We start from the raw sequence: 113882 nt of genomic DNA on the forward strand, positions 1-113882 counted from the left end.
CGCCCACGGTCTGCGCCGCCTGTGCGCTGGCACGGCCCACGGCCTCGTGGTCGCAGTGGCCGTCCAGGCGCCAGGTGCTCAGTACCCGGTCGCCGGGGCGCAGGCAGCGCACCAGCGCATGGGCCAGCTGCGCTTCGTGCGCGGCCACGCCACTGTCGGCCAGGTGCAGGCGCTGCCAGGCCACCCGGTCGACGTCCAGCCCCAGCGCGGCCAGGGCTGCGCGGCTTTCCAGGGGGCGCTGCACGCGCAGGCGCTCGCCTGGCCAGGCGAGCGAGCCGGGGTGGCTGCCTTCGCCATCGGTCACCGACACCAGCAGCAGCGCCTGCTCACGGCCGCTGAAGGTCGACAGCAGGCCACCGCAACCGAGCACCTCGTCATCCGGGTGGGGCGCCACCACCACCAGGCGCGCACCGGGGGGCAGCAGCTCATCGGCCTGCACCGTGGCGACCTGGGCCAGGGCGCTGGACGCCTGCCACAGCGACAATGGCGTGCCGCTGCCGGCTGCCTTGATCGGGTTGTCGACGCTCATAGCTGCCACCCGCCGGCTTCACGCCCGGCCAGTTGCCGGCCCAGTTCGGCCAGGTCGCGCTCGGCGTGGCTCTGGCGCAGGAACACCGGCAGGTCGGCGCTGAGCCGGGCGAAGTGGCTGTTGCGGCAGAACGGGGTGGCACCCAGGGCGCGGCCCACGTGGGTCAGCACCAGGGTGGCGGCGTATTCGACCTGGGCACGCACACGGCGTACGGCGAACTGGGCATCGGCCTGGGGCTGTGCGTCGATCTGTGCGGCGCACTCGCGCAGGGCTGCAGCGGCGCCGCACAGGGCAGCGTCCACCGCGCCCAGGTGGGCGTCGGCGTGGGGGTCGGGGCGTGGCTGGCGGCAGTGTTCGCGCAGGTAGTCGGCCAGGGCCTCGGCGGCGCCGTACCAGCAGGCGGCGATGCCGGCGCCGCCGTGCCAGAAGCCGGGGCGACTGAGGTACTGGCCAGGGCCCCCCACCAGGTGCGCCGGGGTGTGTTCCAGTTCCAGCTCGACGCTGGCGGTAATGCCCATGCCCACCGCCTGCCAGCCGTCTGCCACCCGGTGCAGACCTGTCTCGGCAAGGTCCAGCGCCACCAGTTGCGGCTGTTCGTCTTCGTCCCAGGCGGTGAGCAGGCCGTGGTCGATCTGCAGCGCGCCGGAGCACCAGGCCTTGCGCCCCTGCAGGTACACCCGCTGGTTGTCGCGAGCCACGATGCGCACCCGTGCGCTGGGCGGCTCGGCCGCCCATACGCCCCAGATCCCGTTGCCGGCCAGGTGCGCCCCGGCGCATTCGGCGAGTATCGCCAGGGCATCGGTATGCCCTTCATACAGCTTGGCCAGGGCCAGGTCGGCGCCGGCCACCCGCGCCAGGGTCTGCCAGCGCTGCAGCGTCTGGCCCTGGCCGGGCAACGGCAGGCGTTCCAGGCCGGCCGCCTGCAGGGCCTGCATCAGTTCGAGCAGCTGGCTGTCCAGGTTCAGCGGTTGCGGGCGCTCGGCGAACTGGCGCAGCAGGGTGTCCAGGCGGCCCAGGTCGAAGGTTTGAACAATGCTCATGAGGCGGACTCCTTGGGGCACGCAGCGTGGGTCGAGGTATTCTTTTTCAGGCCGCGCAGGTTCATGGCGCACAGGCAGAACTGCAGCACGATCAATGCCCAGGCCTCGGTCTGCCAGCCCCACACCACCCACAGCAGGTTGCTGGCCATGAAGCAGCAGAAGCCGATGCGCCGCCGACGCGGCTGACGCGAGCCGATCCACCAGGCTGCCACCAGGGTGAGCAGCATGGCCGGCCACTGCAGCAGGTCGATCCAGTCCAGGCCCTTCATGCCACGCCCATGCGCTTGCGCAGCGCCACGGTGAGCGACTGGCGGGTCTTGTCGTAGTCGGCCCAGGGGTCGTCGCCATTGGCCAGGCGCTCGCCCAGGTTGTGCAGGTTCCACTGGTTGGCGCCCTTGAGTTCGGTGAGCTCTTCGCGGCGGATCGGTACCGACACCGGCAGCCCTTCGCGGGCGCGCAGCGAATAGGCGCACACGGTGGTGGCGCCACGGGCGTTGCGCAGGTAGTCGATGAAGATGCGCCCCACGCGGTTCTTCGGCCCCGAAACGGCGGACAGCCGGTCGGGGAACAACCCGGCCATGTGGGTGACGATGGCATGGCTGAACGCCTTGACTTCGTCCCAGCCGGCACGCCGGGTCAGCGGCACCACCACGTGCATGCCCTTGCCGCCACTGGTTTTCAGAAACGCCTGCAGGCCCAGTTCGTCGAGCAGTGCCAGGGTCAGCTGGGTCGCTTCGACCATGGCCTTCCAGGGCAATGCCGGGTCGGGGTCGAGGTCGAGCACGAAACGGTCGGGTTTGTCGAAGTCCCTGGCGGTGGCGTTCCAGGTGTGCAGTTCCAGGGTGTTCATCTGTACCGCGCCCAGCAGGGTGTCGGCGCGGTCGATGATCATCACTGCCTGGCCGGCCTCGGCCTTGTCGTGACTCTCCAGGCCCGGGATGTTCAGCTGGGCGGCGTTCTTCTGGAAGAACAGCTCACCGCTCAGGCCCTCCGGTGCGCGCACCAGCGCCACGGGGCGACGCTTGAGGTGCGGCAGGATCCATTCGGCGACCTGGGCGTAGTACTCGGCCACCTGGCGTTTGTCGGTGCCGCTGCTGGCATCGATCACCCGGTCGGGGTGGGTGATGCGCAGGGTGTTGTCGGAGGCTTTGCGGGTAGGCGCTTTCACGGGTTTCTCCAGGCCGATGGCGCGGGCCGGCTTGTCTTCGCGCAGGCCATGGAACACCGAATGGCGTACCACCCCTTCGCGGGTCATCTGGGCGTAGGCCACCTCGGCCAGCAGCTGCGGCCTGAGCCAGTGCACGCCGCGGGCTTCGGCGCCGGTGGGTGGGTTGGCGACCGCGGGCTTTTTCACCTCGAGCGGGGTGAGGCGCTGGAGCAGGCTCTGCAGGGTGGCGGTATTGAAGCCGGTGCCGACCTTGCCGGCGTAGCGCAGCTGGCCGCTGTCGGCGTCGTGTACCCCCAGCAGCAGGGCGCCGAAGGCGGCGCGGCTGCCCTTGGGTTCGGTGAAGCCGACGATCACGAATTCCTGGCGCTGCTTGCACTTGAGCTTGATCCAGTCGTGACTGCGCCGCGATACATAGAGGCTGTCGGCACGTTTGCCGATCAGGCCCTCCATCTGCATCTGGCAGGCGCTGGCCAGCAGGGACTCGGGGGCTTCGTCGAAGTCGGCACTCAAACGCAGGCGTTGTTCGTCGGCCGGTTCAAGCACGGCCGCCAGGGCGGCGCGCCGCTCCTGCAACGGGCATTGGCGCAGGTCCATGCCATTGAGGTAGGGCAGGTCGAACAGGTAGTAGACGATGTTGGCATCGGTGTCGCTGTCGAAGGCGTTCTGCAGGGCCTGGAAGTCGGCGATACCCTCGGCGTTGGCCACCACCACTTCGCCATCCAGCCAGGCCGAGCTCAGCCCCAGGCTGGCCAGGGCCTTGGCCTGCAGCGGCATGCGCGCGGTCCAGTCGTGGCCGTTGCGGGTGAACAGGCGCACGTCGTCGCCGTCGATGCGCGCCAGGATGCGGTAGCCGTCGAACTTGACCTCGTAGCGCCAGTCGCCTTGTGGCGGGGTTTCCACCAGGGTGGCCAGTTGCGGCGTGAGGGCGGCGGGCAGGGTGGCCTTCCTGGCCGCACTCAGTGTGCCGGCCCTGGCTGGGCGGCGAGGCGGGGGTGCGGCCTTGGGCTTGTCCTTGTCTTTGCCCTTGCCCTTGGTGCGGGGGATCAGGCTGCGCTCGCTGAGCACGCTGTCGGGTTGGGCCTGCAGTACGTCGTAGTCGGCCTCGGCGCGGGCAGCCTCGTCGTCGGACTTGACCAGCATCCACTGTTCCTTCTTGCCGCCAAGGCGGGTGCGAAACAGATGCCAGGTGCCGTTCAGCTTTTCGCCCTGCAGGCGAAAGCGCAGCTTGCCGCTGGCATAGGCCTGGGCCGGGTCGCCCTCGGGCAGCCACACGCCGCGGTCCCACACGATCACTTCGCCCGCACCGTAATGGCCTGCGGGGATGCTGCCCTCGAAGCTGGCGTAGTCCAGCGGGTGGTCTTCGACGTGGACGGCCAGGCGCTTGACCTTGGGGTCCAGTGACGGGCCCTTGGGGATGGCCCAGCTCTTGAGGGTGCCGTTCAGCTCCAGGCGAAAGTCGTAATGCAGGTGGCTGGCGTCGTGCTTCTGGATGCAGAACTGCAATGCCTGCGCGTGCGCACCGCGGCGGGCCTTGCCGGCCGGCTCCGGGGTGGCGTCGAAGTTGCGCTTGCGCTGGTATTCCTGCAGTGGCTTGGCCATTGCCGTGCTCCATCGTTCATACAAACCCTATGAAGTGGGAGGGGCGCAGACCGGCGGGAGTTCAATCGGGTTGACCGGCCTTGCGCAGGGTCAGGTTGATGCGGCGGGCGCCCAGCAGTGGGTGCTCGCCGTCCTTGAGCGGGTTGACCCCGTGAAAGCGCAGGCGATCCTCGCCGCCCCAGACCATCACGTCGCCGTGCTGCAGGCCGACCTTGCGGGTGGGCTCGCTGCGGGTGTGCCCGCCGAACAGGAACACCGCCGGCAGGCCCAGCGAGATCGACACGATGGGCTGGCTGAAGTCGCGTTCGTTGCGGTCCTGGTGCAGGGTCAGGCGGTTGCCGGGCTGGTAGTGGTTGATCAGGCAGGCGTCGGGCCTGAAATGGGCGAAGCCGGCGGCCTCTGCGGCGGCAGCGGCCAGCTCGGCGAGCAGCGTGGGCAGGGCAGGCCAGGGCTTGCCGGTGAGCGGGTCGAAGGGGCTGTAGCGGTAGCCCAGGCGGTCGCTGACCCAGCCCAGTGGCCCGCAATTGGTGACCGCCACCTCGATGGTGCGCCCGCCGGGGGTGAGCTGGTTGCGAAACGGTGCGGCGCGCAGCACCGTGCGCAGGGCCGGCAGCAGGGGCTCGACGAGGTCCAGGGCAAAGCCTGGCAGCAGCAGCGTCTGCTTGCCGATCCATTCGGGGGCGCCGAGGGCGGGTGGGCCGAACAGGTCGAGTTCGGGTTGTTTCATGCAAGGATCTCCAGTGACGCCTTCGCCGGCAACGCCGGCGCCTGCAGGCGACGCAAACCGGGCAGGAGCCGGCGTTGCCGGCGCAGGGGCCGGTGACTATGCTTGGGCCTCATGGAACCCATCATACCGCTGCGCCAACCCTGCCCACCCGGTGCCTGCATCTGCGAGCGCGAACGCCTGCTCGAAACGCCGGGCGCCGACCTGCGCATTCTGCGCCTGACCCGCCAGGAAGAAAACCGCCTGCTCCAACGCCTGGAAAACCTGCAGAGCCTGCCCGACCTCGAACACCTGCAGCGCCGCCTGTTCGATCAGCTCGGCATCCAGGTGCACATCGCCCCCGGCCCCAATGAAGTGCGCACCATGCGCGGTATCCGTATCGAGGTCGAGGGCCCGCCAGGGTTGTGCCGCAAGACCCGCCAGAGCATACCGGCGGCCATCCGCCGCGCCCTCGAAAAACGTCCCGAGATCGCCTACCGGCTGCTCGACGCCCATGACCTGTTTGGCCAGCAGTAACCATCGCAGGGCGTTTCCTACGCCGTGACCACGCCAATGCACAACATTGGCTCGCAACCTGCATTGCCCCAGGCATCGATAGCTGATCGATTGGTCAGACACCGGCCTTGCCGTGTCGCCACTCCATTGCCCAGGGCCGCCGTGCATGACGCTAGCTCAACGATTTATCCCCGCGCCGGTTGATCCGGCCGGCTGGAACGCCGAACTGAACCTGCGCTTCGTCGCAGGTCAGGGGCGGACCCGAATTGGTGCACGCCAGCATTTCGGCCCACTTCTGGTGCAGCGCCCGTTCTACCCCGAAGGCGACCCCTGCCATGTGTATGTGCTGCACCCCCCGGGCGGGGTGGTGGGGGGGGATCGCCTGGCCCTGAACCTGCACCTGGAGCCGGGCAGCCATGCGCTGCTGACCATGCCTGGTGCCACCAAGTTCTACCGCAGCGCCGGGCCCACCTCGGTGCTGCGCCAGCGCTTTCACCTGGCCGAGGGCAGCACCCTGGAGTGGCTGCCCCAGGACAGCATCTGCTTCCCCGGCGCGCGGGTATCGCTGCACAGCCATTTCAGCCTGGCCCCCGGCGCGCGCCTGCTGGCCTGGGAAACCCTGTGCCTGGGCCGCCCGGTAATGGGCGAGGCCTTCAGCCATGGCGCCGTGGACAGCCGGCTGCAGGTGGACATGCCCGACGACCCCGGCCTGCACGAGCGCCTGCGCCTGCAGGGTGGGCACCTGCACAAGCTGGGCGGCCACCCGCTGCTGGCCACCTTCTGCGCCGCCCCGGCCAACGAGCAACTGCTTGAACAGGTGCGCGAACTGATCCACCCGCTGCCGGTGCCCGCCGGCGCCACGCTGCTTGGCCAGCTGCTGGTGGTGCGCCTGCTCGACCACGACAACCAACGCCTGCAATCCACCCTGCAGCGGCTGTGGCGCGCCCTGCGACCGACCGTCGTCGGCTTGCCGCCATGCCCGCCGCGCATCTGGGCCACTTGAGAGACCGCACCATGGAGCTGACCCCGAGAGAGAAAGACAAACTGCTGCTGTTCACCGCCGCGTTGCTCGCCGAGCGCCGCCTGGCCCGTGGGCTGAAGCTCAACTACCCCGAGGCGGTGGCGCTGATCAGTGCCAGCGTGATGGAAGGTGCCCGCGACGGGCGCACGGTGGCCGAGCTGATGAGCCTGGGCCGCGAAGTGCTCGGGCGTGACCAGGTGATGGAAGGTGTCAGCGAGATGATCCACGACGTGCAGGTGGAAGCGACCTTTCCCGACGGGACCAAGCTGGTCACCGTCCACGACCCTATCGTCTGACCTGCCCAGGAGCAGCCCATGATTCCCGGAGAAATCCAGGTCGCCGACGGCGACATCGAACTCAACGCCGGTCGCGCCACGATCAGCGTCAGCGTGGCCAACCATGGCGACCGGCCGATCCAGGTCGGCTCGCACTATCACTTCTACGAGGTCAACGCCTTTCTGGTGTTCGAGCGCGAGGCCACCCGCGGCTTTCGTCTGGACATCGCCGCCGGCACTGCCGTGCGCTTCGAACCGGGCCAGGCGCGCACCGTCAACCTGGTGGCCTATGCCGGCAAGCGCGAGGTGTACGGCTTCCAGGGCCGGGTGATGGGCAAGCTGGAGGCCGTGGCATGAGCCGTATTTCCCGGCGTGCCTATGCCGACATGTTCGGCCCCACCGTGGGCGACCGTGTGCGCCTGGCCGACACCGAGCTGTGGGTGGAGGTCGAGCAGGACTTCACGGTCTACGGTGAAGAGGTCAAGTTCGGCGGCGGCAAGGTGATCCGCGACGGCATGGGCCAGGGCCAGATGCTGGCCGCCGAGGCCATGGACCTGGTGCTGACCAACGCCCTGATCATCGACCACTGGGGCATCGTCAAGGCCGATATCGGCGTGAAGAACGGGCGCATCTTCGGCATCGGCAAGGCCGGCAACCCCGACGTGCAGCCCGGCGTGACCCTGGCGGTGGGGCCGGGCACCGAGGTGATCGCCGCCGAGGGCAAGATCGTCACCGCCGGTGGCATCGACTCGCACATTCACTTCATCTGCCCGCAGCAGGTCGACGAGGCGCTGGTGTCGGGCATCACCACCTTCATCGGCGGCGGCACCGGGCCGGCCACCGGCACCAACGCCACCACCTGCACCTCGGGCACCTGGTACCTGGCGCGCATGCTCCAGGCCGCCGACGAACTGCCGATCAACATCGGCCTGCTGGGCAAGGGCAATGCCTCGCAGCCCCAGGCCCTGCGCGAGCAGATCGAGGCCGGGGCGGTGGGGCTCAAGCTGCACGAAGACTGGGGCTCGACCCCGGCGGCCATCGACTGTTGCCTGGGCGTGGCCGAGGCGATGGACGTGCAGGTGGCGCTGCACAGCGACACCCTCAACGAAAGCGGCTGCATCGAAGACACCCTGGCCGCCATCGGCGACCGCACCATCCACACCTTCCATACCGAAGGCGCGGGCGGCGGGCATGCGCCGGACATCATCCGTGCGGCGGGCTACGCCAACGTGCTGCCGTCCTCCACCAACCCGACCCTGCCGTACACCGTCAACACCGTGGACGAGCACCTGGACATGCTGATGGTGTGCCACCACCTGGACACCAGCATCCCCGAGGACGTGGCCTTCGCCGAGTCGCGCATCCGCCGCGAGACGATTGCCGCCGAAGACATCCTGCACGACATCGGCGCGTTCTCGATGACCTCGTCCGACTCCCAGGCCATGGGCCGGGTGGGCGAGGTGGTGCTGCGCACCTGGCAGGTGGCGCACCAGATGAAACTGCGCCGCGGCCCATTGGCGCCTGACACCGCGCGCAGCGACAACTTCCGGGTCAAGCGCTACATCGCCAAGTACACCATCAACCCGGCGCTGACCCATGGCATCGCCCATGAAGTCGGTTCGCTGGAGGCCGGCAAGCTGGCCGACCTGGTGCTGTGGTCGCCGGCGTTCTTCGGGGTCAAGCCCGCACTGGTGCTCAAGGGCGGGATGATCGTGATGGCGCCGATGGGCGACATCAACGGCTCGATCCCCACGCCGCAGCCGGTGCACTACCGGCCGATGTTCGGCGCCCTGGGCCAGGCGCGCAACGCCACGCGCATGACGTTCCTGTCCCAGGCCGCGGTAGAGCGTGGCGTTCACCATGAACTGCGTCTGCGCAGCCTGATCGGCGTGGCCCGGGGCTGTCGCACGGTGCGCAAGGCCGACATGCTGCACAACGGGCTGATGCCCACCATCGAAGTGGATTCACAAACCTATGAGGTACGCGCCGACGGCGAGCTGCTGGTGTGCGAGCCGGCCAGCGTGCTGCCGATGGCGCAGCGTTATTTTCTGTTTTGAGGAGCGAGCATGATCCTGTTGACGCAACGCCTGAACCAGGCCGCACACATCGGCGCCACTGCCACCCTGAGCCTGGATACGCGCATCAAGAGCCGCGTGCGCATCACCTTGGATGACGGGCGCGAGGCCGGGCTGATGCTCGAACGCGGCCAGCTGATTCGCGGCGGCGAGCTGCTGGCCGACGCCCAGGGGCGTGAGGTGATTCGCGTGCTGGCGGCGCCGGAGCAGGTCTCGACGGTGCGCTGCGCCGACCCGCTGGCGCTGGCCCGCGCCGCCTATCACCTGGGCAATCGGCATGTGCCGTTGCAGATCGAGCGCGATTTCGTGCGGTACCAGCACGACCATGTGCTGGACGACATGGTGCGTGGCTTCGGCCTTGAGGTGACGGTGGAGCAGGCGCCGTTCGAGCCCGAGGCCGGCGCCTACCAGAGCGCGCCGCACAGCCACAGCCACAACGATCACCCCTTTGTTCGCGTGCCTGGCCACGCCCACTGATTTCGACATGGAGTTGCACGATGAAAAAGACCCTCGCGTTTGCCTTGCTGCTGATTGCCGTCCCTGCGTTCGCCCACCCCGGCCACGACAGCAACCCCCTGCAGGACGGGTTGCTGCACCCGCTCACCGGGCTTGACCACCTGCTGATGCTGCTGGGTACCGGGGTGCTGGCCGCCCTGACCGGGCGCACCCTGGCGCTGCCGCTGGCCACGCTGGCGGCGATGTTCGGCGGCGCGCTGATGGGCCATCTGTTCGGGGGCGTGATCGGCATGGAGAGCATGATCATCGGCTCGCTGCTGGTGGCCGCCGCGGCGCTGCTGCTGCCCAGCCGCCAGGTGCTGCTGGCGCTGGTCATGCCGGTGTTCGCGCTGTTTCACGGCTGGGCCCACGGCGTTGAAGCCAGCCCGGGCGCGTTCTGGGTGTTCAGCACAGGCTTTGTCGCGGTCAGCGGCCTGTTGCTGCTGGCAGGCTATGGCGCCGGGCGCCTGTTGCGCCGTCACCCTGGGCTGCAGAAGGCCTGTGGCGGCGGCCTGCTGGCCGGTGCCGCCCTGGTGCTGGCCGGCTGATGAGCGCCAACCTGCAGTTGCTGCGCCTGCTGCAACTGGTCAGCGCCAACCTGCCGGTGGGGGGCTTCACCTATTCCCAGGGGTTGGAGTGGGCGGTGGAGGCGGGCTGGGTGACGGGGGCCGACGGCTTTGGCGCCTGGCAGCGCGAGCAGTTGCACGACACCCTCGGCCACCTCGACTGGCCGCTGCTGCAACGGCTGTACAGCGCGTGCCGCGCGCAAGATGCCGATGCGTTCGCCCACTGGAGCAGCTTTTTGCTGGCCAACCGCGAAACCGCCGAGCTGCGCCTGGAGGAACGCCAGCGTGGCAAGGCCCTGGCGCGCCTGCTCGATGGCTGGCAGCTGTGTCAGGCGCCGGCCTGGCGCAGCAGCGTCGAGCTGAGCCAGCTGGGCGGCATGGCCTGGCTGGCCGTGCACTGGCAGATCCCGCTGCGTGAGCTGGCCCTGGGGCATGGCTTTGCCTGGCTGGAAGGGGCGGTGATGGCCGGGGTCAAGCTGGTGCCGTTCGGTCAGCAGGCGGCCCAGACCCTGCTGCGCGAGTTGTGCGAGGAGCTGCCTGCGGTACTGGAGTGGGCGCTGGACGTACCTGATGAACACCTGGGCGGCGGCCTGCCGTTGCTGGCGATTGCCTCTGCCCGCCATGAAACCCAATACACCCGATTGTTCCGATCCTGAGGAAACTGCCATGCAAAGCTACCAGCAACCCCTGCGCGTCGGTGTCGGCGGCCCGGTCGGCTCCGGCAAGACCGCGCTGCTCGAAGCGCTGTGCAAGGCCATGCGCGATGACTACCAGATTGCCGTGGTCACCAACGACATCTACACCAAGGAAGACCAGCGCATCCTTACCGAAGCCGGCGCGCTCGAACCCGAGCGCATCGTCGGCGTGGAGACCGGCGGCTGCCCGCATACCGCGATCCGTGAAGATGCCTCGATGAACCTGGCGGCGGTGGAGGATCTGGCGCGCAAGTTCGGCAACCTGGAAGTGATCTTCGTCGAGAGTGGCGGTGACAACCTGAGTGCCACCTTCAGCCCGGAGCTGGCCGACCTGACGATCTACGTGATCGACGTGGCCGAGGGCGAGAAGATCCCGCGCAAGGGCGGGCCGGGGATCACCAAGTCGGATTTTCTGGTGATCAACAAGATCGACCTGGCGCCCTATGTGGGCGCGTCGCTGGAGGTGATGGAAAAGGACACCCGGCGCATGCGGCCCGAGCGGCCGTGGACGTTCAGCAACCTGAAGACGGGGCAGGGCTTGCAGGCGGTGATCGGGTTCATTGTCGAGCGGGGGATGTTGAAACCGGTTTCGGTGTGAATGCCTATCGCGGGTCAAGCCCGCTCCCACAAGGACGGCGCCAGCTCCTGTGGGAGCGGGCTTGACCTGCGATGGCATCGATGCGGTGCCTGCGCATTGCACATTGCCCACATCGCTGTATACAGTGTGCGCACCAAGGGGAGCCCCGGCAACGGGCTGAGAAACCGCTGGCATCTGCAGCGCGGTGACCCTTCGAACCTGATCCGGATCATGCCGGCGAAGGGATGGGATCTAGCGCCTGCCTTCTTTGCCGGTCTCACTGCGAGGCCGCTCCATGACTGCCCCACGTTTCACCGAACACCTGCGCAAACAAAGCGAACCCACCTGGTCGGCCGCCGTCGGCCACCGTTTCGTCACCCAGCTGTGCGACGGCAGCCTGCCGGACCCGGTGATGGTGCGTTACCTGGTGCAGGACCATCGCTTCATCGACAGCTTCCTGACCCTGCTCGGCGCGGCCATTGCCACCGCCGACACCTTCGATGCGCGCCTGCGCCTGGCGCGTTTCGCCGGCATGATCGCCAGCGATGAAAACACCTATTTCCTGCGCGCCTTTGAGGCACTGGGCGTGAGCGAGGCGCAACGCACCGCGCCGGCCGACACACAGCCCACGGCCGGCTTCAAGGCGATCATGCGCCAGGCGGCGGCCACCCGATCCTATGCGGCAGTGCTGGCGGTGCTCAACGTGGCCGAGGGCCTGTACCTGGACTGGGCGCTCAAGGCGCCCAGGCCGCTGCCGGAAAACTTCGTGCACGCCGAGTGGATCACCTTGCACGACAACCCGGCCTTCGCCGACTTCGTTGCGTTCCTGGGCGCCGAACTCGACCGTGTGGGCCCCCAGGAAGAGGCGCTGAGCACCGATTTCTTCTTGCGTGCCGTGGCGCTGGAGCTTGAGTTTTTCGATGCCGTGTACCCACAGGGGGAGTGAACGATGGATATTTTCGACCGTTTGAAAGCTGCTGCACCGACCGAGTGGGCCAGTTACGTGGACCACAGCTTCGTGCGCCAGATGGGCCAGGGCAGCTTGCCCGAAACGGCGTTTCGTACCTACCTGGTGCAGGATTACCTGTTCCTGATCCAGTTCGCGCGGGCCTGGGCGCTGGCCGCGTACAAGAGCCGCCGGCCTTCGGACATCCGTGCCGCCCAGGCGGGGCTTGCGGCGATTCTGGACGAGACCGACCTGCATGTACGCCTGTGCGCGCGCTGGGGCTTGTCCAAGGCTGACATCGAGGCCGCGCCGGAGCACCAGGCCACCGTGGCCTATACGCGCTTCGTGCTCGATTGCGGCGCGGCGGGCGACTTGCTGGACCTGCATGTGGCGCTGTCGCCCTGTGTGATCGGCTACGCCGAGATCGGCCGGGCGCTGAGCCCCGACGGGGTGGCGGCGCTGGGTGATCATCCGTACCGCGAGTGGATTGGCGAGTATGCCGGGGAGGGGTATCAGGGCGTGGCTGCTGCAGCGCGCCTGCACCTGGACGAGCTGGCGGCGCGCAGCATGACCGAGCAGCGCTTCACCGAGCTGGTGGCGATCTTTGCCCAGGCGTCGCGGCTGGAGGCGGATTTCTGGCAGATGGGGTTGGCGGCGCGGTAGAACGGCGTGGCGCAACGGCGCTCCCGGCACCGAGCGCCGCTCGCGCGGCGCTTCGCCGGCATCCCATCGCGGTGACATTGCCCCTTATCAGCTAAGGTTGCCTGCTTACGCATGATAAGGACCCATCATGAACGACCTGCACCCGCAGCCCCTGCTGGCCACCTTGCTGCTGCTCGGCAGCCTGCCCGCCCTTGCGGCCTTGCCCGGCGCCCCGGCCTATATCGATGACAGCGGCTACCCCGAGGCCGCCAAGCAACGCATTCTGCCGGCAATGTTCGAGCAGACCCTCACCAGTACCCGCTATATCGCGCCCGCCGGCAACCCCCTGATCACCGTCGCCGAAGCCACCGGCTTTGCCGACACCAGCACCTACGCGCAAACCCGCGATTACCTTCAGCAACTGGCATCCGCCGCCAATGGCGCCATCGTGCTCAGCGAGCTGCCGGAGAAAAGCGCCGAGGGCCACCCGATGCTGCTGGTGGTGGCCTCGCTGGAGGCCGACAAGTCACCCGCCGCGCTCAAGCGTTCGGGCAAGCCGACGCTCTTTATCGAGGCCGGTATCCACCCCGGCGAGTCCAACGGCAAGGACGCGATGTTCATGCTGCTGCGCGACATGACCACCGGCAGCAAGCCGCTGGCCGGCCTGCTGCAGAAGGTCAACATCCTGTTCATCCCCAGTGTCAACGTGGACGGCGATATCCGCCGCAGCGCCTATGGCCGAATCAACCAGAACGGCCCCCGCCAGAGTGGCTGGCGCGTGAACGGGCGCAACCTCAACCTGAACCGCGATTTCACCAAGCTCGACAGCGCCGAGATCCGCAACGTGGCCTGGGTGTTCAACACCTACGAGCTGAGCTTCTTCGCCGACACCCACTCCACCGATGGCGCGATGTACCCCTACGACAGCTCGTATTGCCATAACGGCAATGGCTGGTCGCCGGCCAGCAGCGCGTGGATGGACACGGTGATGCGTGCGCCGGTGTACCAGGCGCTGGAGGGCGAGGGACATGTGGTGCACGAGTGCATCAGCATGAACGACAACCAGGACCCGACCCAGGGCTACTACCCGTACCGCACCGACCTGGCGCGCTTCTCCAACCAGTACGGCGATATCCGCAACGTGCCGTCGATTCTGATCGAGCAGCATGCACTGCACCCGTACCAGACCCAGGTGCTGGGCAACTACGTGATGCTCAAGACGATGTTCCAGGTGATCGGCGAGCAGGCATCTTCGCTGCAGCAGGCCATTGCCAGTGACCGTGCCCGGCTCGCGGCCCAGCGCGAGGTGGTGCTGACCTGGAAGCCGGGCAAGGAGGAGCAGGTGGATTTCAAGGTGGGCGACTACCGCTACGAACAGTCGCCGATCACCGGTGCCAGGACGATCGTGTGGAGCAACGTGCCCAAGCCGCTGACGGTGCCGGTCACTGGCAACACCGAGCCCGACCTGGTGGTCAAGCGCCCACGCCAGTACGTGGTGCCGGCGCAGTGGGCCGAGGTGATCGCGCGGCTCAAGGCGCATGGCATCCGCATGCGTACCCTCGAGCAGCCCACGGCGATGGCGGTGACGCTGTACCGCATGGATGAGGTGAAGGTGGCCGGTGGCTTCGAGCCGGACCGTGCGGCAGCCAACGAGATTCCGGGCTATGAAGGGCATCTGCTGGTCAGTGGCGTGGCCAACCCGCTGGAGCGTATGCAGACCTTTGCGGCGGGTTCGGTGCTGATCGACATCGACCAGCCGCTGGGCGTGCTGGCGATCAACCTGTTGCACCCGCAAAGCCCCGACTCGTTCTGGGCCTGGGGTTTCTTCAACGCGACCCTGGTGGCGGCGGAGGAGCCAGAGGAATACGTGATGGAGCCGATGGCGCGCAAGATGCTGGCCGAGAGCCCGGCACTCAAGGCCGAGTTCGAGGCCCGCCTCAAGGACGACAAGGCGTTCGCCGACAGCCCGAGTGCGCGCCTGCACTGGTTTTACCAGCGCACGCCCTTCTATGACGTGAATGCATTCGTGTACCCGGTGGGGGCCGTGTACTGAGTTAAAGGAAGTGCCAGCCGTGCCGATGCAGGTGTGGGCCACCGCGACCATTGCGGTGGCGTTGCCTTGTCAGGACGTCCATGAAGACCAGCCTTACCCTTGCCATCACCCTGCTGTACGCCTCGCTGGCGTGTGCCCAGGACATGAGCCAGCAGATTGCGCAGCCGCTCAAGTACGCAAGCCTTGAAGAAATGAACCTTGGCGAGTTCGTGCCACAGAGCCGCTATGCGTCGACCTTGAGCGCGCTGCGCATGGACTCCGAGGCCGGTGATGCCAATGCCACGCTGGACCTGCTGGAGGCACTGACCGGCAACAAGGACCTCAAGCCCCAGGACCTCGACGCGGTCAAGCAACTGCTGGAAATCGCCGCCGTGCAGAAAGCCGACGGTGCCAGGTTGCAAGCAATGACGGCCCGCTACAGTGCACTCAAGACCCAGGGTGTGGCGGTGTCGACAACGCCTGCACGGCCAGCGCTGAACCTCGACTACAGCGGCGACTCGCTGGACGACATCTCTGGCGTGAAAGGCTGTGGCGATGCGCAGACGGCGCAGACCACTGCGTGCTTCGCGGCGTTCAACAAGGCGTTGAAGGCCGATTACACGGCGCTCAAGCAGTACAACCTGGCCCTGGGCTGGTCGGCGCAGCGGTTTCAGCCAGATGCCCTGCAAGCCAAGGCAAGCAAGGCCTGCGGGCGCTTCGACTACTGTCCGACCACCACCTTGTACGTGATGAACCAGACGTTGCTGCACGAAACCAACGAAGTCCGCTTCCCCAAGACCTACGAGCAGGCGGTGTATCAATTGCTCACTGTGCCGGTGGCCACTGTGCAGCGCACGCAAAAGGCCAACTATGAAAAGGCAGTGCAGGCCAACTTCGAGCAGGCCCGCCAGCAACGTTATGCCTACCGCGAACGCGCCGGTCAGTCGGCGGACGCCCTGGTCATCTACGCGTTGCGCATGGATGCGGTGATTCTCGAGCGGCCCAACTGCACCGCGTTTGCCAACCAGGCCTATGAAATGGCCTTCAACGTCCACAACAGGGTCGTTGCCGAGAGCGAGCTGGACCGCATCAACCGCTCGATCGTGCAGACGCAGTGCACGCTGCGCTAGGGGCCATCAGCTCGTAGCGGGCAGGGCCGCCACGGCATCGACTTCGATCTGCATGCCGTCCAGTGCCAGGCGCGGCACGGGTATCAGGGTGCAGGTCGGTTTGCTGAGCTGGCCCCAGGCGGCGTTCGCAGCCGCCACCCACAGCGCCAGCCTGGCTTCGCTATGGTCCACGATCAGCAGGGTCAGCTTGAATACATCGGCCAGGCTCGCACCTCTGGATTCCAGCGCGGTGCGCAGGTTGAGCAGCGCCTGGCGCGCCTGTTCGGCAAAGTCGGGCGACAGCGTACCGGCAGGGTCTTCACCCCCCTGGCCGGCGATGTACAACAGCTTGGCGGCGGTGCTGACCTCGGCCACGTGTGAATAGGCATTGGCGCTGGGGTCGTACAGGCCTTCGGGGTTGGACAACACAAATACGGCGGGTTGGCTGGTGCTCATGGGGCGACTCCACTCAAGGGAGGCGCAAGGGTAAAACCTCAAGTTAGGTTGAGGTCAAGCACCTGTTTTCAAGGGCGCCGCACGTTCTTCAGTAGTGTTTGAGAAATAGGCGCTGCGAAGGCACCGGCCCCTTGATCAGTCGGATCAGGTCGCTGGCCTGCAAGGTGAACGGCTTCGAATAGTAGTAGCCCACAAAGAAGCCGGACGCCTTCATGGTGCATGGCAGTACCGGCTTTCTTGCCAGCATGTCGAGGGCCGCTGCGTCGCTCAGGTCGCGGTACTGGTCTTTTTTCTGAAAGCTCAGTTTCGAGGTGAACAGGCCATCACGGGGCGGTCGGTCATCGCGTTCGATCTCACCGATCAGCGAATACGTCATGCGGTGGTCATAGGCGAGGTTCTCATCCTCGGTGATCGAGCATTCGATGCGCGTGCCCAACTGGCTGGTCTTGCCCCGGAAGGCGTCGAGCACATCCACATCTGCCGCGAAGGTCAGGGTGTACACACTGTGGTTGCTGTCGAGCTGCTTTTGCAGGGAAATCGGTTCGACCGTGGCCTTGGCGCGCGGGATGAACAGTGAACAGGCACTGAGCTGGGCAGCCAGCAGGCCAAGTACGATCAGTGGAAGCAGGCGCATGTGTCATCCATGGGGCGGGAGGGCGCCTTGATACACCAGTTGGTCACGCTGCGCCAGCGGTTCACGAGGCATCGCACAAAGCGCCGTGACACTTGCCGCAGAGTACCTGCTAGGGCATCCTGCGCGCCCGCCACACTCATGGAAGAAGGGTGCATGCCTGTGTTTCACCGCTTCGCCCTCGGCTTCACGCTGGCCGCCGGTGCACTGTTGAGCAGTGGCTGCGTCAAGGACCACGGCATCGACCCGTTGCCCCTGCGCTTTGTGTCGTTCAGCGACAACCCGTACCGCTACGACCTGCGTTTTCAGGCCGACGAAGACCTGCTCAGCCTGTTCGAACGCCACACCGGCAATGGCCAGATCAGCGAGCGGCTGGTGTGCGCGCTGGACGGCGACGAGAACTTCGACCTCGAGCACGTCATCACCTACAACCTGTCCGGCTCGCCCGAGTTCGAAAGCCGCGCGCCCGATGGCAGTTTCAACTACCTGGCGCAGATGAGCTTCGACAAGACCCTGCCGAGCCGCTCCAGCAGCACTGAACTGACCCGCGAAACCATCCAGCGCCTGCTCGAGAACAGAACCACAATCCCGTGCAAGCTGTACATCACCGCGTTCCCGTATCACGCGTACTTTTCACTGGTGATGCGCATCCCGGTTTCGGTGCTGCTGGCCGAAGTGAACAAGCACGACTACAGCCCGTACATACCACCCTTTGTGTGGGCCGCGCCGACGCTGGACGACGCCACGCCGCTGGCACCCTTCGCCAGGCAGGTCGAGGCGCCGCTCTACAGTGCACGCCTGCCCATCACCGACAGCGAAACCGGCAGGCCGCTGCCACGCGTGGCCTACGTGATCCAGCGCAAGGACGGGTATCTGGAATACGGCACCAGCGATGCCGAGGGCTACACCCACGAGGTGATCTCGCTGACCCGGGAAACCATCAAGCTTTACCTGGTGGACTAGGGGTATCATCCCCGGCTGAATTTGCCCTACTGCGCTAGAGGAACCCCACGGTTTGCCTGATTCACTGCACGCATCGCTCCACAACCCCCTGCTGCAATACCTCGCCCGACTGGCCCCGTCGAGCCAGTTGACCATGAAGTACATCCTGCAGGACGCCGCCGACCGTCTGGACTTCGAGGACATCGACATCAAGGAGGTGCCCTGGCACTTGCTCGAACCGGGGCATGTCACTGCGCTGGTGGCGGCGTTGCGCGCCGACGGCTATGCGCCCAACACCACGTCGCTGTACGTCAACGCGATTCGCGGGGTGATGAACGAAGCCTGGCGCCTGGGCCTGATCAGCCAGGACCAGCTGCTGCGCATGCGCACGGTCAAGGCCGCCCAGGGCACGCGCCTGCCGGTGGGGCGCAACCTCAAGCGCACGCTGATCCGCGAACTGATGGAGGCCTGCGCTGCCGACCCGCGCCCGCAGGGGCTGCGCGACGCGGCGGTGATCGCCTTGCTGTACGGCACCGGCATGCGCAAGAGCGAGTCGGTCAACCTCGACCTCAGGCAGATCGACTTTGCCGAGCGCAGCCTGCAGGTGCTGGGCAAGGGCAACAAGCAGCTGATCAAGTACGCACCGGTGTGGGCCTTCGACAAGCTCAATGCCTGGCTGGAGTTTCGCCGCTCGCAGCTGCCCGAGGGCCAGGCCGACGATACCTTCCTGTTCAACCGCATCCGCCGCGGCAGCCATATCACCCGCGAGCGCATCACCAAGCACGCGATCTACTACATCGCCCGCCAACGCGGTACCCAGGTGGGCGTGAAGATCATGCCCCACGATTTTCGCCGTTCGTTCATCACCCGGGTGATCGAGGAGCACGACCTGTCGATCGCGCAGAAGCTGGCGCATCACAGCAACATCCAGACCACGGCCAACTACGACATGCGCGACGACAACGAGCGGCGCCGCGCGGTGGACCGCTTCGACTGCTAGCTGCCGGCGGGCCAGGCCCGGGTGTTGATTCGGCTGGGCCGGGCTGGCCATTGCCAGCTGCTGCCGGCGCGGCGCAGCCATAGCCCGCTGCCGCTGGGCAGCAGGCTGGGGGTGCCCAGCCGTGGCAGAACCTGTACGTCAGCCGCGTAGGCGTTGACCTGGGAGCCCCTGTGCAGATGATCGACACTGAACGTCCCGGACTGTGCGCGGACTTCACCGCTCGGGGTTTCGACGATCAGCGGGCGCGGGTCGCTGCTGGCCTGCACCAGCACTTCGCCGTCGTGCAGCACCAGGCGTCGTTGCTGCGCGGTGAAGCGGATGTCCACATGGGTGGCGTGGTTGAGCGCAAGCTGGCTGCCATCGCTCAATTGCAGCAGGCGCGTCTGGGCCGGCCCGGTGCGTTCATCGGCCATCAATTGGCGCCACGGCACGATGTTCTGCGCCAGGTAGGCGCTGCCAAGGACTGCCAGCAGGCAAGCGCCAAGGCGTTTCAGGCGAGGGTCAGACACGGGGAGCCCCAGGTAGAAGAGGCTGGGGATGATAGGGGCAGCAGGGGCGGCACTCAAGCGGTTGCAGTGCTTGGGCCTTCGCCGGCAAGGCCGGCTCCTACAGGGTGTGTATCGCCGGTAGGAGCCAGCTTGCGGGCGCAGCGGTCAACTGCCAGCCGGGCCGCTGACACCGCCGCTGTTGTTGCTTTCGGAGCCTTCGTGGCCGTTTCTCTCGGAACCGGTGCCCTCGGGCATCTGCCCACGGGTGTCATCGGTGTTCATGCCGCCCTGGCGGCCGTCGTCGTTGCCTTGGGTACGTGGGTCGGTGCCGTTGGGCATCGACGGCTCGTTGGACGGGGCCGGCACATCCACCCCGGCCCCAGGAAGGGTGGAGTTGGGCACGCCGTTGCCGGGGGCAGGGTTGGTCGGGCCGGTACCTGCGGCCAGGGCCACGGTGGCCTGGGCGCCCAGCAGCGCGGCGAACAGCAGAGCGGTGATCGGGGTGCGGGTCATGGTCGAACTCCTTTCATGTGGGCTACCTGACATTGGTCCGTCGTCATGCGCCGAGGGTGCGGCGTGAGCGACGGACGGTCTAGTCGCGACCCCGCATGAAGAAGCCCGCCACGTACTTGCGGAAGGTGTCCAGGCCTTTGAAATCGGCAAAGCGTCTGAAGTTTTCCGTTTCGGGCTCCGGGCCCAGCGGCTGTTCGGTCAGCGACACGGACAGCACCCTGTCCTGGTCGGAGCTGAGCACCAGTTCGTCCATCACCCGACCGCCGATCACCGGCCGGCGCATCACCACCTTCACACCCTTGCCGGCCATCCAGTCGATCAGCGAGACGAGCATCTTCAGCGGTTCGCGCTCTTCGTCGCGGTACACCGGGAACAGGTGAGCGCGCGACAGCACCGGCACGCTGGCCACATGGATCAGTTCGTAGAAGTGGCTGCCGGCGGTGGCGGGGGAATAGATGGCCAGCGCCAGCAGCGGGCCGGGGGTGCGGCTACCGCCCCACAGCAGGTGGTGGCCCTGGAAGTCGAACCCGTCTTCGCTGCGCTCGGTGAGCACCTTGCGCGCCTTGATCTGGCTGACGCAGTCCAGCAGCAGGCCATGGCGCCGATGTGTGCCGAACACCGTGGCGTCGCGCAGACGTGCCTTGAGCATCATCATGTGCTTCATGTCCAGGCGGGTTTCCAGGTAGTTGCTGGCGGGCACGCGGTCGATCAGCGGGTAGCGGGTGGCGACGCTGCGCAGCTCGGCGAACTGGGCGGTCAGGTCCTTTTTGAGGTGGGTGGCATAGACGTTCAGGCCGCTGGCTTCGATCAGGGTCAGCAGCAGCGAGAGCAGGCGATGCTGTTCGCGCCTGTCGCCGCTGCCGTTGCCTTCGCCGCTGCCGGCAGCGGCACGCTGGAAATCACCGATCAGGCGCAACGGCGCGTCCGGTGCCAGCCAGGCCGCCGGCGGGGTGTCGGCCTCGTTATGGCTGGCGTCGGTGTCGCGTTCGTCCTTGGTGAAGGCACAGCCCGGCGCATGTTCGGCGGTGCCGGGGTTGTTCTTGAGAAACAGCGTGCCGGTGCTGCCGTTGAGGTTGACGTTGAGTACCGGCATGCTTTTGGGCTGGCAGTCGCAGGCCAGCCACTGCCCGGCGGCGCGTACCTTCATCAGCAACTGGTTGGCCTGCAGCAGCCGCGGGCCCTCCAGGGCGCCCAGCACGAACCCGCGCAGCAGTTCCTCTTCGGCGGGGGTAAGGGTGCGCACCAGCGCGGCGTTTTTCTCGATGATTCGCATGGACGATCCTGGCCAGCTTTCCTGTGCCTGCCACCTTAATTCAAAGCCCTGCACGCGACCATCGTCGCGTGCAGGTGGCGTTCATTGCGGGCTGAACATTTTTGCCGCGCGGGCGCGGATTTCCTCGACCGACACGTCTTCGACGTGGGTGGCGACGAACCAGAGGTTGCCGAAAGGGTCCTTGAGGGTGCCGCTGCGGTCGCCGTAGAACTGGTTCTGCACGGCGTTGACCTGGGTGGCGCCGGCCTTCAGCGCCTGGGCGAAGGTAGCGTCGACATCTTCGACGTACAGGTGCAGGCCGATGGCGCTGCCCTGCAGGGATTGGCTGCTGGTGAGCCCGCCGGCCTGGTCGCAGGGGTCGGCCAGCATCAGCGAGGAATCGCCGATTTTCAGCTCGGCATGGCCGATACGGCCATCGGGGGCGTCGAGGCGGAACATTTCGGTGGCGCCAAAGGCGGCCTTGTAGAAGTCGATGGCCCTGGCAGCGTCCTTGATGCCCAGGTAGGGGGTGATGCTGTGCTGACCGTCGGGGATGGGTTGGGTGGCCATTTTTTCCTCCATTGGTACGCAAAAAGTGTGTTGCCTACACGGGCCCTATCGCGGGTCAAGCCCGCTCCCACGTGTTCATCACTGCCTTTGTGGGAGCGGGCTTGACCCGCGATAGGTGCGCCGCGATCCAAGCCTATGCTTGTACCGTTTTGCCCACCACGCAATCAGAAGATGTAGTCAGTCGTCAGGAAACTCGACTCGCGGTTGCTGATGATCTGGCTGATCAGCTGCTTGTTGGCCTCCTGGAACTTGGTGGCCACCAGGGTGCGGATCGAGAACACGCGCAATGCGTCATGCACCGACAGGGTGCCTTCGGCCGAGTTCTTGCGCCCGTTGAAGGGGTAGGTGTCCGGCCCGCGCTGGCACTGGGCGTTGAGGTTGATGCGCCCGACCTGGTTGGCGAAGGTGTCGACCAGCCGGCCCACGGTGGCCGAATCGGTGCCGAAAATGCTCAACTGCTGACCGAAATCCGAATCCAGCACGTAGTCGATCACTGTCTGCAGGTCGCGGTAGGGCACCACCGGGATCACCGGCCCGAACTGCTCTTCGTGGTACACGCGCATCTGTGGGTTCACCGGGTACAGCAGCGCCGGGTAGAAGAACGAACCGCGGCTCTGGCCGCCGCCCTGGTTGATCACCCTGGCACCGTGGGCTACTGCATCGGTTACCAGGCCGCCCAGGTAGTCGACCTTGCCTGCTTCGGGCAACGGGGTCAGGCTGACGCCCGGGTCCCATGGCATGCCGGGCTTGAGGTCGGCCAGCTTGCGCTGGAACTTGTCGAGAAAGGCGTCCACCACCTGCTCGTGCACGAACAGGATCTTCAGCGCCGTGCAGCGCTGGCCGTTGAACGAGAGGGCGCCGGTGACCGCCTCGTTGACCGCGTTGTCCAGGTCGACCTCGGGCAGCACGATGCCCGGGTTCTTGGCGTCCAGCCCCAGTGCGGCGCGCAGGCGGTGCGGGCGCGGGTGAAGCTTCTTCAGGTCGCTGGCGGCCTTGTTGGTGCCGATGAAGGCGAACACGTCGACCTTGCCGCTGGCCATCAGCGCGCTGACGGTCTCGCGGCCACGCCCGTAGATGACATTGATCACCCCGGCCGGGAAGCTGTCGCGAAACGCCTCCAGCAAAGGGCGAATCAGCAGCACGCCGAACTTGGCCGGCTTGAACACCACGGTGTTGCCCATGATCAGCGCCGGGATCAAGGTGGTGAAGGTCTCGTTGAGCGGGTAGTTGTAGGGGCCCATGCACAGCGCCACGCCCAGGGGCGCGCGGCGGATCTGGCCGAGGGTGTCCTGCTCCAGTTCGAAGCGACTGGAGCGCCGGTCGAGTTCCTTGAGGGCGCCGATGGTCTCGACGATGTAGTCGCAGGTGCGGTCGAACTCCTTCTCGGAGTCCTTGAGGTTCTTGCCGATTTCCCACATCAGCCACTTGACCACCACCGCGCGCTGCTCGCGCATGCGGGCCAGGAACGCCTCGACATGCTGGATGCGCTCGGCCACGCGCATGTTCGGCCACACGCCGCGGCCCTTGTCGTAGGCACGCACGGCGGCGTCCAGGGCGGTGAGGGCGGTATCGGCGTCCAGCAGCGGGGCGCTGCCGAGTATCACCTGCTGCTCACCGTCGTCGGTCTTGAGCCACACCGGGCTGCGCACCGTGGCCAGCGGGCCTTCCCAGCGGTGCAGCTGCCCATCCACCAGGTAGTCGCGCTGCTCGAGCGGGTCGCCCAGGCGATAGGCCTCGGGGATATCCGTGGCAGCGGGAAACAGCGAGTCCAGACGATCCATGACGCAATACCTCTTTTCCATGGTGAATGAAACGGTTCAGCCGAGCATAACGCCGGCCCCGGCACAAAAGCCAGCCTGGCCCGGGTGCGCTCCGGGCCGGCGCCCGCCTGTCAGTCGATGGTGCCTCGCGCCACTGCCTCGGTCAGGGTTCTGCGCAGGTCGACGAGGCGTTGTTCGTACACCTGCCGCAAGCGCTGCGCCTCCACCAGCAGTTCACCTTCGCTCAGCGTTTCGGCTGCCTGCTCCAGGCTGTCGTCCAGCGCTGCCCGCGAGGCGGCGAACTGTGCGGCGAAGCGTTCGCGCAAGTGGTGCTCCCATGCAGGGTAGACCGGTTCCTCTTCATGGTTCATGGCCAGTACTTCGTCCTGGCCGTGGGAGGTGGTCGGGTCGACCGCCAGCAGCAGGTTGCGCTGCTGTTCTATCCAGGCTTCGCCCGGCAGCGGCATCACATCGACCAGTGCGTCGATGATCACCGGCTCGTCGGCACGCGCCGCCTGGGCCAGGTCCAGGCCCGGCAGGCGGGTGATACGTTTGAGCGCCCACTGGTAGAGCGTCGCGTAGCTGTCTTCGGACATGTTGAAAGAAAGGCTCAGCACGCCGAAGCCGAGCTTTCTGAGACGCACGTGGTTGACGATGGTCGCCAGCAGGGTGCGCGAGCGGGTTGCCAGGTCCGGGATGGCCAGGGCCTGTGACACCTCGCCCAACTGTTCGAGGTCGAGCAGGGTGCCGCCTGTGCGGGCGAGAATCTGCTCACGCAGGGGCGCATTGGCGTCCATCCAGGTCAGCAGGCGCCATAGGCGGCGCCGGTAGGTCAGTGGGGCGACGATGTAGGGCGGGCTGTCGAACATGGCACGCAGGTCCCGGAAGAACCCCGACGGCAGGCTCTGCTGCAGTCGTTGCCAGCTGGCCCGCTGTTGTGGCGTGGCGTCGTCGAGCAGTTCGTTGTAATCGATCTCGGCCACCAGCAGGTCGATACGGTGGGTGGTGTAGTAGGCATCGGCCGCCTGCAGGGCAGCATCGCTCAGCGGATTGTGTTCCAGGCGCAGCGCCCGGGCCAGCGGAGGTGAGAGGATGGCGGTCGGTGGCAGCTCCTGCAGCTGGTTGCCGGACAGGTCCACCAGGTTCGGCGCGTCCAGCTGATCGAGCCCTGCCGGATAGGTCGCCAGGCTGCAGTTGTACAGGTCCACGCCCTGCAGCCGGTTCAGGCGGGCGAAGTCGGGCGGGGTTGCCAGCGGGTTGTTCGCCAGGCTCAGGTCGCGCAACTGCGGGTAACCTTCGAGGGCGTGCTGCAGGTGCTCGTCCCAGACCAGGCGGTTGTTGGCCAGGTCCAGCACGCTGAGCCGATCACCCAGCCCGGTGGGCAGGCTGGTGAGTTCGCAGCCGTTCAGGCTGACGCGCTGCAGCTGGGTGAAGTGGCGCAGGAAGGCGTCAGGCAGCCGGGTCAGGGAGTTCTGCTCCAGCGACAGCTCATTCACGTGATCGAAGTTGGCCTCCAGCACAGGGAAGCTTTCCAGGTCACCGTCGGTCAGGTCTAGAAAGTCCAGGTTCAGTTGAACGATGGCTTCGCCGTCGGCGACCTCGCGCACCGACAGGCGCTGCCAGGCGGCGATGATTTCTTCCCGCGCCGATTGCCGGGCTGTACTGGGCAGGGCCCACAGGGTCAACGCGCTTTTCAGGCGTTGCAGGGTTTGTTCGAGCGTGCGCAAGCGCGCCTGTGCCGGAATCTCGCTGGCCTCCCAGGCCGCCAGTGTGGCACGCGCCTCTTCGCCGCTGGCATGCGGATAGAGCGTGCGGTAGCGGGCCTCCTGTGAAGAGCTGGCAGCCGACACCGGCGGGTAGCCGGGGCGATCACTGCCCCCCAGCAGGCGTGCTTCGCTGGCCCAGCCGCGGACCTCGCCGGACCACAGCCAGGTGGCAAGTTCGCCGCGGGGGCGTTCGAGCATCGACAGCACGCGTTGCTGCAGCGCCGCCCTGGTGTCCAGGCCCAGCACCTGGCGATAGCGGGGAGCGATGCTGTCATGCAGGGCCGCGAACAGGTCGTCGCCGGGCGCGTGCAGCGGGAGGTCGTCCTTGAAGGTCTGGTAGCCTTCTGCACCGTGCACCAGAACCCTGCGCTGCGCCTGGGTGGCACGACCCACGCGCTGCAGCAGAGGGCCGCGCGGGCCACCACTGCGTGCTTCCAGCACCACCGAGGTGTCCCAGCCGGGGGCGTGCTCCAGGCACAACAGCGCCAGGCGCGTGCTTTGCGGCGTCGCCAGGGCTGGCCAGTACAGGCCTTCGGTCGCGCGTGCCAGGGGAACACGGGCGGCCAGCGTGGCGGCCTCTTCCAGCAATTTGGTGGGGATGGCTGCCGGTGGCACCCAGCGTGCCAGCCGGGCCGGGTCGACTGTGTCCAGCAGGCTGCGGGCCAGCACCGGGCTCAACCCGGGCAAGCGTGCGCACAGGGCCGTGATGTGCGGCTGCGGGGGCACCAGGGCCAGGTAACGCTGCTCGAACAGGGCCTTGCCGACGCTGCCCGTGACGTTTTCGGCGCGCAGTTGCCGGACGATCCTGAGCCGTTGCAGCGTATCGGCCAGCAAGGGTGGCAGGCCCAGATTGGCGGCGTGCAACCGACGCAGCGCGTCTTCGCGGGTGCCGCTGACCTGGCAGGCCTGTTCGAGTTCTGCATCGCTCAGGCCTTGCGCAAGCGGGCCCAGACGGCGCAGCAGGGTGGCCCGCGACCAGCTCAGCGGCTGTTCATGCACGCTGCGCCAGGCACCCTGGCCGTTGTGCTCCAGCGCGGGGCGATAGGCGTCCTCACGCGCGGGGTGGCGCAGTTGCCATTGCTGCTGGTGCGCATCGAACTGCTGCTCGTACAGGTCGGCGCCGAGCCTGATGTAGTGCCGGTCCGCGTGCCGGTACTGGCCCTGGTCGTTGGCTGTCACCTCGGCGGGCAGCGACGTGTCCAGCCGGTAGGGTGCCAGGTCGGGCAGGTACAGGCGCGTACTGCCATCGGGCAGCGGCACTTCGATCAACGCATCGACCAGCGCTGGTGCTGCCTTGAGCGCCAGCACCGAACCGGCCAGCATGCCGGCAGTGATCGCCACCGACTGCAGGTGCGCCATGGCGCCCTCGACGTCGCCGTCCTGCCAGTCCTCCACGCCTTCATACACCTCCTTGATCAGCTGTACCGCAGTGACCGCCAGCATGACCGGGCCCAACGCGGGAACGAACATCGCCGCGGCATTGAGCACGTTCAGCGCGCGTGTCTCCCATTGTTCCAGGCGGGCCTTGCGCGCTTTCTCGTCGGCTTCAGCGGTGGGCACCATCAGTACCCGTGCTTCATCCTTCAGGCGTTGCAGGTGGCGGTCCTGCAGCACGCCGAACAGCTCGCCGGCAACCGGGGCAAGGCTCAGGTACAGGCTGTCCTGCTCCTGCGAGTGCCACGGTCCGTCCTTGTCGACCACCTGCCGGGCCAGGTTGTGTCCGAGCACATCGAACAGGTGTTGCTGCTGTTGCAGCGGTACGTAGCGCTGAAACAGTCTGCGAAACCCGGGGTGGTTGAGGCGCCCTTTGAGGTAGCGCTCCAGCGCCGGCATCGACGCATGCTCGGTGAGGGCATCGTCCGGGTCGCCGGGCAGGTACAGCAGCAGGCTGTCTGCCTGCTGCTCAGATGCCAGGGCAAACAGCAGGATGTCGTGCAACGGTACGCCGCTCATGCTCAGCAGGCTCGCCTGCACTGGCGGGGCCTCGGCGCCTGCTGCGGCGGGCGCGTCCAGCAGCGCCAGCAACCGGCGGCAGGCGGTTGGCCCGATGCGCTGGCGCGCTTTCGCCACGGTGACCTCCAGGCGCAGCAACTGGCGATTGGCATCGATCGAGTCGCGACGCACCCTGTCTTGCGTGGCAGGTGTTTCGAAGACTGCCTGCAGGTGCTGCTGGTAGCGGGCGCCCAGGTCCAGTTCGCGGCACAGGCGGGCGAACACGGCGGGTGACAGGCGATGGCGGGTATAGCGGTAGGCAAGCCCGGCGTCAGTCAGGTCGAGGTGGAAATGGCCTTGCAGGGTGATCGCACTCTTGCCGAGGAAAGTCACGTCGTCACCGAAGTTCTGCAGCGCTGCCTGCAGCAGGCTCTGCTTCTGGTAGGTGGTGCGTGTGGCGAGCTGCCAGAGGTCGGCCTCTTCGTGAAACTGCACCAGGTCGGTGGTGTGCAGGTTCAGGGTTTCGCCAAGTTCGGCGTCAAGGCGCGCCTGCAGCAGCGGCTCGGCAAATGCCAGCAACCCCTGGAAGGCCTTGAGGGTGCCTGCCAGTGTCTGGCTGGCCCGCCGATAGCGACGCCTGGCTGCACGCACGGCGTCACGCTGATCGGGCAGGCCGTTGGCCAGCCAGCCCGGTTCGGCATCGGGGATGACATGGGTCAGGGCCAGATGGCGCCGAATGTCTTCGGCGTCCTGGGCGCTGGTGTGTTTCAGCCAGGTGGGCAGGCGCTGGACGATGAACGGTGAGTGGGGAATGCGTGAAGGGGAGGTAGGCATGGTCGTGCTCCGGTCCGTGGACCGACAGCACAACCGATCAGCCGGGCGAAGCGGTGGTAGTTATCTGTTGGAGGCAGCGTCCAGGGTGCTCTGGCGCGCCTCGCGCAGCGATGCGTAGCCGACCCTGGGCACGCCCGCCAGGCGCTGGTCGAGCAAGGCCTGCAAGGACTCGCCACTGCCCAGGTAGGCATCGCCGAAGTCATGGCTGCCCAGGGCACTAGGGTGCGCCACCACTTCGAGAACGCCATGGCGTGGGGCCAGGCCGTCACGCAGGTCGACCGGGGTACACACATGGTCGGCGGTCAGCCTGGCCAACTGGCGCAGGCGCTGGTTGAGCAACGTCTTGAACAGGCGTTTTGCCGGGCCGATGTTGTGCCCCACATTGCGGGCCAGGCGTATCGGCACCCCTTCGCGGGCGGCGAAGCGGGCGACGATTTCGCCGATGGGCCACAGGTTGTGCACGTGCTGGTGGGAGTCCAGGTGGCTGGGGGTCAGCCCATGGTCCAGGCAGCGCTGCCATTGCGCGGCGAGTTCCTCGTGCACCGCCTGGCGGGCCGCGCGCCCCAGCCACAGACGCTTGCGCGACAGGCCCAGGTCGAACTCGCCCTCGGCATTGCAGAACTGCGCCAGCGCGCGGATCGGCTCGCTCAGCGGGCGCCCGTAGGTCAGGTTGAAATGCAGGCCCACGCGCCCGCGCAGGGCCGGTTGCTGGGCCAGCGCGCAGGCGGCCTTGAATGCAGGCATGCTGGCCATGGCGGTGGCAGAGCTGATCAGGCCGCACTGGAACGCGCGCAGGATCACCGCGTTGGTGTGTTCGTTGAGGCCAAAATCGTCAGCGTTGACTATGACTTGGGACGGCATCCGGGCGCTCCTGTGCTGTCGGTGTGGCAGTGGGGGAAGTGGCAGGTGCCGGCACGGGCTGCTGTTGGCGGCGTTTGATCCAGGGCTTGATGCGTTGCCACAGGCGCAGCGCCATGCCCAGGCACAGGCCCGACGGGCGCCAGCTGTAGAAACTGTGGCGCAGGTGCTCGACCTGGCCGGTCATGCGCTCATGCAGCTGGTGGCTGGAGTTCTCCAGGCTCACCCTTGAAGCGTCGATCCACGTCCAGCCTTCGTCCAGCCCCCAGTCGATCCATTCCTGCAGCAGCACCCGGCCGCTGCCAAGGTCGGCATACTGGGGCACGAAGGCGAGGTTGTAGTCGTACAGGCGGCCCCGTTCGAGCAGGCCCAGGCGGTAGCTGATGCAGCGCCCGTCCAGTTCCAGCACCACCAGGCGCAGACGGCCATCGGCCGCCAGCGCGGTGAAGGCCTGGAACATCCACTGGCGCTGCGCGGGCACCGAGAAGATGCCGACCCCGTCGTCGCCTTTCCAGCTCACGGCCTCGACCGCGCTGACGGCTTCCAGCCAGGAAGCTGCGTTGGCGGTATCGGGGGTTACTCGGCGCACCTGTGCCCCGCAGGCGGCGATGCGCTTGCGCGCGCGGCGCAACTTGTAGCGCGGGTCGCCACTGACTTCCTGGCGGTCGGCTTCGCTTATCTGGTGCACCGGCGCACGGCAGGCGGTGCGCTGTTCGTGGGTGGAACTGCGGCGTGCCCACTGCTGCAGCCAGGGCGAATCGCCCGTTACCTCGTTGAGTTGCAGCAGGGCATGGGGCAGGCGCGTGCGAATGGCTGCCAGTACCTGGCCGGCGGCACTGGTCGGCAGGTCGATGAGCAGGCCGATGCGGTCGCTCATGGGGTAGCCCAGGTGGTGCAGCACGGCAAAGTCCAGCGGCCCGTGGCGCTCAAGGGTGCGGACCAACGGCAGGCACAGCACCAGGCGTCCTTGTGCGTGCCCCAGCAGTACCTGCAGGTGCTGGCTGGCCGGCAAGGCAGCCTCGGCGGCGCGCAGCCAGGCCAGGCTGTTGAAGGGGGTGGCATCGGGCAGCCGCTCGCGCAACTGCTCGTAGGCGTCGGCGGGGAAGTCGTCGGCACGCAACGAGGCGTGCCAGGTAAAGGTCAGGGTCATCGGTTCAGGACACCGTGGCTGTAGTGCTGCGCGGCGCCGGTTTGCGCAAGGCATCCAGGCGCGAGCCGCTGTAGCGCGTTTCGCGGAAGAATTTCCAGCGACCGAACAGGCAGTACACGTGCATCACACGGCCCTGCTCGACGTAGCCCATGCGCAGGTGCAGCTTGAGCGCCGGAATGTTGTGGGTCTCGCACACGTCGACCACCTTGTCGCAGCCCTGTTCGGCCATGGCGCGCCACAGGGCCAGTTGCAGGTCGACCGACAGCGACGTACCCCAGTACTGGCGCGCCAGTTCACCGCCGAACTCGAAGAACTCGCCCGGCTCGACCGGGAACCAGCAGCCATAGTAATGACGGTCGTGGTAGTGACGCGGGCTGCCCCAGATGAACGCCACCACGTGGCTGTCTTCGTCCAGGAACATCAGCCCGGTATGCCCTTCGGCGGCCAGTTCACGCATGGTTTCGACACGGTCGCCGAAGTGCTTGGCAAAGCCTTGCACGTTGTGCACCGTGATGCGCTCCACGCGTAGCGGCGCATAGGGCTTGAGGGTATGCGGCGGCACCGGGCTGACCAGGTCGCGCTCCATCCACAGCAGCTCCCAGTGAAAGAACACGTAGCGCTTGTACGCGCTGCGAAGGGTGGCGCGCAGGCCTTTCTGGTGTACGCGCTGGCTGAACTTGCTGACGATATTCATGGTGGCTCCCGTATCCGGCAGGGGAAGAGATCTTCGGCACTGTGTTCATGAGGCGCTCCATCGCAGGGCAAACAGGGTCTGCCCGGGCAGTTCGAAACGTACCTGGCCGTGCTGGCAATCCAGTGCCGCGGCGCGCGGCTGGTTGTCCGGCCCGAACAGGGTGAGCGTGGCAGCGGCCTGCGGGCATCGGCTGGCCGGGGTGGCGAAGCTGACGTGTTGCAGGCGTTCGCCCTTGTTGACGCCCAGCAGGCTGCGCTGTGCGCCGCGTGCCATGGCCAGTGCATCGACCTCGAAGGCGTCGTTGTCCAGGTGCAGCACCTGGTCGAGCCAGTGCTGGGCGATGAACTGCTGGGCCAGGCCCACCGGCTTGAGCTCGAAGCGGTTGTTGCCCAGCACCTTGACCATGCCTTTGGGCCACTCGGGCTCGTCGGCGATGTGGAACCAGTTGAGCATGTCCAGCAGGCCGTCCTGGGAGGCATTGATGACCACCGAGGCCCACCATACGCCGGCATAGTGGGTGTTCTGCTCGTACAGGCTCAGGGTCGAGCCACTGGACAGGTTGGTCTGGTCGAGCAGCAGCGCCTTGCGCGGGCGACCGTTGGCGTCCAGCCCCACCAGTTCGGCGGCGCGGCGTACCGAGTCGCGGTAGGTGCGGGTGGCGAGCAGGTCGCGGACCATCCACTCGTGCCAGGCCATGGCGTCGATCTGCGGTTCGAATTCCTTGAGCAGGCGCCGTGCCCAGTCCAGGCCGACGCGCTGCGCCGCATCGCCGCGCAACGGGCCGTTGACCAGCCGCGAGCTGGCCGGCATGGCGATGCGCACGCCGGCTTCATGGGCGCCGGGGTAGGCGCGCACACGCTGGGCCATGGCCGCGAAGAAGGTGCGGTAGGTGGCGTAGTCGGCGTAGTTGAGGTTGGGTTCGTCGGCAAAGGCGATGTAATGCAGGCCCTTGCCGCCCAGGGCGACGCTGGTGGCCAGCCAGTCGTCCAGCGCGCCATCGTTGGCGCGGCTGCGCATCAGGTCGGACTTGCGCCCGGTGGCGGCCATCAGGGTGATGTCGTGGTGAATGCCGAAGCGTTCCTGGTACAGCTGGCGAAACGGCAGTTCGTAGCGCGGCTTGCGTGCCAGCACGTCGGCAAAGGTGTAGTAGCCGGCGGCCTGCAGTTGCAGCGCATCGATCACCGCATGGCTGGACGGTGGCGGCATCACGTAGGGCAGGTTGTTGCCCAGCCTGGGCGTGGGGCCCAGTACCTTGGCACTGCTGCGCAGGCTTACCTGGCCGTCGCGGTGCACCAGTGGGGCGAGGTCCTGGGGGCGCAGGGCGAACAGGTTGGCGCTGCCGTCCAGCCAGAAGGCCACCTTGCCGGTGCCTTCGAAGTTCAGGCGCCATGTCTGGTCCTGGGCGCTTGCGGGCAGGTTCACCTGATCGAACTGCCAATAGGCCCGGTGTTCGAGCAGCGCCAGCCTGAGGCGCTTGCCATCGTCCACGCGCTCCAGGGTCAGGTTGCGCACGCCGTCGTGATACTTGCCGGCAAGCACTGCCGTTTCGCCGGCTTTGACGCGAAAGTACAGGGTGGTGGCGCGGTCTAGTTCGAGGCTGAAGTGCACCTTGGCGGGGGCGAACTGGGCGCCGGTGGTATCGTCGTATTCGAGGCGGTAGCGCCTGAAACTGTAGCCGGGGATGGCCACCTGGTAGGTGCCGGTGCCGGCGGTAAGTGGCCAGCTCAGCTGGCCGCGGCCTTCATGGGGGGCAATGATGCGTTGCGCATCGAGCTTGCCAGTGGCGTCGAGCAGGTACACCTGTTCCTGGTTGGCATCGGCCTGCCAGGCCGGCACCCAGCTCAGTTGCAGCGGGGCGCTGCGCTGCGGCGCCAGGTACAGGCTGCCGTCGCGAATGTCCGGCCAGCGCAGGGTGGCGGCGTGGGCAGTGGCGGCCAGCAGCAGGCCGGGTAACAACATCCATGTACGTTTCATACCGTTCTCCGTTGCAGCATCTGGCGCAAAGGCAACAGATCGCCAGGCAACACAAACAAGGTCCGCAGCAACGGTACGCCGCTCAGCCTGCAGTACAGCACGAGCATGGCCACCGTCACCCCAAGGTAGGCGATGGAGGAGGCCAGGGCCGCACCCGCGATGCCAAAACGGGGAATCAGGACCACGTTGAGAATCAGGTTTGCCGCCGCGCCCACCCCCATCATCAGCGAGACCGCGCCGGGGCGATTCTTGCCCAGCAGGTCCAGGCGCAGGATGCTTGCGTAGCACAGGCCGAACAAGCCGGGAAGCAGTGCCAGCAGGGCCGGGTAGGCCGGCTGGTAGGCCGCGCCGAACAGGGTGACGATCAGCCATTCGCCCACCAGGGCCATGCTCAGGCAGGCCCCCAGCATCACGGTGGCAGTCAGGCGCAGGGCCAGCGGGGTGAGCTTGTCCATGCCGGCATCCTGCTGCAGCAGGCGCTTCATCAGCGGGGTGGTGACGGCCTCGGGGATGATCAGCAGCAGTTCGGCGGCGGCGCTGGCCATGGCGTAGTGCCCCAGGGCGGCGCTGCCCAGGAAGGCACTGATGAACAGGTAGTCCGAGCGCAGGATGACCTGCTGGAACAGCACGTCCGGGTGGCTGCGCGCACTGTAGGCCAGCAGCTCGCGCTGCCCGCCGCGGTTCCAGCACAGCGTGATGTCGTGCTGGCGGCCCAGCCACACCAGGCCCAGCAGCGCGACCAGCCCCAGGCCCAGCAGCCAACTGATCAGCGCGGCCTCCAGCGCCGCGTGCTGCCACATCCAGAACATGCCCACGAACAGCAGCAGCGGCACCAGCGATTCGGTCAGGCGCAGTGCGTTGAATGCGCCCACCCCGCCGGTGGCGTTGTGCAGGGTGAGCAGGCCGCTCTTGAGCACCGTCAGCGGCACCGCCAGCAGCAACAGCCAGGCCAGCAGGCCCAGTTGCAGGGTCACTTCCAGTTCAGTGCCGAATTCGCGCATCAGCGCCACGCAGATCAGGGTCAGCACCCCGGCCAGCAGGCACCCGTAGATCAGCACCTGGCTCAGCAGCAGGCCCATCGAGCGTTGCTGCGCCGCCTGATAGCCCACCGCGGTGTTCAGCCCGCCGCTGGTGGCGGCACTGATCAGGTCGGGCAGGGTGCTGAGCAGGGCGAACAGGCCGCGCTCGCTGGGCCCCAGAATGCGCGCCAGCAGCACGTTGCGCGCCAGGCGCAGGGCGATCATCGCCAGGCGTGTGCCCATGCTCAGCAGCAGGTGGCGCAGGTAGTTGCCACGACTCATGAGCGGCCTCCGCGGCTGATGCGCCAGGCCAGCAGCGAGGGGCGGCTGGCGTTGCGCTGGCTGACGCCGATGCGCGGCAACGCCAGTGGGTCGTCATGACCCTGGCAGATCCCGGCGCGGGTGCTCAGGGCGAAGGGGTAGCGATGGGCGGCCAGGCGCGCGCGTACCCGGGCGTCATGGTCGCCGTTGGGGTAGCAGTACACCGGCAGCGGCTGCTGGCAGCCTTGCTGCAAGGCGTGGTGGCTGCGGCTGAGTTCTTCATCCAGGCGCTGGTTGTCCAGCCCAGGCAGCAGCGCGTGACTGGCCCCGTGCGGGCCGAAGCTGATCAGCCCGGAGCCTTCCAGTTCGCGCACCTGCTGCCAGTCCAGGGCCTGGGGCAGGGATTCGGCCGGGCAGGCGTCTGTCAATTGATGCAGGGCGGCCGGGCTCAGGGTCTTGAGGCTTTGCAGGTAGCCGGCCAGCGCCTGGCTGCGGGCGTTGGGCCGCTGGTTCATGAAGTAGGCAGCCGGCAGCGGCCGGCCGATCTTGCGCAACGCCTCGATCAGGGTGTGGCGCGGGCCTTCGCCATGGCTGCCCCACAGGGTTTCGCCCAGGCTTTCCCACCAGAAGCGCTGGCGGCTGCCGATGTAGTCGGTGGACAGGAAGATGCTGGCCGGTACCTGGTACTGCTGCAGCAACGGGAACGCATTGAGCGCGTTGTCGCGCCAGCCGTCGTCGAAGGTCAGGGCAACCTTGGGGCGGCTGTCGCCTCTGGGCTGCTGATGGTCCTTGAGCAGGTCCATCAGGTGCACGCAATCGAAGTGCTGGCGCAGCCAGCGCAGCAGGCGCTCGAAGGCCTGCGGGCCCACGCACAGTTCGTTGCGATGGGGCAGGGCCGCGCTGGCGTCGTCGGCCAGCACCCGGTGCAGCATCAGGATGACCCCGGCGCCGCGCAGCTGGCTGCGGCCCTTCGGGGAGTGCAGGTACAACCAACCGCTGGCGCGCTTGAGACTGGTCTTGATCGGCATGAAGGCACTCATCGGGTCTGGTCGGGGTTCCATTGGTTGTAGCTGTGCCCGCGCAGGAACTGCCACAGGCCCACGCTCATGCCGGCCAGGGTCACCAGCACGAAGGCGGCCAGGCGAAACGGCTTGGGCAGGCGGTGGCCCTTGTCCAGCAGGCCGACCACGGCGATGGCATAACCCAGCAGCTGGGCGGCCAGGGTCAGGCGATAGAAACCGTGGCCGTCGAGCAGCCACAGGTTGGCCAGCAGCAGGGGCACCAGCAGCACGGGGGCCAGGCGGCGTACCAGCTTGTGGCTGATCAGGGCGATGGCGTAGAGCCCGTGGCGCAGCGGGTTGAGCAGTTCGCGCCGGGCCGCCAGGCTGATCAGCCCGCCGACGGTGACGCGCTGGCGGCGGCTGAACTGGCGCTCGGCCTCGTCCACGCCGTAGTCCAGCACCCTGGCCTGGTCGACGTAGACCACGCGCTTGTGTGCCACCGGGGCGCAGGTATTGATGAAGAAGTCGTCGTTGACCCGGTCCGGGATCGGCTGGTACAGCTCGCGGCGCAGGGCCTGCAACGCACCGTCGGCCGACACCGTGCAGCCGGTGCGGCTCTCTACCCGGCGCAGCCAGGCTTCGTAGTGGCGGTACAGGCTCTCGCCCAGGCTCAGGCCCTTGCCCGCCACCGGGATGGTCATGTTGCCCACGGTGCCGCCCACCTCAGGGTCGGCGAAGGGCGCGAGCAGTGCGGCGAAGGTGCCCTCCACCCAGTGCACGTCGGCATCGGTGAACACCAGAATGTCGCCGCTGCAGTGCTCGACGGCGGCATTGAGCACGCGGTTCTTGCCCATCCGTGGCAGGTCCAGCACCAGGATGCGCGGGTCGTCGAAGGTGCGCGCCAGGGCCACGGTCTGGTCACTGGAGCCGTCGCTGGCCACCACGATCTGCAGGCTGGCGAGCGGACAGTCCTGCTCCAGCAGGTTGCGCAGCTTGTTTTCGATGTTGCGCGCCTCGTTGTGCGCCGCAACCACCACGCTGACCCGTTGCGGCGGCAGCGGCGGCGGGGTGTGCCGCGGGAACAGCGGCCCCACCAGCGTGAGCAGCAGCGGGTAGCCCAGCCAGGCATAGAAAGGCAACAGCAGGCAAAGCCAGAAAATGAACTCAGCCACGTGCGGGCCTCCTTGCGTTCCAGTTGAACAGGCTGAGCACGAAGGCCGCTCCAGCCAGGTGCAGGCGAACCCAGTGCAGGCCCCACAGTTGCAGGGTGAACACCGGGTCGCGGTGTTTGAGACTCTGGCGCAGGCTCAGCGCCAGCGCCGGCAGGCTGGTGAAGAACAGCAGCAGCATTGCCAGATGCGGAAACCCGTCGAGCAGCGCGGACAATGCCAGCGCATCGAGCACCCAGGCCCCGAGGGACAGCAACGGGAAGCGCAGCAGGCGCAGGCTCGCGCCATTGCTGCGCAGCAGTTGCAGGTTGCTGCCCTGGCGCCACAGCTCCTTGCCCAGCCATTCGCTCCAGCTGCCCTCGTAGCCCCAGTGCAGCACCACCGGTGCGCGCAGGGCCAGCAGGCGGGCACCGGCCTGGGCCAGGCGCCAGGTGAAGTCCTTGTCTTCGCCGGTGCGCAGGGTTTCGTTGAAACCGCCCACCCGGTCGAACCAGTCGCGGCGCATCAGCAGGTTGGGGGTGGGCAGCCATTGCATGCTGTGCAGCGCCGGCCGGCCGGCGCGCAGTGTGCGTCGCTGCCAGGCGCGGGCGAACCAGGGCGCCTGGCGCGGGGTGTCGCAGTCCAGCGCGAATACATCGCCACGGCCCTGGGCGTGCAGGTCCAGCAGCAGGCTCAGCCACTGCTCCGGCACCTCGATGTCGGCATCCAGAAACGCCACCCATTCTCCGGAGCTGGCCTGCACGCCCCGGTTGCGCAAGGCGCCGATGGTCAGCCCCGGCAGGTCGAGCACCTTGGCGCTGAGGTTACGGGCAATCTGCGGGCCATCGTCGGAGGAGCCGTTGTCCACCACGATCAGCTCGCAGTCCAGGCCGGCAAGGTCGGCGGCCCGACGCGCCGAGTGAAGGGTGCGGGCAATATGGCGTGCCTCGTTGAACATCGGCATCACGATACTGATCTTCATCCGGCCACCTGCACGGGGCGCGCCTGTTCGGCCTTGAGGCGCAGCACGCTGGAAAGCGCCAGCAGAATCCACAGGTACTTGTGGTTCGGCGCACTGAGGAACATCAGGAACAGGCCGATGGCAAGCATGCTGGTGGACAGGTGCGTGAGCATGTCGGCCTGCCCCTGATCACCCTTTTGCAGCCACAGGCGCCGTGCATGCCAGAGGTTGTGCAGGGCCAGCATGACCATGCCGACGAATGCCAGGCCCGCCGGTACGCCGACTTCGCTGAAGATTTCCAGGTAGGTGTTGTGGGCACGGCGGTACAGGTCGCCGACCTTGCGGTTGGCCGAGAACGCCTTGGCGTAGCCGGTGGTGGCGTATTCCAGCGGGAAGGTGCCGGGGCCGGTGCCCAGCAGCGGATGTTCGCGGATCATCTTGCTGCCCACCACGATGTAGGACGAACGCCGGCCCAGGGAGTCGTCCTTGTAGGCATTGACCCCGGACTTGAGCAAGGCCAGCGACTGGATACGCTCGATGTAGCTGGCCGGCATCACCGCGACCGCCACAGGCAGCACGATGGCCAGGCCGAGCATGGCGAAGCCCAGGTGGCGCGGGCGCAGGTGCGTGAGTTTTTCGCGGTAGTGCACCAGGCCGATCACCAGGCTGATGGCCAGCACCACCAGCCCGGAACGTGAGTTGGTCTTGGTCATGCCGGCCAGCAACAGCACCACGCAGGCCAGCCAGAACAGCCGCTGCAGGCGGTTGGGGCTGCTGAACACCAGCCACAGGGCCATGGGCACAGCGATGGCGATGAGCATGGCGAACACGTTGGGGTCTTCGAGCAGGCCCGAGGCGCGGCCTTCGTCCTGGTACTTGGCCGAGAACATCGCCATGGCACAGGTGACGCCCACGCTCAGGGTCACCAGGCGGTACATCATCGGCAGGTTGAGTTCGCGCCCGATCAGCAGGGTGAGCACGAACAGCACCAGGCCCACCGCCAGTTCGCGAAAGTGCCCCATGGACATCTCGCTGCTTTCACTGGCCAGAAAGCTCAGCAGGTACAGCGCCATAAAGGCCAGCAGCAGGCGCCACATGGAGCTGCGCAGGCGTTCGCCCGGCAGCTGCCCCACGGCCAGTTGCAGCAGCAGCACCATGGCCAGCGCGGCGCCGATGAATTTCGAGGCGGTCAGCTCGCTGTCCTTGAACAGGCCCTCCAGCGGCACCAGGGTGATGATGGCCAGCAGGCCCCACGCCGGGCGGCGGTACAGCACCAGCACGCCGGCCAGGCCGATCACCGCGCCGGGGGCCAGGAACGGGTAGGGGCTGGCCAGCAGTACCACGCTGACGATCGCCAGCAGGCCGATCAGGGACAGGGGAATGATCATGCGCAGGTCTCCTTGGCCGCACCTGCCGTGCCGCGATAGACCTGGGCCCAGCGTTGCGCCAGCGTCGGCAGGTGATAACGTTCACGTTGGGTGCGTCGTGCCTGGGCGATCAGCTCGCCGGCCTGGGCCGGGTCGAGCATCAGCGCTTCGAGCTGGGCGGCCAGTTCGTCCACCGCCAGGGGCGGTGCCAGCAGCCCGCTGCGCCCGTGCTCGATCACGTCGGGGATGCCGCCGACACCAAAGGCCACCACCGGCACGCCATCCTGCATGGCTTCGAGCAGGATCATCGGGGTGCCTTCGGTGCGCGAGCTGATCACCAGCGCATCCAGGCGCGCCATCCATTGGCGCATGTCTTCCTGAAAGCCTGGCAGGCGGATGCGCTCGTGCAGCCCGGCGGCATCGACGCGGGCCTGCAGGGCTTCGCGTTCCGGGCCGTCGCCGAGCATCACCGCGTCCAGATGCGGGTGGCGCTGGCACAGCGGGATCAGCGTATCGAGGAACAGGTCAGGGCCCTTTTCGCTGCTCAGGCGCCCCACGTAGCCGGCCAGCCAGCGTTCGTGGCCGTGGGCATGGGCGGGCAGGGCGCCAGCATCCGGCAGGCCGTTGGGGATGACATCGAGCTTGCGCTGCGCCACGCCGGCACGCAGGTGGATCCGGCGGATGCTCTCGGCCACGCACACCACCTTGCCGATGGTGGCGGTGCGGCACAGTTGCAGGCTCAGCCAGGTGTACAGCCGCTGCTTGCGGCTGCTGGGGGTGAAGCCGTGCTGGGTGGCGACCATCGGCAGGCGCCACAGGGTGGCGCCCACCCAGCCGAACAGCAGGCCCTTGAAGTTGTGGCTGTTGATCAGCGGCTGCTGGCTGCGGTACTGGTCCAGCGCCCGCAGCACCTCGCCCAGCCCGTTGCAGGTGCGACAGTCCACGCCGGCGGCGGCAAAGCGCGCCACCAGCGTCTGCGGCGCGCCCAGAAACAGCACCACGTGCTGTCCCGGGGTGGCCTGGCAGTGGTCCAGCAACATCCGTTCGGCGCCATAGAAGCCGCCACTGCCCAGCAGGTGGATGATCGGCCGCTGCGGGCTCATGGCTGCGTTCAATTGCGCACCCAGTGCACCAGCCGTGGCAGCGACCAGCCCTTGTGCGGGTTGTGCGTTTCCGGGGTCTGGTCGTTGATCACCAGCAGTACCGGCAAGCCCAGCTGCTGGGTGATCTGCGCCGGGTGCTTGAAGCGATGGTCGAAGAACTCGCGCACGTACACCAGGGCGATGCCCAGCAGCAGGCCGGTGAGCATGCCGAACGGAATGATCAGCATCGGCTTGGGAAAGGCCGGCTCGGCGGGCTCATAGGGCGCACTGAGAATCCGTGCGTTGGACACGTCACCCGACAGCAGGCGCTCGCCACGGGCTTCCTCGTAGCGCTGGGTGTAGGTGAAGAACGCCTTGTGCAGGGCATCGATCTCGGTATCCAGCTGACGCGCCTTGCTCTGGGTTTCCTGCAACTGGTGCACGCGGCTCTTGTAGTCGGCGATGCGCTGGGTTTTCTGCGCGATCACGTTCTGTACCACGGCCAGGTCCTTCTCGCGCTCCTGGATACGGTTGGCGACGATCTTGAGAAACTGCTGGCGGGTCTTGGCGATCTGCTCGCGCTGCAGCAGCATCTGCTCGCTGCCGGGCTGGAACACTGCCAGGTCGCTGACGTAGGTCAGTACCTGGGTGGTCAGCTGCTCGCCCAGTTGCTTGATCTCGCGGTCCTCGAAGGCCACGTTGTCGACGGTCTGGGTGAAGGTGAAGGGGAAGGCGAAGTCGCGCATGTTGGCGTTGCTGGCCGCGGCCAGGCTGGTCTTGAGGTATTCCAGCCACTGCTGGCTCTGCAGCAGGCGATCGCGGTACTGGTTGAGTGCCTGTTCCTCGGTGTTGATGGCATTGAGGCGGAAGGTGATCTCTTCCTTGGGGTCGGACGAGCCGATGCCTTCGAGCATGCCCAGGCGCTTGCTTTCCAGGTCATCCATGCGCACCTGGTACTGCATCTTCTTCTGCTCGTAGAACTCCTGCGGCAGTTCGTTGGACTGCAGGTTCTGGCGGTTGCGCAGGTAGTTGTCGAGCAGACGGCTGACGAACAGCGTACCGACCTTGGGGTCGGGGAAGCTGTAGGTGATGGACACCACGTTGGAGCCGGGCAGGGTCTCGATCTTCAGGTCCTTGATCGCGTCGTCGGTCAGGGTGTCGAGCTGGGTATCGCGTACCGGGTCGACCTCCAGCCCGAACAGGCTGCGCACCGGGTTGACCACATACTCGCGCAGCGGGTTGACGATCAGGCTGCGGATCGGCCCGAACACCAGGCGCTGCAGCAGGCCGGGGGGCACGTCATACAGGCCCTCGTCGCGCAGCTGGGTGATGGTCTGGCGGATCAGCGTGGGTGAACGCAGGATGTTGCTCTCGGTCTCCATGTCGGCCAGCGAAGGCGGAATGAACTTGTCGGTCTCCTGGGCCAGGGCGGTGTTGGTATCGCTCTGGGAGAGCTTTTTCGACTGCACGATCACTTCGGCCGTGATGTCGAAGCTCTGCTTGAGCACCAGCGGCAGCAACAGGGCAATCACTGCGAACACCAGGAATACCCGCTTCACCAACTGACGGTTGGCGAAGAGGATCCTGAAGAATTCATGCAGGTAGTTTTCTTTGGTAGTCATGCGCGTGTACCTGCCTGGGTTTAGTTATCGCTGTCTTTGTTGTCGACGCGGTAGGAGAAGCTGAAGCCCACCCCCTGGAACAGCACCACGTCGGCCAGTTGCCGGGCCAGTTCGCCGGCGCTGGCCAGCTTGGTCTTGGGCACGTAGAGCATGTCGTCGGGCTGCAGGTAGGCCACCTGCGCGGCGCTGGCGTCCAGGGCCTTGTCGACGTTGTAGGGCACGGCCTGCACCTGGTTGCCGTTGCGCCGCATGATCACCACCGAGTCGAGCCGGGCCTTGAGGCTGGGCCCGCGGGCCAGGGTCAGGGCTTCGAGCACCGATACCGGGCGCCGGATCGGATAGGCGCCGGGCTGGGCCACCTCACCGAGCACATAGATCTCGTTGACCGCAGTGGACTTGAGCATCACGTCCACCGTCATGCGCCCGGGCAGGTCGGCGTAGCGCTTGTTGAGGAAGGTCTGCAGCTGGGTGACGGTCATGCCCTGCAGCGGCACCGCGCCCACCTCCGGAAAGCTGGCCTGGCCGTCGGTGCCCACGGTGATCTCGCGGCTCATGCCGGTGGCGGGGTGGTTGAGTGCGCTCTTGAGGTTCTGTTCGTTGGTCAGCGGGCTGATCACCTGCACGGTCATCTGGTCGCGGTTGGGCTGGAACAGGCGCTTGTTGCGGTAGGCCTGCTGGATGGCCTGGCGCGCTTCGTCCGGGGTCATCCCGGCGACGTTCACCGAGGTGTTGGCCCGTGGCAGTTCGATGGTGCCATCGGGCAGCACCAGCTGGTTGCCGTTGAGCGAGCTGGCCGCAAGGAAGCCCAGGCCGACGGTGTCACCGGGCTGGATGCGATAGGCCTGCGAGCCGCTGGTGCTGATATGGAAGATCACATCGAGCACGTCCCCCGGGCGCAGCGCCTGCTCGCCGCGTGGCAGCTCGGTGTCCTGGGCGTTGGCCGCGTTGGCAGTCATGATCTGCACCGGCATCTGGCGTGGCTCCTGGCTGGTGCAGGCTGCCAGAGGCAGCAGCGCCAGCAGGGCGAACAGTTTCACATTCATAGCGTCATCCTTAGCCTGGCTGCTCAGAGATTGTTGTAAAGCCATTTGGGCATGTAGTAGCGGCGTCGGTTGAACACGCTGCCGATCAGCTTGGCGCCGGCCTGGGTCAGGCGCTGGGCGGCGGCCTGGGCGACCTCCCAGCGGGTGTCCTCGGCGGTGACCACCAGGATCACGCCATCGACCAGGGTGCCGATCACCAGGCTGTCGACGCTGGAGTACACCGCCTCGCCGTCGATGACCACGAAGCGGTAGTGCGCGCTGAGCTGGCTCAGCAGGGCACGCAGGCGGTCCGGGTTAAGTCGTTCGTTGCCACGCCGGTACTGGCCGCAGGGCAACATGTCGAAAGGCTGGTCTGACACCCGCACCAGGCAGTCCTGCAGCACGGGCGGGGTGTCCTGCTCGAACAGCAGGTCGCGAAAGCCGGGCAGCTTCTGCAGGCCCATCTGCTGGGTCAGGCTGTTGCTGGTAGGGCTGCTGTCCACCAGCAGTACCGGTCCGCCGCTCATCAGCGTCAGCTGCTTGGCGAAGGCCAGCGCACTGGTGCTGGTACCGCTGCCGGTATTGGCCGCGGTCAGCAGCAGCACGCGCTGCTCCTGGTCCAGCACGGTGGACGTCAGGTTGGTTTCGCTGGGGGTGGCGATGGTCAGACTTCTCGAAGTAGAACCGTCCATTCAACTTGCTCCGTGGCCGCTGAAGACTTTGAAGGGGGTCTTGAGCAGGATCTTCAGGTCCAGGCTCAAGCTCTGTTCGGCGATGTAACTCAGGTCAAGCTCGACCCGCTGGTCGAAGTCGATGTTGCTGCGCCCCGAGATCTGCCACAGGCCGGTCATGCCGGGGTAGATGCTCAGGCGCGCCAGGTGGCTGTCCTTGTAGCGATAGGCGTTGAAGGAGGTCGGGCGAGGGCCCACCAGGCGCATTTCGCCGCGGATCACGTTGAACAGGTTGGGCAGCTCGTCCAGGCTGCTGCGCCGCAGGAAGCTGCCGATGCGGGTTACGCGCGGGTCCTTGTCGATCTTGAAGTCGATGGCGTCGGCACCGTGCTTGTTCAGGTGGCGCACCGACTCCTTGAGGTCCTCGGCGTTGGCGACCATGGTGCGGAACTTGTACATGCCGAAGCTGCGCCCGCGGTAGCCGGTGCGCTGCTGCACGAAGAACACCGGGCCGGGGCTGCTCAGCTTGACCAGCACGGCCAGCACCAGCAGCAGCGGTGAAATCAACAGCACGATCATCAGCGCACCGATGAACGACAGTACGCGGTTGGTGCGCGACAGCGTCCACGGCCGCCCGCCGGCGCGCCCGGTCATCCAGCCACGGCCCTGCATGTGAATCGCCGCATCGATGCGCATGCGGTGATTGGGGTCCATGCGTTTGTCCTGGCGCAGGGCCTGGGTTTCAGCACTTTTCTGTTGGCCTGTCATACCACCCTCCGTTGATGCTCGGGCGCGGCAACCGGCGTTTGCCCGATGGACCGCACAGCGTCGTCGGGCGTGTGCGCGTAATAATCGACGAACCAGGCGACGAAGCGGCGCAGCCCTTCGTCCAGCGAGATGCACGGGGTGAAGCCGGTGGCCTGGGCCAGGGCACTGGCATCGGCGCAGGTGTCCAGCACGTCACCGGGCTGCAGGGGCAGCAACTCGACCTGGGCGGTGCGCTGCAGGTGTTTTTCCAGCAGCGCCACGTAGTCGGTCAGGGCCACCGGCCGTTGCCCACCGATGTTGTAGATGCGCCAGGGCGCGTGGCTGCTGGCCGGGTCGCTGGCCAGGCGGTCCCAGGCCGGGTCGCTGACCGGGGCCAGCGGGATCAGGCGCACCAGGCTTTCGACGATGTCGTCGATGTAGGTGAAGTCGCGCTGGTGCTGGCCGTAGTTGAACAGCTTGAGCGGGTGGCCCTGGCTGATGGCCTGGGCGAACTGGATGGGCGACATGTCCGGGCGCCCCCAGGGGCCGTACACGGTGAAAAAGCGCAGCCCGGTGGTGGGGATGGCGAACAGGTGGCTGTAGCTGTGGGCCATCAGTTCGTTGGCCTTCTTGCTCGCGGCGTACAGCGACAGCGGATGGTCCACTGCGTCCTGCACGGCATAGGGTGTGCGCTGGTTGCTGCCGTACACCGAGCTTGAGGAGGCATACAGCAGGTGCTGCACCGGATGGCGGCGGCAGGCCTCGAGCATGTTGAGGAAACCCACCAGGTTGCTGTCCACGTAGGCGCGCGGGTTGTCCAGCGAATAGCGCACCCCGGCCTGGGCGGCCAGGTGGATCACCACCTCGGGGGCGAACTCGGCGAACAGCGCCTCGATGCCTGGGCCGTCGGCCAGGTCCAGGCGGCGCAGGTCGAAATCGCCGGCCTGGGCCTGGACCCAGCGCACGCGGTCTTGCTTGAGCGCGGGGTCGTAGTAGTCGTTGAAATTGTCCAGGCCCACGACCTGATGGCCGTCGCGCAACAGGCGCAGTGTGCAGTGTGCGCCGACGAAGCCGGCCGCACCGGTGACCAGTATTCTCATGGCGCCGATACCTGCGGTTGTACCTGGCGCAGGCCGATGCCGCTGTAGGTCAGGCCGAAGGTTGCCACCTGTTCGGGGCTGTAGAGGTTGCGTCCGTCGATGATCAGGCGTTCGCGCAGCTTTTGCGCCAGCAGGTTGAAATCCACCACGCGGAAGGTCTTCCACTCGGTGCAGATCACCAGCGCATCGGCATCCTCCAGGGTGTCGTCACGGGTGGCGCACAGTTGCAGGTCGTCGCGGTAGCCATACAGGCGCCGGCATTCGGCCATGGCTTCGGGGTCGAAGGCGCGCACCGTGGCGCCCTCGGCCCACAGCGCCTCCATCAGGTAGCGGCTGGGGGCTTCGCGCATGTCGTCGGTATTGGGTTTGAAGGCCAGGCCCCACAGGGCGATGGATTTGCCCTTCAGGCTGCCGGGGAAGCTGCGCTTGAGCTTGCTGAACAGGATCTGGCGCTGGCTGTCGTTGATTTCGCTCACGCTCTGCAGTAGGCGCAGCGGCATGCCGCTGTGTTCGGCGGTATGCAGCAGCGCACGCAGGTCCTTGGGGAAGCACGACCCGCCAAAGCCACAGCCCGGGTAGATGAAGTGGTAGCCGATGCGTGGGTCCGAGCCGATGCCCTTGCGCACCGATTCGATGTCGGCACCGAGGAACTCGCTGAGGTTGGCCAGTTCGTTCATGAAGCTGATGCGCGTGGCGAGCATGGCGTTGGCTGCGTACTTGGTCAGCTCGGCGCTGCGGTTGTCCATGAACATGAGCTTTTCATGATTGCGGCAGAACGGCGCGTACAGCTCGGACAACTGCTGCTGGGCCTGGTCATCGGCGGTACCGACGATGATCCGATCCGGGCGCATGCAGTCGGCCAGGGCGCTGCCTTCCTTGAGAAACTCGGGGTTGGAGACCACCCGCACCTGCAGTTGATGCTTGCCCAGCCGGTCGAGCTCCTCGCGGGCGAGCGCGGCCACCTTGTCGGCGGTGCCCACCGGCACGGTGGACTTGATGATCAGGGTGCGGTGCGCCGCCATCAGGCCGGCGATCTGCCGGGTGACGCCCAGCACGTGGGAAAGGTCGGCCGAGCCGTCTTCGTCCGGTGGGGTGCCGACCGCAATGAAGATCAGCTCGGCGTGGGCGACGGCATCGCTGGCCTGGGTACTGAACGACAGCCGACCTTCCTTGATGTTTTCCTCGAGCATGCCCGACAGGCCAGGCTCATGAATAGGTGGAACACCTTGTCGCAACTGACTGATTTTATGGGCGTCTACATCGACACAAAGTACCCGGTGACCTACGTCAGCCAAAGCGGCAGCTTGCACAAGTCCGACATAACCGGTGCCAAATACGCTCACATCCATGCTGGCGTGCCTCGTATGGAGTAATGAAAGTGAAACAGCGGGTGTGAATTCGGTATAGACCAGCTGAGCCGGTTTGTGTCAAACCTATGGCATGTATCTGTAGAGTTACAGGTGGTAGGAGTTCCACTGTTTTGCCATCAACCCTTTTCCAATCCGTACCTTAGCGTCGAAATGGGCTGGCACTTGGCCGGTTGTCAATGCGATGAACGGTCGTAGCCCGCGTAAAACGTGGCTCGTGGAATGTGGGTTGTTTCGCGAATGCATCAGATTCCCGCTTAAAAAGCGCCATAATCGGCGCCCTGCATTTCGTCATTTTTTTGACAAACTGTGGTTTGCGCTTTGTCGGCATCCTGCTACCGTGTGGGAAACCTCAGTGGGCTGGGGGGAAACATTTCTGGCGGGGAAGTCATGCGCGTTTACATCAAGGGACTGTTGCTGCTGGTCTACCTTCTGAGTTTCCATGCGTACTACCTCGAGCGTCTCGAGGCGATCGGGCTGGGGGTGGCACTGGTGTTGTATGCCGGTGTATTCGTGCTGCTGGTGGCTGCCCTGTGGCTGTGCGCGAACATACGCCAGGGCCTGGTGCGCTGGCTGTTTGCAGTGGGGTTCTGTGCCAGCGCGGTGTTTTTCGACGCCTATACGCGCATAACCGCCGAATACCTCACCTACAGCGCCTTCGTTTCGATGGTGTATTCGGGTGGGTTCATCGGCGAGGCGCTTGAGCAGTACCACAGCGTGATCCTGGGGGTCGCGGCCAAGGGGCTGCTGTTGCTGCTGGGGCTGGGCCTGCGCCCGGACCCGGTGCAGCGGCTGCCCGGCACCCTGGCGTGGGCCGCACCGCTGCTGGGCCTGGCGCTGTTGACCGGCATCCTGTTCGTGCGTGCCGGCGAGGGCGCACGCGGCCTGCCGGTGATGTACACGCCGCTGGCCTACCTGAACCTGTTCCTCTACGAATCGCTGCACGACAGCGTGGGCCCGCGCCAGCCAGTGACGCTGGCGCGCAGCGGCCCGCCATTGGCGCGCGATATCGTGCTGATCATCGACGAGAGCGTTTCGGGCAACTACCTGGACCTCAATACCCCCAACGGGGTCACCAGCAACCTCACCCACCCCCAGCCGGGGGCCAGCATCTTCAACTACGGCTATGCCGCCTCCATCGCCAATTGCAGCGCCGACACCAACGTCACGCTGCGCTACGGCGGCACCCGCAGCGATTACCTGCGCATCAACTCGACCCTGCCGTCGATCTGGCAGTACGCCAAACAGGCCGGGCTTGCCACCGTCTACATCGACAGCCAGCGCACCGGCGGCAACCTGCAGAACCTGATGGATGCCACCGAAAAGCGCGACATCGACCAGTTCATCCAGTTCGACACCACCCCGGTGCGCGACCGCGACATGGCCGCACTGCAAAAGCTCGTGGAGCTGCTGGGCGACGGCAAGCCGCAACTGATCGTGATCAACAAGGTGGGGGTGCATTTTCCGGTGCACGACAAGTACCCGGATGCGTTCATGACCTACACGCCGGCGTTGCCGCGGGGCCACTATGCCGACATCGCCGATACCGGTCAGCGCGATGGGTTCAGTGGTACCCCGCAGGACTGGGTGCTGTACCGCAACTCGTACAAGAACAGCGTGCTGTGGAGCGTGGGCGAATTCTTCAAGCGCCTGTTTGCCCAGGCCGACCTGAGCCAGGCGGTGATCATCTACACCTCCGACCATGGCCAGGACCTGCATGAGCGCGGCAACCCGGGGCTCAACACCCACTGCGGCGAGAACCCGGTGGAGGAAGAGGGCCTGGTGCCGCTGGTGGTGATCCAGGGCCAGGGCCTGAAGACCCTGGACTGGCAGGCGCAACTGGCGACCAACAAGGACCGCTCCAGCCACTACAACATCTTCCCCACGCTGCTGCAGTTGCTGGGGTATGACGCCGCGGCGGTCGAGCCGATCTACGGACACGCACTCAACGTGCCGACCAACGATCCGTTCAGTTTCAACTACCGCTTCAATGCACGCCTTGGTGCCAAGCCCGAGTTCAAGCATATCGACCTGGACGTGGTGGTCACACCGGGGCCGCAGGGCATGCCGGTGGGCACGGCCCAGTGAGTTGACCGGGCCGATGCCTCAGGACCCGGAGGCCGGGCACCCGGCCCGGGTGTCATCGGCCGCCTGGGCTATCAGCCCTGCAAGACGCGCCACGTTGCGTTGCTGGGCTGCCACCAGCTCGGCGATCCCGGTGCCCGCCGCACTGCGTACCAGGCTGTGGCAGCGCAGGGCGGGGCGGTTGGCATCGCCGCCCAGCGTACGCAGGCGCCAGCGCGCCTCCATCAGGGCGTATTGCCCGGGTACCGAGTCGAAGCGCTGCACCTCCAGGCGCAGGCCCAGGGTGCGCGGTGCATTGCTGTTGAGCTGGCCGCTCAAGGCGCTGCGCAGTTCATCCACCAGGCTGGCGCCCCACCATTCACTGTCGAGCACCGCCAGGCCGCTGTCGCCCTGACGCACGACGATCTGCTCGCGGTCGACCTGGGGCGGCACGCTGATGGACTCTATGCGTACGTCTACCGCACGGGTCGCCCCGGCCTGCAGCTGCGCAGGCACCAGGGTGTGGTAGTGCACCGGCTCGCTGCGACAGGCCGCCAGCAACAGCGCGATGCCAAGCAGCGAAGGTTTGAGCAGATAGGTCATGGGGCGGGCTCCAGTGCTCATTGGCGCGAGGAAGGTTGCAAGGCATCGGCAGGGGCATTGTCGGGCCGCCCGCGCAGCAGCGACTCGGGATTGCGCTTGAGGTAGTCGGCCAGCTCGCGCATCGAGCGGGTCATGCGGCCCAGGTCGTCCAGGGTCTGCGACAGCTGCTCGCGCTGTGGCGAGTCGTCGGCCAGGGTCGCATTGGCACTCTTGAGCGTGGTGCTCATGTCCTGCAGGGTGCCCTCGATGCCGGGCAGGGTCTTGCCATTGAACTGCTTGAGCGCCTTGCGCAGCTCCACCAGGTTGGCGTCAAGGTTGCCGGCGATGCGTTCGATGGGCAGCTTGTTGATCTTCTCGACCATGGCCTGGAACTGCTCCTGCAGTTGCTCCAGGCTGCTGGGGATGGTCGGGATGGTGATGGGGCGCGCGGTCGGGTCGAAGGTCACCTTGGGCGCCTTGGGGTAGAAATCCAGGGCGATGTACAACTGCCCGGTCAACAGGTTGCCGCTGCGGGCCTGGGCGCGCAGGCCGTTGTCGATGAAGGTGCCCATCAGGCGGACGCCGGCCTGTTCATCGTCAGGGTTGTGATTGAGCACCTTGAGCATCTTGGTATGCGCCTGGCCCAGGCGTTGCGGGTAGATCACGATGCCCACATTCACCGGAAAAGTGCGGGTCTTGGCGTCGAAGTCGAGGTTGATGGCGACTACCCGGCCGAATTCCATGCCCAGGAACTCCACCGGTGCGCCCACCTTGAGCCCGCGCAGCGACTGGTCGAAGCGCAGCGCCAGGTACTGCGCCTTGCCCGCCGGCGGGGCGAGGGCTGCGGGGCGGTCGTCGAACAGCTCGAAGGTCTTGTCCTCGGCTGCCGGCTGGTCGTCGGGGCTGTAGTCCGGGGCCCTGAAGGCCACGCCGCCGACCATCAGCGACGACAGCGACTCGGTGCGCAGGGCAAAGCCGTTGGCACCCACCTCGACATCCACGCCGCTGGCGTTCCAGAACCGCGTGTTGTCGGTGACGAAGGCATCGTTGGGGGCGTGCACGAACACTTCGACATTGACCCCTTTGCCGTTGGCGTCCAGCGCGTACGACACCACCTGGCCGACCTGGATCTTGCGGTAGTACACCGGCGAGCCGACGCCCAGCGAGCCGAGGTCGGAGGCATGCAGGTTGAAGCGCTTGCCGGGTTCGCCGTAGGTGATTGGCGGTGGTGTCTCCAGGCCGGTGAAGGTCTTGGCGCGGGTGTCCGACTGCCCGGCATCGGCGCCGATGAAGTCACCGGAGAACAGCGTGTCGATACCCGTTACGCCGCCCGCACCGATGCGCGGGCGCACCACCCAGAACAGCGAGTCCTGGCGGGTGAAGTTCTCGGCCTGCTTGACCAGCTTGATGGTGGCGGTGACGCTCTTCTGGTCCTGGCTGAGCTCCACTTCGCTGACCTGGCCGATCACCACGTTGCGGTACTTCACTGCTGTCTTGTTGGCCTCCAGCCCCTGTCCGGTCTTGAAGGTGACCTGGATACTGGGGCCTTCCTGCAGCCAGTTGTGCACCACCAGCGAGATGCCCACCAGCACTGCCACGATCGGCACGATCCACACCAGCGACACGCTGAAGCGCCGGGTCTGCACCGCCGGGCGGGCCGGTTGTGCCGCGCTGTGGTTGCTGTCTTCACTCATGCGCGGGTTCCTTGCCGTTGGGCGGTTGCCAGATCAGGCGGGGGTCGAAGCTCATGGCCGCGAGCATGGTGAACACCACCACCATGCCGAAAAACAGAATGCCCAGGCGCGGCTCGATGTCGCCCAGGGCCTGGAACTTGACCAGCGCGGCAACCAGCGCCACCACGATCACATCGAGCATCGACCAGTAGCCGATCAGCTCGACGAAGCGGAACAGCTTCGAACGCTGGCGCTGGGCCCAGGTACTGCCGCGCTGCACCGTCACCAGCAGCAGGCCCAGGGCCACGAACTTGGTGGCCGGCACCGCGATGCTGGCGATGAAGATGATCAGTGCGATGTCCCATGAGCCATGGGCCCAGAACTCGAGCACGCCGCTCATGATGGTGCTGTCGTCGCCGGCACCGAACAGCTTGGTGTTCATCACCGGCAGCAGGTTGGCCGGGATGTAGAACACCAGGGCGGCGATCAGGTACGCCCAGGTTCGGGTCAGCGACTCGGGCTTGCGCTCATGCAGCGGCGCTGCGCAGCGAGGGCACTGGGTGGGGTGGTCGCGGTTGTCGCAGGCCAGCCCGCAGGCATGGCACAGCACCAGGCCCAGCTCGCTGGCCAGCGGCGGCGCGTTCAAGACAGGTACACCCACAGGTCGCGGATATCGCGCCCGGCCAGGCGGATCATCAGCAGGCTCAGGGCGGCCAGGGCGATCAACCCCAGGCCTGGCAGCACATCGAGCAGCCCGGCCAGCTTGAACACCGCCACCATCGACCCCAGCAGGCACACCTCCAGCATGCTCCACGGGCGCAGGGTTTCCAGCCAGCGCATGCACAGGCTGAAGGCCGGCGAGCGGCGTCGGCCCAGGGCATGCACCAGCACCCACAGCAGCAGCAACAGCTGGAACATCGGCGCGATGATGATCGCGATGGCGGCCACCAGGGCGATGAAGGTGATCGGCCCGGTGGCCAGGGCGCGCACCGAGTCCCATAACGTGGCGCTGTTGTGCAGGCCTTGCAGGCTGATGCTCATCACCGGGTAGAAGTTGGCGAACATCCACAGGATCGCTGCAGTGAGGCTCAGCGCCAGGCGCTGCTGTACATCCAGGCCGTTATGGCGCTGCAGCACGGCGCCGCAACGCAGGCATAGCGCTTTCTGGTGTTTGGCGAGCTCGACCCGTTCATACACGCAGTCGCAGTGTTCGCAGATGATCAACCGATCGGTGCTGGCCACGCTTGGCACTCGCAACAGGGACTAGCTCAATATAGAAGCGCATGGCAATTGAGCAAATCGGCGCCGTTGGGCCATGGTCTATGCTTGACCCTTTGACCCCTTCCAACGCCGCTTTGCAGGAGGCCTGCGCATGCCTACGCGTCGCCGTTTTCTCGCCACCAGTGCTGCCCTGGCCGCTGGCCTGGGGCTGCTGCTGAGCCGCCCGCACGCCCTGGCGCAGCCCCACACGGCGCTGCTCGAGCGCAAGGTGCCGTCCACCGGCGAGGCCTTGCCGGTGATCGGCGCCGGCACCTCGGGCAGTTTCGAGGTGACGGCGGGTTCCCCCGAGTACCAGCAGCTCAAAGCGGTGCTGCAGGTGTTCTTCGATGGTGGCGGCCGGGTCATCGATACCTCGCCCAACTATGGCGGCGCCGACGCGATACTGGGCCAGTTGCTGGAGGAGGGCGGTTGGCGCGAGCGCACCTTCCTGGCCACCAAGATCGCCGCCGACAGCCAGGCTGCGGCGCAGGCGCAATGGGCCCAGACGCTGCGCAGCCTGCGCACCGACAAGGTCGATCTGCTGCAGGTGCACAACCTGCGCGACTGGCAGCGCCAGCTGCCCTACGCCCGTGAACTCAAGGCCCAGGGCAAGAGCCGTTACGTGGGCGTTACCCATTACACCGATGGCGGGCTGGACGAACTGGAGCGCATCCTGCGCCGCGAGCCGCTGGACTTCATCCAGATCCACTATTCGGTGAATGCACCTGGCGCCGCGCGCACGGTGCTGCCGCTGGCACAGGACAAGGGCGTGGCGGTGCTGATCAACCGCGCCTTCGACGACGGCAGGCTGTTTGCCAGGGTCAAGGGCCAGCCGTTGCCGGGCTGGGCCGGCGAAGCCGGCATCGGCAGCTGGGCGCAGCTGTTTCTCAAATTTGCCCTCAGTCACCCGGCAGTGACGACCGTGATCCCGGCCACCAGCCGCCCGGACCGTCAACGCGACCAGCTCAAGGCGGGCAGTGGCGCGTTGCTCGACACGGCCCGGCAGCAGGCGCTGATCAAGATGTTCGGCTGATGCGCCTGCTGGGCCGGCTGTTCACCTTTCACGACGACGAAACCCCGGCGGTGGTGGGCGGCCTTGCGCTGTTCTTCCTGCTGTTCGCCGGCTATTTCATGCTGCGACCGGTACGCGAGACCATGGGGGTGGCCGGCGGCGTCGACAACCTGCAATGGCTGTTCACTGGCACCTTCATCGTCACCTTGCTGGCATTGCCGCTGTTCGGCTGGGTGGTGGCGCGGGCCCGGCGGCGCAGGATCCTGCCCTGGACCTACGGCTTTCTGGCAAGCAACCTGCTGGCCTTCGCCCTGGTGTTCGCGGTGCAGCCCGACAACCTGTGGGTGGCCCGGGCGTTCTACATCTGGCTGTCGGTGTTCAACCTGCTGAGCATCTCGCTGGCCTGGAGCGTACTGGCCGACCTGTTCAGCAACGAGCAGGCAAAGCGCCTGTTCGGTTTGCTGGCAGCCGGTGCGAGCCTGGGCGGGCTGGTGGGGCCGATACTGGGTACCCTGCTGGTGGGCGTGGTCGGGCATGCCGGGCTGGTGTTGCTGGCCACGCTGTTTCTGCTGGGCAGCATCGGCGCGGCAACCTACCTGCAGCGCTGGCGCGACCGTGCGCCCTTGCCGGCGGAGGCCGAACACCCGCGCTCCCGGCCGCTGGGCGGCAACCCGTTCGCTGGGGCCGGCGAGGTGCTGCGCTCGCCCTACCTGTTGATGCTGGCGCTGTTCGTGGTGCTGCTGGCCAGCATCAGTACCTTCCTGTACTTCGAGCAGGCGCGGTTGGTGGCACAGACCTTTACCGACCGCACCCGCCAGACCCAGGTGTTCGGCCTGATCGACACCGTGGTGCAGGCGCTGGCGATCCTCACCCAGTTGTTTTTCACAGGGCGCATCGCGCGGCGCATGGGGGTGGGCGTGTTGCTGGTGGCGGTGCCGCTGGTGATGGTGGCCGGCTTCCTGTGGCTGGCCCTGGCCCCGGTGTTTGCGGTGTTCGTGGTGGTGATGGTGGTGCGCCGTGCGGGGGAGTATGCGCTGGTACGGCCGGGGCGCGAGATGCTGTACACCGTGCTGCCGGCCGAGCAGAAGTACCGCGCCAAGAACTTCATCGACACGGTGGTCTATCGCGGTGGCGATGCGCTCAGTGGCTGGGTCAAGCGCGGGCTGGATGTGCTGGGTGAGCACCCGCAACTGGCGATGCTGATCGGGGCGGGGATTGCGCTGGGGTGGGCGGCTACCGGGGGCTGGCTGGGCAGACGGCAGCGGCGATTGGAGCAACGCAATTGAACGGTGTTGGCTTGCTTCGCCGGCAAGGCCGGCTCCTACAGGGGGTTGCGCCGTTCACAGAACCCCGTAGCAGCCGGCCTTGCCGTGCAGTCAGTCGAGCACTGCCACCGGTTCCGGGTTGCGGCTCACCCACCAGCCAAACCCGGCGGCGGTAAAGAACATGATCAGGCTGTACAGCGCCGCCGGAATGGCCATGGTCGAGTTGTTGAGCAGGGTCGGGCTCAGCGCCAGTGCAATCGCCAGCGTACCGTTGTGGATGCCGATCTCCATGCCAATGGCGATGGCCTGGCGCTTCGGAATCTTCAGTATCCGCGGCACATAGTAGCCCAGCCCCAGGCTCACCAGGTTGAACAACAGCGCGGCTGCGCCTACCAGGGGCGCGTACTCGACCACGGTGGCCCAGTCTTTCATCAGCGCCAGCATCACCGTGCCGGCCAGGAACAGCGCCGCCACCAGCTTCATCGGTTTCTCCATGCGCGCCGCGAAGGCCGGGGTCAGGCGCCGCACCAGCATGCCCAGTGCCACCGGCACCAGCACGATGGCAAACACCTGCAGCACCTTGGCGAATTGCAGCGGGATGGCCTGGTCGGCGCTCATGAAGTAGCTCAGCGACAGGTTGACCAGCAGCGGCATGGTCAGGATCGCGATCAGCGAGTTCACCGCCGTCAGCGTGATGTTGAGCGCCACGTCACCGTGCGCCAGGTGGCTGAACAGGTTGGCGGTGGTGCCACCGGGTGAGGCCGCCAGCAGCATCAGGCCGACCGCCAGGGCCGGTGCCAGGCCAAAACCGTTGGCAATCAGAAAGCAGATGAAGGGCAGCAGCAGGATCTGGCACACCAGGCCGATGACCACCGGCTTGGGGTATTTCACCACTCGGGCGAAGTCGGCCAGGGTCAGCGAAAGCCCCAGGCCGAACATGATGATGCCCAGCGCAACGGGCAGGAAGGCGGTCAGCAATGGCGAAGCGGTCATGGCAGCAACTCGCAGAAAAGAGGTGTCGGCATTCTAGGCCACCAGATCGCCATGTGCTGCTGGGGAGGCCCCGTAGATACAAGTCTTTACGAAAAGGTGCGCAGCGGGCACCGGGCAGGTTGTGCGCACCGTTATGGGGCAAATGCATGCACCGCTCGGGTCGCTTGCCGCGCTCAAGGGGCGTGACAGAGCGATTCCCGGGCGTTGGGCACAGCCCTTGCTAAAGTCTGTTGAAAGGCCCGGGTACTGGAAGACAGCAGCCAATTAGAAGAAGCCGTTACGAACACGGCGAGGAGTGGGGTATGTCCGGAGCTTTTTTTGATGAAATGTATGCCGCAGGGGGCCAGTGTCGCCCGCATTACCGCGAGTTTGCCCGCTGGCTGGCGGACACGCCGCTGGAACTGCTGGCGCAACGCCGCCGCGAAGCCGACCTGCTGTTCCACCGCGCAGGCATCACCTTCACGCTCTACGGTGACGAGCAGGGCACCGAACGCCTGATCCCGTTCGACATCATTCCGCGCAGCATCAAGGCCAGCGAATGGCAGGTGATCGAGCGTGGCTGCATCCAGCGGGTGCAGGCACTGAACATGTTCCTGGCCGATATCTACCATGAGCAGCGCATTCTCAAGGCCGGCATCATCCCGGCCGAGCAGGTGCTGGCCAACGAGGGCTACCAGGTGGCCATGCGTGGCCTGGGGCTGCACCGGGGCCTCTATGCGCATATCGCGGGGGTGGACCTGGTGCGCGATGGCGACGGCAGCTACTACGTGCTCGAGGACAACCTGCGCACCCCCAGCGGCGTGAGCTACATGCTCGAAGACCGCAAAATGATGATGCGCCTGTTCCCCGAGCTGTTCGCCGCCCAGCGCATCGCGCCCATCGACCATTACCCCAACCTGCTGCTCGACACGCTCAGGAGCGCCAGCCCGCTGGACAACCCCACGGTGGTGGTGCTGACCCCGGGGCGCTTCAACAGTGCGTACTTCGAGCATGCGTTCCTGGCCCGCGAAATGGGGGTGGAACTGGTGGAAGGCGCCGACCTGTTCGTGCGTGACGACCGCGTGTTCATGCGCACCACCTGCGGCCCCCAGCCGGTGGACGTGATCTACCGCCGGCTGGATGACGCCTTCCTCGACCCGTTGACCTTCAACCCTGAGTCGATGCTCGGGGTGCCCGGCCTGATTGCCGCCTACCGCCTGGGCAACGTGGTGCTGGCCAATGCGGTCGGCACCGGGGTGGCGGACGACAAGTCGATCTACCCCTACGTGGGCGAGATGATCCGCTTCTACCTGGACGAAGCGCCGATCCTGAAGAACGTGCCCACCTGGCAGTGCCGCAAGCCGGCCGAGCTGTCCCATGTGCTGGCCAACCTGGAGCACCTGGTGGTCAAGGAAACCCAGGGTTCGGGCGGCTACGGCATGCTGGTGGGGCCGGCGTCGACGGCAGCGCAGATCGAAGCGTTCCGCCTGCGCCTCAAGGCTCGCCCGCAGGACTACATCGCCCAGCCCACCTTGTGCCTGTCCACCTGCCCGACCTTTGTCGAAAGCGGCATCGCCCCGCGCCATATCGACCTGCGCCCGTTCGTGCTGTCGGGCAGCCAGACCCGCCTGGTGCCCGGCGGCCTCACGCGGGTGGCGCTGCGCGAAGGCTCGCTGGTGGTCAACTCGTCGCAGGGCGGCGGTACCAAGGACACCTGGGTGGTGGAGGACTGAACCATGCTTTCAAGAACCGCTGCAGACCTCTACTGGATGTCGCGTTACCTGGAGCGCGCGGAAAACCTCGCGCGCATGCTCGAAGTGAGCTATTCGCTGTCGCTGATGCCCCAGGCCGGGCGCAGCGACGGCCACGCGGAGCTGGCCATGTCGCTGCTGGCGGCCGGCACGCTGGAAGACTACAAGGCCCGCCACGGCGCGCTCGACACCGAGCACATGCTGCACTTCTTTGCCCTGGACGAGGCCAACCCCGGCAGCATCTACTGTTGCCTGCGTGCGGCGCGCAGCAATGCCCACGCCGTGCGCGGGCGCATCACCGCCGACATGTGGGAGAACATCAATGCCACCTGGCTGGAGATGCGCGCCATTGCCGGCAACGGCCTGGGCCGCTACGGCATCAGCCAGTTCTGCGAATGGGTGCGGGAGCGTTCGCACCTGTTTCGCGGGGCCACCTCGGGCACCATCATGCGCAACGAGGCCTATGGCTTCATTCGCCTGGGCACCTTCATCGAACGTGCCGACAACACCTTGCGCCTGCTGGATGCACGCTACGAGATGTTTGGCGAGGAGTCGGAGGAGGTCAGCGACAAGTCGGCCCGTGGCTACTACCAGTGGAGCGCCTTGCTGCGCGCCCTGTCGTCGTTCGAGGCTTTCAACGAGATCTACCGCAACGCACCGAACGCCGAGCAGGTTTCGGAAATGCTGCTGTTGCGCGCCGAGGTGCCGCGCTCGCTGCATGCCTGCATCCAGGAGCTGGACCTTGAGCTGTCCAACCTGCCCGGCATCAACGGCCGCCCGGCGCAGCGCCTGGCCGCCGGCCTCAACGCTCGCCTGCGCTACACCGGCATCGACGAGATCCTCGATGCAGGCCTGCACGCCTGGCTGATCGAGTTCATCGATCAGGTACGCGACCTGGGCCAGGCCATTCACGACGCCTACCTGGAGGTGGTATGAAACTGTCCATTCGCCACGACACCACCTACAGCTATGCCAACGAGGTGTGCACCAGCATCCAGTTCCTGCGCCTCACGCCCCAGGACAGCGAGCGCCAGCGGGTCATCGACTGGCAGGTGGACATGCCGCGCAAGGTGCGCAGCCAGCTCGACCCCTATGGCAACGTGCTGCATGTACTGACCCTGGACGAGCCCCACGGCGAGATCGTGCTGTGCGCCCACGGCCAGGTGGAGATCGACCCCACCCGCGAGGTGGAGCCGGACCTGCAGTCACCGCTGCCGTTTCTGCGCAGCAGCCCGCTGACCGCCGCCGACGATGCGCTGCTGGCGTTTGCCGCACAGCATTGCGGCGAGCGGCGCGACAGGGCGGCGCTGATCGAGCTGATGAATGCGCTGGCCGAGCACATGCCTTACAGCCCCGGCGCGACCGAGGTGGGCACTACCGCGGCCGAGTCGTTCGCCAGGCAGGCGGGGGTTTGCCAGGACCATACCCATGCGTTTCTGGCCTGTGTGCGCAGCCTGGGTATCCCGGCGCGCTACGTGTCGGGCTACCTGTGCACCGAGGACGCCACGCACCTTGCCAGCCATGCCTGGGCCGAAGCCTGGCTGGGGGAGGGCTGGTACAGTTTCGATATCACCAATCGGCTGGCCAGGCCCGAGCGCCACCTGAAGCTGGCGGTGGGGCTGGATTACCTGGATGCGTGCCCGGTGCGCGGAATGCGCCGGGGCGGGGGGATGGAGCACATGCTGGCCAAGGTGCAGGTGGAACTGATGGTGCAGGTGCAGTAGCCAGGCGATGCAATGTGTCGACGCCATCGCGGGTCAAGCCCGCTCCCACAGGGGCCACGGCAATCCTGTGGGAGCGGGCTTGACCCGCGACGAGGCGCTGCAGATCGAGGGTCAGGCGCGCTCGATGGCCAACGCCACACCCTGCCCACCACCGATGCACAGGGTTGCCAGGCCCTTCTTCGCATCACGCTTGATCATCTCGTGCAGCAACGACACCAGCACCCGGCAACCCGAGGCACCGATCGGGTGGCCCAGGGCAATCGCGCCGCCGTTGACGTTGACCTTGCTCGCGTCCCAGCCCAGCTCCTGGCCCACCGACAACGCCTGGGCCGCGAAGGCTTCGTTGGCTTCGATCAGGTCCAGCTGATCCAGCGACCAGTCGGCCTTCTGCAGGCAGCGACGGGTCGCGCTGACCGGGCCGATACCCATGATCGCCGGGTCCACGCCCGCATTGGCATAGGCCGCAATGCGCGCCAGTACCGGCAGGCCCAGGGCCTTGGCCTTGGCCGCGCTCATCAGCAGCACCGCCGCTGCGCCGTCGTTGAGGCTCGAGGCGTTGCCCGCCGTCACGCTGCCGTCCTTCTTGAACGCCGGCTTGAGCTTGGCCAGCGACTCGGCGGTGGTGCCGGCGCGGGGCTGTTCGTCGGTGGCGAACACCAGCGGCTCACCCTTGCGCTGCGGGATCTGGATCGGGGTGATCTCGTCGGCAAAGCGGCCGGCCTCGATGGCCGCGCAGGCCTTTTGCTGCGAGGCGGCGGCAAAGGCGTCCTGGGCCTCACGGGTGATGGCGTACTTGTCCACCAGGTTCTCGGCGGTGATGCCCATGTGGTAGTCGTTGAAGGCATCCCACAGGCCGTCGCTGATCATGCTGTCGATCATGCTGGCATGGCCCATGCGCAGGCCGGTACGCGCGGCAGGCAGCACGTAGGGGGCCAGGCTCATGTTCTCCATGCCGCCGGCGATGATCACCTCGGCGTCGCCACAGCGGATCGCCTGGGCGCCCAGGTGCAGGGCCTTGAGGCCCGAGCCGCAGACCTTGTTCAGGGTCAGGGCCGGTACCGCATGGGGCAGGCCGGCCTTGATCGCGGCCTGGCGCGCAGGGTTCTGGCCGCTGCCGGCGGTGAGCACCTGGCCCAGAATCACCTCATCCACTTCGCTGCCGGCCAGCCCGGTCTGCTCCAGCAGGCGGCGGATCACCGCTGCGCCCAGCTCCGGGGCCGGGATGGCGGCCAGCGAACCCTGGAAACTGCCGATGGCGGTACGAGTGGCCGCGACAATGACGACGTCTTGCATGGAATATTCTCCTTGTTAGTGGTCCAGTGGCGTGAGTGTTGCGCCATTACATATATTTGTTAAGTTGATTTTTGAGATGGATTGATCGATAAACCTCAACAATTCCCCCTTTTGCCGGAGTCAGCATGACCGTCAAGCAACTGCGTGCCTTCTGGGCAGTGGCCCAGAGCCTGAGTTTTGCGGTGGCCTGCGAGCGTCTGCACCTGTCGCAGTCGGCACTGAGCCTGACCATCAAGTCGCTGGAGGAGGGCCTGGGCGGGCGGCTGTTCACGCGCACCACGCGCAACGTCACGCTGACCCCGGAAGGCGAATCGCTGCTGCCCCTGGCGCGCCGCCTGCTTGCCGACTGGGACAACGCCGAGGACGAGATCCGCCAGCGCTTCACCCTGCAGCGCGGGCGCGTGACCATTGCGGCGATGCCGTCGTTCGCCGGCAACCTGCTGCCGCCCATCCTGAAGAACTTTCGCACCCGCTACCCGAACATCGGGGTCACGGTGAACGATGTGATCAACGAACAGGTGCTGGAGATGGTGCGTGACCGCCAGGTGGAGCTGGGGGTGGCGTTCGAACCGTTCGAAGGCTCGTCGCTGGTGTTCTCGCCCCTGTACGTCGACCGGTTCACTGCCGTGGTGCCGCTGGATTCGCCCCTGGCCGCGCTGGATGAAATCGACTGGCAGACCTTGCTGCAGCAGCCGTTCATCACCTTGCAACGGCCCTCGAACGTGCGCGTGATGCTCGAAGAGCACCTCAAGGCGCGCGGCATGAAGCTGGCGGTGGAGTTCGAGAGCCATCAACTGGTGACAGTGGGTCGCATGGTGGCCAGCGGGCTTGGGGTCAGCGCGGTGCCGGCCCTGTGCGCCGGCCAGATGCACGAGCTGGGCGCGCGCTGCATCACCCTGCGCGACCCGGTGGAACGTGCCATCGGGGTGCTGAGCAAGCCGGGCCACGAACTGTCGGCTGCGGCCCAGGCGTTGTTCGACAGCCTGCATGAACAGCAGGCCGAGGCCAGGCGCTAGACGGCGGCGAGCAAGCTGCGCAGGGGCACCTTGTTCTTCATCACCGGCGACTTGATCACGATGTAGCTGAAGTACTTCTCGATGCCGATGTTCTGGTCGAGGATGGTTTCCATCAGCTCCTGGTAATGCTGGATGCTGCTGGTCAGAAAGCGCACCAGGTAGTCATAGCCACCGCTGATCAGGTGGCATTCGAGCACTTCGTCGATGTTGCGGATGCTCGATTCGAATTTCTGAAAGTCGGAGCGTTTGTGGTCGCTCAGTGTGACTTCGGTGAAGATGGTTACCGAGTTGGCGAATTTGGCCAGGTTCAGGTGGGCTTCGTAGCCGCTGATATAGCCTGCCGCCTCGAGTCGCTTGACCCGTTGCAGGCACGGGCTGGGCGACAGCCCCACGGCTTCGGCCAGGCTGACGTTGGTCATGCGGCCGTCTTTCTGCAACTGGACCAGGATGTTGATATCGATCCGATCGAGCTTGGTTGCCGCTTCCATTCCTGACTCCTGAAATGCGGGATGACAAAAAACACACTTTCACCCACGGGGCCTTCGCTGGCAAGGCCGCTCCCGGTGGGAGCCGGCATTGCCAGCGAAGGTGGCGCCGCAGAGGGGGCGGATTACGCCGTAGCGCGGGTCAACGCCTGGTCGAGCATGCGCAGCGCTTCGGAAATCTGCGCCTCGGTGGTCACCAGCGGTGCCAGGAAGCGCACCACGTTGCGGTACACGCCGCACTTGATCACCAGCAGGCCGGCTTCACGGGCCTGGTCGATGATGGCCTGGGCCAGGTTCGCGTCCGGGGTCTGCGCGGCGTCGTCGGCCACGATCTCGATGGCCTGCATGAAGCCCAGGCCACGCACGTCGCCGATGCACGGGTAGCGGTTCTGCAGGGCCAGCAGGCCTTCACGCAGTTGCACCGCACGCTGCTCGCCCTGGGCCAGCAGGTCTTCTTCCTCGAACAGGTCCATCACCGCCAGTGCAGCCGCGCAGGCCACGGCGTTGCCGCCGTAGGTGCCGCCCAGGCCGCCCGGGGTCGGCGCGTCCATGATCTCGGCACGCCCCACCACACCCGACAGCGGCATGCCGCCGGCCAGGCTCTTGGCCACGGTCACCAGGTCAGGCTGGATGCCCGAGTGCTGGAAGCCGAACGGCTTGCCGGTACGCCCGAAGCCTGCCTGGATCTCGTCCAGGATCAGCACGATGCCGTGGCGCGTGCAGCGTTCGCGCAGGGCACGTAGGAAGGCATCGGGGGCACGCAGGAAGCCGCCATCGCCTTGCACCGGCTCGATCAGGATGGCCGCCACGCGGTCGGGGGCCACGTCGGTGGCGAACAGGTGGTCGAGTTCGGCCAGGGCGTCGTCACTGCTCACGCCGCGGTATTCGTTGGGGTAGGTGGCGTGGTAGATCTCGGCCGGGAACGGGCCGAAGTTCTGCTTGTACGGCTGGCTCATGCCGGTCAGGGTGACGCCCAGCAGGGTGCGCCCGTGGAAGCCGCCGCGGAACGAGATCACCGCCGGGCGGTTGGTGTAGCCACGGGCGATCTTGATGGCGTTCTCCACCGCTTCGGCGCCGGAGGTGAACAGCACGCTCTTGTAGGCTTCGCCGCCACCGACCATGGCGTTCAGGCGCGCTGCCACGTCGATGTACGACGCATAGGCCACCACCTGGAAGCTGGCATGGGAGATCTCGCCCACCTGGCGGCGCACGGCCTCGACCACACGCGGGTGGTTGTGGCCGACGTTGAGCACGCCGATGCCGCCGACGAAGTCCAGGTAGCGCTTGCCGTCCACGTCCCACAGCTCCGAACCCTGGGCGTGGCTGACCACGATCGGGTGGGCGGTGGCGATGCCGCGGGGTACGTGCTGCTCGCGCAGGGCCAGCAGGCGTTGATTTTCAGTCAGTGCAGAATTCATGGTGCAGCTCCATTAACTAACGATGGTGTCAGGGGTTCGGGAACGCAGGTATTCAGTCGAGGCCGCCCATGTGCCAGGCCTTGATTTCGAGGAACTCGTCCAGGCCGTACTTGGAGCCTTCACGGCCGGTACCGGACTGTTTCATGCCGCCGAACGGGGCCACTTCCATGGAGATGATCCCGGTGTTCAGGCCGACCATGCCGAACTCCAGGCGCTCGCCCACACGCCAGGCACGGCGCATGTCCTGGGTGAAGTAGTATGCGCCCAGGCCGAACGGGGTAGCGTTGGCGATGGCCAGGGCCTCGGCTTCGTCCTTGAAACGGAACAGCGGGGCAACCGGGCCGAAGGTCTCTTCGGTGGCCAGCAGCATGTCGGTGGTGGCGTCCAGCAGCACGGTCGGCTGCACGAACAGGCCGGTGTCGTCAGGCATGCCGCCAATCGAGATGCTGGCGCCTTTTTCCACCGCATCGCCGATGTGGCTGGCGACTTTTGCGACGGCGGCGGCGTTGATCAGCGGGCCGATGGTCACGTTCTCGCCCAGGCCATCACCCACCTTCAGCTCGGCCACGGCAGCCCGCAGGCGCTCGGCGAAGCGGTCGTAGATGCCGTCCTGCACCAGAATGCGGTTGGCGCACACGCAGGTCTGCCCGGCGTTGCGGAACTTGCTCAGCATCACCCCGGCAATCGCCAGGTCGAGGTCGGCGTCGTCGAACACGATGAACGGCGCGTTGCCACCCAGCTCCAGGCTCAGGCGCTTGAGGGTGTCGGCGCACTGGCTCATCAGCAGCTTGCCGATGCGCGTGGAGCCGGTGAACGACAACTTGCGCACGGCCTGGTTGGCGGTCACTTCGCTGCCTATGCCGGCAGGCAGGCCGGTGAGCACGTTGAACACCCCGGCCGGGATGCCAGCACGATCTGCCAGTACCGCCAGGGCCAGGGCCGACAGCGGGGTCATCTCGGACGGCTTGACCAGCACGGTGCAGCCGGCGGCCAGGGCCGGCGCGCATTTGCGCGTGATCATCGCGTTGGGGAAGTTCCACGGGGTGATGGCCGCCACCACGCCGATCGGCTGCTTGAGCACCAGGATGCGGCGGTCGTTGGTGGGCGCGGGGATGGTGTCGCCGTAGATGCGACGGGCCTCTTCGGCAAACCATTTGACGAAGCTGGCGCCGTAGCCGATTTCGCCGCGCGACTCGCTCAGGGGCTTGCCTTGTTCGGCGGTCATGATCAGCGCCAGGTCTTCCTGGTTTTCCAGGATCAGGCTGTACCAGGCTTCCAGGTGACGTGCGCGAGTGGCGGCGGGGACTTCGCGCCAGCTTTCGAAACGGGCCTGGGCGGCCTCGATGGCGCGTCGCGTCTCGGCGGCGCCGAGGGCCGGGACCCGGGCGATTTCGCTGCCGTCGGCGGGGTTGATCACGGCAATCGTTTCGCCGTTGTCGGCATCGATCCAGCTGCCATTGACGTAAGCGCGTTCGACAAGCAGCGAGGGGTCACGCAGTGTGCTTTTCAACATGGAGAGGGTGCCTTCTACGGGTCCGGTGAATGGCACGATTGTAAGAACAGGCACGCAGTGACCGATGCCGAGATGACCGCTTGGGCCAGGCATAAATGCCGTATTGAGGGGGTTGGCAGCACACTATGCTGCGGGGGTGGTCGAGGTGTCTCCAGCGCCGGTCAAGCCCGCTCCCGCAAGGCCTCTGACGGCCTGCTGGAGCGGGCCTGGCCCGCCACCTGGCGGTACAGGCAGCAGATTGTTTGTCAGGCGTCGTTCTGCAGGCGGTACATCTCGGTTGCCACCTGCAGCTGAAAGCGCGCCTGCGGGTTCTCCATCGACAGCTGCAGCAGCTCTTCGATGCGCTCCACGCGGTAGCGTAATGTGCTGATGTGGATGTCCAGGCAGCGGGCGCTGCTGGCCAGCTGAAAGCCTTCGCTGGCCAGGGTGCACAGGGTTTCCATGAGCATGGCGCCGTTCTTGTGCCGGGTCAGCGGGGTCACCAGGCGCTCCAGCAGCATGCGCCGTGCATCGTCGTCGCCCATCAGCGCCCGCGGAAACAGCACTTCGTCAAACCCATGCAGCTTGCCCGGGCGCAGCAGCGGCAGCAGGGTGGCCACATCCCCGGCGCCCTGGGCCATGCCTGCCACGCCCCGGTGCACGCGGCTGGCGGCCATGGCGCCGCCGTCCAGTCGAATATGCTTCCAGATCGACTCGGGCATCACATCGGCCGGCACGATCAGGCTGATCTGGTTCAACGACACCGACAGCAGGGGCGCGATTCCCAACCCCTGCATGATCTCGGTGATGCGCTCGGCCTGCTCCTTGCGCCGCTGGAAGCCCTCGCGGCTGAGGGGAATCGGCTCGTCCAGCAACACCAGGCACACGCGGTAGTCGCGGGTATGACACCAGCCGGACACCAGCGCACGTTCGATGGCGCGCGGCGTTTCGGGGAACTTGCCTTCCAGCAGACCTGCCACCAGGGCATGGCCGAGGCGGTTTTCCTGGTCCAGCAATTCGCGTTGATGGGACAGCTGCAGGGCGGCGATCAGCGCAGCATGTTCCACTGCGCGGCAGTGCAGCTCCTCGAAGCTGTCCCGCTGGCCCTTGAGCCACACCACGCCGACCCGCTCGCCCTGCAGGCGGATGGGGCAGCCCAGGCGAAACGCGCCGGCATCGGCGTCCAGCTCCAGCACCTGCGGCTCGACCCCCTGCAGCAGGTTGGCCTGCTCGTTCAGGTGGCGCATCACGGCAAGCTCCACGGCGTCATTGGCCGGCTCGCTGGCCCCCAGCACACTGCCGGAGCTGGCCACGATCAGCGCCGGCAGTTCCAGGGCGCTGGTGAGGGCGCTGGCCAGGCTCTGCAGGTTGTCGGCCTCGATGGCAGCGCGGGTGAGCATGCGGTGGATAAGGTCGGAGCGACGGATGATGCGGGTCTGGAAGTTGATGATCTGTTCGAGAACCTGCTGGGTGATGTCGCTGAAGGCGACTTCCCAGGGCAGTTCCAGCAAAGGGAAACAGCAGCGGTCGGCCTCTTCGATGGCCGCCTGGGGGAAGTGTTCGTGAAAGTGCGGGACTGCCATCACGACCCCGGCCAGGCCCAGCTCGGCCAGCCGGCGAACCATGTCGCGGCATTTTTGCGGGTCCTGCGGCCAGTTGTAGCCGGTGGTCAGCAGCAGGTCGCCCTTTTTCAGCCAGTTGAAGATGTCGGGGTGATCGACGATATGCACCCACGCCAGGTCGCGGTCCAGGCATTGCCTGCCCGCGACCACGGTGGCCTGGCTGAGGGAGGTCTGTTCCAGGGCTGTGGCGAGTTTCATGTGCAATCCACGATCCAGACACGATAGAGGATCGCAGTCTAGCGGACTGGACATGGCTGCGGGGAGGGCCCTGGACAGGAGAATAGAACCTGTGCGCTGATCATCCATGAGGCGCACAGGGAGGGGAAATCAGGACTTGCTAGCCCAGGCATTGAACTTCTGTTCAAGCGTTTCTGCGTTCTCGAGCCAGAACTCGACGTTTACCCGCAGTGCATTCTTCTGGTTCTCTGCCGCGGTGGGCAGGTCGTCAGCCAGCGACTTGTCGAGCATTTCGGCGGCCTTGGTGTTGGACGGGCCGTAGGCCATCTGCTCGGTGTAGAGCTTCTGCTGCTCAGGCTGCATGGCGAACTTGATGAAGTCGTAGGCCTTGTCCAGGTTCTTGGTGCCGCGCGGGATGGCCCACTCGTCGAACTGGTACAGGTTCTGGTTCCAGACGATCTTCAGGTTGCTGCCGCTCTGTTGTGCAGCGTGGATGCGGCCGTTGTACGAGGACGCCATCACCACATCGCCAGCCACCAGGTACTGCGGCGGCTGTGCACCGGCTTCCCACCACTGGATGTACGGCTTGATCTCGTCCAGTTTCTTGAAGGCGCGGTCCACACCTTCTTTGGTGCTGAGCAGCTTGTAGACTTCGGCAGGCGGCACGCCGTCGGCCATCAGGGCGAATTCCAGCGAGCCGCGGGCAGATTTGCGCAGGCTGCGCTTGCCCGGGAATTTCTTCACGTCCCAGAAGTCGGCCCAGCCGGTAGGGGCGACTTTCAGTTTGTCGGCGTTGTAGGCCAGCACGTTGGACCACACGAAGATACCGACGCCACAGCCGTCGTCACTCTTGGTGCCTTCGATCCAGTCGCCCGGCGTGCCGAGGCGTTCGTAGTCGAGTTTTTCGAACAGACCTTCTTCACAGCCACGGGCACGGTCGGTGTCTTCGGTATCGAGCACGTCCCAGGTCACGGTCTTGGTGTCGTTCATGGCGATGAGCTTGGAGATTTCACCGTTCCACTCGCCAGCGATCACCTGGGTCTTGGTCTTTTCTTCGTAGGGCTTGTAGAACGCGGTGACCTGCGCGGCCTTGCTCGCGCCACCATAGGAGATCACCGTGAGCTTGTCGGCAAAGGCACTGTTGGCCAGCATCAGGCCACCGAGCACGGTGAGGGTGAAGAGTTTTTTCGACATTCGAACGCTCCAATCAAGACTGTTATTTCGAGTTATGTTTGGCAGTTGCAAGCGGGCGCAAAATAGATGAAAGGTGCTGATTTTTATAGTGGCAAGGTGCCTGCTGTGTTTGAGAGTGAGTTGAGGCTAATGGATAAGCGCTGCCATGGGTATCTATTAAACGCAGGATAAGCCTATTTTTTTATCCTGCGCTTTATAGGAAGGTACTTCGTACTTTAGTGGCGATCGAACCATACGGTCTGCGCGTTGCAGAACTCGCGAACGCCGAAGTGCGAGAGTTCGCGGCCAAAGCCGCTCTTCTTCACCCCACCGAAGGTCACGCGAGGATCACTGGCGCTGTAGCCGTTGATGAACACGCCGCCGCACTCCAGTTCGTCGGCCAGTTGTCGGGCCAGTGCCGCATCCCGGGTGTACACGGTCGAGGTCAGGCCGAATTCGCTGTCGTTGGCCAGCTGCAGGGCGTGGCGCGCATCCCGGGCAGTGATGATCGAGGCCACCGGGCCGAACAGCTCCTGGCGGAACGAGGTCATCTGGTCGGTGACGTCGGCCAGTACCGTGGGCGCGTAGTAGTTGCCCGGGCCTTCGACCTTGTGCCCGCCCAGCAGCAGCGTGGCGCCTTCGGCCAGGGTGGCCTGGACCTGCTGGTCGAGCTCGTCGCGCAGGTCATGACGCGCCATCGGCCCCAGGTAGGTGTCGGCCAGCAACGGGTCGCCCATCACCAGCGCGCGGGTTTTCTCGACGAACTTGCGGGTGAATGCCTCGACCACGCCGGCTTCGACGATCAGCCGCTTGGCTGCCGCGCACACCTGGCCGGTGTTCTGGTAGCGGCCGATCACGGCAGCCTGCACGGCGGCATCCAGGTCGGCATCGTTCAACACGATGAACGGGTCGGAGCCGCCCAGTTCCAGTACGCATTTTTTCAGCGCGGCACCGGCCTGGGCACCGATGGCGGCACCGGCACGCACACTGCCGGTAAGGGTCACGGCGACGATGCGCGGGTCGACGATGGCCCTGGATACGCCCTCAGGCGTCACGTTGAGCACCTCGAACACGCCTTCGGGGAATTCGGCCTGCTGGAACGCATCGCGCAGCAGGTAGGCCGAGCCCATCACATTGGGCGCGTGCTTGAGCACGTAGGTGTTGCCGGCGATCAGCGCGGGTACCGCACCGCGCAGCACTTGCCACAGCGGGAAGTTCCACGGCATCACCGCCAGGATCGGGCCCAGTGGGCGGTATTCGATGTGGGCCTTGGCGTCGGGTACCTGGGTCGGCTCGGGGGCCAGCATGGCCGGCCCGTTCTCGGCGTACCACTCGCACAGCTGGGCGCACTTTTCCACTTCGCCGAGGGCCTGGGCCGCAGGCTTGCCCATTTCCAGGGTAATCATCCGCGCCATGGCCTGGGCGTTGTCGCGCAGCACGCCGGCCAGTTTCACCAGCAGGGCCGAGCGGGTGGCCAGCGGGGTACGCCGCCAGCCGGCAAACCCGGCAGCGGCGCGGCCCAGGGCGGCGTCCATCTGTGCGTCGGTTTCATAGGCGTAGTGGCCGATGCGTTCACCGGTGGCCGGGTTGATCGAGAGGGCATGGGTGTGGCTGGTTATGTCGGTCATGGCGGGCGTTCCTGTCAGAAGGGAAACAGGGGCCCAGCGTAATGCCGTGCTAATCTTTCGAAAACTGAATAATAAAAACGGTTTCTTTCACGTTTGGAGAATGTTTTTGGACCTGGTACAGCTTGAGATCTTCACCGCCGTGGCCGAGCACGGCAGCATCAGCGCAGCCGCCCAGCACATCCACCGCGTGCCGTCGAACCTGACCACGCGGATCAAGCAGTTGGAAGCCGACCTGGGGGTGGAGCTGTTCATTCGTGAAAAGCTGCGCCTGCGCCTCTCGCCGGCCGGCTGGACCTTCCTGGAGTATGCCAAGCGCATCCTGGCCTTGGTGCAGGAGGCCCGCCTGACCGTGGCGGGGGAGGAACCCCAGGGGGCGTTCTCGCTGGGCTCGCTGGAAAGTACCGCAGCGGTGCGCATCCCCGCGTTGCTGGCGGCCTACAACCAGCAGTACGCCAAGGTCGAGCTGGACCTCTCCACCGGCCCGTCGGGCACCATGATCGAAGGCGTGCTGTCGGGACGCCTGGCGGCGGCCTTCGTCGACGGCCCGGTGCTGCACCCTTCGCTGGAGGGCGTGCCGGTGTTCGAGGAGGAGATGGTCATCATCGCGCCGCTCAACCATGCGCCGATCCACCGTGGCCAGGACGTCAACGGGCAGAGCATCTATGCGTTCCGGGCCAACTGTTCGTACCGCCATCATTTCGAGCGCTGGTTCACCCAGGATGCCGCCGTGCCGGGCAAGATCTTCGAACTGGAGAGCTACCACGGCATGCTCGCCTGCGTGAGCGCAGGGGCGGGGCTGGCGCTGATGCCACGCAGCATGCTCGAGAGCATGCCGGGGTGCGCCACGGTCAGCGTGTGGCCGATGTCGCAACGTTTTCGCTACCTGCGCACCTGGCTGGTATGGCGCAGCGGCACGGTGTCGCGCAGCCTGGCGATGTTCGTGAAACTGCTGGAGGAGCGGGGCGCGGTGCTCCAATAGTGCGGCGTGGCGCCACTGCGGTCTGGCGGTTATCGCACTTTTTGCGTTTTTTCGGCTCTATTCATCGCCAGGCCGCGTCGATCCCCGACGCGGCCCGTGAATCCAGACCCCGGTGCCGATGGTTTATCCGCTTTGCGTTCCACCCCAGCGCGTGCTGCGCCGGCTGTTGCTGGCGGGCACGCTGATGGCCTGCGCCGCTGGCTGTACCCAGCAGCAGGGGCGCGATATCGCCACCCAGCTGGGCAACGGCCGGCCCCAGGAACTGTTCCAGACCAGCGTCGATCGCATGGCCACGCTGTCGATGCAGGACAACCTGCAGAGCCTGTACCTGTTGATGAGCAAGCTGTACCTGCGCAACCCCAACCAGTGGCGCGAATCGGGCTTTCTCGATGCTGCCAGTGCCGAGCGGCAGATCCGCCAGGCCATCGAGCAGCGCCAGGCCTTGCCGCAGCTGGGCGAGCGCCGCGACCTGGCGGCACTGAGCTATGCCCTGAGCCCGGAGTTCAGGGGCGATCGCGTTGGCGCGTTCATCTACGCCATCGGCAGCATGCTGGTGACCGCCCATGGCGGGCGTACCGAATTCTTCATCACCGACACCATCGACCCGCAGTTCGTCAGCAACGCAGCGCGCAACATCGAGAAGGCCACCTGGCTGCTGAGCCAGCGCCAGGATGCCAATGGCGTGCTGTTGCTGTTCTCCAACGAAATCTCCGAGGCGGGCAGCAACCTGAGCTTTGCCGTGGAGTTCGGCAAGATCGTCGCGCGCCTGGACCTGCTGACCCAGATGCTCGACGAGCGCTACCGGCGCATCGGCCTGAACTATGCGCAGAGCCTGTTGCTGATGAACTTTCTGCCGGTGCAGTGAGGTGTCTGCCTGGCGCCTTTGGGCGCAGATTCACTGAACCATCGCGGCGTCGCCTGACCTAAGGCAATACCATTCGGGAGATGACGCATGCAAAACAACGGTTATATCTGGATCACATTGGCGGTAATCCTGGCCCTGGTGGAACTGTGGGCCATCAAGAGCATCATCGGCAGCAAGAGCAAGGCCGACCGCAAGATGTTGTGGATCGTGCTGGTGGTGTTCGTGCCGCTGGTCGGCCTGATCGTGTGGGGCGTGGCGGGGCCCAAGGCGATCAACAACAACGCGGCCTCTCGCAACGGCTGACTCAACGGCGCAAATTGAGCTTCGGATTGCTGGCTGATATGGCCATTTGACACCCCTCCATTCGCCATCTAGCGTTGAGCGCGAAATTGCGCATTCGCGCAGACCCCACTGGCAAGGAGGCTAGACGGCCATGATCAGCCCGGCATCGATCAAATCCATTCGTGTGCACCCAGGGCTCGGCGTTGCCCGTGTCGGCAACGCCGATGGCGATGAGGAGTACGTACTCGCCGCGCAGGTGCCAGGGGCACTGGCCAGCAGTGCCGACGGGCAATTTCGCGATGCCAGGGGCCAGGTGCGGCGCCAGGCCGTGCGCTTTCGCCTCTATGCCGAACTGCACGACGGCACCGTACAGGAGCTGAGCCTGGACGACGGCGTGCAGATCGAATGGACCGTGGAAGTCGCCAACCTCAAGGCCGGCTGGTACGCCTTCGAAAATGCCATGGACCTGCCCGGGCAGTACGCCATCGCCGAAAAACGACGCAACCCGCACGTGACCGGTGCGCAGCGCCAGGCCCTGGACATCCGCCCCGGCCCCAGGACCATCAGCGGCCGCCGCCAGCAAGGCAAGCCCTTTCATTTCGACACCGGCACCTTCCACGGCAAACCCGTGTACCTGGGCGAACTGCGCACCGACGAGGCCGGGCGCCTGATCGCTCTCGGCGGGCACGGCCACAGCGCACCGCGGGTGGACAAGACCCCACCGACAACCTTCGCCAACAACGACGACTGGCACGACGACGTGTCGGACGGCCCGGTGTACGCACGGGTGACGTTCAACAACGGCCAGCGCCTGGATGCCGAACCCGGCTACCTGGTGGTGACGCCCCCCAACTACGCGCCAGGGCTGTTCGGCGTGGTCACCATGGAAGAGGTGGTGCGCGACCTGTTCGTGCGCCAGGGTCAGCTGCCGGCCGAGCCGAGCTGTTCGTTCACCCGCGATATCTGGCCGATCTTCGAGCGCATGACCCACATGCAGTGGACCAACCAGGGCCTGTTCATGCTCAGCGGCCACGGTTCGCCACTCGATACCCAGAACCCCGACGTGGTGGCCCGGCTGGCCGACCCCGGTGAGGCCAGTGCGGACTTTCGGCGCAAGGTCTTCGCGCTGTTTCGCGACCCCGCCAGCACCGCCGAGTTCGCCCCGGCGCTGTTGCCCCTGTACGGCGACTATTACGGCGACTACGACCTCGACCCCCAGCCGCCATCCGCGGTCGGGCTCGCGGTCACCCCGCTGATGTACCAGGCCTTGAGCCAGTGGGTGCAAGGCGAATTCGTCGCCGACTGGCAGGGCGCGCCGGTGCCGGCAGACTTCGACACGCTCGAACCGCGCGCCCAGGCCCAGGCGCTGGACCGCGCCGGCCTGCATGAATGCCTGGGCGGCCCGTTCCACCCGGGCATCGAACTGACCTGGTTCATGCGTGTGCCCAGCGTGTGGCGCAGCCCTTATCGCCTGGCGGTACTGCCCCAGGGGCAGGCGGTGCGCCAGGATTTCGGTGACGAACTCACGCCACAGGTGTGCCTGGCACCCCAGGGCCCGCTGGACGGCGTGGGCCCGGGTTCGCTGACCCGCGCGCTGGGCGTGCCGTGGCAGACCGACGAGGCCTCGTGCCTGTCGGATGCCGAGTACGAGCCCAGTACCTACCTGTCGTTCCCCAGCTACTGGGGGGCCCGCGTGCCCAACCAGGTACTGAGCAGCGAGGCGTGGGAGCGTGTGGGCGCAAGACCTACCACGCCAGCGCAGCAGCTCAAGCACTTTTCCTACCGCGAGGACTGGCTGCGCGACCTGAAGGGCAGCTACTTCACGCGCATCAACCTGATGGTGAGCCACTGGTGGGAGTTGGGCATTCTGCTGGCCCACGACGCCACTCCCGAGGCGACCGCACTGGGGTTGCCGGCGCGGGCCTGGATCGAAAGCGGGCGGCCCGAGCGGGTCACCGGCTCCAATGCCAAGCTCGACCTGCTGGCGGTGATCGAGGCCCTGGATTCGCCGCCACCGTTGCTGGGCGAGACCGAGCTGGAGCCGCCCAGGCAGAAGGTACCGCCACGTCGTCGGCTGCGCAGGGACGAAATTTGAACCCCGTGCACGACGTGCTGGTGGTGGGCGCCGGGCCGGCCGGCACGGCGCTGGCCATCCGCCTGGCGCAGGCCGGGTTGCAGGTGGGGCTGGTGGAGCGTGAACCCGAGGCGGCGCTGCGCCCCGGCGAGTGCCTGTCCCCCGAGGCGTTGCCTGCACTTGCCGCACTGGGGCACGCCGACCTGCTCGACGACAGCACCGTGGCGCGACGCTGCTGCGGCGTGCAGTCGATCTGGCTGACCAGCGAGCCGGTATTTCGCGACTACTTCTGCGAGCGCGCCGCCCATGGCGCGTTCCTGGAACGACGGGTGTTCGACGCCCGGCTGCGGGAAAGGGCGGCGGCGCTTGGGATCACCCGTGAAGACGACGTGCGGGTGACCCATGCCGATTTTGCCGACGACAGCATTACCCTGGGCGGTCGGCGAGGTGAACACCCCTGGCGCGGGCAGGCACGTTTCGTGGTGGATGCCACCGGCAAGGCCAGTTGCATCGCCCGGCTCGGCGGGGCACGGCGCCAGCGCCTGAGTCGTCAGGTGGCCGTCGCGGCGCGCCTGCCCCGAGGTGGCTCTGAACTGGCCGACACCGAGTGGCTGCTGATCGAGGCGGATGCCCAGGGCTGGTGGTCCGGGGCCACCACCGCCAGCGGCCAGCGCCACCTGGTGCGCTTCTTTCCCGGCGGTGACGGTCAGCGCACCGCGCCGCAGTTGGCCGAGCAACTGCAGCGCACGCGCCTGATGCAGCGCTATGCAGGTGCCGACGAACTGGCCGCAGCGCAGGTTCAGGTGCTGGATGCCGGCTGCAGTGCACTGCAGCGCTGTGCATCGGCGCACTGGCTGGCAGTGGGCGAGGCGGCCATCGCCTTCGACCCGGTGTCGTCCCAGGGGCTGACCCACGCCCTGGGTGCCACCGACCTGGCTGCCCGCGCCATCCTGGCCAGGTTGCAGCAGGGCCGTCTGGACCTGCTGCACCAGTACGACCGGCACACCCGTATCACCCTGGGGCATTCGCTCAAGGGCCTGGCGCGGCACTACGCGCAGTGCCAGCCGTTGATGGCGGCGGGCTGAGGGCAGGGCGCCGGCGTTCCGGATTGCGGAATAAATTCCTCATCTGCAATACTGGCGCCGAATCCCTTCACTGGAACACCCTCTCCATGACGTATCGCCTGCAGGCTGACGCCGTGACGCTTCGCTACGACCAGCGCACGATCTCCACGGACCTTTCGGTGGCTATCACCGAAGGGTCCTTTACCGTCATCGTCGGCCCCAATGCCTGTGGCAAATCCACCTTGCTGCGGGCCTTGTCGCGCCTGCTGGTGCCTTCGAGCGGCACGGTGCTGCTCGATCAGGTCGATATTCACACGCTCGCGGCCAAGGACGTGGCCCGGCGGCTCGGCCTGCTGCCCCAGAGCGCGGTTGCGCCCGACGGCATCACCGTGGCCGACCTGGTGGCCCGCGGGCGCTACCCGCACCAGTCGTTCCTGCGCCAATGGTCGCAGGCCGACGAACAGGCCGTGACCGCAGCCATGCAGGCGGCGCAGGTCAGCGAGCTGTCCGAGCGCCTGCTGCAGGAGTTGTCCGGCGGCCAGCGCCAGCGGGTATGGATCGCCATGGTGCTGGCGCAGCAGACGCCGGTACTGCTGCTCGACGAGCCCACCACCTACCTCGATATCGCGCACCAGATCGAACTGCTGGAGCTGCTGGCCGAGCTCAATCGCCAGGGCCGCACCATCGTCGCGGTGCTGCATGACCTCAACCAGGCGTGCCGCTATGCCTCGCACCTGATCGCCATGAAGGCCGGCGCCATCGTCGCCCAGGGCGACCCGGCGCGCATCTTCACCGAGGCCCTGGTGCAGGAGGTGTTCGGCGTGGCCTCGATGATCATCGCCGACCCGGTCAGCGGCACGCCGCTGCTGGTGCCCTTGTCGCGCGAGCGGGCGGTGGTGTCAGGCGCCTTGCCACGGCAGGCCGCCGGTTGACTGGTTGACCCGGCTGGCCGCCCGGAACAGCGCATCGCGGTCTTCGGGCGTCTTGAGCTGACCCAGGTCGGTCACCGTGGTCACCACACACACGATCTCGCCCTGGGCGTCGAACACCGGCGCGGCCTGCCCGGTGACATTCGACAGCAGGTGGCTGGTCTTCTCGGCCCAGCGGCTGCTGCGCACCTCGTCCAGCACAGCCTTGGCCGGCGCCGTGCCGCGAAAGTGCGCCGGTTGCAGCTTGCGCGCCGCATCGATGGTGGCCTTGGGCAGGAAGGCCTGGAACACCAGCCCGCAGGCGGTGTTGTCGATGGGCAGCACGTCGCCCAGGGCCAGCGGGTTGATCGAGAAGAACGCGCTGCGGTACCAGCGCACCAGCGTCGGGCCACGGTCGGTCCAGATCGCCACGCCGCCGCTGGCCGCATGCTGGTGGGCCAGCGCCTTCATGTGCTGGGCGGCGATCTCCACTGCATCCACCCGCTTGAGCGCACCGATACCGATGCTCAGCGCCGCCGGGCCCAGGTCGTACAGGCTGCTGGCCGGGTCCTGCCTGGCCAGGCCCTCCTTGACCAGACTCTGCAGATAGCGGTGCGCGGTGGACGCGCCGGTCTGGGTGCGCCGCGCCACTTCCCCCAGGGCCAGTTCGTGCTCGGCGCTGGCCAGTACGTTGAGAAAGCGGGCGGCGATGGCGACGGACTGAATGGTGCCCGAACGTTTTTCGCCCGGCGCGTGCGGGGCGTCATCCGCAGCTGGAATGGTTTTTTTCAACGGGCCTCTCCTCATCGCCGGCTGGCGGCTGTTCCTCATCAGGCATCAAGTGTGCGCCGCTTGTGCGCGGCGTCGGTGCGCATGATACCGACTTTTCCGAGCGCTGGCCGGGCCCCTGGGTTTACCACATTGCAGAATCAATTCTCTATTGAGGAATGAAGTGGCCACATGATACCTTTCGCACAAACGATTATGATTATCATTTGGAGCGTATCTTGAAGGCCTATTCACCCCTTGAACTCACCTGCGGTTTCAGCGTGCTGACCCTGGCGACCGTGCTCGGCATGGCGCCCGCGATGGCCGATGATGCCGTTGCTGCCCCGGGCAAAGGCGCAGTCACCTTCGAACCGATCATGATCACCGGGGAAAAGCTCGAGCGTGACCTGAAGAACACCGCCTCCTCGGTGTCGGTCAAGACTGCCCGCGACATCGAGCGCCAGAACACCGGCAACGCCAGCGTGCATGAAGTGCTCAATGACGTGCCCAACGTGATCTACACCGACTCGGTAGGCGCGCCGATCATCCGCGGCCAGGACACCCAGGGCCCGAACAACGGGCAGAACCAGTTCTGGGGCGGCACCGTGCCACGGGCCACCATCAACCTGGACGGCCACTACCTGAACTACAACGAGATGTTCTTCGGCGCCACCTCGGTGTGGGACGTGGACAGCATCGAGGTGTTCCGCGGCCCGCAGACCACCTCGCAAGGCGCCAACGCCATCGCCGGCGCGATCATCGTCAACACCAAGGACCCGACCTTCACCCCCGAGGCCGCCTACCAGGCCGAGATCGGCAACTACAACGCCAAGCGCACCTCCATCGCGCTGTCCGGGCCGCTGATGGGTACCGACCTGGCCGGGCGCCTGGCAGTGGACTACTCGGCGCGCGATACCTTCATCGACTACACCAACCCCAACTTCCAGAAGGGCAAGACCGACCACGACTTCAGCGCGCTCACCACCCGCGCCAAGCTGCTATGGCTGCCCACCGACATCCAGGGGCTGGAGGCCAAGTTCACCTTCTCGCACAACGAGAGCAACCGCCCCACCCAGGAAGCCGCCTCGGCGCCGTACCACAAGCTCGACCACACCACCACGACCATGCCCAGCTGGGAGCAGAGCACCAACACCAGCGTGCTGGACGTGAGCTACGACTTCGACAACGGCCTCAAGCTGATCAACCAGGCGCAGTATTCGTTGTCCAGCGTGCAGCGCTACACCGGCATCCCGGGGCAGGGCGACGCCGACATCAAGCAGAAGAACCTGTCCAACGAAACCCGCCTGGTGTTCGGTGACCAGCACAGCGTGCTCAGCGGCGCCACCGGCCTCTACGTGGCGCGCACCAGGACCGACGAAACCCTCAACCTGGCCGGGCTGTCGGCGTTCGACGACACCAAGGAAAACCTCGGCCTCTTCGGCGAACTGAACTACCGCCTGAGCGACCTGTGGACCCTGAGCACGGGCCTGCGCTTCCAGCAGGACCGTATCGAGCGCGACGGCAACTCGGTGCTGGCGCCCACTGCGCTGGACTACCAGAAGACCTTCACCGCCGTGCTGCCCAAGGTATCGCTGGCCTACGCCGCGACCCCGGACTGGACCGTGGGCGCGATGGTCAGCCGCGGCTACAACCCGGGCGGTGTCTCGCTCAACCTGTCGACGCGCCAATGGCAGTACTTCAAGGAAGAGTCGGTGTGGAACTACGAGCTGTTCACCCGCGCCAGCCTGCTCGATGACCGCCTGCGCCTGAGCGGCAACCTGTTCTACATGGACATGAAGGATTCGCAGTACAACATTCCGGTGGTGATCTCCACCGGGATCAGCCAGTCCTACACCATCAATGCCGAGAAGGCCCACGCCTACGGCATGGAACTGAGCGCCGACTACCAGCTGCTCGACAGCCTGACCCTCAAGGCCAGCGCCGGCACCCTGCGCACGCGCATCGACCGCATCACCAGCAACGACAGCTACCAGGCCAACGAGTTTGCCAAGTCGCCCGGCTACACCCTGAGCTTCGGGCCCAGCTGGGACGTGACCGACAAGCTCAACCTGTCGGCCCAGGTGCGGCATATCGACGGCTACTACTCCGACACGGCCAACAACTCGTCGTATTCGGTCGACTCCTACACCCTGACCGATGCCCGCGCCAGCTACCAGTTCACCCCGGCGGTGGAACTGTACGGCTACGTCAAGAACGTGTTCGACGACCGCTCGGCCACCTACCTGCAGCAGAACCGCGGCATCGGCGGCACCGAGGCGAGCATGACCACGCCACGCATGTTCGGCGTGGGCGTCAAGGGCTCGTTCTGAATCAACCCACTGTCAACGGCGGCCCTGGGGCCGCCGTACTCGATCACTTGCACCCGGAGCTTTGATGACCTCGCCCAAGCGACTCCATATCGGCCTTTCACTGGCCCCCACCTGGCTCAGCGGCGACGCCTGGCGGCGCGCCGACAGCAACGTCGAGGGCCTGTTCACCAGCGCCTTCGCCATCGATCTGGCGCAGCGCGCCGAAGCCGCGCACCTGGACTTCGTGTTCCGCCCCGACGTCAGTTGCCTGCCGGTGGAAATGCTCGAAAGCGGCCCTGGTTTCACCAGCCTCGACCCCACCATCCTGCTGGCCGCCGTGGCCCAGCAGACCTCGCACATCGGCCTGGTGTCGACGGTGTCGACCACCTTCTATCCGCCGTATGTGGTGGCGCGCCAGCTGCAATCGCTGAACTGGATCAGCAACGGGCGCGTGGGCTGGAACATCGTCACCGCCTTGCAGGGGCACGAGAACTTCGGCCTTGAGCAGATGCCCGACGCCGACGAGCGCTATGCGCGGGCGGCCGAGTTCACCGAGCTGGTGCACCAGCTGTGGGGCAGCTTCCCGTTCGAGGCGCTGACCATCGACCGTGCCAATGGCTGCTATGCCGACACCACCCAGGTGCGCCCGGTCAACCATGAGGGCACCTACCTCAAGGTCAAGGGCCCGCTGAACCTGCCAGCCTTCCCCGGCACGCGCATTCCGCTGATCCAGGCCGGTGCCTCGGAGTCGGGGCGGGATTTCGCCGCCTCGGTGGCCGACCTGGTGTTCGCACCCACGCCCGACAAGGAAGCGGCGCTTGAACTGCGCCGTGACCTGGGCCGGCGCGCCGAACGCCACGGCCGCTCGGCGCAGGCGATCCGCCTGCTGCCGGGCCTGAGCATGTACCTGGCCGACACCCGCGAGCAGGCCCGGGCGGTGTTCATGCAGACCCACGGGCGCATGAACCGCGCGCGCAAGCTGGCCTCTATCAAGGAAATGACCGGGCTGGACCTGGCCGACTGGCCCCTCGACCGCCCGGTGACCCGCGCCGACCTGCCGGTGGTTGCGCCGGACGCCTCCAGCCGTACCCACAGCAGCCTGCTGCGCCGGCTGATCGAGCGCGAGTCGCTGAGCATCGACCAGCTGCTGCTGCGCCCCGAGGTGATCTCGGCGGCGCACTGGCAGGTGGTCGGCACCGTCGACGATGCCTTCGAGCAGATCGCGGACTGGGCTGCCAGTGGCGCCATCGACGGCTTCATTGCCGCGCCCGGTGGCTCGGTCGAGTCGCTGAACCTGTTTCTCGACCAGTTGATGCCACGCCTGGTGCAGGCCGGCCTGTTCCGCGAGGGCTACAGCGGCTCGACCTTCGCCCACCACCTTGACGAGCAGGGCTAGACGATGAAAAAGACTGTGGTGGCCGTGCTGGCCATCGTCGCTGTGGCCAGCGCCGCCCTGTGGCTGGCCCGGCAGCCCGCCGAGCTTGCGGACGAGGCGCCGACGGCGTCGGCGCAGGCCTCGCCCAAGCGCATCGTGTCCACCTCGCCGAGCGTGACCGGCATCCTGCTGGCCATGGACGCGCCGCTGGTGGCCAGTGCCGCGACCACGCCCAGCCGCATCTCCGATGCCAAGGGCTTCTTCACCCAGTGGGCCGAGGTGGCCGACCAGCGCGGCGTGCAGGTGCTGTACAAGAACCTGGTGTTCGACCTCGAAGCGGTGGTCGGGCAGGCACCCGACCTGCTGGTGGTGTCGGCCACCGGGGCCGACAGTGTGCTGCCCCACCAGGCCGAGCTGCAGGCCCAGGGCATCGACACGGTGGTGGTCAACTACGCCAACCACAGCTGGCAGGAGCTGGCGCGCCAACTGGGGCAGGCCAGCGGCCTGCAGGCCCAGGCCGAGGCGGCCATCGAGCGCTTCGACGCCTACGCCGCGCAGGTTGCAGCGCGCATCACGCCACCTGCCGGCGCGGTCAGCGTGGTGGGTTACAACCTGGGTGGCAGCTATTCGGTAGCGCGCCTGGACAGCCCCCATGCGCAGCTGCTGGCAGCTCTCGGGTTCGCGGTGGCCGGCTTGCCGCAAGGGTTGCAAGGGCAGGTCAAGCGCAGCTCCGACGTGGACTTCATCTCCCGTGAAAACCTCTCGGCGGCCATCACCGGCGACACGGTGTTCCTGCTGGGCGGCAGCGACGCCGACGTGCAGGCGTTTCTCGCCGACCCGGTGCTGGCCAACCTGCCGGCGGTGGTGCACAAGCGGGTGTATGCACTGGGGCCCAGTTCGTTTCGCATCGACTACTACTCCGGGCGCGAGATGATCGACGCCGTGGCGCGGGCGTACCGCTGAGCCATGGTGCGATCAAGACGTTTTCAGGGCCTGCTGCTGGGGCTGCTGTTGCTGGTCGTGGCGGTGCTGGCGAGCCTGGTGGTGGGGTCGCGCAGCATCGGCGTGGCCCAGGTGTTCGAGGCGCTGTCGGCCTACGACCGGCTCGATGACCAGCACCTGATCGTGCGCGAACTGCGGGTGCCGCGCACGCTGGTGGCGATACTGGCCGGGCTGGCGCTGGGCCTGGCCGGTGCGATCATGCAGGCGGTCACCCGCAATCCGCTGGCCGAACCGGGCCTGCTGGGCATCAACGCCGGGGCCGGGGTAGGGGTGATCGTCGGTGTGGCCGTGCTGGGTCTGAGCAGCATGAGCGGCTACGTGTGGTGCGCCTTCGTCGGCGCCGGGCTGGCCGGGGTGGCCGTGTTCATGCTGGGCCGTGCCCAGGAGACCGGCACCAACCCGGTGCGCCTGGTGCTGGCCGGCGCCGGTCTGTCGGTGATGCTGGCCTCGGTCACCGGCATCATCATCCTCAATGCGCCGGCGCAGGTGTTCGACCAGTTTCGCCACTGGGCATCGGGGTCGCTGGAAAAGAGCGGCTTCGAGGCGGTGGGGGTGCTGGCGATGGCCGTGGTGCCGGGCGCTGTCACGGTGCTGGCGCTGGCCGGCAGCCTCAATGCCATCGCCCTGGGCAAGGACCTGGGCCTGGCGCTGGGGGTGAACGTGCGCCTCACCTGGCTGCTGGCCTGCCTGGCGGTGATGCTGCTGGCCGGCGCTGCCACCGCCGCTGCCGGGCCGATCGGCTTTGTGGGGCTGGTGGCGCCGCACCTGGCGCGCCTGCTGGTGGGCCCGGACTACCGCTGGATCCTGCCGTACTCGGCACTGTTTGCCGGCGTGCTGCTGTTGGGGGCCGATGTGCTGGGCCGGGTCGTGGCGGCGCCGGCGGAAGTTGCGGCGGGTATCGTCGCGCTGCTGATCGGCGGGCCGTTCTTTATCGCGCTGGTGCGCACATTCCGGTTGAGCAAGCTATGAACACTACCGCTACACGGGTCGTCCGCCTGGCCGCCCTGTCGTTTCGCTGGCAGCCACGGGGGGTGCTGGTGTGTGCCGTGCTGGTGCTGCTGGCCCTGGGGCTGGGGGTGCTGTTGCTGGGCATCGGCACCTTGCCGTTGACGCCGGGCCAGGTGCTGGCCAGCCTGCTGGGGGCAGGGCCGAGCCCGACCACCGAGCGCATCGTGCTGCGCGTGCGCCTGCCGCGGGTGCTCACCGCGTTGTGCGTGGGCGCTGCATTGGGCATGGCCGGCTCGATCTTCCAGTCCATATCGCGCAACGCGCTGGGCTCGCCCGACATCATCGGCTTCACCACCGGGGCGGCGAGCGGGGCGATCGTGCAGATCATCCTGTTCGATGCCGGCCCGCTGGGGACGTCGCTGGCGGCGGTGATCGCCGGCGTGGGCACCGCTGCGCTGGTATTCGTGCTGTCGATGAAGGGCCGCACCACCGGCGGCTACCGCCTGGTGCTGGTGGGCATCGGGGTGGGCGCGATGCTCTCGGGGCTCAACACCGTGCTGCTGGTGATGGGCAACCTCGACCAGGCCATGTCGGCGCAGATCTGGCTGGCCGGCTCGCTCAACACCCGCACCTGGTCGCATGTGCTGCCGGCGGCGCTGGGCCTGCTGCTGGTGGTGCCGGTGGCGGTGTACCACGCACGGCGCCTGAACATCCTCGAACTGGGTGACGACAGCGCAGCCCAGCTGGGTGTGGCGGTGGAGCGTACCCGCTTGCTGATGGTGATGGCGGCGGTGGGCCTGACCGCGATCGCCACCGCGGCGGCCGGCCCGATCAGTTTCATCGCCCTGGCCGCGCCGCAGCTGGCACGGCGCCTGACCACCTCGGCGCAGGTGCCGCTGGTGAGCGCAGCGCTGATGGGGGCGGTACTGCTGTTGGCCGCCGACCTGCTCAGCCAGCGTTTTGTGGCCAACCTCAACCTGCCCATCGGCCTGACCACCGGCCTGCTGGGCGGGGTGTACCTGCTGTGGCTGCTGGCGCGCAATCGGCGCGCCTGAAAGGAGGACGACACGTCGCGATTCATCACCTTTACGTAAACGTAACCTTGTGCCACTCTGCCGATCAGGTTGTCGGCGCCTGCGGGTGACGGCCCTGCAAATCTCAAGCACACTCCCTTGAGTTACATTGCCTTAAGTGCACAACGTTCGACGGGCGGAGTAAGCGATGGCACGCACCATTCTAATAAAAAACGCCGCTGACCCTTTGCAGGAGTCACGCCAGGCACGCATGAAACTGGTCCATGACGGGGAGTTGCCGCTGGGCATGTTGCGCGACGAGATCGATGCCTCGTGGCGGCGCAGCCTCGGCCATGGCCTGAGTTGCCTCGAAGGCGAGCGGCACGAGCTGGCCGCCCCGCAGCGCGGTGAACTCAAGCGCCTGCTGGAAAGCAACCGGCTGCTGATCGACGCCGCCACGCCGGAGCTGGAGTACCTGGTGTCGCGCCAGGGCAAGGGCGGCATCATCATCCTGGGCGACGCCCAGGCCAACGTGCTGGCCATCGAGGGCAACACCGAACCATTGCGCCAGACCGGGTTGCGCGACCTGCACCCGGGCAGTTGCTGGAGCGAGTCGGTGCGCGGCACCAATGCCATCGGCACCGCCGTGGTGGAAGGGCGCCCCACGCTGATCAACTGCGGCGAACACTACCTGGACCGCCTGAGCCCGTTCTCCTGCACCTCGGTACCGCTGCGCGACCCGCGCGGCGAGATCATCGGGGTGCTCGACCTGACCCGCGAAGGCGTCATGGCCCAGCCCCAGGACAACCTCTCGACGCTGTTGCTGGCGGCCGGCAACATCGAAAGCCGTATGTTCGGCCTGTGCTACCCCGAGCAACTGGTGGTGGCCTTCCACAACCGCCCGCAGTACCTGGGCAGCGCCTGGCACGGCCTGCTTGCCCTGAGCCTGGACGGCGAGGTGCTGGCGGCCAACGACCAGGCCTGCGCCTTGCTGCAGGTATCGCGCGCCGCCCTGGTGGGGCGCAGTTGCAGCGACCTGATCGGCGAACGCTCCAGCGCCTTCATCAGCCGGGTATGGCAGGGCGGCATCAGCAGCGTGCAGACCGCCAAGGGCGAGTTCTACTTCCGCTCCCAGCACCTGCCGCGCCAGCCCGTGATTGCCGCGACACCTGCACCCGCTGCCCCGGTGGCCGCGCAGAAGAGCGTCGACCTCGAGGCCCTGGCCGGGCGCGACAGCAGCCTTGCGCGCACCTTGCGCATGGCCCTGCAGGGCCTGAAGAACGAACTGCCGGTGCTGCTGCTGGGCGAAACCGGCACCGGCAAGGAAGTGGTGGCGCGCGCCCTGCACCAGGCCAGCCCGCGTGCCGGCAAGCCGTTCGTGGCGGTCAACTGTGCGGCCATACCCGAGGGGCTGATCGAGTCCGAACTGTTCGGCTACCGCGAAGGGGCGTTCACCGGCTCGCGCCGTGGCGGCATGGTCGGGCGCCTGATGCAGGCCCACGGCGGCACCCTGTTTCTCGACGAGGTGGGCGACATGCCGCTGGCCCTGCAGGCACGCCTGCTGCGGGTATTGCAGGAGCGCCGGGTGGCGCCGCTGGGCGCCGGCGAAGAGCAGGACATCGACGTGGCGGTGATCTGCGCCACCCACCGCGACCTCAAGCGCCACGTGCTCGAGCAGCAGTTTCGCGAAGACCTCTACTACCGCATCAACGGCGTGAGCCTGCGCCTGCCGGCACTGCGCGAGCGCGACGACCTGGGCGCCCTGATCGACAGCCTGCTGCACAAGTTCGGCGCCCACGGCGTGCGCCTGAGCAAGGAGCTGGCCGCGTTGCTGAACAACTACGACTGGCCCGGCAACATCCGCCAGCTGGAGATGGTGCTGCGCTCGGCGGTGGCCATGCGCGAGCCGGGTGAGCCACTGCTGGGCCTGGAACACCTGACCGACTGCCTGCTTGAAGACCTCAGGGGCAGCACCCAGCAGCCGGGCAGCATCCGCGAAAACGAGGAGGAGCTGATCCGTGGCGCCCTGGCGCGTCATCACGGCAACATCACCGCGGCAGCCGATGCCCTGGGCATCAGCCGCGCCACGCTGTACCGCAAGATCAAGCAGCTGCGCAGTTGAACCGCCTGGGTCGAGTGCTGCTGCGCCTGGTCAATACCGACCAGGTGGGTGGACCTCGGCATTGCAGGCGGCGGGCCAGGTAGTGGTCTCAGCTGTCTCAGAGTTAGACAGTCATCGCGAAATTGCACGTCCGGGCACCGCTTGAATCAATCTTGTTTATCAGGAATGTCTGATAACTAACTGTTAAACAAAGATTTGTTTTTGTTGGCATGCACTCTGCTTGGTGTGAATCAGATGTGCCCTACAGCCCCTCGCCGGGCGCGGACGATTTATAAAAACAATACCGTGGAGGCCCGACCTTGAAGACAACACGACTCCGGCATTCCCTGACTGCCGGCACGCTGGCCATGCTGGCCTGTGCTGTTCTGCCCCCCGCCGTGGCCGAAGATGGCAAGGCGATTCTCAATGCCAAGTGCATGGCCTGCCATACCCCTGAGGGCAACGATGCCCTGAGCCGCATCAGCTACCAGCACAAGGGGCAACCATGAATCAACCGAGCTATACCCAGGGGCGTCAGGACAAGGACCTGCTCGCCATGACCATCGGTGCGGCGTTCGACGCCACGGCGGCCAGGTTCGCCGCGCGTGAAGCGCTGGTGGTGCGCCACCAGGGCCTGCGCTACAGCTGGCAGCAACTGGCCGAGGAGGTCGAGCGCCACGCCCGGGCCCTGCTGGCCCTGGGGCTGCAGCGCGGCGATCGCCTGGGCATCTGGGCGCCCAACTGCGCGCAGTGGTGCATCACCCAGTTCGCCAGCGCCAAGGTCGGCGTGATCCTGGTCAACATCAACCCGGCCTATCGCAGCAGCGAGCTGGAATACGCGCTCAAGCAGTCCGGCTGCAACTGGGTGATCTGCGCCGACGCGTTCAAGACCAGCGACTACCACGCGATGCTCCTCGGCCTGGTGCCGGAGCTGGCCAGCGTCGCCCCCGGCAGCCTGAACTGCCAGCGCCTGCCGGCCCTGCGCGGCGTGGTGAGCCTGGCCGAGCAACCACCCCCAGGCTTTCTGCCCTGGGCGGGCCTGCAAGGCATGGCCGAGGCGGTGACCGTGCAGGCCCTGGCCGAGCGCCAGGCCGGCCTGCACTGGCACGACCCCATCAATATCCAGTACACCTCCGGCACCACGGGTTTCCCCAAGGGGGCGACCCTCAGCCACCACAACATCCTCAACAACGGCTACATGGTGGGCGAGAGCCTGGGCCTGACCGAGCACGACCGGCTGGTGATCCCGGTGCCGCTGTACCACTGCTTCGGCATGGTCATGGGCAACCTGGGCTGCCTGACCCATGGCTCGACCATGATCTACCCCGGGGATGCCTTCGACCCGCTGAGCACCCTGCGCGCCGTTGCCGAGGAGCGCGCCACCGTGCTCTACGGTGTGCCGACCATGTTCATCGCCGAACTGGACCACCCGCAGCGGCATGAATTCGACCTGTCGAGCCTGCGCACCGGGATCATGGCCGGCGCTACCTGCCCGATCGAGGTGATGCGCCGGGTGATCGACGAGATGCACATGAGCGAGGTGCAGATCGCCTATGGCATGACCGAGACCAGCCCGGTGTCGCTGCAGACCGCTGCCGAGGACGACCTGGAGCTGCGCGTCACCTCCGTGGGGCGTACCCAGCCGTGCCTGGAGAGCAAGCTGGTGGACAGCGACGGGCTCACGGTACCCCGCGGGCAGATCGGCGAGCTGTGCACCCGTGGCTACAGTGTCATGCTCGGCTACTGGGAAAACCCCGAGGCCACCACCGCGAGCATCGACCACGAGGGCTGGATGCACACCGGCGACCTGGCGGTGATGGACGAGCAGGGCTATGTGCGCATCGTCGGGCGCAGCAAGGACATGATCATTCGCGGGGGCGAGAACATCTACCCGCGGGAGCTGGAGGAGTTCTTCTTCACCCACCCGGCCATCGCCGACGTACAGGTGATCGGCATTCCGTGCAGCCGTTATGGCGAGGAGATCGTGGCCTGGGTCAAGTTCCACCCCGGACACAGTGCCAGCGAAGACGAACTGCGCGAATGGGCCAGGGCGCAGATCGCCCACTTCAAGGTGCCGCGGCACTTTCGCCTGGTGGACGAGTTCCCCATGACGGTCACCGGCAAGGTGCAGAAGTTTCGCATGCGCGAGATCAGCATCGAGGAACTGACCCTGGCCAGGCAAGGCCGGCTGGCGGGCAGGGGGTAGGCCTGCGCCGCCGGGTGCGGGCGGTCATGCAGGGCGCATGACCGCCCGGGCGGCACTCAGTGCGTGCCGCGCGGCACGGTCTTGAGCAGGTCCTCGGGGCTGATATGGCCCACGATGTGCTTCACGCTGCCCGGTTGCGGCAGGTCGAGGATGTGCCCCTTCATCTTGCCGATCACGTGCATCTCGCACGGCTTGCAGTCGAACTTCAGGGTCAGTACCTCGTCACCGTGAATCAGCTGCATGGGCGCAACCTTGGTGCGCACGCCGGTGACGCCCTTGGCCTGTTTGGGGCACAGGTTGAACGAGAAGCGCAGGCAGTGCTTGGTGATCATCACCGGCACTTCGCCGGGCTCTTCGTGGGCCTCGTAGGCCGCATCGATCAGCTTGACCCCGTGGCGGTGGTAGAAGTCGCGGGCCTTCTGGTTGTACACGTTGGCCAGGAACGACAGGTGCGACTCGGGGTATACCGGCGCCGGCACCGTCTCGGCCTTGCGGCCGCCGCGCGGGTGCGCGGCAACGCGGGCGGCGGTGAGGCTCTCGATCACGTCGCGGCGCAGCGCCTTGAGCTGGGAGTTGGGAATGAAGTACGCCTGCGGCGCATCCAGGCGAATGCCGGTGGCGTGGTACTGGGTGGTGCCCAGCTGGCCGAGCAGGTCGTGCAGTTGCTCCAGCGCCTGCTCCGGCTTGTTGGCCGGGCCGAACGGGCCGGGCAGGGTGGCACTGGCGCTGATGCCTTCCTCGCTGGTGGCGGTCAGCTCAAGGCCGTGTTCACGCAACTGCGCGACCCAGCCCAGGCCGATACGGCGTTCGGCCGACGTCTTCTGCAGCGCCTGCTGCCAGTTGTGGTCCAGGTTGCGGCTCAGCGGATGGTTGGGGCGCAGCTGGTGCAGGCCCTTGGGCATCTCGTTGGGCTCTACGCGGTAGCGGTAGCGCTTTTCGCCGTCTTCGTCGAACTCGCCCCTGGCCTCGGCGATGTTGGCACGAAAGCCGACCACCTCACGCTTGACCAGCACGTTCAGGCCGTCGCCGTTGGACAGCGGTGCATGGGTGACCACCTGCAGGTCGCGCTTGCCGACCTTTTCCACCACACCCACCGGCAGGCCGGTGAAGGTGGGCGAATCGAACGCGCCGATGTCGATCTTGCGCTCGCTCACGAAGTAGTCGGTGCTGCCGCGGTGGAAGGTCTTGTCCGGGTCGGGCACGAAGAAGTGCGCGGTATGGCCGCTGGAGGCGCGGGCCAGGTCGGTGCGGTCTTCGAGCACTTCGTCCAGGCGCTGGCGGTAGTAGGCGGTGATGTTCTTCACGTAGCCCATGTCCTTGTAGCGGCCCTCGATCTTGAACGAACGCACGCCAGCCTCTACCAGGGCGCGGATGTTGGCGCTCTGGTTGTTGTCCTTCATCGACAGCAGGTGCTTCTCGTAGGCGATCACGCCGCCTTTTTCGTCCTTGAGGGTGTAGGGCAGGCGACAGGCCTGGGAACAGTCGCCACGGTTGGCACTGCGTCCGGTCTGGGCGTGGGAGATGTTGCACTGCCCGGAGAACGCCACGCACAGCGCGCCATGAATGAAGAACTCGATGGCCGCGTCGGTTTCGTCGGCGATGGCGCGGATTTCCTGCAGGTTCAGTTCGCGGGCCAGCACCAGCTGCGAGAAGCCGGCCTGGTCGAGGAATTTGGCCCGTGCCAGGGTGCGGATGTCGGTCTGGGTGCTGGCGTGCAGCTCGATGGGCGGAATGTCCAGCTCCATCACCCCAAGGTCCTGCACGATCAGCGCATCGACGCCGGCGTCGTACAGTTGGTGGATCAGCTTGCGCGCCGGCTCCAGCTCGTTGTCGTGCAGGATGGTGTTGATGGTGGTGAACACCCGCGCGTGGTAGCGGTGGGCAAACTCCACCAGCCCGGCGATATCGCTCACCTCGTTGCAGGCGTTGTGGCGGGCACCGAAGCTCGGGCCACCCAGGTACACCGCATCGGCGCCATGCAGGATCGCCTCGCGGGCAATCGCCACGTCGCGGGCGGGGCTGAGCAATTCCAGGTGATGCTTGGGTAGGGACATGTCTTTTTAGTCTGGCTGGTCACGGTAGCCGCGCATTGTAGCCGCGCAACGCGCTGTCGGCACCTTTGCCGACAGGCGTCATGCAGATTGACCAGCCCCCTTCGCCGGTGAGGCCGGCAAAGGGGCGCCAGGGCAGGGGGTCAGAAGCGCCCGTCCAGGCCGATGCGGAACATCTCGTTGCGCTCGTCGGTGGCCAGCGCGGTCTTGTACGAGAAGCCCAGGCGCCAGCTCTGGCTGAGGCTGAAGTCCAGGCCCAGGTCCAGGTCGACGAAGTTGCTGTCCATCGGGTCGGGTGACAGGCGATACAGCACGCCGTCGTTGGTCTGGTCGGTGTAGCGCATGCGGTAGTCGTCGCTGTGGCTGAAGTTGTGACCCCACGCCAGCCCGACCCGCGGCGTGAGCACGCCGGCGCCGGTCTGGATGTCGTAGCCGCTGCGCACGCCCAGGAACGAGGTGAAGGTCCGCTGGCGCTGTTGTTCGTACGACAGCCCGTAGATACCGCCGCCCCGTTCGCTGAAGTCGTCCAGCTTGGTGAAGCTGGCGTTCAGCCGTGTGTACGGCGCCAGCGACAGGGCGCCTTCGCGGTACTCGTAGCTGGCGGTCAGCGAGGCGAACAGCTGGTCGGCGTCGCGCGAGCCATGGGCATAGCCGTTGGACGGGTCGGCAGTGACGTAGCGGCGCGAGTCGAAGCGGATGCGGTTGTAGCCCAGCAGTGCATCGATGTAGATCTCCGACAGCGGGTTGACGCTCAGGTACGCCGCCAGGCCCAGGGCGTCGGCCTCGCTGCGGGTGTCCTGCTCGCCGATGTCGGCGCGGTCGTTGCCGTAGCCAAAACCGATGCCCACCACGGCCCTTGGCGACAGGCGATAGTCGACGCCGGCGCTCAGTCCGTAGGTGACGAAGCTGTTGTCCTTGGCGCCGCGTGCGCGGTTGGAACCGGTGTTGATGAAGCCATCGGTCCAGTAGGCCACGGCCTCTTCGACGCACTCGCCGGAGGTGGCGCGGGCGGTGTCGCGCTGTTTGCGACGGGTGTCGTCCGCGTCCTCGTCGTCATTGCCCTTGCCGTTGCCTTCGAGCTCGTCGCGCAGCGCCTTGCCCAGGCTGCCCAGGCCGAGGTTGTCGCGGCCATGTTGAACGTTGGCGTTGAACGCGTTGCGGTCACAGGTAGGGCGGTGCAGTTGCTCCAGGCGCCGGTTGAAGTTGTCCATCTGGGTGCTGGCAAAACGATCCGCTGCGCGCGATTGCGCGTTGAGCAGGCCGATCACTTCGGCGTCCTTGCTGGGGTCGGGACGTGCCTGCACGCTGAAGGTCACGGTGCCGGTCGCGCTGGCACCGCTGGTGCTCTCCAGGCTGAAGGTGACCACTGCTGTGCCGGCAAAGGCAGCGGCAGGCACGAAGCGCAGGTTGAAACCGGACAGGGCGGCACGCGCTGCTCGCGCAGGGGCCACCGATGTCAGGCTGGCATGCCCGGCTGACGCTGGGCTCAACGACAGCACGCGGGCGCGCAGGAACGGCCCTCCGGTGGCCCCACGGGTAAGGTCGACGCTGGCGACAGCACCGGGGCTGAGCGCCTCGCTGGATGACACCACGGTGACCACCTGGGCGGCGATCGCCAGGGTAATGCTGCGGCTGCCGGTGGCGCCGTTGGCATCGGTGGCGGTAACGGTCAGCGTGGCGTTGGCGGCCTCGGTCGGCGTGCCGCTGATCACCCCGGTCGCCGGGTCGAGCTGCAGGCCATTGGGCAGGCTGCCGGCGCCGATGGCGTAGCTGTACGGCGCCATCCCGCCGCTGGCACCCAGGCCGAAGCTGTAGGCGCTGCCCACGGTGCCTGGCGGCAGTGGGCCGGAGGCCGGGCTCATTACCAGCGTCGGTGGGGTGATGGTGAGGCTCACCGTGGCGGCTGCCGAGGTGCCGCCCGGGCCGGTGGCGGTGTAGGTGAAGCTGTCAATGCCCGAGTAACCGGCAGTCGGGGTGTAGCTGATGCGGGTGCCACTGACCTGCGCAGTACCGTGCTGTGGGTTGCTGGCCACGGCCACGCTTGTGACCGGGGCACTGCCCAGGCTCAGGGTCAGCGGGTTGTTGCGGCTGTTGGCGGCCACACTGGCCGACACGTTGCCGACCACGGGCGCCTGTGCCACGACTGTCAGGCTCAGCGTACGGCTGCCGGTGGCGCCGTTGGCATCGGTGGCGGTAACGGTCAGCGTGGCGTTGGCGGCCTCGGTCGGCGTGCCGCTGATCACCCCGGTCGAGGTGTTGAGTGTCAACCCATTGGGCAGACTGCCGCCGATGGCATAGCTGTACGGCGCCATCCCGCCGCTGGCACCCAGGCCGAAGCTGTAGGCGGTGCCCACGGTGCCTGGCGGCAGCGAGCCTGACGCTGGGCTTAGCACCAGGGTTGGCGGGGTAACGGTAACGTTCACCGTGGCAGGTGCCGAGGTGCCGCCCGGGCCGGTGGCGGTGTAGGTGAAGCTGTCAATGCCCGAGTAACCGGCAGTCGGGGTGTAGGTGATGCTGGTGCCACTGACCTGCGCAGTACCGTGCTGTGGGTTGCTGGCCACGGCCACGCTGGTGACCGGGGCACTGCCCAGGTTCAGGGTCAGCGGGTTGTTGCTGGTGTTGGCGGCCACACTGGCCGACACGTTGCCGACCACGGGCGCCTGCGCCACGACTGTCAGGCTCAGCGCCTGGCTTGCCTGGAAATTCTGGCTGTCAGTCACCCTGACGGTAAAGCTGGTGGTGCCGGGTGCGGTTGGCGTACCGGCCAGGCTGCCGGTCGGGGCCAGGGTCATGCCGGACGGCAGGGCGCCCGAAACGATGGTGTAGCTGTACGGCGCGGTGCCGCCACTGGCACTGATACTGGCCGTGTAGGGCACGTTCTGGGTGGCGTTGGCCAGTGTGGTCGTGCCGATAACCACGGTGGGCGGCGTGATGGCGAGGTTGACGGTGGCAGGCGCCGAAGTCCCCCCCGGGCCGGTGGCGGTATAGGTAAAGCTGTCGACGCCGGCATAGCCTGGGGTCGGGGTATAGGTGAAACCCGTGGCCCCGGTGATGTTGACGGTGCCATGTGCAGGGGGTGTCACCACGGCTAGGCTGGTGGTCGGCCCCCCGCTGAGGCTTGCGCTGATCGTGCTGGCGCCGCTGTTGGCTGCGAGGGTTTGGTTGATATTGGCGGCTACCGGCGCTTGCTGGCCAACCACGAAGGAATAGGGACGCACTCCGGTGAATCTGTTGGTATCACTGGCCCGCACCCCGAAAGTGAACGTACCGGCGGTGGTTGGTGTGCCACTCAGGGTGCCTGTGCTGGTAAGGCTCATTCCTGCAGGCAGCGCGCCGAAGGCGATACCGTAGTCGAAGGGTGCAACCCCACCGCTGGCGCTGATCGACGTGCTGTACCCCGTGCCCACCGTAGCTGCGGGCAAGGTAATCGGCGTGATGTCTATGAAGGGCGTGGCAATGGTGAGGGTATAGGTCTGACTGACGCTGGTGAGGTTGCTGGAGCTGTCGACCGCCGTGACGCTGAAGGTGTAAGTACCGGCTTTGGAGGGGCTTCCGGTCAGGGTACCGGTACTGGAAAGGGCGATTCCGGTCGGTAGGCTGCCACCGTTGATGCTGAAGGTGTAGGGCGCGACACCCCCACTGACGGTGAGCTGTTGGCTGTAGCTGCTGCTGTAAATGGGGGCCGGCAATGTCGCCGGGGTGATGGCCATGCTGCCGGCAACGATGGTCAGTGTATAGCTGCGCGTGCCGGTGTAGCTGAACGCGTCGGTGACCTTGGCCGTGAAGCTGAAGTTGCCGCTGCTGGTCGGCGTGCCGCTGAGCGTGCCGTTGGATGCCAGGGTCAGGCCGCTGGGCAAGGCTCCAGATGCAAGCGAAAAGGCGTAGGGCGCGTTACCCCCGCTGGCAGCCAGCGAGGTGGTGCTGTAGGCGATACCGGCAGTACCCGCAGGCAGTGATGCAGGGGCGATGCTGATGGTCGGGGAACCGACGGTAACGGTCACGGTCGCCGGGGCAGAGGTGCCTGCACTGTTGGTGGCGGTATAGGTGAAGCTGTCCGTGCCTGCATAACCGACCGTGGGTGTGTAGGTGACGCTGGTGCCGCTGGCCGTTACTGTGCCGTGGCTTGCTGAGGTACTGATGGCCACGCTGCTGGCGACGCCCCCCGAGAGGCTGAGTGTGACAGGGTTCGCGCTGCTGTTGTGGCCGACAGAGGCGCTGACCGGGCCGGCAACCGGCGGTGCAATGTAGGTGAAGGCATTGGTCAACGACGCCGAGCCGGCGGCAGTGGTGACACTCACGTTGACCACGCCGGCGTTGCCGGCCGGGATTGTGGCGGTGATCTGGGTGGGGCTGTTGATGGTCCAGCCGGTTGCCGATACCCCGCCAAAGGTGACGCTGCTGGCGCCGGTCAGGCCGGTGCCCGTGAGGGTCACGCTGGTGCCACCGCCGATGGGGCCTGAGTTGGGGGTGACGGTGTTCAGGGTCGGCACGGCGAGGTAGGTATAGGCATTGACCGAAGTGGCACTGCCCCCCGGCGTGGTGGCCACGACATTGACGGGCCCGGCGGCATGCGCGGGCGCAATGGCGGTGATCGATGTCGAACTGTTGACGGTGAAGCTGCTTGCCGGTGTGCCGCCAAAGGTGAGGCTGGTGGTGCCGGTCAGGCCTGTGCCTGAGATAAACACTTGATTGCCGCCGGTGGTGGCGCCGGAATTGGGCGTAGCGATGGTCAGGGTCGGTACGGCGAGGTAGGTGAAACCATTGGTCAGCGTGCTCGTACCGCTTGCCGTTGTGACCGTCACGTTGACCGGGCCTGCCGTGTGGGCGGGGACGGTGGCGGTTATCGAGGTCGGGGAAACGACGATGATGTTGGTAGCGGGCACACCAGCGAATGTCACGTCGGTGACGCCGACAAAATTGGTGCCGGTCAGGGTCACAGAGGTGCCGCCGATGGCGGGGCCGCTGCCGGGCGATACGGCGGTCAGGGTCAGGGGCGGTGTTGCGCCTGTGACCTTGAGGGTGTAACGGGCCTTGCCCACGACATCGTTGCTGTCAAGGGCCGAAATCCAGAAATCGTAGTTGCCGATGGCTGTGGGGGTGCCATGCAGGGTGGTGGTCGCGCTTCCAGGCGACGTTTCCAGAACCAGACCGGGCGGCAGGCAGTTGGTCGGCATGCTGGTGTCATCCTGGTCACATTCGTACCACTCGAAGATGGCGCCGCCGGTGGCGGTGATAGTGAAAGTGTCTATCGGTGTGTTGACCGCCACATCCGGCAGGGCGGTGCCACTGGCGGGGGAAAGGGTCGGGGCGGCACTGGCCTGGCCGCACAGCAGCAGCGAGACGAGCATCAGGCCCAGCAATGCAATGCTGCGGGCCATGCGGTGACGAAGGTCAATCAGGGATCTGTTCATGGGGCTTCCTGCCAGGTAGCGGTATTACTCGCTTGCGGCGCGGGTCAAGAGTCATCGGAACAACCCGTATGCCGTGACTGGCAGTGCGGGTTTTGCAGCGTTGAGGTAACGGCGGCGGCGTGGTCAGGGTTCCATGGGGGCACCCTCGGCACAGGTCTGCATCAGTGGCCGTTGCATCTGCAGGTACAAGCCCTGCTCGCCAACTACCTCGAAGCCCAGGCGCGCATACAGCCGGCGCGCCGGGTTGAACGGCTCCACACTCAGGGCACAGCGCGTGTGCTGGCCGTCGGCCAGCGCGAGCACCGCGGCCAGCAGGGTGCTGCCCAGCCCCTTGCCCTGCCAGGCAGGCAGCAAGGCGATATCGACCACCCGCACTTCGCTGGCGTCCACCTGCAGGCACAACCTGCCGATCGGTTGCCCCTGGTGCTCCAGCAACAGGAATTCGGCCGAGCGATAGTGCAGGGCGTAGTGGCGTTGCTGCAGCTCGGCTTGGGCGTGCAGAAACGCGACCCGCTGCGCGTCGGTCCACCCTGGTGCGGCACGCACCTCTTCCCAGCGGCGCGTCACGAACAGCGCGCGCAGAAACCCGTCATCCGCCTCGGCCTGCAGGCGCAGGCCGGGATCGAACGACGATGGCAACAGGCGGGCCAGGCGCTCGAGGCTAGTCATTGCGGATCGGGTACTCCCCTTCGACGCAGATGCAGTACGCCAGCGCCAGGTAGGGTTGCATCAGGTTGCGCTCGATGTTGCCGTTGCCAGTGCCGGCGTCAGTCATGCTGCCTTCGGCCAGCGTCTGCGTGGTGCCCACAGTGTTGTACAGGTTGATGTTGCGTGGCTGGGCCAGGTAGGTGGTGGTGCTCGGGATGTCGACCCTCTGGTCCGGCTCGGTACCATCGCGCGCGGTGAACCCATGGTTGTGTGGCGGGTAGTTCAAGGAATTGAGCGCTACCTTGTCGGCGCCAGCGGTACTGGCGAAGGCTGCGTTTGGCAACCCGGTACCCTGGCCGGCTCCCATCACCACACGACCATTGAGATTGGGCAGCATGAATGTGGTCTTGCCATCGCCGCCGAATCGGTTGCCGATCACCGAAAACAGCACGCTGTACTGCTGGATCAACAACGAACGCCCGTCGCAGGGAAGAAAATTCTGCGGTACGAAACTGTAGGGCAGAAGCCTGATTTCACCATAGAAAGCGTCCATGGAATGCTCTTTCCTTGATTCAGAGAGGGGTGGGCTTACTGCTGCGACGGGTAGATCCCGGCCAGCGCGATGATGTAGTTGAGCGCCATGCTGCCCATCAGGTTGGCATGTGGTTGCCCGCCGCCTGGCGCCACCGACACTGCCGCGGAATTCAGTGTGACGTTGGGGTTGGTGCCGCCGTTGCTGTACAGCCCCTTGGTCGAGCTTTGCGCGGTGAACACCCCGAGCGTGCGCGAGGCCGGTGCCTGGGTGTCGACCGGCGAGGCGGCATCGGCCAACTGCGTGCTGGCGTAAAAGGTATGCGAGTGAGCGGGCATGTGTTGCACGCCAATGGAGGTCTGTGCACTGCCCATTGCCTGGCCTAGGTTGCGCTGCGTGAGGCCGGGGCCTGCGCCGGCGCCTACCGGTACCCGGCCGCGCAGGTCGGGCAGGGCGAAGGTGTTGACCCCATCACCGCCATAGGTGGTGCCCAACAGCGTGAACAACACCTGGTTCTGCTGGATCGACAACAGCTGGCCATTGCACAGTGCCCAGTCCTGTGGCTCGTAGTTGCCTGCGAACAGACGGATTTCCCCGATAAAGGCTTCAGACATGGTTCATTCCTTGATGTGAAGGAGCGTGTTCACGGGCGCGGTGGGTAAACGCCAACACTGGCGATGCAGTACTGCAGCACCAGCGAAGGCTGCATGTTGTCCAGGGGCTGTTGGGGTGGCGTGGGCTGAATCGTTGCCGGGTTGAGCGCTTGCTGCTTGCTACTGTCGAACTTGACGTAGGTGCTGCGCGAAGCGACCGGTGGGGTTGCCAGGTTGGCACTGGTGGCCGGGAACGCACCGGCCGGCCCGCTGTTGCCCAGGGCATCGGATACATAGACCTCATGGGTATGCTGGGCGAGTGCGGCGGCGGGCAGTGTTTCTTTCTCGGTGCCGGCTGACTGGCCCTGGGTATGATTGCTCAGGCCGGGGTCAGGGGTGCCGGTGCTGTTCCGGGCCAGCGCGGTGCGCCCACGCAGGTCAGGCAGGGCAAACAGGTTGTTGCCGGAGCTGCCGAACTGGGTGCCGAGCAAGGAAAACAGTGCAGCGTTGGTTTGGGTGGATAACAGGCGTCCGTCGCACGGCAGCCAACCCTTGGGCACGAAGTTGTACGGGAACAGGCGGATTTCACCCACGAAAGGTTCCATATGAACAAACCTCCATCATGTTTCTCAGGCACCAAAAAAAACCCACTTGCAGGCAAGTGAGTGACAATCACGGCAGAGCTGACTAGCTAGGTAAGGCGGTTATCGATCACGGCTTGTGGCCGTTCCAGCTTCCATCTGCGCTTCTTCATGAGCGTTCCTTCCATGGTTGCGATAACAGGCAGAGGGTCCGGCGAAGCGGCCCTCGGGAGGTGGGTTGATGCTAGGCGAGGTAGTGACGCATTGCCATCACTGAAAATGGGTATTTCGACGATTTTTTTCAAACGATTGTTTGACGCGGGGCGGCTGTCGGTAATCTGGCGCCAGGCACACGTCGCGCCCGGCATTCATGGGCACCTGGCCGTGCCCTGTAGCCAGTGGCTGCGTGCTGTGGAAAGATCCGGGTTCTTTTCCGTGCCGCACTGACGAGCAAGCCATGATCGATTTCCACAATGTCACCGCCTACCAGCAGCACAACCGTGTGCTGGACGGTTTCTCCCTGCACATCGGTGCCGGCGAGAAGGTCGCCATCCTGGGCCCCAACGGGGCCGGCAAAAGCACCCTGCTCAAGCTGATCACCCGCGAGCTGTACCCGGTGGAGCGCGAAGGCAGCCACCTGAAGCTGTTCGGCAGCGACACCGTCAACCTGTGGGCACTGCGCAGTCGCCTGGGGTTCGTGTCCCAGGACCTGCAGGAAGACTACACCCCGCACACCCAGGCGCTGGATGTGGTGGCGTCGGGCTTTTTCGGCGCCATCGGTGCCCATGGCCATCTGCAGCCCGATGACGAGCAACTGGCGCAGGCGCGTGCGCTGCTGGCCGAGGTGGAAATGGCCGGGTACGAAAGCACCATGTTCCAGCGCCTGTCCACCGGGCAGAAGCGCCGCCTGCTGCTGGCCCGCGCGCTGGTTCACCGGCCCAGTGCGCTGATTCTCGACGAGCCGGCCAACGGCCTGGACATGGGGGCGAGCCTGGGCATGCTGAGGTTGCTGCGCAGCTTCTGCGCCGAGGAGCACGCCATGATCATCACCACCCACCATATCGACGAGATCATCCCGGAAATCGAACGTGTGGTGCTGCTTAGCCAGGGGCGCATCGTGGCCGACGGGCCCAAGGCCGAGGTGCTGACCAGCGCGGCACTGTCGCAGCTGTACCAGACGCAGCTGCGCATCAGCGAACAGGATGGCTGGTACCGCTGCTGGCACGCCTGAACCGGCCTGCGTGCGGCCGGCTCGGCGGGGTCAGGGCACAGGGTTGATGAACGGGCCGCCGGTGAACTGCACGAACAGCTGGCGGTACTCTTCGTTTTCCGGGTCGATGATCAGTGCCTGACGCAGGAACTCCAGCCCCTCGCGAGCGTTGTCCAGCTGGCAGCTGAGGGCAAAGGCCAGGTACAGGTGATAGGCGTTGAAGAAGTCGAACGACAGCGCCACCTTCACCAGGTGCAGGGCGCCGGTCAGGTCCTGGGCCCGCAGGCGCGCGCCGATCTCGTGATTCAACTGGGCGCCATCCTTGATCATCAGGTTCGCCAGGCCGACCTGCTTGCGCAGTACAACCGTATGGCCGTTGCCGACCTTGGAGTCGGTCTGCTCGACGCTTTCGACCAGCCAGTGCCCCAGCCCGACGTTGTTGATCAGGTTGACGGCCCGCAGCATGCTCTGCAGGGAGAACACCAGGTGATGGCCACGCCACAGGTGCGCGTCGATCGTGCTCATGTCGACGCGCTTTTCGTAGGCGTCGATCATCTGTTCCAGGGTGGTCAGCGCGCGGATGCGGTCGGTGGGCTCGGCGTTGCGGTTGGGGAAGATGCAGAAGAACACGCCACCGTCCTTCACCACCCGGGATGACTCCACGTAGGCCGCCAGCAGGTTGGGCACATGCTCGATGACGTGGGAAGTGATCAGGTAGTCGAAGGTCTGGTCGGCAAAGGGGATATCCAGGAAGTCGCCCAGCGCGTCGACCCTGGCGGGCTCGGCGTGGTAGTTGGCCTGTTCCTGCTTGTAGTGCGTGTAGTCTTCCAGGTCCTGCGGGTACAGGAATGCCTCGCCATCGCAGGGGGCCAGGTTGATGCAGTCCGGCAGGTAGAACGCATTATGCGCGGCGGCACCGATCTCCAGGCCGCGGCCCTGACAGTATTTGCTGGCCAAGGCCATGCCTTTATGGTTCATCGACGCTTGCTTCCTCTGAAAAAATGCCTTGCGCAGGCTATCGGCAGGGCCGCGCAAGTATTGAGCCGGGTACGCAGCGCTCGCGTTCAAAGACTTCCCGCGCAGCGTGCAATAGAATACCCGGCGGGCGAACCCGGTTGGTTCGTCCAGTGCCGAAGCCTCTTGTGATTCGTGTAGGCATCAGGCTTCTTGCTGAATTGAAAATAGGCCACACATGCCAAGCGTTTCCCCGGAAGTACAAGCCAAAGAATGGCACAGCATGGTTTCCCAGTACCCATGCACGCTGACCCAATCGTTGCAGGGCCTTGTCGAGCGCAACAAGGTCATGCTGGCCGCGCGGTTCTATGAACACATGCTGGCCGACCCCAATGCTTCGCTGATCCTGTCCCACGACGAGGTCAAGAGCCGCCTGGGCAGTTCGATGCAGGCCTGGCTGGTGCGGGTCTATTCGGTGTCGCCCACCGATGACTGCATGCCGCTGGTTGCCCTGCAGAAACAGGTGGGGGAAGTGCATGCGCGCATCGACGTGCCGCTGCACCTGGTGCTCAGTGGTGCGCGGCACCTGAAGAAGTTGCTGTTCCAGCTGATTCTCGAACAGCAGTGGGCCAGCGAGGCGCAGGCATTGCGCCTGGCCAGCGAAACCATGGACCTGGCCATGGAAATCATGAGCCACGCCTATTCGCGGTCCCATGACCGCAACTCGCGCAACGAGGAAGGCTACCGGCTGTTCTCGGTGCTGCAGAACATCAGCACCGAGCGCGAGCGTCAGCGTGGCGCCTTGCTGGACTGGGAAAACAGCCTGATGTTCGACCTGGCCATGGGCTCCAACGGCGTGAACCTGCCCAGGCTCGCGGCCTCTGATTTCGGCCTGTGGTTCCGTCACAAGGGCGCCTACGCCTTCCAGAACACCAGCGAAAGCGATCAGATCCTGAAGATCATCCGTCACATGGATGACGTGTTGCTGCCCATGTTTCTTGCCTCGATGCACGAGCAGGAGACGCGCATGCGCCTGCTGCGCGACATTCGCGACCAGACCAAGAGCCTGATGTTCAACCTCGACAACCTGTTCAACACTGCCAACGAGCTGGAAAGCGGTCGCGACGTGCTCACACGCATGCTCAACCGCAAGTTCCTGCCGGTGGTGATCGGCAACGAGATCGCCATCGCGCAGAAGACCGGGCAGACGTTTTCGGTGTTCTCGGTGGATATCGACAACTTCAAGTCGATCAACGACAACTTCGGTCACGAAGCCGGCGACGCGATTCTGCAGCAGATCGCCGAGATCCTCAGCAGCCACAGCCGCGCGGGGGACTACGTGTTCCGCATGGGGGGCGAGGAGTTCCTGATGATCCTGGTGGACATCGACAGCGCCAACGCCATGAAGGTGGCGCAGAAGTTGCGGCGCAAGGTCGAAGCGGAAAAGCTGCAACTGACCGAAGGCCGCAGGCACCAGGTCACCGTGAGCATCGGCATGGCCACCTACAACGGCCACCCCGACTACCAGCACCTGCTGCGACAGGCCGACCAGGCCATGTACCAGGCCAAGCAGGGCGGCCGGAACCGGGTGGTGGCGTACGGGGAACTGACCTCGCCGGAGTGACAGGCCAAGCCTGATGGAGGCGACGATGCACACGCCAAGGCGCCTCTGGCGCAGCGTTATGTGGTTGACAGTGCTGTGGCTGACGGCCAGTGGCGCGCTCGCCGCCGAGCGCGGCCACTGCGGGCGCCAGGCCGGCCCGCAGTGCCTGCACAGCTTCGCGTTGCCGGCAGGTGCAGGCCAGATGCATTACTACGCATCGCGCGCGCCAAGGCCCGGCGACCCCCACGGCCCGCAGACGGCACTGCTGATACTGCACGGGCATCCGCGCGATGTCGGGCGCAGCTTCGAGGCCGGCTTGCAGGCGGCACGTGCTGCGGGCCGGTTGCCGCGTACCCTGGTGGTGGCGCCGCTGTATCAGGTGGCGCCGGCGCAGGCCGGGCGTTGCAGCATGCCGGACACGCCCGGCGCTCAACCGGGCGACGCGCTGTGGAGCTGTGCCGGCTGGCTGGCGGGGGCTCCCTCGCTGGGCGCCCATCCGCTTGGCGCCTTTGCGGCACTGGACGCCTTGCTGGGCGAACTGGCCCGGCAGTGGCCGAGCCTGCGCAGTGTGACCCTGGTGGGATTTTCGGCCGGTGCGCAGATGCTCCAGCACAGCATCGGTTTTGCCGCCGACCCGCCGGCGGGTGTGGCGCTGCGCTATGTGATCGCCGACCCGGGCAGCTGGCTGTACTTCGACCCGGTTCGCCCCGTGCCCCTGCGGGGCGAGCGAACGGTGCCGTGGGAGGCCTGTGGTACGGGGGGCTGCACCTGGCGCTTCGACGTGCCCGCGACGTCCCCGGCCTGTGCCTATGACCACTGGAAGTACGGCACCCAGTCGCTGCCTGGCTATCTGCCGCGTACCGGCGCGCAGGCCCGCGCACACTATGCGGCGGCCCAGGTCGATTACCTGGAAGGTGCCCTCGACAGCAGTGCCGACAAGGGCACGTTCTACCCGATTCTCGACAAATCCTGCGCGGCCATGTTGCAGGGGCCTTTCCGATTGCAGCGAGGGCTGGCGTATGCCGCCTATGAACAGGCCGTGCTCAAGCCGCGCACGCCCAGGCGCATGGTCATCGTGCCAGGTTGCGCGCATGACGTGGCCTGTGTACTGGGCGCCGATGCAGCGCGGCCCGTGCTGTTCGCGCCGCCGCCCTGAGCGTGCCGCAGCGCCACGGCAGGTCAGGAAAAAAATTCAGGACCAGCCCATTTTTTTTCGCTTGTGCCAGCCCCTTCGTGCCCTAAGACTCGAGCAGGGCGACGACCGCCTGTTCCCGCGTCAGTACCGGGCTTGCGGGTTCGGGGGCGTGCGCCAACAGAATAAAAATCACAAGGTTGGAGGTGCTCGTGAGTGACTACGCTGCTGTGCCAGATGAAAGCGGCCATATCGATGTGCCGGGTGGGAAGGTCTGGTACCGGCTCAACCGCTCGGCCAACAGCGGTGCCGTGCCGCTGATCGTGCTGCATGGCGGCCCCGGCAACTCCCATGACTACCTGCTGCCGCTGCTGGAACTGGTGCCTGACCGCAGCGTGGTGCTGTACGACCAGCTCGATTGCGGACGCTCGCAGCGGGTGGGCGACACACGCAACTGGACGCTGGAGCGTTTTACCGACGAGATAGATGCCGTTCGCGAGCACCTGGGCCTGGGCCAGGTGCATCTGTTTGCCAGCTCGTGGGGCTGCAGCATCGCCATCAACTATGCGGCCCGGCAGCCGGCCGGGCTGTGCTCGCTGGCGCTGTCGGGGCCGTTGGTCGATGCCAAGCGCTGGATGGCGGACTGCGAGCGATTGAAGGCGCAGTTGCCCGACCACCTGCAGGCGGTGATGCGCCGGTGCGAGGCGCAGCGCGACTTCACCAGCCCCGAGTACCTGGAGGCGGTCAACGCGTTCTATGTGCGTCACCTGTGCCGCGTGCAGCCCTGGCCGCAGATCGTGGTCGACACGATGGACAATTGCGCGACCGAACTGTACGGCTACATGTGGGGCCCCACCGAGTTCTTCGGCACCGGCACACTGGCGGACCTGGACCTGACCCCGAAGCTGGCGTCGATCGAGGTGCCCACGCTGTTCATGTGCGGGGCCCACGACGAAGGCACCCCCGAATCGGGCCGGGCCTTCGCGGCGATGGTCAGGGGCGCCGAGTTCTGCTGCATACCCGAGGCCTCCCACATGCCGCATATCGAAAACCCCGAACCCTTCTTCAGGCACCTGCGCGCCTTCATTGCCAAGGCGACCCCGCGCACCTGAATGCCGTCGGGTCGATGCACAGCCATGGCGGCACCGCTGGGGATCATTCCGCCGACGACTGATTGCATGCGCAATGGTCGCTTGTTCGCCTGGTGGCCCACTTTGATACTTGCCCCTTGCAGGAAGCAGCCCCGGTACAGCGCACGCAGCCCCGCGCGCGCTGTACCGACCCTTGAAGTCATGGATAAAACTATAAAAAACAAGTCGACCCAGGCCCCTGGCGAAGCAGGGGGTTGCGCCTCGACGATCTATTGCTTCGGAGATTGCCCATGTCGATTGCCAATGCGTCAGATACCCCCAGTACACAAGACCCGGAGCAGGCAGGGCTCAAACGGGTACTGAGCTTTTCCGATGTGCTCGCCTACGGCCTGCTGTATTTCGTGCCCATCGCCCCGGTCAGCGTGTTCGGGCTTATCTACAACACCTCCGCCGGCATGGTGGCGCTGGTGTACCTGGTGGCCGCCGTCGCGATGATCTTCAGCGCCATCAGCTACAGCCAGATGGCCAGGAAGATCCCCCTGGCCGGCTCGGTCTATTCCTATGTCACCCACGGCACCAACAGCAGCCTGGGCTTCGTGGCCGGCTGGGCGATTCTGCTCGATTACCTGCTGCTGCCGGCACTGCTGGCGGTGCTGGGGGCGGCGGCGCTGTCGGCGCAGTTCCCGCAGGTGCCGACCACGGTGTGGCTGGTCACCTTCGTTGCGGTGCCCACGGCGGTCAACCTGATGGGCATCGAGATGAATGCCAGGTTGAGCAAGGTGCTGCTGCTGATCCAGCTGGTGGTGCTGTTTCTGTTCGCCGCCTTTGCCACCTCTCGCATCATCGAACTCAAGCCGACCCTGGAGCACTTCATCGCGCCGTTCTACAACCGCTCCGACTTCTCCATGGCCATGGTGTTCGCCGCCGTACCGATTGCAGCTCTCAGCTACATCGGATTCGACGCGGTGTCGACCCTGAACGAAGAGGCCAAGGGGGGCGGGGAGACGGTCTCCAGGGCCACGATGATGCTGCTGGTGCTGGTCACGGTGCTGTTCGTGGGGCAGGTGTACCTGGCGGCAGTGTTCGTGCCGCTGGGCACGGTGTACCAGGGCGCCGCTGCCGACACTGCGTTCTATACCCTCAGTGCCGAGATCGTCGGGGCCTGGTTTCTGCCGGTGATCACCCTGACCAGCGGCATCATCGCGCTGATGGCCAACACCCTGGTGTCCCAGGCGACCACGGCGCGGGTGCTGTTCAGCATGTCGCGGGACAAGCGCCTGCCCGCGTACCTGAGCCGCATCAGTGCCCGCACCAACGTGCCTGCCAACGCCATCGTCACGGTTGCGCTGGTTTCGTTCGTGGTGGCGTTCGCCGGGGCCGGCTACCTGGATGTGATGGTGACCCTGGTCACGTTCGGCGCGCTGACCGCCTACATCCTGTTGCACGTGTCGGTGATGATCTACTTCAGGAAGATCGGCCAGGCGCAGCTGTTCAGCCATGGGGTGTCCCCGGTGCTGGGCGTGCTGCTGTTGAGCTATGCGCTGTGGAGCACCAACGTGCACGCCAAGGTGCTGGGCGCCGCCTGGATGCTCGGCGGCCTGCTGATTGCCTGGGTGATGCGCCGGCGGGGGGCGCCCTCGCTGACCTGGACGGACTGACTGCACGCTGCTGCCCATGCATCGCCTGGAACAATGCCCGCTCATGCGGGCATTTTTTATTGAAAATAAATTCAGTAACGGTCTTGATCGTTATTGAAGATATTTTCAGTATCGCCTAGGATTGCCCCAGCCTGACAAGAACAAGACGGGGTATTGCAGTGACACGACTCAAAGACAGGGCCTATTGGCTCGACAAGGCAGCAACGTTGCCGCTGGAGGGCAGGGCATTCATCGACGGGCGCTATGTGGACGCGCAAGACGGGGCGACCTTCTGCACCCGCAGCCCGGTTGACGACGCCGTGCTCGCGGCGGTGGCCCAGTGCGCGAAGGCCGATGTGGACCTGGCCGTGGTTGCTGCGCGGCGCAGCTTCGAGGCCGGCGTGTGGAGCGAGCTGGCGGCCCGCGAGCGCAAGGCGGTGCTGCTGAGGTGGGCCGCACTGCTCGAGGCGCATACCGACGAGCTGGCGCTGCTGGAGACCCTGGACAGCGGCAAGCCGATTGCCGATACCATTGGTGCCGACCTGCCGGGCACGATCTACTGCCTGCGCTGGTTTGCCGAACTGATCGACAAGGTGCACGGCGAGGTGCCGGCCACCGACCCGCAATTCTTCGGCACCGTGACCCAGCAGCCGCTGGGCGTGGTGGCGGCGGTGGTGCCCTGGAACTACCCGCTGCTGATGGCCGCCTGGAAGTTCGCCCCGGCCCTGGCAGCCGGCAACAGCGTGCTGCTCAAGCCGTCGGAGAAAACCCCGTTGAGCGCCTTGCGCATCGCCGCCCTGGCGATGGAAGCGGGTGTTCCGGCTGGGGTGTTCAACGTGCTCCCCGGTGATGGCGCGGTGGGACGCGAGCTGAGCCTGCATGGCGACGTCGACTGTATCGCCTTCACCGGCTCCGGCGCGGTGGGGCGGCAGATCGCGCAGAACGCCGCCGCCTCCAATCTCAAGCGTGTATGGCTGGAGCTGGGCGGCAAGTCGGCCAACATCGTCATGGCCGATTGCGCGGATCTCACCCAGGCCGCGCAGTCGGCAGCGGCGGCGATCTTCGCCAACATGGGCCAGGTGTGCAGCGCCGGGTCGCGTCTGCTGGTGCAGCGCTCGGTGATCGAGCCGCTGCTGCGCGAACTGCTCGTGGCCACCGACAGCTATTACCCGGGGCACCCGCTGGACCCGGCCAGCGTCACGGGTGCGATCATCGACGCGGTGCAGTTCGAGCGCGTCCAGCGCTACATCGAAACAGGCCGGCACGAGGCGCAGTTGCTCAAGGGCGGCCAGGCGCTCTCGCCGGTGGGGGCAGGCGCCTACCTGGAGCCGACGATCTTCCTTGCCCCGGACGCAACGGCGCGTATCGCCAACGAGGAAATCTTCGGCCCGGTGCTGGTGGTGATTCCCTTCGACACCCTCGATGAAGCCATCGCCATCGCCAACCAGACCGAGTTCGGCCTGGCGGCGGCGGTGTGGTCATCCGACCTTGGGACCATTCACCGCGCCACCCGCCAGCTCAGGGCCGGCACGGTGTGGGTCAACTGCTATGACGAACTGGTGGACATGAACTTCCCGTTTGGCGGGTTCAAGGAGTCCGGCAATGGCCGGGACAATTCGGCCCATGCGCTGGGCAAGTACACCGAATTGAAATCCACCATCCTGCGCTGCCGTTGAGGTCAACCCCATGCAAAACACGCTTTCAGCCTTGAACCCGCAACAATGGACCGTGCCACTGCCCATCGAGTACGGCCCGGGTGCGCGTCATCACCTGGCCAGGCTGTGCCGGGACTTCAACATCAGCCGACCGATCATCATCACCGACCAGGGCTCGCTGCGCCTGCCCTTCGTGGATGAACTGCAGCGCAGCCTGACCGAGGCGGGGCTTGCCTGCGGCCTGTACGGCGGCATCGAGCCCAACCCCACCGACCAGTCGGTACTGGCCGGTGCCGCAGCCTATCGGGCCTGGGGCGCCGACGGCATCATCGCGCTGGGGGGCGGCAGTGGCCTGGACGGCGGCAAGGCGGTGGCCCTGGTCGCCCGTCAGCAGCGCAGCGAGCTGTGGGCCTTCGACTTCGACAAGCCGGTGCCGGCAGGTTTCAGTGCGGCGGACTTTGCGCCGGTGATCGCGATTCCCACCACCGCCGGCACCGGCGCCGAAACCGAGAGCACCGCGATGCTCACCGACACCGGGCGCGGCATCAAGGGCTGCGTGTGGCACCCACGGGCGCGCCCGGCGGCGGTGATCCTGGACCCGGAGCTGACCCAGAGCCTGCCGGCCAACCTGACCGCATGGACCGGGTGCGATGCGATCATCCATGCCCTGGAAGCCTACTTCGTGCCCAGCTTCAACCCGCTCAGCGACGGCGCCGCGTTGCAGGCATTGACGCTGCTGTGGGGCTCGATCGACACCGCCGTCGAACGCGGTCACGACCTGGAGGCGCGGGGCAACATGCTGATCGGCTCGTGCCTGGCCGGCGTGGCGTTTCTCAAGGGCCTGGGGCTGGTGCACGCACTGAGCCATATGGTGGGCGCCACCTACAACACCCACCATGGGTTGACCAACGCGGTCATCCTGCCGGTGGTGCTGCGCTACAACCAGGCGCAGATCACCCCGCGCCTGATGCCGGTGGCGCAGGCCCTGGGCTTGCCGGACGCCGAGTTCGAGACCTTCTACAACGCCGTGTGCGCCTTGCTCGACCGCCTGGAGATTCCCAGGTCGCTGGCCGAGCTCGGGGTCCGCCAGGCCGATGTCGGCGCCGTGGCACGCAAGGCCATGGGCGACCCGGCGCGGCTGACCAACCCGCGCGACAGCACCCAGGCACAACTGGAGGCGCTGTTGACCCAGGCGATCAACCACGCCCGCGATTGATGAACCCGCTGTTTTCCGCTTAGCCGTGCAACCAGACCAATAAAAAAAGGTGCAACTGCCATGTCTGCCTCCCACTCGGCGTCCAAGGGACGCCTGAACCTTGAAACACGCTCCATCGATTACGTCCCGCTCGCAGAGCGCCACGGCAAGGCGTGGCACCTGTGGCCCATCTGGTTCTGCGGGGAAGCGCACCTGACCACCCTGGCGGTGGGCATCATCGGGGTCGGCATGGGCGCCAACCTGTTCTGGTCGGCGGTGGCGATCTTCCTGGGCTGCGCCTTCGGCACGCTGTTCATGGCCGGCCATTCCACCCAGGGCCCGCAGATGGGCCTGCCGCAACTGATCCAGTCGCGCCCGCAGTTCGGCTACCTGGGCGCGTTGCTGGTGTATGTGGTGGCCATCGCCACCTACGTGGGCTACAACGCCTTCAACCAGTTGCTGGTGGGCCAGACGCTGCACGAACTGTTCGACGTTCCCGAAAACGGCTCGGCCATCGCCTTCTCGCTGCTGGCGATCGTCATGGCGATTGCCGGCTACAACACCTTCCACAAGGTGCAGCGGCTGCTGGCGTTCGTGCTGATCGCGGTGATGCTGGTGTTCACCGTGGGGCTGTTCTTCTTCGTCAAGCTGCCAGCCGATCAGCTGAGCGTCTCGGACTTCAAGGCAACGCCGTTCCTGGCGCAGTTCTTCGTGGCCGCCGCGTATCAGCTGAGCTGGGCGATCTACGTGTCGGACTACTCGCGCTACCTGCCGGCCAACGTCAGCGTGCGCTCGTCGTTCTGGTGGACCTACATGGGCGCGATGATCGGCGGGGTGTGGATGATGCTGATCGGCGCCCTGGCCGCGGCACTGAGCCCGGGGCAGAACCTGGCCAAGGGCCTGGTGATGCTGGGCAACACACTGTTCGGCGGCTTCGGCGAATGCCTGCTGATCCTGGCGGTGCTGAGCCTGGTGACCAGCGCGGCGCAGAACTTCTACGGCGCCTCGATCACCTTGCTGAGTATCGCCGACACGGTGAAGACCCAGACCTCCACCTTGTTCAAGCGCATCGTCTCGATGTTGCTGGTGGGCGGGACCGCGATCGCCATCGCGATGACCGCCTCGGACAACTTCGTGAAGGACTTCGGCGACTTCCTGGCCATCCTGCTGTACCTGTTCACCCCGTGGACGGCGATCAACCTGGTGGACTTCTACAAGGTACGCCACGGCAAGTTTTCGATTACCGAGATCTTCAAGCCCAACGGGATCTACGGGCGCTGGAACTGGCGCGGCATCGGCGCCTACGTGGCAGGCTTCGTGGCCATGCTGCCGTTCTCCAGCACCGGGCTGTATACCGGCTACGTGACCACGCTGCTCGATGGCGCCGACATCAGCATGCTGGTGGGTCTGGTGGTGTCGGCGCTGGTCTACGGGTGGCTGTGCCGCACCCAGGACATCGCGGCGGAGCTGTCGCGCATCGATGAACTGGACAAGGACCTGGAGCGCGGCCTGAGCGCCAACTGAGCCTGTCGACGATTGCCCCGGCGTGCGCAACGCACGCCGGGGCAATCGCCATTTCCTGTCACTTGCCCGGGCAAAAGTTGCTAAATTGTCGCCTCGCTTGGCGACTGAGATGTAGCCGCTGTCCGGAGACCGGGGCCATGCCCCGCAGTGCACAGGTTGTTGACGTATGAGCAGTGAGCCCGAAGTAACCCAACCCAGGAAGCGTCGAACCCGCATCGACCCCGAGACGCGCCGCAAGGCCATCATCGAGGCGACGATGCAGTGCATCACCCGCTATGGCCACAGTGGCAGTACCCTGGAGCGCATCTGCGCGCAGGCCGGGGTGTCCATCGGGCTGATCGGCCATCACTTTTCCAGCAAGGAAGAGCTGATGCTGTCGACCTACCAGGAACTCACCGACCAGCTGCGCGAAGAAACCCGCAAGTACCTGGCGGTGCAGGGCGGCACCCCCGAGGGCCGTCTGCTGGCGATCATCCGCTCCTCGTTTCGCGGGCAGATCTTCAACGAGTTCATCCTCACCACCTGGCTGGGGTTCTGGGGGGCGGCGGTATCGTCGGAGCAGCTGCGCGCCTTGAACAAGAAGCTCTATGCCGACTATCGCAAGGAACTGGAGTCGGTGTTCAAGGCCATCGGCAAGGCACAGGGCACGCAGATAGACGCCAAAAGCGCGGCGTTGACCATCACCGCGCTGATCGACGGCTTCTGGCTGGAATGGGCGCTCGACCACAAGGCCTTCAGTTCGAAGAAGGCCGAGAAGTGCTGCATTGTCACGGCGCAGATGTTCGTCAAGGGCGCCGAACCGCTGCAGCCTTGAACGGCTAGGCGAGAAACTCCGGCTCGGCGGGGGGCGCCTGCGGGGTGTCCTCGCGGATGCTGATGTACAGCGCCGCACCGCACACGCCCACCAGCCCCACGCTGGCGAGCACGATCTCGCCCAGCAGCATTCCCACGATCAGCAACAGCAGGCTAAGCCGGCAGAACAGGGTCATGGCTGTCTCCTTGGCAGTTGGATTGTTGTGCGGCCTACCTTATACGTTCGCCGTGGCTGCATGCAGCACCGGCGCGTTGCCATGGCATTGCTTCCCTGTGCTTTGGCCGAATTACCACCTGCGCCCAGGCCGGCCGAGGGCTACTTCGGGGTTGAGGGGCAAGACGTGGCCGGGGCGCTAGCCGTGACCGGGCAGTGGCTCAGAAACGCCTGCAGACCTTGCTGATAGTCCTGCGACGGCATCAGCTCGCTGTGCCTGGCAATCAGGCAGGCCATGCCCTTGGCGCGCATGTCTGCGCTCGCCACGTGGTAGAAATCCGGCGTTTCCAGCAGGTGTACGACTTGCTCCCAGGCCAGGACCGTCTTGCCGCCCCGGGCCTTGTCCAGCGTGAAGCCCTGATCATCGAAGCTCAGCTTGTACGTGTCCTGGGCCGATTTCAGGGGTGCCCGAAGCCTGGCCTCGATCAGGCGCTGGTTGAGCCCGCGTACCGGTGCCCGGGGCTTGGCGTGGTTGGCGGCGATCCGCGCTTGCAGGTGGCCGACCCAGCGCCCGGAAAAGCGCCACCACAGCGGGATGAACACCAGTGTGAACAGCAGCAGGGCGATGGCTTTCTCCGGGGTGATGCGTCGCTCCGGGAGATACACCGCCAACAGGGCGCCGATCAGGCACAGGGCGAACATCAGCGGGCCGATCAGGCGACTCTGCCACCTGGCGAAGGTGGCCAGGGCGCGGGCCTGTTGCGCGTCCTGCTTGAGCAGTTCCTGCTTCAGCGGTTCGGCGATCCAGGACTGGAGGTGGTCGGGGGTGATGCGGTAGTGCAGTTCCATGAGGGGGAATCCGAGGTCCGTCGGGGAGGGCGGCAGTCTACCGGCTTGCGCGCTGCAGAGGCGCGGCTCAGGTGGGAAACTGCGCCATGTGCCGCTCCACCCACGCGTACAGCTGCTCGTCGAGCTGCGTGCGCTGCTGGTTGAAGCGGGTTTGGCAGGCGTCGAAGAGCGGGTCATGCTGGACCCGTATGGCCAGCTCGACGTGGCGTTCATCGGCATGGGCCTGGCGCAGGTGCTGCTGGCGCTGATCGGCCTGCTCCAGTGTGTGCGCCAGGGCATCGAGCTGCAGGTGCCTGAGTTGGGCGATGGCCTGGGGCAGGTGAAAGTGCAGGGCACTGTCAAAGCCTTCCCATTGCTCGAAGGCCAGCCATTCGTGGATCACCATGAAGCAGCGCAGCGCCGGGGACAGTTGATCCAGGCGCTCGAAATCCAGCCAGTACTGGCGGGGCAGCTGTTCGGCGGTTTCGATGGCCTGGGCGATCAGGTCCAGGGCGCGTGGCTTGTCCTGGTGATGGTGGCGCAGAATGCGCTGGGTCAGGGTGAAACGCGCTTCGTCCAGGGCGGTCAAGGCGCGGCTCAGGTCGTAGCCCGCACTGTGCAGGTACTGGCGGGCCTGGTGGTGTGGCAGACCGGATTTTTCCATCAGCACCTGCAGCAGTTCGGTCTTGTACAGCTCGGCGGCCTGCTGCGGGTTGCCGGCGCAGCGTTGCAGCAGGGCCCGGGCGTGACGCAGGCCGATGGGCAGGGCGCTGCGCAGTTGCGCAAGGGCCTGGGTGAGTGTCGGGTCCATTGACGGAGGTGCCTCGGTGTCTGCTGGGGAGCGGGTGTGCAAGAATGCCGGTTCATGACTGATGGACACAACCAGAGGCGCAACAACAATGAACCGTCCGCTTTTCGTTTCGCTGGATGGCCCCAAGGGAACCGGCAAGACCACGCTGCTGGAAGCTGTGACCCAGGCACTGCGGGCTGACGGCAGAAAGGTGGTCCGGCTGTCCGAGAAAAACAGCGACCCCGGCCGGGGCGAGACGATGGCGCTCGTCAACGCACTGGTCAGAAACCCCAGCCGGTCGCTGGAGTGGGCGGTTTGCGAACGCCTTGCCGAGAGCCGGGCCTGGATTTCCCGGCAGGTGCTGACCAGGCAGCCGCCCAACAGCATCATCCTGATCGACCGCTGGTATCCATCGGATGCGGCGTTTCGCCGGATAGTGCCGTTTGCCGAGATTCTGCGGTTGAACCTCGAGCGCGAGGTGAGTGTGCCGGACCTGCACGTAGGGGTGGTTACCAGCCCGCAGATTTCGTGGGCGAGGGCGGCGGCCAGAACCCGAGGGCTGGGCAGTACCGTGATGTTCAGCCTCGAGGAGCAGGTTGCTGCCACGCAGGCATTCGAGCAGGCGGTTGCGGATAACGGGTGGGTGCTGTGCCGTAATGAAGGCACGGTTGAGGAGGCGGTGAGGCAACTGGTGGCCGAGATCGACGGCGTGCTGGGCGACTCTCGGGCCGAGCACGCCGTGTCAGCTCCATGAATTGCGGGTGCCGCCAACAGTCCCCACCTTGCGATGGGAACCGTCGGCGGGTGAATCAGCTGCGCTGGGAGTCCAGCGCTTCGTTGTTCTTCGCCACTTCCTGTGCCTTTGCGTAGCTTTCGATCAACAACTGATAGTTGGGGAAGATGCCGGTATAGGCCTGCGCCCACTCAGCCGCGTCTTGCCGGTTCCATGTCTTTTGCAGTTCGGAAGCCACCGCCGCCACGTCGATGGGCACGACACCTGCCTGGACCATTCGCGCAAGGGTGATTTCCTGCGCCATCTTCGAGTAGGTACCGGAGGCGTCGATCACGGCAAACACCTGATAGCCTGCAGCCACCGCCGCAATGGACGGAAAGGCCATGCACACGCTGGTGATGGTGCCGGCAATGATGAGCTGCTTCTTGCCGGTGGCCTTCACGGCGGCGACAAACTCCGGATTGTCCCAGGCGTTGATTTCTCCTTTGCGTGCGATGTAGCGGGCATGCGGGGCGTTCTCATGAATTTCGGGAATCAACGGGCCGTTGGGGCCTTGCGGTACCGAGGCGGTGGTGATCACGGGGATGTTGGACAAGGTCGCGATCCTGGCCAAGGTGCTGGCCAGGCGGCGCAAGGTGGTGAAGGGCATGTCGTGCACTGTCTGGAACAGCCCACTCTGATGGTCGATCAACAGCATGGCGACATCGGTCGGGTCGATGACAGGGGCCTGATTGTTGAAGTTGGCGGGTGCGCTCATTTGGACTCTCCTCTGGGGTAGTGGTGTGAGAGGGAGTCTAGATACGGAACGATAGGGCCGGTAGACGCGTAATTTGCACGTGAGCGTCCTGTTTTGTGAACGATGATTGCAGCGTTCATTGTCAAACGCACAGGTTAGTGGGCGACGCTTCGATGCCCTGATCGTTAACCTGAGCGTAATGATTCGTCAGCCTGCTTGATTGATGCTCTGGCCGTGTAGTTCCACAGTGTGCCCACTACAGCGAAGACGCGTGGAGTGAGCATGACAACAACAATCTACCCCGACCCGCGCTGGTCGAGTCGCCGCGCTGCCAAGCAGCAGCGACTGCAAAGCGTGCAAGCGTTCGCCGATGGCGTGGTGTTGCCCACCGAACGGATCGTCGAGGCCCTTGAGGCGCTGATGTTGCCCGGCGACCGGGTGGTGCTCGAAGGCAACAACCAGAAACAGGCCGATTTTCTGTCTCGCGCGCTGGCCAGGGTCGACCCCGCCAAGCTGCATGATCTGCACATGATCATGCCCAGCGTCGGGCGCCCCGAGCACCTGGATCTGTTCGAGCGCGGCATTGCGCGCAAACTCGACTTTTCGTTCGCGGGCACCCAGAGCCTGCGCATCAGCCAGTTGCTCGAAGACGGGCTGCTGGAAATCGGCGCGATCCATACCTACATCGAGCTGTATGCCCGGCTGGTGGTCGACCTGACCCCCAACGTGGTGCTGTCGGCAGGGTTCATGGCCGATCGCCAGGGCAACATCTACACCGGCCCGAGCACCGAAGACACCCCGGCGCTGATTGAACCGGCGGCGTTCAGCGATGGCATCGTCATCGTCCAGGTCAACCAGCTGGTTGAGGATGCGAGCGATCTGCCACGGGTGGACATCCCGGCCTCCTGGGTTGATTTCGTGGTGGTCGCCGACCAGCCGTTCTATATCGAGCCGCTGTTTACCCGCGACCCCCGGCACATCAAGCCGGTGCATGTGTTGATGGCGATGATGGCGATCCGCGGCATCTACGAGAAGCACAACGTGCAGTCGCTGAACCACGGCATCGGCTTCAACACCGCTGCCATCGAGCTGATCCTGCCGACTTATGGCGAATCCCTGGGCCTCAAGGGCAAGATCTGCCGTAACTGGACCCTCAACCCCCACCCCACGCTGATACCGGCAATCGAGAGCGGCTGGGTCCAAAGCGTGCACTGCTTCGGTACCGAGCTGGGCATGGAGCAGTACATCGCCGCGCGCCCGGACGTGTTTTTCACCGGGCGCGATGGCTCGCTGCGGTCCAACCGCATGCTCTGCCAGCTGGCCGGGCAGTACGC

Annotated in this window: 100 protein-coding genes and 1 riboswitch (1 of these 101 running past the window's edge); of the genes, 47 read left to right on the plus strand and 53 right to left on the minus strand. The window is 66.2% G+C overall.

All coding sequences use genetic code 11. The features are described from left to right. The 5 genes from B4I46_RS19185 to alkB form a co-directional block, all read right to left on the minus strand. Positions 1-529 (minus strand): PIG-L deacetylase family protein (locus B4I46_RS19185; RefSeq protein ID WP_286901378.1); only part of this gene is annotated, 529 nt, incomplete at its 3' end. Then, positions 526-1569, minus strand: coding sequence for a hypothetical protein (locus B4I46_RS19190; RefSeq protein ID WP_054914439.1), 1044 nt, complete (start codon positions 1567-1569; stop codon positions 526-528). The genes B4I46_RS19185 and B4I46_RS19190, both read right to left, overlap by 4 nt. After that, positions 1566-1838, minus strand: coding sequence for a hypothetical protein (locus tag B4I46_RS19195; protein ID WP_078481216.1), 273 nt, complete (start codon positions 1836-1838; stop codon positions 1566-1568). Before B4I46_RS19195 ends, B4I46_RS19190 begins: the two co-directional genes overlap by 4 nt. Then, positions 1835-4336: a DNA ligase D gene (gene ligD / locus B4I46_RS19200; protein ID WP_286901379.1), complete on the minus strand. Its 2502-nt coding sequence runs from the start codon at positions 4334-4336 to the stop codon at positions 1835-1837. Before ligD ends, B4I46_RS19195 begins: the two co-directional genes overlap by 4 nt. Before the next feature lie 61 nt (positions 4337-4397). Next, positions 4398-5063: a DNA oxidative demethylase AlkB gene (gene alkB, locus B4I46_RS19205; protein WP_054914441.1), complete on the minus strand. Its 666-nt coding sequence runs from the start codon at positions 5061-5063 to the stop codon at positions 4398-4400. Positions 5064-5174: 111 nt separating this feature from the next. On the opposite strand from alkB, the gene B4I46_RS19210 reads away from it, so the two are divergent. The 13 genes from B4I46_RS19210 to B4I46_RS19270 all read left to right on the plus strand — a co-directional run bounded on the left by B4I46_RS19210 (position 5175) and on the right by B4I46_RS19270 (position 16009). Beyond that, complete coding sequence (locus B4I46_RS19210; protein WP_054914649.1) at positions 5175-5576, plus strand: hypothetical protein; 402 nt, start codon at positions 5175-5177, stop codon at positions 5574-5576. 145 nt (positions 5577-5721) lie between these two features. Then, positions 5722-6558: an urease accessory protein UreD gene (locus B4I46_RS19215; RefSeq protein WP_100632718.1), complete on the plus strand. Its 837-nt coding sequence runs from the start codon at positions 5722-5724 to the stop codon at positions 6556-6558. A gap of 11 nt (positions 6559-6569) precedes the next feature. Beyond that, the gene (locus tag B4I46_RS19220; RefSeq protein ID WP_043859641.1) at positions 6570-6872 is read left to right on the plus strand and encodes an urease subunit gamma; all 303 of its coding nucleotides are present in this window, start codon (positions 6570-6572) and stop codon (positions 6870-6872) included. Between the two features lie 18 nt (positions 6873-6890). Next, positions 6891-7208 (plus strand): urease subunit beta, encoded by a 318-nt coding sequence (locus B4I46_RS19225; protein WP_054914443.1) that lies wholly within the window; start codon positions 6891-6893, stop codon positions 7206-7208. Then, the gene (gene ureC / locus B4I46_RS19230) at positions 7205-8908 is read left to right on the plus strand and encodes an urease subunit alpha (RefSeq protein ID WP_043859639.1); all 1704 of its coding nucleotides are present in this window, start codon (positions 7205-7207) and stop codon (positions 8906-8908) included. The genes B4I46_RS19225 and ureC overlap by 4 nt, the downstream gene beginning before the upstream one ends. Before the next feature lie 9 nt (positions 8909-8917). Continuing rightward, complete coding sequence (gene ureE / locus B4I46_RS19235; RefSeq protein WP_043859638.1) at positions 8918-9403, plus strand: urease accessory protein UreE; 486 nt, start codon at positions 8918-8920, stop codon at positions 9401-9403. A 20-nt stretch (positions 9404-9423) separates the two neighbouring features. Then, entirely contained in the window at positions 9424-9969 is a 546-nt protein-coding gene (locus tag B4I46_RS19240; RefSeq protein WP_286901384.1) for a HupE/UreJ family protein, read from the plus strand. Continuing rightward, entirely contained in the window at positions 9969-10643 is a 675-nt protein-coding gene (locus tag B4I46_RS19245; RefSeq protein ID WP_054914445.1) for an urease accessory protein UreF, read from the plus strand. Before B4I46_RS19240 ends, B4I46_RS19245 begins: the two co-directional genes overlap by 1 nt. Positions 10644-10653: 10 nt before the next feature. Next, complete coding sequence (gene ureG, locus B4I46_RS19250; RefSeq protein ID WP_043860582.1) at positions 10654-11280, plus strand: urease accessory protein UreG; 627 nt, start codon at positions 10654-10656, stop codon at positions 11278-11280. 126 nt (positions 11281-11406) lie between these two features. Next, positions 11407-11522, plus strand: a riboswitch (TPP riboswitch). 32 nt (positions 11523-11554) lie between these two features. Then, positions 11555-12205 carry a TenA family protein gene (locus B4I46_RS19255; RefSeq protein WP_123753066.1) on the plus strand — a complete coding sequence of 217 codons (651 nt, stop codon included), beginning with the start codon at positions 11555-11557 and terminating at the stop codon, positions 12203-12205. Positions 12206-12208: 3 nt separating this feature from the next. After that, positions 12209-12868 carry a TenA family protein gene (locus B4I46_RS19260; protein WP_043860584.1) on the plus strand — a complete coding sequence of 220 codons (660 nt, stop codon included), beginning with the start codon at positions 12209-12211 and terminating at the stop codon, positions 12866-12868. Between the two features lie 127 nt (positions 12869-12995). Further along, entirely contained in the window at positions 12996-14900 is a 1905-nt protein-coding gene (locus B4I46_RS19265) for a M14 family metallopeptidase (protein WP_286901386.1), read from the plus strand. A gap of 80 nt (positions 14901-14980) precedes the next feature. Continuing rightward, positions 14981-16009 carry a hypothetical protein gene (locus B4I46_RS19270; protein ID WP_286901388.1) on the plus strand — a complete coding sequence of 343 codons (1029 nt, stop codon included), beginning with the start codon at positions 14981-14983 and terminating at the stop codon, positions 16007-16009. Positions 16010-16015: 6 nt separating this feature from the next. Here B4I46_RS19270 and B4I46_RS19275 read toward each other — a convergent pair whose 3' ends face one another. Both B4I46_RS19275 and B4I46_RS19280 read right to left on the minus strand, forming a co-directional pair. Beyond that, entirely contained in the window at positions 16016-16444 is a 429-nt protein-coding gene (locus tag B4I46_RS19275; protein ID WP_100632723.1) for a RidA family protein, read from the minus strand. Between the two features lie 88 nt (positions 16445-16532). After that, on the minus strand, positions 16533-17078 hold the full coding sequence (locus B4I46_RS19280; protein WP_043860588.1) for a hypothetical protein: 546 nt from the start codon (positions 17076-17078) through the stop codon (positions 16533-16535). Between the two features lie 153 nt (positions 17079-17231). Here B4I46_RS19280 and B4I46_RS19285 point away from each other — a divergent pair, with 153 nt between their 5' ends. After that, a complete protein-coding gene (locus B4I46_RS19285; RefSeq protein ID WP_043860589.1) occupies positions 17232-18038 on the plus strand; it encodes a hypothetical protein in 807 nt (268 codons plus the stop codon). Between the two features lie 133 nt (positions 18039-18171). Further along, positions 18172-19017: a site-specific integrase gene (locus B4I46_RS19290; protein WP_235593661.1), complete on the plus strand. Its 846-nt coding sequence runs from the start codon at positions 18172-18174 to the stop codon at positions 19015-19017. Here the strand turns inward: B4I46_RS19290 and B4I46_RS19295 are convergent. The 22 genes from B4I46_RS19295 to B4I46_RS19400 form a co-directional block, all read right to left on the minus strand. Further along, positions 19014-19526 carry a FecR family protein gene (locus tag B4I46_RS19295; RefSeq protein WP_052504212.1) on the minus strand — a complete coding sequence of 171 codons (513 nt, stop codon included), beginning with the start codon at positions 19524-19526 and terminating at the stop codon, positions 19014-19016. The genes B4I46_RS19290 and B4I46_RS19295 overlap by 4 nt on opposite strands. 144 nt (positions 19527-19670) lie before the next feature. After that, the gene (locus B4I46_RS19300; protein WP_043860591.1) at positions 19671-20018 is read right to left on the minus strand and encodes a hypothetical protein; all 348 of its coding nucleotides are present in this window, start codon (positions 20016-20018) and stop codon (positions 19671-19673) included. 79 nt (positions 20019-20097) lie between these two features. Next, a complete protein-coding gene (locus B4I46_RS19305; RefSeq protein WP_104572488.1) occupies positions 20098-21291 on the minus strand; it encodes a hypothetical protein in 1194 nt (397 codons plus the stop codon). 81 nt (positions 21292-21372) lie between these two features. Continuing rightward, the gene (locus B4I46_RS19310) at positions 21373-21840 is read right to left on the minus strand and encodes a VOC family protein (RefSeq protein WP_043860593.1); all 468 of its coding nucleotides are present in this window, start codon (positions 21838-21840) and stop codon (positions 21373-21375) included. A gap of 164 nt (positions 21841-22004) precedes the next feature. Continuing rightward, complete coding sequence (locus B4I46_RS19315) at positions 22005-23621, minus strand: NADP-dependent glyceraldehyde-3-phosphate dehydrogenase (protein ID WP_286901391.1); 1617 nt, start codon at positions 23619-23621, stop codon at positions 22005-22007. Between the two features lie 110 nt (positions 23622-23731). After that, positions 23732-28132 carry a leucine-rich repeat domain-containing protein gene (locus B4I46_RS19320; protein ID WP_286901393.1) on the minus strand — a complete coding sequence of 1467 codons (4401 nt, stop codon included), beginning with the start codon at positions 28130-28132 and terminating at the stop codon, positions 23732-23734. Between the two features lie 60 nt (positions 28133-28192). Continuing rightward, positions 28193-28993, minus strand: coding sequence for a carbohydrate deacetylase (locus B4I46_RS19325; RefSeq protein ID WP_286901394.1), 801 nt, complete (start codon positions 28991-28993; stop codon positions 28193-28195). Next, complete coding sequence (locus B4I46_RS19330) at positions 28965-30140, minus strand: GNAT family N-acetyltransferase (protein WP_286901395.1); 1176 nt, start codon at positions 30138-30140, stop codon at positions 28965-28967. The genes B4I46_RS19325 and B4I46_RS19330 overlap by 29 nt, the downstream gene beginning before the upstream one ends. Positions 30141-30144: 4 nt before the next feature. Further along, positions 30145-30834, minus strand: coding sequence for a GNAT family N-acetyltransferase (locus tag B4I46_RS19335; RefSeq protein WP_043860598.1), 690 nt, complete (start codon positions 30832-30834; stop codon positions 30145-30147). Positions 30835-30879: 45 nt separating this feature from the next. Next, positions 30880-32808 carry a hypothetical protein gene (locus B4I46_RS19340; protein ID WP_236176233.1) on the minus strand — a complete coding sequence of 643 codons (1929 nt, stop codon included), beginning with the start codon at positions 32806-32808 and terminating at the stop codon, positions 30880-30882. Further along, positions 32805-34109 carry an oligosaccharide flippase family protein gene (locus B4I46_RS19345; RefSeq protein WP_043860600.1) on the minus strand — a complete coding sequence of 435 codons (1305 nt, stop codon included), beginning with the start codon at positions 34107-34109 and terminating at the stop codon, positions 32805-32807. The genes B4I46_RS19340 and B4I46_RS19345 overlap by 4 nt, the downstream gene beginning before the upstream one ends. After that, a complete protein-coding gene (locus B4I46_RS19350) occupies positions 34106-35116 on the minus strand; it encodes a polysaccharide deacetylase family protein (RefSeq protein WP_043860619.1) in 1011 nt (336 codons plus the stop codon). Before B4I46_RS19350 ends, B4I46_RS19345 begins: the two co-directional genes overlap by 4 nt. Positions 35117-35124: 8 nt before the next feature. Continuing rightward, positions 35125-36261 (minus strand): glycosyltransferase, encoded by a 1137-nt coding sequence (locus tag B4I46_RS19355; protein WP_043860601.1) that lies wholly within the window; start codon positions 36259-36261, stop codon positions 35125-35127. Continuing rightward, entirely contained in the window at positions 36254-37219 is a 966-nt protein-coding gene (locus tag B4I46_RS19360) for a glycosyltransferase (RefSeq protein ID WP_078481199.1), read from the minus strand. The genes B4I46_RS19355 and B4I46_RS19360 overlap by 8 nt, the downstream gene beginning before the upstream one ends. After that, positions 37216-38586, minus strand: coding sequence for an O-antigen ligase family protein (locus tag B4I46_RS19365; RefSeq protein ID WP_286901396.1), 1371 nt, complete (start codon positions 38584-38586; stop codon positions 37216-37218). The genes B4I46_RS19360 and B4I46_RS19365 overlap by 4 nt, the downstream gene beginning before the upstream one ends. After that, positions 38583-39668, minus strand: a complete 1086-nt coding sequence (locus B4I46_RS19370) for a glycosyltransferase family 4 protein (protein WP_043860604.1) — start codon at positions 39666-39668, stop codon at positions 38583-38585. The genes B4I46_RS19365 and B4I46_RS19370 overlap by 4 nt, the downstream gene beginning before the upstream one ends. An 8-nt stretch (positions 39669-39676) precedes the next feature. Next, the gene (locus B4I46_RS19375; RefSeq protein WP_043860605.1) at positions 39677-41269 is read right to left on the minus strand and encodes a GumC family protein; all 1593 of its coding nucleotides are present in this window, start codon (positions 41267-41269) and stop codon (positions 39677-39679) included. A 20-nt stretch (positions 41270-41289) separates the two neighbouring features. Further along, the gene (locus B4I46_RS19380) at positions 41290-42312 is read right to left on the minus strand and encodes a polysaccharide biosynthesis/export family protein (RefSeq protein ID WP_043860606.1); all 1023 of its coding nucleotides are present in this window, start codon (positions 42310-42312) and stop codon (positions 41290-41292) included. A 23-nt stretch (positions 42313-42335) separates the two neighbouring features. Beyond that, the gene (locus B4I46_RS19385) at positions 42336-42983 is read right to left on the minus strand and encodes a CpsD/CapB family tyrosine-protein kinase (protein WP_043860607.1); all 648 of its coding nucleotides are present in this window, start codon (positions 42981-42983) and stop codon (positions 42336-42338) included. After that, positions 42984-43730 (minus strand): sugar transferase, encoded by a 747-nt coding sequence (locus B4I46_RS19390; protein WP_043860608.1) that lies wholly within the window; start codon positions 43728-43730, stop codon positions 42984-42986. After that, complete coding sequence (locus B4I46_RS19395) at positions 43727-44809, minus strand: NAD-dependent epimerase (protein ID WP_043860609.1); 1083 nt, start codon at positions 44807-44809, stop codon at positions 43727-43729. Before B4I46_RS19395 ends, B4I46_RS19390 begins: the two co-directional genes overlap by 4 nt. Beyond that, positions 44806-46158: a UDP-glucose dehydrogenase family protein gene (locus tag B4I46_RS19400; RefSeq protein ID WP_196932196.1), complete on the minus strand. Its 1353-nt coding sequence runs from the start codon at positions 46156-46158 to the stop codon at positions 44806-44808. The genes B4I46_RS19395 and B4I46_RS19400 overlap by 4 nt, the downstream gene beginning before the upstream one ends. Before the next feature lie 408 nt (positions 46159-46566). On the opposite strand from B4I46_RS19400, the gene B4I46_RS19405 reads away from it, so the two are divergent. After that, positions 46567-48264: a sulfatase-like hydrolase/transferase gene (locus B4I46_RS19405; protein WP_286901398.1), complete on the plus strand. Its 1698-nt coding sequence runs from the start codon at positions 46567-46569 to the stop codon at positions 48262-48264. Between the two features lie 18 nt (positions 48265-48282). On the opposite strand, the gene B4I46_RS19410 is transcribed toward B4I46_RS19405, so the two are convergent. The 4 genes from B4I46_RS19410 to B4I46_RS19425 are packed head-to-tail and all read right to left on the minus strand — an operon-like array spanning position 48283 to position 51737. After that, positions 48283-48843, minus strand: a complete 561-nt coding sequence (locus B4I46_RS19410) for a PqiC family protein (protein WP_286901400.1) — start codon at positions 48841-48843, stop codon at positions 48283-48285. A 17-nt stretch (positions 48844-48860) separates the two neighbouring features. Next, the gene (locus tag B4I46_RS19415) at positions 48861-50516 is read right to left on the minus strand and encodes an intermembrane transport protein PqiB (RefSeq protein WP_078481192.1); all 1656 of its coding nucleotides are present in this window, start codon (positions 50514-50516) and stop codon (positions 48861-48863) included. Next, positions 50509-51141: a paraquat-inducible protein A gene (locus tag B4I46_RS19420; protein WP_043860614.1), complete on the minus strand. Its 633-nt coding sequence runs from the start codon at positions 51139-51141 to the stop codon at positions 50509-50511. The genes B4I46_RS19415 and B4I46_RS19420 overlap by 8 nt, the downstream gene beginning before the upstream one ends. Next, positions 51138-51737, minus strand: coding sequence for a paraquat-inducible protein A (locus tag B4I46_RS19425; RefSeq protein WP_043860615.1), 600 nt, complete (start codon positions 51735-51737; stop codon positions 51138-51140). The genes B4I46_RS19420 and B4I46_RS19425 overlap by 4 nt, the downstream gene beginning before the upstream one ends. A 130-nt stretch (positions 51738-51867) precedes the next feature. Between B4I46_RS19425 and B4I46_RS19430 the strand changes: the two genes are divergently transcribed. Together B4I46_RS19430 and B4I46_RS19435 are read left to right on the plus strand one after the other, a co-directional pair. Further along, positions 51868-52788 (plus strand): aldo/keto reductase, encoded by a 921-nt coding sequence (locus B4I46_RS19430; RefSeq protein ID WP_286901402.1) that lies wholly within the window; start codon positions 51868-51870, stop codon positions 52786-52788. Next, positions 52788-54053, plus strand: a complete 1266-nt coding sequence (locus B4I46_RS19435) for an NTP/NDP exchange transporter (RefSeq protein WP_054914466.1) — start codon at positions 52788-52790, stop codon at positions 54051-54053. The genes B4I46_RS19430 and B4I46_RS19435 overlap by 1 nt, the downstream gene beginning before the upstream one ends. A gap of 90 nt (positions 54054-54143) precedes the next feature. Here B4I46_RS19435 and B4I46_RS19440 read toward each other — a convergent pair whose 3' ends face one another. Continuing rightward, complete coding sequence (locus tag B4I46_RS19440; RefSeq protein WP_054914467.1) at positions 54144-55025, minus strand: bile acid:sodium symporter family protein; 882 nt, start codon at positions 55023-55025, stop codon at positions 54144-54146. 302 nt (positions 55026-55327) lie between these two features. Between B4I46_RS19440 and B4I46_RS19445 the strand changes: the two genes are divergently transcribed. Genes B4I46_RS19445 through B4I46_RS19455 form a run of 3 tightly spaced genes read left to right on the plus strand, consistent with a single transcriptional unit; the run spans position 55328 to position 58479 of the window. Beyond that, complete coding sequence (locus B4I46_RS19445; RefSeq protein ID WP_043861213.1) at positions 55328-56737, plus strand: circularly permuted type 2 ATP-grasp protein; 1410 nt, start codon at positions 55328-55330, stop codon at positions 56735-56737. 3 nt (positions 56738-56740) lie between these two features. Further along, complete coding sequence (locus tag B4I46_RS19450; protein ID WP_043861214.1) at positions 56741-57691, plus strand: alpha-E domain-containing protein; 951 nt, start codon at positions 56741-56743, stop codon at positions 57689-57691. Then, complete coding sequence (locus B4I46_RS19455) at positions 57688-58479, plus strand: transglutaminase family protein (RefSeq protein ID WP_286901404.1); 792 nt, start codon at positions 57688-57690, stop codon at positions 58477-58479. The genes B4I46_RS19450 and B4I46_RS19455 overlap by 4 nt, the downstream gene beginning before the upstream one ends. A 111-nt stretch (positions 58480-58590) precedes the next feature. Here the strand turns inward: B4I46_RS19455 and B4I46_RS19460 are convergent, their stop codons facing one another. After that, positions 58591-59772 carry an acetyl-CoA C-acetyltransferase gene (locus B4I46_RS19460; protein WP_043861216.1) on the minus strand — a complete coding sequence of 394 codons (1182 nt, stop codon included), beginning with the start codon at positions 59770-59772 and terminating at the stop codon, positions 58591-58593. A gap of 125 nt (positions 59773-59897) precedes the next feature. On the opposite strand from B4I46_RS19460, the gene B4I46_RS19465 reads away from it, so the two are divergent. After that, positions 59898-60788: a LysR family transcriptional regulator gene (locus B4I46_RS19465; protein ID WP_043861217.1), complete on the plus strand. Its 891-nt coding sequence runs from the start codon at positions 59898-59900 to the stop codon at positions 60786-60788. Here B4I46_RS19465 and B4I46_RS19470 read toward each other — a convergent pair. From B4I46_RS19470 to B4I46_RS19495, 6 genes are all read right to left on the minus strand, one after another. Further along, positions 60785-61276: an Lrp/AsnC family transcriptional regulator gene (locus tag B4I46_RS19470; RefSeq protein WP_043861218.1), complete on the minus strand. Its 492-nt coding sequence runs from the start codon at positions 61274-61276 to the stop codon at positions 60785-60787. The genes B4I46_RS19465 and B4I46_RS19470 overlap by 4 nt on opposite strands. Positions 61277-61398: 122 nt before the next feature. After that, the gene (gene gabT / locus B4I46_RS19475) at positions 61399-62691 is read right to left on the minus strand and encodes a 4-aminobutyrate--2-oxoglutarate transaminase (RefSeq protein ID WP_043861219.1); all 1293 of its coding nucleotides are present in this window, start codon (positions 62689-62691) and stop codon (positions 61399-61401) included. A 52-nt stretch (positions 62692-62743) separates the two neighbouring features. After that, entirely contained in the window at positions 62744-64204 is a 1461-nt protein-coding gene (locus B4I46_RS19480; RefSeq protein WP_054914469.1) for an NAD-dependent succinate-semialdehyde dehydrogenase, read from the minus strand. A gap of 245 nt (positions 64205-64449) precedes the next feature. Continuing rightward, complete coding sequence (locus tag B4I46_RS19485; protein ID WP_058540217.1) at positions 64450-66003, minus strand: PucR family transcriptional regulator; 1554 nt, start codon at positions 66001-66003, stop codon at positions 64450-64452. Between the two features lie 129 nt (positions 66004-66132). Further along, the gene (locus tag B4I46_RS19490) at positions 66133-67176 is read right to left on the minus strand and encodes a polyamine ABC transporter substrate-binding protein (RefSeq protein ID WP_043861222.1); all 1044 of its coding nucleotides are present in this window, start codon (positions 67174-67176) and stop codon (positions 66133-66135) included. Positions 67177-67391: 215 nt separating this feature from the next. Next, positions 67392-68783, minus strand: coding sequence for an aldehyde dehydrogenase family protein (locus tag B4I46_RS19495; protein ID WP_286901405.1), 1392 nt, complete (start codon positions 68781-68783; stop codon positions 67392-67394). A 106-nt stretch (positions 68784-68889) separates the two neighbouring features. Between B4I46_RS19495 and ptrR the strand changes: the two genes are divergently transcribed. The 6 genes from ptrR (at position 68890) to B4I46_RS19525 (ending at position 74979) form a co-directional block, all read left to right on the plus strand. Further along, complete coding sequence (ptrR, locus tag B4I46_RS19500; RefSeq protein ID WP_043861265.1) at positions 68890-69762, plus strand: putrescine utilization regulator PtrR; 873 nt, start codon at positions 68890-68892, stop codon at positions 69760-69762. A 118-nt stretch (positions 69763-69880) separates the two neighbouring features. Then, complete coding sequence (locus tag B4I46_RS19505; RefSeq protein ID WP_043861224.1) at positions 69881-70627, plus strand: hypothetical protein; 747 nt, start codon at positions 69881-69883, stop codon at positions 70625-70627. An 87-nt stretch (positions 70628-70714) separates the two neighbouring features. Beyond that, a complete protein-coding gene (locus B4I46_RS19510) occupies positions 70715-70930 on the plus strand; it encodes a PLD nuclease N-terminal domain-containing protein (protein ID WP_043861225.1) in 216 nt (71 codons plus the stop codon). Positions 70931-71060: 130 nt separating this feature from the next. Further along, positions 71061-73004, plus strand: coding sequence for a LodA/GoxA family CTQ-dependent oxidase (locus B4I46_RS19515; RefSeq protein ID WP_286901408.1), 1944 nt, complete (start codon positions 71061-71063; stop codon positions 73002-73004). A gap of 5 nt (positions 73005-73009) precedes the next feature. Then, on the plus strand, positions 73010-74068 hold the full coding sequence (locus B4I46_RS19520) for an NAD(P)/FAD-dependent oxidoreductase (RefSeq protein WP_229590264.1): 1059 nt from the start codon (positions 73010-73012) through the stop codon (positions 74066-74068). 86 nt (positions 74069-74154) lie between these two features. Then, entirely contained in the window at positions 74155-74979 is an 825-nt protein-coding gene (locus tag B4I46_RS19525) for an ABC transporter ATP-binding protein (protein WP_043861228.1), read from the plus strand. On the opposite strand, the gene B4I46_RS19530 is transcribed toward B4I46_RS19525, so the two are convergent. Beyond that, positions 74947-75762 (minus strand): IclR family transcriptional regulator, encoded by an 816-nt coding sequence (locus tag B4I46_RS19530; RefSeq protein WP_058540522.1) that lies wholly within the window; start codon positions 75760-75762, stop codon positions 74947-74949. The genes B4I46_RS19525 and B4I46_RS19530 overlap by 33 nt on opposite strands. Before the next feature lie 200 nt (positions 75763-75962). On the opposite strand from B4I46_RS19530, the gene B4I46_RS19535 reads away from it, so the two are divergent. The 8 genes from B4I46_RS19535 (at position 75963) to B4I46_RS19570 (ending at position 86677) form a co-directional block, all read left to right on the plus strand. Beyond that, positions 75963-78053, plus strand: coding sequence for a TonB-dependent receptor (locus B4I46_RS19535; protein ID WP_058540521.1), 2091 nt, complete (start codon positions 75963-75965; stop codon positions 78051-78053). 64 nt (positions 78054-78117) lie between these two features. Further along, positions 78118-79428: an NtaA/DmoA family FMN-dependent monooxygenase gene (locus B4I46_RS19540; protein WP_286901410.1), complete on the plus strand. Its 1311-nt coding sequence runs from the start codon at positions 78118-78120 to the stop codon at positions 79426-79428. A 3-nt stretch (positions 79429-79431) separates the two neighbouring features. Then, the gene (fepB, locus tag B4I46_RS19545) at positions 79432-80370 is read left to right on the plus strand and encodes a Fe2+-enterobactin ABC transporter substrate-binding protein (protein ID WP_116053933.1); all 939 of its coding nucleotides are present in this window, start codon (positions 79432-79434) and stop codon (positions 80368-80370) included. A 3-nt stretch (positions 80371-80373) separates the two neighbouring features. Further along, on the plus strand, positions 80374-81378 hold the full coding sequence (locus B4I46_RS19550; protein WP_286901411.1) for a FecCD family ABC transporter permease: 1005 nt from the start codon (positions 80374-80376) through the stop codon (positions 81376-81378). After that, the gene (locus tag B4I46_RS19555; RefSeq protein ID WP_286901412.1) at positions 81375-82412 is read left to right on the plus strand and encodes a FecCD family ABC transporter permease; all 1038 of its coding nucleotides are present in this window, start codon (positions 81375-81377) and stop codon (positions 82410-82412) included. The genes B4I46_RS19550 and B4I46_RS19555 overlap by 4 nt, the downstream gene beginning before the upstream one ends. Positions 82413-82578: 166 nt before the next feature. After that, positions 82579-84492 (plus strand): sigma-54-dependent Fis family transcriptional regulator, encoded by a 1914-nt coding sequence (locus B4I46_RS19560; RefSeq protein WP_078480932.1) that lies wholly within the window; start codon positions 82579-82581, stop codon positions 84490-84492. Between the two features lie 299 nt (positions 84493-84791). Beyond that, positions 84792-84980 (plus strand): c-type cytochrome, encoded by a 189-nt coding sequence (locus tag B4I46_RS19565; protein WP_078480933.1) that lies wholly within the window; start codon positions 84792-84794, stop codon positions 84978-84980. Then, a complete protein-coding gene (locus tag B4I46_RS19570) occupies positions 84977-86677 on the plus strand; it encodes an AMP-binding protein (protein WP_286901414.1) in 1701 nt (566 codons plus the stop codon). The genes B4I46_RS19565 and B4I46_RS19570 overlap by 4 nt, the downstream gene beginning before the upstream one ends. Positions 86678-86733: 56 nt before the next feature. Here the strand turns inward: B4I46_RS19570 and B4I46_RS19575 are convergent, their stop codons facing one another. From B4I46_RS19575 to B4I46_RS19600, 6 genes are all read right to left on the minus strand, one after another. After that, entirely contained in the window at positions 86734-88731 is a 1998-nt protein-coding gene (locus B4I46_RS19575; RefSeq protein ID WP_078480936.1) for a peptidase U32 family protein, read from the minus strand. A 140-nt stretch (positions 88732-88871) separates the two neighbouring features. Beyond that, positions 88872-94139 carry a putative Ig domain-containing protein gene (locus B4I46_RS19580; protein ID WP_286901415.1) on the minus strand — a complete coding sequence of 1756 codons (5268 nt, stop codon included), beginning with the start codon at positions 94137-94139 and terminating at the stop codon, positions 88872-88874. A gap of 123 nt (positions 94140-94262) precedes the next feature. Beyond that, entirely contained in the window at positions 94263-94808 is a 546-nt protein-coding gene (locus tag B4I46_RS19585) for a GNAT family N-acetyltransferase (protein WP_255000797.1), read from the minus strand. Beyond that, positions 94801-95340: a phage tail protein gene (locus B4I46_RS19590; protein WP_043861237.1), complete on the minus strand. Its 540-nt coding sequence runs from the start codon at positions 95338-95340 to the stop codon at positions 94801-94803. Before B4I46_RS19590 ends, B4I46_RS19585 begins: the two co-directional genes overlap by 8 nt. A gap of 35 nt (positions 95341-95375) precedes the next feature. Continuing rightward, the gene (locus B4I46_RS19595; RefSeq protein ID WP_116053949.1) at positions 95376-95933 is read right to left on the minus strand and encodes a phage tail protein; all 558 of its coding nucleotides are present in this window, start codon (positions 95931-95933) and stop codon (positions 95376-95378) included. Between the two features lie 29 nt (positions 95934-95962). After that, positions 95963-96517 carry a phage tail protein gene (locus B4I46_RS19600; protein WP_054914486.1) on the minus strand — a complete coding sequence of 185 codons (555 nt, stop codon included), beginning with the start codon at positions 96515-96517 and terminating at the stop codon, positions 95963-95965. Between the two features lie 433 nt (positions 96518-96950). On the opposite strand from B4I46_RS19600, the gene B4I46_RS19605 reads away from it, so the two are divergent. After that, positions 96951-97724, plus strand: a complete 774-nt coding sequence (locus tag B4I46_RS19605) for an ABC transporter ATP-binding protein (RefSeq protein WP_043861240.1) — start codon at positions 96951-96953, stop codon at positions 97722-97724. 30 nt (positions 97725-97754) lie between these two features. On the opposite strand, the gene B4I46_RS19610 is transcribed toward B4I46_RS19605, so the two are convergent. Beyond that, a complete protein-coding gene (locus B4I46_RS19610) occupies positions 97755-98681 on the minus strand; it encodes a class I SAM-dependent methyltransferase (RefSeq protein WP_255000803.1) in 927 nt (308 codons plus the stop codon). 259 nt (positions 98682-98940) lie between these two features. On the opposite strand from B4I46_RS19610, the gene B4I46_RS19615 reads away from it, so the two are divergent. From B4I46_RS19615 to betI, 8 genes are all read left to right on the plus strand, one after another. Next, the gene (locus tag B4I46_RS19615; protein WP_173925049.1) at positions 98941-100281 is read left to right on the plus strand and encodes a diguanylate cyclase; all 1341 of its coding nucleotides are present in this window, start codon (positions 98941-98943) and stop codon (positions 100279-100281) included. Positions 100282-100339: 58 nt separating this feature from the next. Further along, positions 100340-101416, plus strand: a complete 1077-nt coding sequence (locus B4I46_RS19620; protein WP_196932212.1) for a hypothetical protein — start codon at positions 100340-100342, stop codon at positions 101414-101416. A gap of 188 nt (positions 101417-101604) precedes the next feature. Next, positions 101605-102504, plus strand: coding sequence for a proline iminopeptidase-family hydrolase (locus B4I46_RS19625; protein WP_054914489.1), 900 nt, complete (start codon positions 101605-101607; stop codon positions 102502-102504). Between the two features lie 269 nt (positions 102505-102773). Beyond that, positions 102774-104141: an APC family permease gene (locus B4I46_RS19630; RefSeq protein ID WP_043861243.1), complete on the plus strand. Its 1368-nt coding sequence runs from the start codon at positions 102774-102776 to the stop codon at positions 104139-104141. Positions 104142-104299: 158 nt separating this feature from the next. Beyond that, complete coding sequence (locus tag B4I46_RS19635) at positions 104300-105796, plus strand: aldehyde dehydrogenase family protein (RefSeq protein WP_286901420.1); 1497 nt, start codon at positions 104300-104302, stop codon at positions 105794-105796. 10 nt (positions 105797-105806) lie between these two features. After that, complete coding sequence (locus B4I46_RS19640) at positions 105807-106991, plus strand: iron-containing alcohol dehydrogenase (protein ID WP_054914492.1); 1185 nt, start codon at positions 105807-105809, stop codon at positions 106989-106991. A gap of 60 nt (positions 106992-107051) precedes the next feature. Beyond that, positions 107052-108494 (plus strand): purine-cytosine permease family protein, encoded by a 1443-nt coding sequence (locus tag B4I46_RS19645; protein ID WP_043861246.1) that lies wholly within the window; start codon positions 107052-107054, stop codon positions 108492-108494. A 166-nt stretch (positions 108495-108660) separates the two neighbouring features. Then, complete coding sequence (gene betI, locus B4I46_RS19650) at positions 108661-109308, plus strand: transcriptional regulator BetI (RefSeq protein WP_286901422.1); 648 nt, start codon at positions 108661-108663, stop codon at positions 109306-109308. A 4-nt stretch (positions 109309-109312) separates the two neighbouring features. Here the strand turns inward: betI and B4I46_RS19655 are convergent, their stop codons facing one another. From B4I46_RS19655 to B4I46_RS19665, 3 genes are all read right to left on the minus strand, one after another. Beyond that, positions 109313-109483 (minus strand): hypothetical protein, encoded by a 171-nt coding sequence (locus B4I46_RS19655; protein ID WP_167400189.1) that lies wholly within the window; start codon positions 109481-109483, stop codon positions 109313-109315. A 140-nt stretch (positions 109484-109623) separates the two neighbouring features. Further along, positions 109624-110310, minus strand: coding sequence for a hypothetical protein (locus B4I46_RS19660; protein WP_286901424.1), 687 nt, complete (start codon positions 110308-110310; stop codon positions 109624-109626). A gap of 67 nt (positions 110311-110377) precedes the next feature. Further along, entirely contained in the window at positions 110378-111100 is a 723-nt protein-coding gene (locus B4I46_RS19665; RefSeq protein WP_286901425.1) for a hypothetical protein, read from the minus strand. 88 nt (positions 111101-111188) lie between these two features. Here B4I46_RS19665 and B4I46_RS19670 point away from each other — a divergent pair, with 88 nt between their 5' ends. After that, positions 111189-111833, plus strand: coding sequence for a dTMP kinase (locus B4I46_RS19670; protein WP_275731959.1), 645 nt, complete (start codon positions 111189-111191; stop codon positions 111831-111833). Positions 111834-111888: 55 nt separating this feature from the next. Here B4I46_RS19670 and B4I46_RS19675 read toward each other — a convergent pair whose 3' ends face one another. Continuing rightward, complete coding sequence (locus B4I46_RS19675; protein WP_043861250.1) at positions 111889-112569, minus strand: hydrolase; 681 nt, start codon at positions 112567-112569, stop codon at positions 111889-111891. A gap of 261 nt (positions 112570-112830) precedes the next feature. On the opposite strand from B4I46_RS19675, the gene mdcA reads away from it, so the two are divergent. Beyond that, positions 112831-113882: the 5' portion of a malonate decarboxylase subunit alpha gene (gene mdcA / locus B4I46_RS19680; RefSeq protein WP_255000827.1), read on the plus strand. 625 nt of this gene lie beyond the right edge of the window; only the first 1052 of its 1677 coding nucleotides appear in the window; its start codon is at positions 112831-112833; the stop codon falls past the right edge of the window.

Origin of the sequence: Pseudomonas sp. UBA7500 (genome assembly GCF_002478435.1) — a bacterium.
Classification (GTDB): domain Bacteria; phylum Pseudomonadota; class Gammaproteobacteria; order Pseudomonadales; family Pseudomonadaceae; genus Aquipseudomonas; species Aquipseudomonas palmensis.

Excerpts from the sequence above, each read along its gene's own strand:
- B4I46_RS19190 (WP_054914439.1), bottom strand. The coding sequence starts at position 1,569 with ATGAGCATTGTTCAAACCTTCGACCTGGGCCGCCTGGACACCCTGCTG.
- B4I46_RS19195 (WP_078481216.1), bottom strand. The coding sequence starts at position 1,838 with ATGAAGGGCCTGGACTGGATCGACCTGCTGCAGTGGCCGGCCATGCTG.
- ligD (WP_286901379.1), bottom strand. The coding sequence starts at position 4,336 with ATGGCCAAGCCACTGCAGGAATACCAGCGCAAGCGCAACTTCGACGCC.
- alkB (WP_054914441.1), bottom strand. The coding sequence starts at position 5,063 with ATGAAACAACCCGAACTCGACCTGTTCGGCCCACCCGCCCTCGGCGCC.
- B4I46_RS19210 (WP_054914649.1), top strand. The coding sequence starts at position 5,175 with ATGGAACCCATCATACCGCTGCGCCAACCCTGCCCACCCGGTGCCTGC.
- B4I46_RS19215 (WP_100632718.1), top strand. The coding sequence starts at position 5,722 with ATGACGCTAGCTCAACGATTTATCCCCGCGCCGGTTGATCCGGCCGGC.
- B4I46_RS19220 (WP_043859641.1), top strand. The coding sequence starts at position 6,570 with ATGGAGCTGACCCCGAGAGAGAAAGACAAACTGCTGCTGTTCACCGCC.
- B4I46_RS19225 (WP_054914443.1), top strand. The coding sequence starts at position 6,891 with ATGATTCCCGGAGAAATCCAGGTCGCCGACGGCGACATCGAACTCAAC.
- ureC (WP_043859639.1), top strand. The coding sequence starts at position 7,205 with ATGAGCCGTATTTCCCGGCGTGCCTATGCCGACATGTTCGGCCCCACC.
- ureE (WP_043859638.1), top strand. The coding sequence starts at position 8,918 with ATGATCCTGTTGACGCAACGCCTGAACCAGGCCGCACACATCGGCGCC.
- B4I46_RS19240 (WP_286901384.1), top strand. The coding sequence starts at position 9,424 with ATGAAAAAGACCCTCGCGTTTGCCTTGCTGCTGATTGCCGTCCCTGCG.
- B4I46_RS19245 (WP_054914445.1), top strand. The coding sequence starts at position 9,969 with ATGAGCGCCAACCTGCAGTTGCTGCGCCTGCTGCAACTGGTCAGCGCC.
- ureG (WP_043860582.1), top strand. The coding sequence starts at position 10,654 with ATGCAAAGCTACCAGCAACCCCTGCGCGTCGGTGTCGGCGGCCCGGTC.
- B4I46_RS19255 (WP_123753066.1), top strand. The coding sequence starts at position 11,555 with ATGACTGCCCCACGTTTCACCGAACACCTGCGCAAACAAAGCGAACCC.
- B4I46_RS19260 (WP_043860584.1), top strand. The coding sequence starts at position 12,209 with ATGGATATTTTCGACCGTTTGAAAGCTGCTGCACCGACCGAGTGGGCC.
- B4I46_RS19265 (WP_286901386.1), top strand. The coding sequence starts at position 12,996 with ATGAACGACCTGCACCCGCAGCCCCTGCTGGCCACCTTGCTGCTGCTC.
- B4I46_RS19270 (WP_286901388.1), top strand. The coding sequence starts at position 14,981 with ATGAAGACCAGCCTTACCCTTGCCATCACCCTGCTGTACGCCTCGCTG.
- B4I46_RS19275 (WP_100632723.1), bottom strand. The coding sequence starts at position 16,444 with ATGAGCACCAGCCAACCCGCCGTATTTGTGTTGTCCAACCCCGAAGGC.
- B4I46_RS19280 (WP_043860588.1), bottom strand. The coding sequence starts at position 17,078 with ATGCGCCTGCTTCCACTGATCGTACTTGGCCTGCTGGCTGCCCAGCTC.
- B4I46_RS19285 (WP_043860589.1), top strand. The coding sequence starts at position 17,232 with ATGCCTGTGTTTCACCGCTTCGCCCTCGGCTTCACGCTGGCCGCCGGT.
- B4I46_RS19290 (WP_235593661.1), top strand. The coding sequence starts at position 18,172 with ATGAAGTACATCCTGCAGGACGCCGCCGACCGTCTGGACTTCGAGGAC.
- B4I46_RS19300 (WP_043860591.1), bottom strand. The coding sequence starts at position 20,018 with ATGACCCGCACCCCGATCACCGCTCTGCTGTTCGCCGCGCTGCTGGGC.
- B4I46_RS19305 (WP_104572488.1), bottom strand. The coding sequence starts at position 21,291 with ATGCGAATCATCGAGAAAAACGCCGCGCTGGTGCGCACCCTTACCCCC.
- B4I46_RS19310 (WP_043860593.1), bottom strand. The coding sequence starts at position 21,840 with ATGGCCACCCAACCCATCCCCGACGGTCAGCACAGCATCACCCCCTAC.
- B4I46_RS19315 (WP_286901391.1), bottom strand. The coding sequence starts at position 23,621 with ATGGATCGTCTGGACTCGCTGTTTCCCGCTGCCACGGATATCCCCGAG.
- B4I46_RS19320 (WP_286901393.1), bottom strand. The coding sequence starts at position 28,132 with ATGCCTACCTCCCCTTCACGCATTCCCCACTCACCGTTCATCGTCCAG.
- B4I46_RS19325 (WP_286901394.1), bottom strand. The coding sequence starts at position 28,993 with ATGCCGTCCCAAGTCATAGTCAACGCTGACGATTTTGGCCTCAACGAA.
- B4I46_RS19330 (WP_286901395.1), bottom strand. The coding sequence starts at position 30,140 with ATGACCCTGACCTTTACCTGGCACGCCTCGTTGCGTGCCGACGACTTC.
- B4I46_RS19335 (WP_043860598.1), bottom strand. The coding sequence starts at position 30,834 with ATGAATATCGTCAGCAAGTTCAGCCAGCGCGTACACCAGAAAGGCCTG.
- B4I46_RS19340 (WP_236176233.1), bottom strand. The coding sequence starts at position 32,808 with ATGAAACGTACATGGATGTTGTTACCCGGCCTGCTGCTGGCCGCCACT.
- B4I46_RS19345 (WP_043860600.1), bottom strand. The coding sequence starts at position 34,109 with ATGAGTCGTGGCAACTACCTGCGCCACCTGCTGCTGAGCATGGGCACA.
- B4I46_RS19350 (WP_043860619.1), bottom strand. The coding sequence starts at position 35,116 with ATGCCGATCAAGACCAGTCTCAAGCGCGCCAGCGGTTGGTTGTACCTG.
- B4I46_RS19360 (WP_078481199.1), bottom strand. The coding sequence starts at position 37,219 with ATGAAGATCAGTATCGTGATGCCGATGTTCAACGAGGCACGCCATATT.
- B4I46_RS19365 (WP_286901396.1), bottom strand. The coding sequence starts at position 38,586 with ATGATCATTCCCCTGTCCCTGATCGGCCTGCTGGCGATCGTCAGCGTG.
- B4I46_RS19370 (WP_043860604.1), bottom strand. The coding sequence starts at position 39,668 with ATGAGCCCGCAGCGGCCGATCATCCACCTGCTGGGCAGTGGCGGCTTC.
- B4I46_RS19375 (WP_043860605.1), bottom strand. The coding sequence starts at position 41,269 with ATGACTACCAAAGAAAACTACCTGCATGAATTCTTCAGGATCCTCTTC.
- B4I46_RS19380 (WP_043860606.1), bottom strand. The coding sequence starts at position 42,312 with ATGAATGTGAAACTGTTCGCCCTGCTGGCGCTGCTGCCTCTGGCAGCC.
- B4I46_RS19385 (WP_043860607.1), bottom strand. The coding sequence starts at position 42,983 with ATGGACGGTTCTACTTCGAGAAGTCTGACCATCGCCACCCCCAGCGAA.
- B4I46_RS19390 (WP_043860608.1), bottom strand. The coding sequence starts at position 43,730 with ATGACAGGCCAACAGAAAAGTGCTGAAACCCAGGCCCTGCGCCAGGAC.
- B4I46_RS19395 (WP_043860609.1), bottom strand. The coding sequence starts at position 44,809 with ATGAGAATACTGGTCACCGGTGCGGCCGGCTTCGTCGGCGCACACTGC.
- B4I46_RS19400 (WP_196932196.1), bottom strand. The coding sequence starts at position 46,158 with ATGGATGTGAGCGTATTTGGCACCGGTTATGTCGGACTTGTGCAAGCT.
- B4I46_RS19405 (WP_286901398.1), top strand. The coding sequence starts at position 46,567 with ATGCGCGTTTACATCAAGGGACTGTTGCTGCTGGTCTACCTTCTGAGT.
- B4I46_RS19410 (WP_286901400.1), bottom strand. The coding sequence starts at position 48,843 with ATGACCTATCTGCTCAAACCTTCGCTGCTTGGCATCGCGCTGTTGCTG.
- B4I46_RS19415 (WP_078481192.1), bottom strand. The coding sequence starts at position 50,516 with ATGAGTGAAGACAGCAACCACAGCGCGGCACAACCGGCCCGCCCGGCG.
- B4I46_RS19430 (WP_286901402.1), top strand. The coding sequence starts at position 51,868 with ATGCCTACGCGTCGCCGTTTTCTCGCCACCAGTGCTGCCCTGGCCGCT.
- B4I46_RS19435 (WP_054914466.1), top strand. The coding sequence starts at position 52,788 with ATGCGCCTGCTGGGCCGGCTGTTCACCTTTCACGACGACGAAACCCCG.
- B4I46_RS19440 (WP_054914467.1), bottom strand. The coding sequence starts at position 55,025 with ATGACCGCTTCGCCATTGCTGACCGCCTTCCTGCCCGTTGCGCTGGGC.
- B4I46_RS19445 (WP_043861213.1), top strand. The coding sequence starts at position 55,328 with ATGTCCGGAGCTTTTTTTGATGAAATGTATGCCGCAGGGGGCCAGTGT.
- B4I46_RS19450 (WP_043861214.1), top strand. The coding sequence starts at position 56,741 with ATGCTTTCAAGAACCGCTGCAGACCTCTACTGGATGTCGCGTTACCTG.
- B4I46_RS19455 (WP_286901404.1), top strand. The coding sequence starts at position 57,688 with ATGAAACTGTCCATTCGCCACGACACCACCTACAGCTATGCCAACGAG.
- B4I46_RS19460 (WP_043861216.1), bottom strand. The coding sequence starts at position 59,772 with ATGCAAGACGTCGTCATTGTCGCGGCCACTCGTACCGCCATCGGCAGT.
- B4I46_RS19465 (WP_043861217.1), top strand. The coding sequence starts at position 59,898 with ATGACCGTCAAGCAACTGCGTGCCTTCTGGGCAGTGGCCCAGAGCCTG.
- B4I46_RS19470 (WP_043861218.1), bottom strand. The coding sequence starts at position 61,276 with ATGGAAGCGGCAACCAAGCTCGATCGGATCGATATCAACATCCTGGTC.
- gabT (WP_043861219.1), bottom strand. The coding sequence starts at position 62,691 with ATGAATTCTGCACTGACTGAAAATCAACGCCTGCTGGCCCTGCGCGAG.
- B4I46_RS19480 (WP_054914469.1), bottom strand. The coding sequence starts at position 64,204 with ATGTTGAAAAGCACACTGCGTGACCCCTCGCTGCTTGTCGAACGCGCT.
- B4I46_RS19485 (WP_058540217.1), bottom strand. The coding sequence starts at position 66,003 with ATGAAACTCGCCACAGCCCTGGAACAGACCTCCCTCAGCCAGGCCACC.
- B4I46_RS19490 (WP_043861222.1), bottom strand. The coding sequence starts at position 67,176 with ATGTCGAAAAAACTCTTCACCCTCACCGTGCTCGGTGGCCTGATGCTG.
- B4I46_RS19495 (WP_286901405.1), bottom strand. The coding sequence starts at position 68,783 with ATGACCGACATAACCAGCCACACCCATGCCCTCTCGATCAACCCGGCC.
- B4I46_RS19505 (WP_043861224.1), top strand. The coding sequence starts at position 69,881 with ATGGTTTATCCGCTTTGCGTTCCACCCCAGCGCGTGCTGCGCCGGCTG.
- B4I46_RS19510 (WP_043861225.1), top strand. The coding sequence starts at position 70,715 with ATGCAAAACAACGGTTATATCTGGATCACATTGGCGGTAATCCTGGCC.
- B4I46_RS19515 (WP_286901408.1), top strand. The coding sequence starts at position 71,061 with ATGATCAGCCCGGCATCGATCAAATCCATTCGTGTGCACCCAGGGCTC.
- B4I46_RS19525 (WP_043861228.1), top strand. The coding sequence starts at position 74,155 with ATGACGTATCGCCTGCAGGCTGACGCCGTGACGCTTCGCTACGACCAG.
- B4I46_RS19530 (WP_058540522.1), bottom strand. The coding sequence starts at position 75,762 with ATGAGGAGAGGCCCGTTGAAAAAAACCATTCCAGCTGCGGATGACGCC.
- B4I46_RS19540 (WP_286901410.1), top strand. The coding sequence starts at position 78,118 with ATGACCTCGCCCAAGCGACTCCATATCGGCCTTTCACTGGCCCCCACC.
- fepB (WP_116053933.1), top strand. The coding sequence starts at position 79,432 with ATGAAAAAGACTGTGGTGGCCGTGCTGGCCATCGTCGCTGTGGCCAGC.
- B4I46_RS19550 (WP_286901411.1), top strand. The coding sequence starts at position 80,374 with ATGGTGCGATCAAGACGTTTTCAGGGCCTGCTGCTGGGGCTGCTGTTG.
- B4I46_RS19555 (WP_286901412.1), top strand. The coding sequence starts at position 81,375 with ATGAACACTACCGCTACACGGGTCGTCCGCCTGGCCGCCCTGTCGTTT.
- B4I46_RS19560 (WP_078480932.1), top strand. The coding sequence starts at position 82,579 with ATGGCACGCACCATTCTAATAAAAAACGCCGCTGACCCTTTGCAGGAG.
- B4I46_RS19570 (WP_286901414.1), top strand. The coding sequence starts at position 84,977 with ATGAATCAACCGAGCTATACCCAGGGGCGTCAGGACAAGGACCTGCTC.
- B4I46_RS19575 (WP_078480936.1), bottom strand. The coding sequence starts at position 88,731 with ATGTCCCTACCCAAGCATCACCTGGAATTGCTCAGCCCCGCCCGCGAC.
- B4I46_RS19580 (WP_286901415.1), bottom strand. The coding sequence starts at position 94,139 with ATGAACAGATCCCTGATTGACCTTCGTCACCGCATGGCCCGCAGCATT.
- B4I46_RS19585 (WP_255000797.1), bottom strand. The coding sequence starts at position 94,808 with ATGACTAGCCTCGAGCGCCTGGCCCGCCTGTTGCCATCGTCGTTCGAT.
- B4I46_RS19590 (WP_043861237.1), bottom strand. The coding sequence starts at position 95,340 with ATGGACGCTTTCTATGGTGAAATCAGGCTTCTGCCCTACAGTTTCGTA.
- B4I46_RS19595 (WP_116053949.1), bottom strand. The coding sequence starts at position 95,933 with ATGTCTGAAGCCTTTATCGGGGAAATCCGTCTGTTCGCAGGCAACTAC.
- B4I46_RS19600 (WP_054914486.1), bottom strand. The coding sequence starts at position 96,517 with ATGGAACCTTTCGTGGGTGAAATCCGCCTGTTCCCGTACAACTTCGTG.
- B4I46_RS19605 (WP_043861240.1), top strand. The coding sequence starts at position 96,951 with ATGATCGATTTCCACAATGTCACCGCCTACCAGCAGCACAACCGTGTG.
- B4I46_RS19610 (WP_255000803.1), bottom strand. The coding sequence starts at position 98,681 with ATGAACCATAAAGGCATGGCCTTGGCCAGCAAATACTGTCAGGGCCGC.
- B4I46_RS19615 (WP_173925049.1), top strand. The coding sequence starts at position 98,941 with ATGGTTTCCCAGTACCCATGCACGCTGACCCAATCGTTGCAGGGCCTT.
- B4I46_RS19620 (WP_196932212.1), top strand. The coding sequence starts at position 100,340 with ATGTGGTTGACAGTGCTGTGGCTGACGGCCAGTGGCGCGCTCGCCGCC.
- B4I46_RS19630 (WP_043861243.1), top strand. The coding sequence starts at position 102,774 with ATGTCGATTGCCAATGCGTCAGATACCCCCAGTACACAAGACCCGGAG.
- B4I46_RS19640 (WP_054914492.1), top strand. The coding sequence starts at position 105,807 with ATGCAAAACACGCTTTCAGCCTTGAACCCGCAACAATGGACCGTGCCA.
- B4I46_RS19645 (WP_043861246.1), top strand. The coding sequence starts at position 107,052 with ATGTCTGCCTCCCACTCGGCGTCCAAGGGACGCCTGAACCTTGAAACA.
- betI (WP_286901422.1), top strand. The coding sequence starts at position 108,661 with ATGAGCAGTGAGCCCGAAGTAACCCAACCCAGGAAGCGTCGAACCCGC.
- B4I46_RS19655 (WP_167400189.1), bottom strand. The coding sequence starts at position 109,483 with ATGACCCTGTTCTGCCGGCTTAGCCTGCTGTTGCTGATCGTGGGAATG.
- B4I46_RS19660 (WP_286901424.1), bottom strand. The coding sequence starts at position 110,310 with ATGGAACTGCACTACCGCATCACCCCCGACCACCTCCAGTCCTGGATC.
- B4I46_RS19665 (WP_286901425.1), bottom strand. The coding sequence starts at position 111,100 with ATGGACCCGACACTCACCCAGGCCCTTGCGCAACTGCGCAGCGCCCTG.
- B4I46_RS19670 (WP_275731959.1), top strand. The coding sequence starts at position 111,189 with ATGAACCGTCCGCTTTTCGTTTCGCTGGATGGCCCCAAGGGAACCGGC.
- B4I46_RS19675 (WP_043861250.1), bottom strand. The coding sequence starts at position 112,569 with ATGAGCGCACCCGCCAACTTCAACAATCAGGCCCCTGTCATCGACCCG.